Below are 99,528 nucleotides of genomic sequence, written 5' to 3'. Positions count from 1 at the left end.
AAGCGGTCAAGACGGCGGCCTCTCACGCCGCAAACGGGAGTTCGATTCTCCCACGGGTCACCACGTCGGAATGGACTACATTCCATTCAAAAAGCCCAGCCATTCGGCTGGGCTTTTCTCATACCATTTCGTCATTCCTCCTTAACCCCACAAAACTTTGCGTGGCAAACTTTTGCGGGGGCCCTGCTGCTGAAGAGGCTGACGGATCCCCCGGCATGAGAGAAAATATAATCGCCGATAAAGCCCGGTCGTTGACCGGGCTTTTGTATTTTAAATGGTCACCTTACTTTTCCACGGTTATGGGCGCTTTTTGTTGAAAAGCAAGGAACCACAGTTTGATTGTTCGAACCGAATTTTCCACAAGACTGGAGTGTTCCTGTGGAAAAGAGCTGCCGGAAAGAACTGCTTCGGTTCAGAACTTTCAGGTGCGCGCGGTTTAAAAATATGCTATGATAAAGCAGTACATAATTGTGTGATAGGAGGAAACAATATGACATTATTGGAGCAGCTGAACAGCCTGCCCATGTTTGCAATCGTGGGTGTTGTAATTCTGTTCATTCTGGGGCTCAGCATTGTGTTTATGGTGAAAAGCTACCGTGCGGGGGTAGCTTTGGGAATGGACCGGGTCAAAATGCGCAGGGCCATCACTTCCAGTGTCACCTTTACGCTGCTGCCCAGTATCTCGATCCTGTTGGGCGTTATTGCGCTGAGCGGAAGCCTGGGCATCCCTCTGCCCTGGATGCGGCTTTCGGTGGTAGGTGCGCTGCATTATGAAGGCAATGTGGCGGACATTGCCGCCCGCGCCGCGGGGATGAGCGGAGGTCTGGGCAGCCAGGAGCTGACCCCTTCGGTATTTGTAACCATCGGCCTTGTAATGACGGCAGGTATTCTTTCCGGATGCCTGCTCTGCATCTTCTGCCTGAAGCGCTATATGAAGCGGCTCAAAAAGGCCACAGCCAAGAAAGAAAAGGGCCAGAAGAGCTTCGGTGACTATATGTTCACTGCCATGTTCGTGGGCCTGGTAAGCGCTTATATCGGCTCCTATCTGGGCGAAGGCGTGCGCCTGAACAATTTTATGCCCCTGATCGTAGCCATTGTGAGCGCGGCTGCCATGGCGGTATTTGAGTATTTTGCACGGGTGAAGAAGGTCACCTGGCTGGATAACTTCTCCATGGCAGGAAGTATGCTGGTGGGCATGGCTGCGGCTGTGCTGCTGGGCGGTGTAATGTGAGGGAGGCGCAGGATATGAACGAGAAAGAACGCAGCGCCTTCTATGAGCGCTATGAAAACGGAATTCATGTGATCGGCCGGGTGGGTCTGAGCCTGGGCATCCTGTTGATGCTGGCGGTTCCTCTGGCCATGGGCTGGGTCCTGGGCGCTGGCCCGGATTGGGCCGCCTTCGGTATGGGCTTTTTCCAGGTAGCCATTATCTACTGGACCAGCGGTGTGGTGGAGTTTCTGGTCTATTCGCCGCTGCTTGGCTCCGGTGCAAGCTATTTGACCTTCATCACCGGCAACGTGCTGAACCTGAAGGTTCCCTGCGCGGTGAATGCCCGGGAGATCTGCGGCACCGAGGTGGGCACGCCGGAAAACGATGTGATCTCCACCCTGTCGGTGGCAGCGAGCAGCCTGGTAACCACTCTGGTGCTGGCCATCGGTGTGCTGTGCCTGGTGCCCCTCACCCCGGTGCTGGAGGCTCCGGCTCTGCAGCCCGCGTTCAACAACGTGATTCCCGCCCTGTTTGGTGCGCTGGCCTTCAAGTATTTCTACCGGAATATGAACATCGCCATCATTCCGCTGGTGTTCATGTGCATTCTGTTTGTGGCAGCTCCTGGTCTGATCGGCAGCGTGTCCTTCCTGATTCTGCTGTCCGGCGCAATGGCCATCGGCATTGCATACTGGTTGTTTAAACACGGGAAATTAAACTAAAAGGAAAAAGCCGAAGGGTGCGTTTGGTTCGCGCTCTTCGGCTTTTCCTGTATGAATGGGATGGGGATAGTTTAGTAATTTCTGCTGACGAATTCTGCTTCCTCCTGCCCGGCGTGGGCGTTCAGCACCAGAGCCAGCAGGAAGAAATAGCCGGAAAGCAGATTGGCCAGATCCAGCAGGGCGGGTTCCACCGGATGCCCCTGGTGGGCGTGGCGATAGAGCAGGCGAACCAGCGCCTTGCACTGAACCCGCAGGATGTGGGCGGTACAGGCGGTGGTGCAGCCCTGGGGCAGTACGAACCGGGCACAGCGGCCCTCACTCTGCCCACGAAGACGTTCGCAAACATCCGCCAGCCACTGAATCTCTTCCGGAGTCACGGTGAACCGGGTACGCAGGGTGGGGTTAGCATGATAAACCAGTTCGCAGACCCGCAGCAGCTCCGCCCGCAGTGTTTCATCCTCCACTTGAGAACGAAGCAGTCCGGTGCGGCTGGCGATCTCGTCGGTGAGCAGCTCAAAGTCGCAGCGAAGGTCCTCCGGTGCGTCGCTTAAAAAGGGATAGGCCTCCCAGGGGCTGTGATACAGTTCCATACAGCGTTCACTCCCATCGTTGCAGTGCGCGGCGCATGTAACCGCGCACGTCCAGGCCGTAGACCCGATCCAGCAGGGCAGGGTCCAGTGCCTGGGTATCGGTCTGGCACAGGGCCCGGCCATCCTGCATAAGCAGCAGCCGGTCGGCGTAGTTCAGTGCCAGATTCACATCGTGCAGCACGCCCACCACACAGCGGTCGCCCTGAGCTACCCAGCGGCGGAGCTGCTCCATCAGCTCGATCTGATACTTCAGGTCCAGATGGTTGGTGGGTTCGTCCAGCAGGATAATTTTGGGATCCTGGGCAAACACCCGGGCCAGAAAGACCCGCTGCAGCTGCCCGCCGGATAATGCGGTGATGGGCTGATCCCGCAGCTCCCAGAGGCCGGTCTGCTCCAGGCAGGCGCGCACAATGTCCTTGTCGCCGGGAGCGGCTCCGCCGAACAGGCCGGAAGAGCGGTGAGCGTACCGGCCCATCTCTACGGTCTGATATACAGTGTAAGAAAAATACAAATTGGATAACTGGCTGAGGAAGGCGACCGTCTGAGCCACCTGACGGCGGGGCGCGGTGCGCAGGTCCAGCCCGGCCGCGGTGACACTGCCGGTGCTGGGCAGGAGTCCGGCCACCGCCCGCAGCAGGGTGGTCTTGCCGCAGCCGTTGGCACCCAGAATGCAGAGGATCTGCCCGCTCTGTGCCGAGAAGGAGAGGTCCCGCACCACGGGGTCATCCCCGTAGCCGCAGGTGATGTGTTCCGCGTGCAGCATCAGCGGGCCTCCTTTCGGCTGGAGAAGAAGATGTAGAGGAAGAAGGGGGCACCGATCAGGGCCGTGATGGAGCCGATGGGGATCTCGGAGGGAGATGCCAGGGTCCGGGCCGCCAGGTCGCACAGGGACAGAAAGCCCCCGCCGAACACAGCACAGGCCGGAATGAGCATCCGGTGGGAAGGTCCGAAGATGCGGCGCACGATGTGGGGCACCACCAGGTCCACAAAGCCGATCACGCCCACAAAGGCCACTGCGGTGCCGGTGAGCAGGGCTATCAGCAGCACCAGCAGCCATTTCACCTGCTTGCGCTCCATGCCCATGGCGGAGGCCTGCTCCTCGCCGAAGCTGAGCAGATCCAGCTCGGAGGCCAGCCGCCAGAATGCCAGAATACAGACCAGTGCCGCCAGCGCCACCGGGCCCAGCTGCTTCCAGGTTTTCATGGAAAGGCTGCCCAGCTGCCACAGGGTGATGCGCTGGGTGTAATCCGGATTGGAGGCGGACAGGGTGGTCATAATGGCGTTAAGAAAGAGCGAAAGAACCATACCGATCAGGATGATGATGTTGTTGGAGAGGTTGCGGTCTAGCCGGGTGGAGATAGCCAGCGCGCCGCCCATGGTGGCCAGGCCGCAGCACAGGCAGACCGCAGGCAGCAGAAAGGTACCGACGGCGCTGTCCGCCACGCCGGTGACGATGAGTACCGCCGCGCCAAGACCCGCACCGGAGGAGACGCCAAGGCCATAGGAGGAGGCCAGCGGGTTTTGCAGCAGCGATTGCATCACTGCGCCGCTTACTGAAAGGGAAGCCCCCACGCAGAAGGCCAGCAGCACCCGGGGCAGACGGATGCTCCACACCAGCCCCGGGATCACCGGATTCATCTGTTCGGGCAGTGCCGCGCCCCACAGCTTGTTGGCCAGTACCTGCAGAATTTCACCGGGGGAGATGGGCACACTGCCCACCCCGATGCCCAGAATCACCGCGACCAGCGCGGCCAGGCACAGCAGGCCGAACCGCGCCGGACGGGAAAACCGGTTCATTCGCCGAACACCTCCGGATAGACGGCTTTGCCCATCTCTTCCAGAGCGGTCACGATGTTCTCGTTGGGCAGAGAGGAGGACTGCTTGTCGATCTGGTAAACATCGCCGTTCTTCACAGCGGTCACGGCCTCCCAGCCCTCACGGCTCTTGATCTCGCCCACGGGGTCCTCGATGTAGTCCACGTTGGTGAGGATCACGTCCGGGTTGCCGCTGACAACTACCTCGCTGTCCACACTGGTCCAGCCTTCGGCCTTGTCGGCCATCATGTTGTTGGCGCCGATCAGGCTGATCATTTCGTCCATGTAGGTGCCGGAGCCGGTGCTGTAGGCAGAGGGAGCGGCGGAAATCTCAAAGTAAACGGTCTTGCGCTGGTCCTCGGGGATGGAGGCACCCAGAGCGGCGATGCGGTCGATCTCGGCCTTCAGGGTCTCGTTGATCTCAGCGGCGCGCTCGGTCTTGCCCATCACCTGGCCCAGGAAGGTCACATCCTCATAAATGTCCTCGATGGAGGAGCTGGTGGGAATGCAGACCACGGTGGCGCCCAGCTCCTGCAGGGGCTGGAAGGGATTCTCACCGCCGGAGGAGCTGATGGAGGAGACCAGGATCACATCCGGCACCAGGGTGGCCATCTGCTCCGCGTCCGGGGTCATCATGTCAAAAACAGGCAGGCCTTGGGGCGCGTTTTCCATCTTGGCGCTGTTGGCATCCAGAGCGATGATCTGGTCGGTGCAGCCCAGATCCATCAGGGTCTGGGTGATGGAGGGAGCCATGGAGATCACGGTCTCCACATTATCCGGCAGGGTGATGGCGGCACCGCTGCGGTCTTCGGTGGGCTTGGCTGCCGCAGCGGTCTCGCCGGAAGCGCTTGCAGAAGCAGCAGAGGATGCGGCGGCGGAAGAGGCCGGAGCAGAAGTGCTGGCGGCCGGTGCGCCGCAGGCGGCCATGCCGAAGGCCAGAGCCACAGCAACAAGTGCGGAAAGAATGCGTTTCATAAATGTTCCTCCTGAATATTGGAATGAGGGATATATTTCCATGCGGCCGGATTGCCGCAAAGAACAAAAATACGCCGCCCCGGCAAGGCGGAGCGGCGCAGCGGCAAACAGGTGCGACAGGAAAAACCCCGTGAGGCAAAATTGCCCCCAGGCTGTACTGCCGCCCTGCCGCGTGTTTGGTCCGTCCACGAAGCGGGGTTCCGCGCCGGAAAAAGAAGCCTTTTCCGGGCGGATGCGAACGGCAGGCAGGTCTTCCGGCTCGTGAGCGTTAAAGCGCGCGCCCGACCGGCCTTCCCATTCCCTTCGGAACAGTGGCAGATGGCCGGGGCGCTGGCCCACACGGCGGCGGTCCCGCACGGGATTGATTACCCGTTTCCCTTTTCATTCAGACAGGCTGAACACCTGCCGTTCGATTTTTTAATAGTATAACCGGATGCGTGGGTGCATCCAGGAAGAAATGCAAAATGCTCCGGCCCGGCGGCTGGCAAACAAAAATCAGCCGTCCAGATCCTCTTCGGTCTCCCGGGTGATGTAGACCGGGCGGTGCTTGGTTTCCAGATAGGTTTTTGCCAGATACTGGCCCAGAACACCCATGCAGAACAGCTGCACGCCGCTGCACAGAAAGATGATGCACACCAGGCTGGGCCATCCGCTGGTGGGATCGCCAAACAAAAGGGTGCGCACGATGATCACGATGATCATCACGAAGGCCAGCAGGCAGAAGAAGATGCCCATCAGGCTTGCAATGGCCAGCGGGGCGGTGGAAAAGCCGATGATGCCTTCCAGCGAATAGAGGAACAGTTTCCAGAAGTTCCACTTGGTTTCACCGGCCACCCGTTCCACGTTCACATACTCCAGCCACTTGGTCTTGAAGCCAACCCAGCCGAAAATGCCCTTGGAGAACCGGTTGTATTCCGGCATGGACAGGATTGCATCTACCATTCTCCGGCGCATCAGCCGGTAATCCCGCGCGCCATCCACAATGTCCGCGTCGCTCATTTTATTAATGAGTTTGTAGAACATCCGGGCAAAAAAGCTGCGGATGGGCGGCTCGCCCTGGCGGGTGGTGCGCCGGGTAGCGGCGCAGTCGTAATCTTCATGCAGAAGTGCATCCAGCATATGGGGCAGAAGAGCCGGCGGGTCCTGAAGGTCAGCATCCATCATAGCCACGTAATCGCCCTTGGCGGCCTGAAGACCGGCCAGAATGCCTGCCTCCTTGCCAAAATTGCGGGAGAAGCTGATGTAGCGTACCCGTTTGTCCTGCCGGTGCAGCTCACGGGCGATGGCAAGGGTGCTGTCCTTGGAGCCGTCGTCCACAAAAATGAACTCGAACTCGGCACCATGGCTTTGTTTCATCTCTGAGGCGACTCGGGTGATCTCCTTATAAAACAGCGGAAGAGATTCCTGCTCATTGTAGCAGGGAACAATGATGGAAAGAAGCATGCAGATACCGCCTTTCTCAGCTGAAACCCGGCCGCACAGCACGGGCAGTATATATTATAACACAGAGCGGGAAAAAGAACAAACCCTGCAAAATATACATGAAAAATATTATAAGGTGGATGAAAGATTTAATAAAATAAAGCGAAAAATTATTGTTCTTAAGAAGGATTTTTGTTATACTATGGATACAATTGTTTGCCGGATTTGCAATATAAGACCGGCGAAAGGAGCGGCGCGGTGAAGAGCTGGATGAAAGTCATGCAGGATGTTGCCTGGCTGACCCAATTGGGCGTTTCGGTCACTGCGCCGCCGCTTTTATGCGCCGGTGCCGCCTGGTGGCTTTCGGCCCGGGCGGGGCTGCCCGCATGGGTGATGCTGCCCGCGCTGCTGCTTGGCTTCGGCGGTTCGGCGGCCAGCGTGTGGGGCTTTTACCGCTACATGCAGCGCAAGGCCACCCGCAAAAAGGCGCCGCCGGCCTTCAACCGGCATTTATAACAATAGAGAGAGGGCGTTTTATGAAAATAGCACCTGCTGTAAAAAAAGAGACAGGGCACATTGCTCTGGGCACCGCCGCAGGCGTGGCGGTCATGCTGGTGGTGTTCGCCGTTCTGGGGCATTTCAGCGCCGGTGTGGCGGTGAGCGGCATCCTGGGCGGAGCGATCACGGTGGTAAACTTCTTCCTGCTGGGTCTGACGGTGCAGAAGGTGGCCGACGGCCAGCCGGAGGACCGGGCTCGCAAGTGGATGCAGTTTTCCTACAACATGCGCATGCTGCTGATGGTGGTGTGGCTGATCGTGGCGCTGGCCGTGCCGTTTTTTAACTGGGTGGCGGCGCTTGTGCCTCTGCTGATGCCCCGGCTCACCATCGGGGTGATGCAGGCCACCGGAATGTATCACAAGGAAAAGGGCGGTACGCTGCCCATAAATGAAGGGGGCAACGCAAAGGAATGAACGTTTCGATCAACGGCCCGCAGATCTACTGGGAATCCAGCTGGTCGGCACCGCTTCTGGGCAAGCTGCAGATCACCGCAAGTTTGGTGGACGCCTGGATCATCCTGGCGCTGATCGGCATCCTGTGCTGGTGGCTGGGCCGTGGACTCACGGTGGAGAACATCAGCAAAAAGCAGGCGGTGGCCGAGCTGCTGGTGACCACCTGCCAGAACTTCGTGAACGGCAACATGGGCGAAAAATACGCCTACTTTGCCCCGTTCATCGGTGCGCTGTTCAGCTATTCCGCGCTGTGCAGCCTGTCCAGCCTGGTGGGGCTTTATCCCGCCACCAGTGATCTGTCCACCGAACTGTCCTGGGCGCTGCTGGTGTTTGTGATGATCACCTACACCAAGATCCGTACCAACGGCGTGGGCGGCTATCTGAAGGGCTTTACCACACCCATCCCAGTGTTCACCCCCTTCAATATCATCAGTGAGCTGGCCACCCCCATCTCGATGGCGTTCCGTCACTTCGGCAACATCATGTCCGGCGGCGTCATCAGCACGCTGGTCTACGCGGCGCTGGCGGTATTGAGCCAGGCAGTGTTCGGGCTGCTGCCCGGCGCGCTGGGCGAGATCCTCAGCCTGATCCCGCTGTTCCAGCTGGGCATTCCGGCCATTCTGTCGGTGTATTTTGATCTGTTCAGCAGTCTGATGCAGGCATTCATCTTCTGTATGCTGACCATGCTGTATATTGCGAACGCAGCCCAGACCGACGAGTGATTCTTTTTGGATTCCATTGCGGCCGACCGCCGCGATCGAAGCGCTTCGCCGCCCGCAAGCAGCGGCCGGGGCAGATATTACCAAGTAATTTATCTTGAACGTTTTAGGAGGACACCATTATGTTGGACAAAGCTATTGTATTGGCCGGCTGCGCCATCGGCGCGGGTCTCGCCCTGATCGCTGGTATCGGCCCCGGTATCGGTGAAGGTTACGCGGTTGGTCAGGCCTGCTCCGCCATCGGCCGCCAGCCCGAGTGCAAAGGCGACGTGACCAGCACCATGCTGCTGGGCTGTGCCATCGCCGAGACCACCGGTATTTACGGCTTCGTGACCGGCCTGCTGCTGATCTTCGTGGCACCCGGCATGTTCACTGGTATGCTGGGCTGATTTTGGCCCGCAAGCCAGCCAGAAAGGGGAATGACCATTGCAACAGTTTAAAGACCTGGTGACGCTGACGCCCTGGCACATGATTTTCATGCTGGGCAACCTGCTGATCCTCACCCTGCTGGTCAAGCATTTCCTGTTCAAGCCCGTGCAGAAGATTTTGAACGAGCGCCAGCGCAGGGCGGACGCCATGCTTGCCGACGCCAAGCAGGCCAAGGAACAGGCCGAGGCGATGCAGGCGGAATATGAGAAGAGCCTGGCAGGCGCCAAGGAGGAGGCAGCCCGGCTGCTGAATCAGGCCAGCCAGACCGCCGCCCGCAACAGCGAGGAGACACTGAACGCCGCCCGTGCCCAGGCCGCTGAGCTCAAGCGCAAGGCGGGCGAGGAGATTGAGCAGCAGCGCAAGAAGGCGCTGAACGAGGTGAAGGACGAGATCGGCGGCATGGCCATGGCCATCGCCAGCAAGGTGGTGGAACGGGAGATCCAGGAGAAGGATCACCAGCAGCTGATCGATGAATTCATCGAGAAGGTAGGAGACGCCTCATGACCAAGATCGGCACCATATACGGCGGCGCGCTGTATGAGCTGGCCGTCGAGGAAGGGCTGGAGGCCGAAATGCTGGACGAGCTGGAGCAGGTGGAAGCGCTGCTTGCCGCCTGGCCGGACTACGAAAAGCTGCTGGCACTGCCCAGCGTGCCCAAAGCCCAGCGCTGTCAGGCGCTGGACGAGGCGCTGCGCGGGCATATCCAGCCGTACCTGTTGAATTTTTTGAAGATTTTGACCGAGCGGGGCCAGATCCGTGCCCTGCGTGACTGCCGCAAGGAATACCGGGCCCGCTACAACGAGGCCCACGGTATTCTGGAGGCGACGGCGGTGGCGGCGGTGCCGCTGAGCGAGGCCCAGAAGACGGCTCTGACCGAAAAGCTGAACAAGCTCACCGGCAAAACGGTGCAGCTTGCGGTGAAGGTGGACCCGGCCTGCCTGGGCGGCGTGCGCCTGGAGATGGGCGGCGCCGAGTTCGACGGTACGGTGCAGGCCCGGCTGGACGCACTGCGCCGCAGCCTGGCCGCCACGGTATAAGTGAGAAGGTGAAACGATGCAATTGAAACCGGAAGAAATTTCCAAGATCATAAAGGCCCAGATCAAGCACTATGAAAACTCCATTCAGCAAAGCGAGACCGGCACCGTGATCCTGGTGGGCGACGGCATCGCCCGGGCCACCGGCCTGGAGGAGTGCATGAGCGGCGAGCTGGTGCAGTTCTCCAACGGCGAGTACGGCATGGCCCAGAACCTGGAGGAAAACTCGGTGTCCATCGTTATGCTGGGCAGCGACGTGGGCATCAAGGAAGGCAGCGTGGTCAAGCGCACCGGCAAGGTGGTAAGCGTGCCCGTGGGCGAAGCCATGATCGGCCGCGTGGTGAACGCGCTGGGCCATCCCATCGACGGCAAGGGCCCCATCGACGCCAAGGAGTACCGGCCCATCGAGTCTCCCGCGCCGGGCATCATCCAGCGCAAGAGCGTTTCGGTGCCCCTGCAGACCGGCATTAAGGCCATCGACTCCATGATCCCCATCGGCCGCGGCCAGCGCGAGCTGATCATCGGTGACCGGCAGACCGGTAAAACGGTCATCGCCACCGATACCATCATCAACCAGAAGGGCAAGGATGTGCTCTGCATCTATGTGGCCATCGGCCAGAAGCAGAGCACCGTGGCCCAGCTGGTGAATACCCTCACTGAGAACGGCGCCATGGACTACACCATCGTGGTGTCCGCCACGGCCAGCGAGCTGTCGCCGCTGCAGTACATCGCGCCCTACTCCGGCTGCGCCATGGGCGAGTACTTCATGGCCCAGGGCAAGGACGTGCTGGTGATCTACGACGACCTGTCCAAGCATGCGGTGGCTTACCGTGCGCTGAGCCTGCTGATCCGCCGCCCGCCCGGACGTGAGGCTTACCCCGGCGACGTGTTCTATCTGCACAGCCGCCTGTTGGAGCGCGCGGCCCGCCTTGCCCCGGAATACGGCGGCGGCAGCCTGACCGCTCTGCCCATCATCGAGACCCAGGCGGGCGACGTTTCCGCCTACATCCCCACCAACGTGATCTCCATCACCGACGGCCAGATCTTCCTGGAGACCGAGCTGTTCCACTCCGGCGTTATGCCGGCGGTGAACCCGGGCATCTCGGTGAGCCGCGTGGGCGGCAACGCCCAGACCAAGGCCATGAAGAAGGTGGCCGGTTCCCTGAAGCTGCTCTACAGCCAGTACCGTGAGCTGCAGAGCTTCGCCCAGTTCGGCAGCGATCTGGACGCGGACACCAAGGCCCGTCTGGCCCAGGGCGAGCGCATCGTGGAGGTGCTCAAGCAGGACCGCAACAGCCCCATTTCCATGGAGCATCAGGTGTGCATCCTGTACGCCGTCACCCACGACCTGCTCAAGGACGTGGCCGTGGAGGATGTGAAGGAATACGAGCACGGCCTCTATCCCTACATGGACGGCCATGCCCCCGACGTGCTGGAGACCATCCGTACCAGCGGCAAGCTGGAAAAGGAGACCGAGACCGCGCTGGCGGCCGCTCTGGCAGAGTATACCACGGAGTTTTTGAAGACCAAGTAAGGAGGAGATCCCAATGGCAGGTGCGTCCATGAAGGACATCAAGCTGCGCATCAAGAGCGTGGAAAGCACCATGCAGATCACCAAGGCCATGGAGCTGGTGGCCTCCTCCAAGCTGCGTCGCGCCAAGGAGCGGGTGGAAAAAAGCCGCCCCTATTTTGAGGTGCTCCACGCGGCCCTTTCCGACATCGCGGCCTCCAATACCGAGCTTTCTTCCCCCTACATCGCCAAGCGGCCGGTGAAAAAGACCTGCTATGTGGTGATCGCGGGCGACCGCGGCCTTGCGGGCGGCTACAACGCCAATATTCTGAAGGCGGTGGCGGCCGAGGCCGAGGGCAAGGAGATCTGCGTGCTGCCGGTGGGCAAAAAGGCGCTGGAGCATTACCAGCGCCGGGGCACCCAGCGGGTGACCGAGGAATACGCGGTGGCGGCGGATGTGACGGTGAGTGATTGCTTTTCCATGGCACGTCTGCTGGCCAAGGGCTTTCTGGCCGGTGAGTACGACGAGATCCGCCTGGCCTACACCAATTTCGTGTCCATGCTGAGCCAGCAGCCGGCTACTTTGTGCCTGCTGCCGCTGACGGTTTCCCGCCCCGAGCCGGGCGCGGGTCCCCGGGGGCTGACCATCTACGAGCCCTCCAGCGAGGAAGTGTACGACGCCATCGTGCCGGAATACCTGGCGGGCCTGATCTACGGAGCGCTGTGCGAATCCGTGGCCAGTGAGCTGGGCGCCCGGCGCAGCGCCATGGATGCGGCCACCAAGAACGCGGGTGAGATGATCGACTCGCTGAGCCTGCATTACAACCGGGCCCGGCAGGCGGCCATTACCCAGGAAATCACAGAGATCGTGGCGGGCGCCGAGGCCTGACGGCCTTTCCCGCCAGTAAAGGAGATAGATCCATGCCGAATAACCACGAAGGCATCGTGGCCCAGGTCATCGGCCCGGTGCTGGATATCAAATTTGCAGACGGCGAGCTGCCGGACCTGCTCAACGCGATCGAGGTGGGCGAAGGCGAGCACAAGCTGGTGGCCGAGGTGGCCCAGCTGATCGGCGACAACGTGGCCCGCTGTATCGCCATGAGCAGCACCGACGGTCTGGTGCGCGGCACCAAAGCCGTGGACACCGGCGGCCCCATCACCGTGCCCGTGGGCGAGGAATGCCTGGGCCGTATTTTCAACCTGCTGGGCGAGCCGGTGGACGATCAGCCCGCGCCTCCGGCCAAGGAGCGCTGGCCCATCCACCGCGATCCCCCCAGCTACGAGGAGCAGCAGAATACCACCGAGATCCTGGAGACCGGCATCAAGGTGGTCGACCTGATCTGCCCCTACGCCAAGGGCGGTAAGATCGGCCTGTTCGGCGGCGCCGGCGTGGGCAAGACCGTGCTCATCATGGAGCTGATCAACAACGTTGCCAAGCAACACGGCGGCCTGTCGGTATTCACCGGCGTGGGCGAGCGTACCCGCGAGGGCAACGATCTGTACAACGAGATGAAGGAGAGCGGCGTTATCAACAAGACCGCCCTCGTCTACGGCCAGATGAACGAGCCCCCGGGAGCCCGTATGCGCGTGGGTCTGAGCGGTCTGACCATGGCCGAGTACTTCCGTGACCGGGAGCACCAGGACGTGCTGCTCTTCATCGACAACATCTTCCGCTTCACCCAGGCGGGCAGCGAGGTGTCGGCTCTGCTGGGCCGTATGCCCAGCGCCGTGGGCTACCAGCCCACCCTGGCCACCGAGATGGGCGCTCTGCAGGAGCGCATCACCTCCACCAAGAACGGGTCCATCACCTCGGTGCAGGCCGTTTACGTGCCCGCCGACGACCTGACTGACCCGGCCCCCGCCACCACCTTCGCCCATCTGGACGCCACCACCGTGCTGAGCCGTGCAATCTCCTCGCTGGGCATCTACCCGGCGGTGGACCCGCTGGATTCCACCAGCCGCATCCTCTCGCCGGACGTGGTGGGCCAGGAGCACTACGAGGTGGCCCGCGGCGTGCAGCAGGTGCTGCAGCGCTACAAGGAACTGCAGGACATCATCGCCATCATGGGTATGGACGAGCTGAGTGAAGAGGATAAGGTTACGGTAAACCGGGCCCGCAAGATCCAGCGCTTCCTCAGCCAGCCCTTCACCGTTGCCGAGCAGTTCACCGGCATGGAGGGCAAGTATGTTCCGCTGAAGGAGACCATCCGGGGCTTCAAGGAGATCCTGGAGGGCAAACACGACGACCTGCCCGAGTCCGCCTTTTTGTTTGCGGGCACCATCGACGAGGTGGTCGCCAAGGCAAAGCAGGGTGAATGAGTATGAACACCTTCCATCTGCAGATCGTTACGCCGGACGGCCAGCTCTACGACGGGCCCGCCGCCCGGGTGCTCTGCCGTACCATCGCCGGGGATGTTTGCATCCTGCCCCGCCACTGTGATTACATTACGGCGCTGGGCATGGGCGAAGCCCGGGTGACTTTGGAGGACGGCTCCGTGCGCCGGGCCGCCTGCATCGGCGGCATGCTTACGGTGCGCGCCGGCCAGGTGCGGCTGGTGGCCACCACCTTTGAGTGGGCCGAAGACATCGACAAAGCCCGGGCCGAGGCCTCCCGCAAGCGAGCGGAGACCGTTCTGGGTCAGAAGGGCACCGACGCCCGCGAGCTGGAGCTGGCCCAGGCCCGCCTCAAGCGCGCGCTGGTGCGCTCCCACGTGGCGGATCTGGTATAAAAACCGGCATTTGCAGGCCCTGCCTTTCCGGCAGGGCCTGCTTTTTTGCGTGCAGGGGAGAAATGCGGTGTACTCCCCGAAAGGAGGAACGAAACATGAAACAGAAAGGAAAACGAGGCATTCTGTTGGCCGCAGCAGCGCTTTTGCTGGTGCTGCTGGCAGCGGCCGGAGCCCTCTGGTTCCGGGGCCGCCCGACCAAGATTTTGCTGGCGACGGATCTTCACTATCTTTCGCCGGAGCTGAACGACCACGGGGCCTGCTTTGAAAAGACCATCCTGAACGGTGACGGCAAGGCGCTGGCCTACATTGACGAGCTGACCGATGCCTTTGTGGAGCAGGTCATCCGGGAAAAGCCCGCGGCACTGATCCTCTCGGGCGATCTGACCCTGAACGGGGAAAAGCAGAGCCATCTGGACCTGGCGGAAAAGCTGCGCCAAATTACCGAAGAGGGCATCCCGGTGCTGGTAATACCGGGCAACCACGACCTGAACAGCGGCTACGCGGTGCGCTTCACCGATAAGACCTACGAACCGGTGGAAAACCTGAAGCCGGCCCAGTTTGATGAGGTATATGCGGACTTCGGCTACAATGGAGCCAGCGCCCGGGACGAGGAATCCCTGAGCTATGTGTACCCGCTGAGCGATGAGCTGCGGGTGCTGATGGTGGATGTGAACACGCTGGGCAGCGAGGGCGTGCTGGAACCGGAGACACTGGACTGGGTGAAGGCCCAGCTGGAGGAGGCCCGGCAGGCGGGCGCCCGGGTGATTGCCGTGAGCCACCAGAACCTGCTGGCCCACAGCGAGCAGATCAGCGCAGGCTTTGTGATGGGCGGCGCAGAGGAGCTGCTGGCTTTGTATGAGGAGTATGGTGTGATCTGCAACCTGAGCGGCCACATCCATATGCAGCACACCGCCAAAAGCGAGAACGGCTTTTTTGAAGCGGCCACCGGCTCGCTGGCGGTATCGCCCAACCAGTATGCACGACTGATGGTACGGCCCCACCAGATGGACTACCAGACGGTGCCGGTGGATGTTTCCGGCTGGGCAAAAGAGCAGGGAAGCACCGACGAAAACCTGCTGGATTTTGCCGCCTACTCGGCGGACTTTTTCCGCCAGGTAAACCGGGGCAAGGTGGTTGGCTGGCTGCAGAATGAGGAAAACGGCGAGGAGATGGCCGATTTCTTTGCGCAGGTGAATCTGGACTACTTCCAGGGCAGACCGGACCGCTATGACCGGGAGGACCCGATGTTTGAGGTGTGGCAGGAGTCCGGTGCCTTTTACGCCGATTACGTGGAGAGCATGCGCCAGGAACCGGCGGTGAACCACAACCAGGCCACCATAGAATACTAAAAAGAAGAGCACAGGAAAGCCCCGGCCGTTGGCCGGGGCTTTCCTGTGCAAATAGCGCGTTTTTCTTGACAAGGGAAACAGAACGGAATATTATTTAACTATATTTTAAAACTATTTTAAAAACGAGAGGAGAGAGGCCGAATGTTTACCCGGGCGGTAAAAAGTGCGAACGAGCGGCAGGTGATTCAGGTGCTGCGGCAGGGCCGGGTGGTCACCAAGCAGGAGCTGGCGGAGGCCTGCGGGCTGAGCTTTCCCACGGCGGGCAAGCTGGTGGACGAGCTGGTGGAGCAGGGCGTGGTGCTGGAGGCCGGACTGGAAACGGGAGCCGGCGGGCGGCGGCCCATGCGCTACCGCTTCAATGAGGCCAGCGCCTACGCACTGACCCTCTTTTTTGAGGACGGTACCCTCTGCTGGGCGGTGGCGGACGCGCTGGGCAATCCGGTGTGCTCCGGCAGCTGCGGGCCGGAGGAGGGCGGCTATGTTTCCACCATTCTGGCGGTGACCGAGCGGCTGCGCCGGGCCTATCCTGCGCTGGCTGCGCTGGCGGTGGGCGTGCCCGGCGGCGTGGCCGAGGGCCGGGTGCTCTATATTGACCGATACGAGGAACTGGCCGGGCGGGAACTGCAGGCCGAGCTGGAAGCGGCCTGCGGTCTGCCTGTAACAGTGGAAAACAACATGCGGGCGGCAGTCTATGGCATGGCGGCCCGGCGGGGCTGGCTGGACCGGGAGAGCGCGGTCTGCCTGCATCTTTCGGACAACGGCCCCGGCTGCGGCGTGCTGGTGCACGGCAGGCCGCTGAGCGGATTTGCAGGCCTGGTGGGCGAGGTGGGTTACCTGCCCGGTCAGGGGGAGGAAACCATGCAGCAGGCGGCGCTGCGGGGATTTGACGGAGTGGACCCGGTGGACTACTTCGCCCGCCTTGCGGCCAGCGCCTGTGTGTTCCTGAACCCGGAGGAGCTGGTGGTTTACGAGACATCGTATCTGCAAGAGGCAGCACAGATGGAGCAGGCCTGCGGGCGGTATCTGCCCGCCCAGGCGGTGCCCCGGGTGCATATTTCCCGGGAATACCGGCAGGACTATCTGGCCGGACTGACCCGTCTTGCCATGGACCTTTTGTACCCGGGCGGCGGTCTGCGGGAAATGCAGGAAAGGAGACGGGGGAATGCGCAGTTATAAAACCACGGTGTATGCCTGCTATCTGGGCAGCATCAGCCAGGCGGCGCTGATCAACCTGACCCCGGTGCTGTTCGCGGTGCTGCTGCGGGAATATGGGCTGAGCTATGGGGCACTGGGCTTTCTGGTGCTCACCAATTTTGTGACCCAGGTGGGGGCGGACGTGGCCTTCAGCAAGGCGGTGGACCGGCACGGATTTCGGCCCTTTGTGCTGGCGGCGGGAGCGCTGAGCCTGGTGGGGCTGGGCGTGTTCGCCGCCTCGCCGCTGCTGTTTCCGGCCCATCCGCTGGCGGGCTTTTTTGTGGGCACGGTGATCTTCTCCGGTGCGGGAGGCTTGCTTGAGCTGCTGCTCAGCCCGATTGTGGACGCATTGCCCGGCGAGGAAAAGACCCGGGCCATGGCGCTGCTTCATTCCATGTACTGCTGGGGGCAGGCGGGGACGGTGCTTGTGACCACCGCCGCGCTGGCGCTGGGCGCTCCCTGGCAGGCCATTGTGCTGGGGTGGATGCTGCTGCCCGCGGCGGACCTGCTGCTGTTTTTGCGCGCGCCGCTGAACCACAAGCCGCCGGAGGAAACGCTGCCCATCCGGGGACTGGCCCGGCAGAAAGTGTTCTGGCTGGCGCTGGGCGCCATTGTGTTCGGGGCGGCGGCAGAGGTCACCATGGCCCAGTACGCCTCTTCTTTTTTGGATCTGGGTCTGGGCATCCCCAAGCTGTTCGGCGACGTGGCGGGCATGTGCGGCTTTGCCCTGATGATGGGCCTGGGCCGTACCCTGCTGGGCATCTGGGGCGACCGGTGGGACCTGCCCCGGGTGCTGGGGGCCAGCGCTCTGCTGGCCGCGGGATGCTATCTGGCGGCAGCCGCTTTTCCCGCGGCAGCGGTGGTGGCCTGCGCCGCCACCGGACTGTTCGTGGCGGGTCTGTGGCCGGGCACGCTGGTGGTGGCATCCCGCAAGATGCCGCTGGCCGGGGCCTCCATGTTCGCGCTGCTCAGCGCCGGGGGCGATCTGGGGGCGTCGCTGGGCGGCTGGCTCACCGGTGTCGGGGCGGATGCTCTGCTGGCGGCGGGCTTTTCCCAGCAGACCGCGCTGCGGGCCGCGGTGGGAGCGGCGGCGCTGTTCCCGCTGGGAGCATGGCTGTTTTACCGCCGCCTGCGCAAACAGAAACAATAAAGAATGGAAGTACACCCTCGGGCAGGGGGCCAGAAGGCTCCCTTTGCCCGGGGGTGTTGACTTGCCGGGGAAAAGGAGTATAATGGCAAATAGTTATAAAAACAAACAATTTGCAAAACAAACAAAAACGGAAAGGGGCGAGAGGCTGTGAACAACCACATGGAGCTGGTGAACGGTCTGCGGGTGATCACCCGCTTTTATGATGCCCAGCGCCGGGCGGTCTGCCGCAGGGTGGGCATTTCTCAGATGGAATTCGACATTCTGGTTTTTCTGCACAATAACCCCGGCCGGGATACCGCCCGGGACATTGTGGCTCTGCGGGGGCTGCCCAAGAGCAATGTGTCCCAGGCGGTGGAGGTGCTGATGGGCAAGGGCCTTCTGGAGCGCAGACAGGATTCCGAGGACCGGCGGCGGGTGCATCTGAGCCTGACCGAGGCGGCGGAACAGCTGTTGCCCCAGCTGCTGGCGGCGCAACAGACCTTCTGGGAACAGGCCTTCCGGGATTTTTCTCCGCAGGATGCCGAGTGCTTTGCCGCCCTGTACGGGCGGATCGTGAAGAATCTTTCGGAAAAGGGAGGCAACAGGAATGAATGAGGATAAGACTCAGCTGGGGACTCAGCCGGTGGGCCGGCTGCTGGTAAAGATGGCGGCCCCGGCGGTGGTGGCCCAGCTGATCAACATGCTGTACAATCTGGTGGACCGCATCTACATCGGCCACATCCCCGGCGAGGGAGCCTACGCCCTTACCGGCATGGGCGTGTGTATGCCGGTCATCATGATCGTTTCCGCCTTTGCCATGCTGGCGGGCGCGGGCGGCGCGCCCCGGGCCTCCATCGCCATGGGCCGGGGTGACAACGAATCCGCCGAGCAGGCTCTGGGCAACTGCTTCTGCCTGCTGCTGATCGTGTCGGCAGTGCTTACCGGGGTACTGCTGGTGTTCAACCGGCCGATCCTGATGGCCTTCGGCGCCACCGAAAACACCATCGGATATGCCACCGCCTATATGGACATCTACGCGCTGGGCACCGTGTTCGTGCAGCTCACGCTGGGCATGAACTCCTTCATCATTGCCCAGGGCTTTTCCAAAACGGGTATGCTGTCGGTGCTGATCGGTGCGGTGTGCAACATCGTGCTGGACCCCATCTTCATCTTCGGCTTCTCCATGGGCGTGCGGGGCGCGGCTCTGGCCACCGTGCTGAGCCAGGCGGTGAGCTGTGCGTGGGTAGTGAGCTTTTTGCTGGGCAAGCGCACCATCTGGCGCATCCGGCCCCGGAACATGATCCTGCGCCCGGCGGTGATTCTGCCCTGTGTGGCGCTGGGTCTGGCCACCTTTATCATGCAGGCCAGCGAGAGCGTGATCTCGGTGTGCTTCAACACCTCGCTGCGGGAATACGGCGGCGACCTGGCGGTGGGCGCCATGACCATCCTCACCAGTGTGATGCAGTTCGCGCTGCTGCCGCTGCAGGGGCTGGGTCAGGGTGCGCAGCCCATCGTGAGCTTCAACTACGGCGCGGGCAATGCCTCCCGGGTGAAGAAGGCCTACTTCCTTCTGCTGCGCACCAGTCTGACCTACTCGGTGGTGCTGTGGGCGTTTCTGATGCTGTTCCCCCAGACCTTTGCCGGAGTATTTACTTCGGATCAGCAGCTCATCGCCTTTGCCGTCCCGGCCATCCGCTGCTACTGCGCGGTGCTGCTGGTGTTCGGCGCGCAGATCGCCTGCCAGATGACCTTCACCTCGCTGGGCTATGCCAAGGCCTCCATCGCGGTGGCGGTGACCCGCAAGTTTGTGCTGCTGGTGCCGCTGATCTATCTGATGCCTCGGATTTTCCCGGCGGACAAGACCATGGCGGTCTATATGGCCGAGCCGGTGGCGGACGCGCTGGCTGTGACCTTCACGGTGATCCTGTTCAGCGTCCAGTTCCGCAAGGCGCTGCGCCAGATCGGCACGCCCGGGGAACAGGCGAAATAAAGGCAAGGGCGGCTTCTTTTGAGAGGCCGCCCTTTTCGCTCGGCAGAATATGACAATTGTCTTGACAAGCCGTGCGAACTGTGGTAAAATCAGACGATTTAAATTGACCCGGCGGCAAGGAGGCGGAACCATGAGCAAGATGATCGGCAAGCAGTTTGCATTTGTTCTGGCTTCGGTATTCTTCTTGCTGGCGCAAGGGGTCTTTGTTTGACTTTTCCTTTTTTGGGAAGAGTCATTTTTTTTTAAGCTTTTTTCGCTGAGAGGAGGCGCTTTGATGCTGATCAAAAACGCAAAACTGTCGGATGGGACCCAGGTGGATGTACTGATCCGGGACGGCAAGATCGCAGGCCTGATGCAGGATATGCCTGCCCATGGGGAAGAGGTGATCGACGCTGCCGGCCGCACCCTGCTGCCCGGTTTCATCGATCTGCACTGCCACTGGCGCACCCCGGGCTTTGAATACAAGGAGGACATCGCCACCGGCAGCGCGGCTGCAGCCGCGGGCGGCTACACCTTCGTGAACCTGATGCCCAACACCAAGCCGGTGTGCTCCAGTGCCGCGCAGGCCCACGCCGTGATGGATGAGGCCGAGCGTCTGGGCATCTGCGGGGCCAACCAGACCATCTCCATCACCGAGAACTTCGACGGCCACACCCTGGACCACCTGAAGAGCCTGCCCGAGGACCTGCGCTTTATCACCGAGGACGGCAAAGGTGTGCAGAACAATCAGGTGATGGCCAAGGCCTTCGCCATCTGCGCCCGGCGGGATCTGGTGCTGATGAGCCACGCCGAGGATATGGAGATCTCCAAATGGGATTACCGCCTGGCCGAGAACATCGAGACGGTGCGCAACCTGCACCTGAGCGAGTACTACGGCACCCGGCTGCACATGTGCCATGTGAGCACCAAGGAAGCCGTGGCCGCCATCGGCGACGCAAAGCGCCGGGGCGTGCCGGTCACCTGCGAGGTGACCCCCCATCACCTTTGGTTTGCGGACACCGATTACCGGGTGAACCCGCCCATCCGCCAGGCGGAGGATGTGGAGGCCCTGGTTGAGGCCATCCGCACCGGCGTGGTGGATGCCATCGCCACCGACCACGCCCCCCACTCTGCCGAGGATAAGGCAAACGGTGCGGCGGGCATGATCGGGCTGGAGACCGCCTTCGGCGTGTGCTACACCAAGCTGTGCCGGGAGCAGGGCCTGGACCTGTACTACCTGGAGGCGCTGATGAGCCGCTTCCCGGCGGCGATCCTGGGTCTTGCAGGCAAGGGCGCCATCCAGGTGGGCATGGACGCCGACCTGACTCTGGTGGAACTGGACACCCCCTACGTGGTGGACGCCGCCGCCATGCACTCCAAGAGCCACAACACTCCCTTCGACGGAGTAACGCTCTACGGCCGGGTGGATCTGACCATCCGGGGCGGGCGCGTGACTTACCAGCGCTGAGTCTGGCGAAAAACGCAGCTATCCTTTATAATAGAGGAAAAGAATCCTCGCACTTGAACACGAAAACAAAAACCGGCTCTGCCGGACCAAAGATGAAGATGAAAAGGAGAGGTTCACAATGACCAACATGGACAAACTGTACGAAGCTGTTGCTGCCCGCGGCCCGGTGTGCGTGGGACTGGACACCGATTTTTCCTATCTGCCGGAGGGCTTTGCCAAGGCTGAGCTCACTGCCGGTGAGAACATCGTTCGCTTCAACCAGGCCATTGTGGACGCCACCAAGTCTGTGGCAGGCTGCTTCAAGGTGCAGATCGCTTACTACGAGAGCCTGGGTATGGACGGCCTGAACGCCTACAAGAAGACCCTGGACTACGTGAAGGCCACCGGCGTGCCGGTGATCGCCGACATCAAGCGCGGCGACATCGCCAAGACCGCCGAGATGTATGCCAAGGCTCACTTCGAGGGCGATTTCGAGGCCGACTTCATCACCCTGGCCCCCTACATGGGCCTGGATTCCATCAAGCCCTACATGCCCTTTGTGGAAGAGAAGGGCAAGGGCGTGTTCGTACTGGTGCGCACCTCCAACCCCGGCGCCAAGGACTTTGAGTACGAGAAGCTGGCCGACGGCCGCCACGTATACGATATGGTTGGCGACAAGCTGAACGCCATGGGCAAGAGCTGCATGGGCGAGCACGGTTACTCCAGCCTGGGCCTGGTCATCGGCGGTACCCACATCGAGGAGGCGGCCGAGATCCGCGCCCGCTATAAGGACAGCTTCTTCCTGATTCCCGGCTACGGCGCCCAGGGCGGCACCGCCGAGGACATCGCCCAGTACCTGAGCGCCGGCAACGGCGGCGTGGTGAACTCCAGCCGCGGTGTGCTGCTGGCCTACAAGAAGCAGCCCGGTGTGGAATTCGCCCAGGCTGCCTACAACGAGTGCGTGAACATGAAGGAGGCCATCAAGAATGCCTGCGATCGCCTGTGATGTAAAGGTTCTGGATCACCAGTGCCTGACCGATACCATCCGCCTGATGACCGTGAGCTGGCCCCGGCGGGACAAGGCCCCGAAAGCCGGCCAGTTCTTCATGCTGCGCTGCTGGCCCGCGGATGTGGCCCCGGTGCTGAGCCGCCCCATCAGCGTGCATTCCTATGATCCTGAGCTGGCCACCCTGGAATTTCTGTACGAGGTGCGGGGCAAGGGCACCGAAAAGCTGGCTGCTCTGAATCCCGGCGACACCCTGAGCCTGGTGGGGCCCTCCGGCAACGGCTTCAACGTGGTCGAGGCCGTGGGCAAGCGGGTGGCCCTGGTGGGCGGCGGCATCGGTACCGCCCCCCTGTACCAGCTGGCCAAGGAGCTGTGCGCCGCGGGTACCAAGGTCGACTACTTCTGCGGCTTCCGGGACGAGCCCTACGGCATGGACCGCTTCACCCAGGTGTGCGGCAAGGTCCAGCTGGCTACCGACAGCGGCCGCTTCGGCTTCCACGGCTTTGTGACCCAGCTGCTCAAGCCCGAGGAATACGACCTGGTGCTCTGCTGCGGTCCCGACCCCATGATGCGGGCGGTGGCAAAGCTCTGCGACGCTGCGGGCACCCGCTGCATCGTGAGCCTGGAGCGCAAGATGGCCTGCGGCATCGGCGCCTGCCTGGGCTGCACCTGCCACACCGAGACCGGCGGCAGGTGCGTGTGCAAGGAAGGCCCTGTATTTGATTCCAAGGAGGTGTTCGGCGCATGAGCGTATCCCTGAAGGTAAACCTGCTGGGCAAGGAAATGGCTGGCCCGGTGGTGGGTGCGTCCGGCACCTTCGGCTTCGGCGAGGAGTACGCCGGCATGGTGGATCTGAAAAAGCTGGGCGGCATCAGCGGCAAGGGCATCACTCTGATCCCCAAGCCGGGCAACCAGGGCGAGCGCCTGCTGGAGACCCCCAGCGGCCTGATCAATTCCATCGGCCTGCAGAACCCCGGCGTACAGCACTTCATCGACCATGAGCTGCCGGTGATGGAAACTCTGGGCACCACCATCTGGGCCAACCTGGGCGGCGGCTGCATTGAGGACTACGAGAAGGGTGCCGAGCTGCTCAACCCCACCAGCGTGGATTTTGTGGAGCTGAACATCAGCTGCCCCAACGTGAAGCAGGGCGGCATCGCCTACGGCATCAAGGCCGACAGCGCCAAAGAGGTGGTCAGCCGGGTGCGGGCGGTCTGCAAAAAGCCCCTGATCGTCAAGCTGAGCCCCCAGGCTGAGGACATCTGCCAGATGGCCGCCGCCTGCGTGGAGGCGGGAGCGGACGCGCTGAGCCTGGTGAACACCTTCCAGGCCTGCGCCATTGATCTGGAAAAACGCCGCCCGGTGTTCAACAATATTTTCGCGGGTCTGTCCGGCCCGGCCATCAAGCCCATCGCCCTGCGCATGGTCTACCAGGTCTGCGGCGCTGTGAACGTGCCGGTGATCGGCCTGGGCGGCATTCTGACTGGCGCCGACGCGCTGGAGTTCATCATGGCGGGCGCCACTGCTGTGCAGGTGGGCACCGCGAACTTCATGAATCCCCGCGCCTGCGAGACCATCACCGATGAGATCGCCGCCTGGATGGAGGCCCATGGAGTGGAGACCCTGGACGAGATCCGCGGCTGCGCCCGGGTGTAAAATTGGCGGCTTTTGCGTTCATCGCGCAAAATTCATCCAATTTTTGATCGGCAGCTTTGTGTAAAATTCGGCTGATTTAAAACCGGCGGTATAAAAACTGCCGAAGGCAGAACAGTTATCAATTGTTTTCAGATAGAGTAGAGGAGAGGTTATCATGAACAACACCATCGAGATCTTGAAAGAGTGCGAAGCCTTTCTGGAGGGCCACTTCCTGCTGAGCAGCGGCCGCCATTCCAGCGCCTACTGCCAGATGGCTTTCCTGCAGCAGTACCCCGACCAGTGCGCCAAGGTAATGGCGAACGTGGCTGAGCAGCTGAAGGATATGGACATTGACCTGATCGTCGGTCCCGCCATGGGCGGCATCGTGTACGCCTACGAGCTGGGCCGCCAGCTGGGCAAGCGCGCCATCTTCACCGAGCGTGTGGACAATGTGATGACCCTGAAGCGCTTCGCCATCAAGCCCGGCGAGAAGTGCATCATCGCCGAGGACGTGGTGACCACCGGTATCTCCAGCCTGGAGACCAAGCGCGTGATCGAAGAGGCCGGCGGCGAGTGCCTGGGCATCGTCTGCGTGGTGGACCGCACCAAGGCCGAAGCTCCCTCTCCCATTCCCATCCTGGCCAGCGCTGCCAAGCTGGACCTGCCCAACTACCTGCCCGAGGAGTGCCCCATCTGCAAGGAGGGCAAGCTGCCTCTGGTGCACCTGGGCAGCCGCAAGATGAAGGAGCAGGCAAAGCAGACCCTGTGATCACTTTTCTGAGCCCGACCGGGTGCTTTTTTGCCCGGCCGGGCCGGCCTTTGTCACGCAAGGGCAACCATTTTGCAACAACGCTGAAAGCGAGGGATTAGAGCCTTGAAAACATTTTTGGTTTTGGCCAACGGAACCGTGCTGGAAGGCCAGCAGTTCGGCGCTACCGGCACCCGCGTGGGTGAGGTGGTGTTCAACACCGGCATGGTGGGCTACGAAGAGACCCTGACCGACCCCAGCTACTACGGTCAGATCATCACCCAGAGCTATCCTCTGGTGGGCAACTACGGCATCAACGGCGAGGACGCGGAGTCCGGCCGCATCTGGGCCTTTGGCTATATCGTGCGCGAGCTGTGCGACGCGCCCAGCAACTTCCGCTGCAAAAAGACTCTGGATCAGTACCTGAAGGAGCAGAACATCATCGGTCTGGCGGGCATCGACACCCGCAGCCTGGTGCGCCTGCTGCGTGAGAGCGGCGTTATGAACGGCGCGCTCACCACCGAGTACGCCACCGCCGAGGAGGCTCTGGCGGACGAGGCCCTGATGAAGGCCATCCGGGAGTACAACGTGACCGAGGCTGTGGCCAACGTGACCCGCACCGAGACCTGTGTGCTCAACGAGGGCGGCAAGTACCACGTGGCCCTGTTCGACTTCGGCTGCAAGAACAACATCCAGCGCAGCCTGGTCAAGCGGAACTGCAAGGTGAGCGTTGTGCCCGCCACCACCACCGCCAGCCAGCTCAAGGAGATGGGTCTGGACGGCATCATGCTCTCCAACGGCCCCGGCGACCCGGCGGAAAACGTGGAGATCATCGAGAACCTGAAAGAGATCGCCAAGCTGGGCCTGCCCATCTTCGGCATCTGCCTGGGCCATCAGCTGATGGCGCTGGCTAAGGGCGCCAAGACCGAAAAGCTGAAGTACGGTCACCGCGGTGTGAACCAGCCGGTCACCGATCTGGCCCACGGCCGCACCTACATCACCAGCCAGAACCACGGCTATGCCGTGGTGGGCGACAGCCTGGACAAAGCCCTGGGCGAGGTGAGCCACGTGAACGCCAACGACGGCACCGTGGAAGGCATCCGCTACAACAACATGGACTGCTTCACCGTGCAGTTCCACCCGGAAGCCTGCGGCGGCCCCAAGGATACCGACTACCTGTTTGATGAATTTGTGGACATGATGAAGGGAGGCTGCTGAGCCATGCCAAAGGATACGAGCATTAAAAAAGTTCTGGTGATCGGCTCCGGCCCCATCATCATCGGCCAGGCGGCCGAGTTCGACTACTCCGGCACCCAGGCCTGCCGTGCGCTGAAGGCCGAGGGCATCGAGGTGGTGCTGGTGAACTCCAACCCCGCCACCATCATGACCGACCCCAACATCGCCGACCGGGTATATGTGGAGCCCATGACCCCCGAGGTCATCAAGCGCATTATCCGCAAGGAAAAGCCGGACTCCATCCTGCCCAACCTGGGCGGCCAGACCGGCCTGAACATGGCCATGACCCTGGCCCGGGAAGGCTTCCTGGAGGCCGAGGGCGTGCGTCTGCTGGGCTGCAAGCCCGAGACCATCGACCGGGCCGAGGACCGTCAGCTGTTCAAGGACACCATGGAGAAGCTGGGCGAGCCCTGCATCCCCAGCAAGGTGGTGGAGAACCTGGACGACGCTCTGGCCTTCGCCAAGGAGATCGACTACCCCGTGATCGTGCGCCCCGCCTTCACCATGGGCGGCACCGGCGGCGGCATCTGTGAGGATGAGGCCCAGCTGCGCGAGATCGGCACCAACGGTCTGCGCCTGTCTCCCATCCATCAGGTGCTGATCGAGAAGTGCATCGCCGGCTGGAAAGAGATCGAGTACGAAGTAATGCGGGACGGCAAGGGCAACGTGATCACCGTCTGCAACATGGAAAACTTCGACCCCGTGGGCGTGCACACCGGTGACTCCATCGTTGTGGCTCCCAGCCAGACCCTGTCCGATAAGGAATATCAGATGCTGCGCTCCTCCGCGCTGCGCATCATCACCGAGCTGGGCATCGAGGGCGGCTGCAACTGCCAGTTCGCCCTGAAGCCGGACAGCTTCGAGTACGCGGTCATCGAGGTAAACCCCCGCGTGAGCCGCTCCTCCGCGCTGGCCTCCAAGGCCACCGGTTACCCCATCGCCAAGGTTGCCACCAAGATCGCCATCGGCTACAGCCTGGACGAGATCACCAACGACATCACCGGTCAGACCTGCGCCTGCTTCGAGCCCGCGCTGGACTACTGCGTGGTCAAGTTCCCCAAGTGGCCCTTCGATAAGTTCGTTTACGCCAAGAAGGACCTGGGCACCCAGATGATGGCCACCGGCGAGGTCATGGCCATCGGTCAGAGCTTCGAGGAGGCCCTGATGAAGGCGGTGCGCTCCATCGAGCTGGGTCTGGATACCATGGACCTGCCCGCGCTGGCCGAGTGCAGCGACGAGGAGATCCGTGCAAAGCTGCATGTCTGCGACTCTGACCGCAGCTTCGTGGTGTTCGAGGCCATCAAGCGCGGCTTTGATTTCGAGGAGATCTACGCCGCCACCAAGATCGACTACTGGTTCCTGTCCAAGCTGGCCAAGCTGGCCGACACCGAGAAGCGTCTGGCCGCCGGCGAGATGAGCATGGAGCTGTACAAGCTGGCCAAGCGCCAGGGCTTCACCGACAAGGCCATTAAGCGCATCAGCGGCTGCACCGAGCTGCCTGCCCGCCTGCGCGCCGGCTTCAAGATGGTGGATACCTGCGCCGCCGAGTTCGCCGCCCGCACCCCCTACTTCTACTCCAGCTTTGACGAGGAGAACGAGGCCGCTCAGTTCATTGCCGACCATCCCACCGACAAGAAGAAGGTGCTGGTCTTCGGTTCCGGCCCCATCCGCATTGGTCAGGGCATCGAGTTCGACTACTGCAGCGTACACTGCGTATGGACCCTGAAGAAGTTCGGCTACGAGGCCGTGATCGCCAACAACAACCCCGAGACCGTTTCCACCGACTTCGACACCGGCGACCGGTTGTACTTTGACCCGCTGGACCCCGAGAGCGTGGAGAACATCCTGGAGACCGAGAAGCCCTGGGCCTGCGTGGTTCAGTTCGGCGGCCAGACCGCCATCAAGCTCACCAAGCACCTGACCGAGCTGGGCGTGAAGCTGCTGGGCACCCCGGCGGACGCCATCGACGAGGCCGAGGACCGTGAGCGCTTCGACGAGCTGCTGGAGCGCTGCGGCATTCCCCGCCCGAAGGGACACACCGTCTTCACCACCGAGCAGGCCCTGGCCGCGGGCAGCGAGCTGGGCTACCCGGTTCTGCTGCGTCCCAGCTATGTGCTGGGCGGTCAGAACATGATCATCGCCTACGGTCCGGACGATGTGACCGAGTACATGGCCATCATCGCCGAGCACACCGACATGGAGAACCCGGTTCTGGTGGACAAGTACCTGATGGGCACCGAGTGTGAGGTGGACGCCATCTGCGACGGCGAGGATTACCTGATCCCCGGCATGATGGAGCACGTGGAGCGCGCCGGCATCCATTCCGGCGACTCCATCAGCGTTTACCCGCCCCGCACCCTGTCTCCCCGCATCAAGCAGATGATGGTGGAGTACACCGGCCGCCTGGCCAAGGAGCTGAAGGTGGTGGGCCTGGTGAACATCCAGTATGTGGTGTACAACAACCAGGTCTACGTCATCGAGGTGAACCCCCGTTCCAGCCGTACCGTGCCCTACATCAGCAAGGTGACCGGCGTTCCCATGGTGGAGCTGGCCGTGCGCTGCATGCTGGGCGAGAAGCTGAAGGATATGGGCTGGGGCACCGGCATCCGTCCCGACGCTCCCTATGTGGCTGTCAAGGTGCCCGTGTTCAGCTTTGAGAAGCTGCACGGCGTGGACACCCAGCTGGGACCCGAGATGAAGAGCACCGGCGAGGTACTGGGCATCGCCCGCACCTTCAGCGAGGCTTTGCTGAAGGGCCTGGTGGGCGCTGGCTACAAGTTCCAGAAGCCCCGCAGCGGCAGCTGCTGCCTGATCACCGTGAAGAACGCGGACAAGCTGGAGATCTTGGACACCGCTTGGCAGCTGAAGGACATGGGCTACAAGCTCTATGCCACCAGCGGTACCGCCAAGACCCTGAACAGCAACATGATTGCCTGCAACACCGTGCGCCGCATCAGCGACGAGCATCCCAACATTCTGGACCTGCTGGAAAGCGGTCTGGTGGACTACGTGATCTCCACCTCTGACCATGGCCGTGACCCGGATCTGGACAGCGTGAAGATGCGCCGCAAGGCCGTGGAGCTGAGCGTGCCCTGCCTGACCGCCATCGATACCGCCAAGGTGCTGGTGGAGACCCTGCGCAGCGGAGCCACCCTGGACGACGTGGAGCTGATCGATATTTCCACCCTGTAAGCGCGAAATCCCCGCTTTTTCAAACGCCGCCGGTTAACACCGGCGGCGTTTTCTTTATGCATTTTGCTGACAGAATCTGTTCAAACCGGTATAATAAAAGAAAACGAAAACCGGCTGCCCCGGCGGGGCATGTGCCGGAAGAGGAGGGGCGGGGTCCATGAAGCGAAACGCACCGGAATATGATGCCTGGAACGCACAAATGCTGGAGCAGGAGCCCTGGCAGGAGCCGGACCGCTTTTCGGGTCAGCTCCCGGAGCAGAAAAGCGCAGGCGCGGCAAGACTGCTGCCACTGGTGCTCTGTGTACTGCTGCTGGTGGTACTGCTGGCAGAGGGGGCGTTTTTCTGGCTGCGGGGCCGTCAGCTGGAATGGCGGAACGCGGTCTATGTGCCGGACGCGCAGCAGAGTATGCAGCAGGCGGATGAGAGCTTTGCCTTTGGGCCGTATCAGCGTGCCGTAAAGGTGGGCAGACAGGGCGAGGCCCTGGGCCGGATCACCGGCATCGCCCAGGGGGAAAAGATCGTGCGGGCGTCGGTGAGCCTGGGCGTTCTGAACGAAGCCGCATGGGACTGCGATGGGGCGTTCTATCTGCAATGCGGCGGGGTGTACTATCCCAGCCTGGGCAGCTACCAGCTGGAGCAGGAGCATCCGGAATGGGCCATGCGGGCACTGGAGGGCTACGAGCTGTGCGGCCCCGGCATGGAAGAGGGTTGGGTATACTTCCTGGTGCCGGAATCCGTGAGCGAGGGCGCCCTCTGGCTGCACTGGCTGGAAAAGAATGAGGACTACAACACCGAAAGCGTGCAGGCGGCATGCGTGGCCGTGCAGTTTGACCAGGAGGTGACCGGCGATGATTGAGGATACCCGGAAGGGAATGGGCCTTTGGGTGCTGGCGGGTCTGCTGGTGCTGGCCATTCTGGGAACCGGCATCTGGGGTGCCATGCACCTGAGCGCACTGAGCACCGCGCCCGGCTGGTATGCCTCCATGGATGGAGTGCAGATCGAGCCGGTGCAGCCGGAAGGAGCAGAGGAGGGGTATGAATATTACCGCCTGCGCTTCGTGCTCACCAACAACAGCGACCAGGATGTTTATGTGGCCGGATGGAATCTGGGGGTGCGCCCGGCGAAGGGCCATGAATATGCGGTGGATGTGTGGGACCCCTGGGACGAGAGCATCACGCTGGAAAAAGAGCCCTGCGTGCCGGTGGGCTGCATCGGGGATGTGGAGCTGATTCTGGAGGTAGACCCGGAGGAGCTGGAGACAAAAACCCTGCAAATTACCCTGGACCCCTACGGCGAAACACCCCTGGAACTGGGGGAAGTGGAGCTGCCCTGAATCACGCGCGAAATCTTTTAGAAACGTTCATATATTCTTCATATCGGGAATGTATCCTAGAATAGTAGACTTGAACTGATACCACTTGAAAAAGGCGGAGTGAATATGAAAACAACAGGACCCCAAAACCCCAAAAAGGCACTGATCTATTACTACGTGGCCGCGGTGTTGATCCTGCTTTTGCTCAATGCGCTGGTGTTCCCCAACATTATGCGCGGTTCGGTGACCGAGGTGAGCTACAATCGCTTCGTCACCGATCTGGAGGAGGGCAAGGTGAGCGTGGTGCAGGAGGATGCCTCCAGCGGAACCATCACCTACCAGGCACAGGACGAAAACGGCCGGGAGCGGATCTATCAGACCGCACTGGTCAATGACCCGGACCGGGTGGAGCGGCTGCTGGAAGCCAAGAACCCGGAAGGCGGTGAGGTGGAATACGGCGGTGTGATCCCCACCAAGACCTCGCCCATCATGAATCTTTTGTTCAGCGTGGTGCTGCCGGTGCTGTTCATGGTGCTGCTGGGCCAGCTGCTCATGCGCTTCATGATGAAAAAGATGGGCGGCCCCAACGCCATGAGCTTCGGCAAATCCAATGCCAAGGTGTATGTGGAGGCCCAGACCGGCAAAACCTTCGCGGATGTGGCCGGGCAGGATGAGGCTAAGGAAGCCCTGGCCGAGATCGTGGACTTCCTGCACAATCCCGGCAAGTACAACAGCATCGGTGCCACCCTGCCCAAGGGCGCGCTGCTGGTGGGCCCTCCGGGCACCGGTAAGACCCTGCTGGCCAAGGCCGTCGCTGGTGAGGCGGGCGTGCCTTTCTTCAGCATCGCCGGTTCCGAATTCGTGGAGATGTTCGTGGGCATGGGCGCGGCCCGTGTGCGCGATCTGTTCAAGCAGGCGGCGGAGAAAGCCCCCTGCATCGTGTTCATCGATGAGATCGATACCATCGGCAAGAGCCGTGACAACGCGGCCGGCATCAGCGGCGGCAACGACGAGCGTGAGCAGACTTTGAACCAGCTGCTCACCGAAATGGACGGCTTCGACGGCAGCAAGGGCGTTATCATCCTGGCGGCCACCAACCGGCCTGAGACTCTGGACAAAGCCCTGCTGCGCCCCGGCCGGTTTGACCGGCGCATCCCGGTGGAGCTGCCCGACCTGGAAGGCCGCGCCGCCATCCTGAAGGTGCACGCCAAAAAGGTCATGGTGGACGAGAACGTGGACTTCATGGCCATTGCCCGGGCCACCAGCGGCGCTTCCGGTGCCGAGCTGGCCAACATGGTGAACGAGGCCGCGCTGCGGGCGGTGAAGCAGAATCGCCGCATCGTGAACCAGAGCGACCTGATGGAAGCGGTGGAAACCGTCATCGCGGGCTACCAGCGCAAGAACAAGGTGCTCAACCCCAGAGAAAAGCGGATCGTGGCCTACCACGAGATCGGCCACGCGCTGGTGGCAGCCAAGCAGACCAACAGCGCCCCGGTGGCCAAGATCACCATCGTGCCCCGCACCTCCGGCGCACTGGGCTATACCCTGCAGGTGCCCGAGGAGGAGACCAATCTGCTGAGCCGTGAGGAGGCCTTCAACAAGATCGCCACCTTCACCGGCGGCCGTGCGGCTGAGGAGCTGATCTTCGGCAGCTACACCAGCGGTGCAGCCAACGACATCGAGCAGGCCACCCGGCTGGCCCGGAACATGGTCACCCGGCTGGGCATGAGCAAGGAATTCGACATGATGGCTCTGGCCACCGTGAACAGCCAGTATCTGGGCGGCGACGCTTCGCTGGCCTGCAGCGAGGGCACCGCGGAGAAGATCGACCAGGAGGTTCTGGAGCTGATCAAATCCGCCCACGCCAAGGCCATGGAGATCCTGAAGGACAACGTGGACAAGCTGCACGAGCTGGCCGCCTTCCTGATGGAGCGGGAGACCATCACCGGCGAGGAATTCATGGAGATTCTGAACCGGCAGCCTGAGCCCCACGCATAATAAAAGCAAAGCCGTGGCCACCGTTGGTGACCGCGGCTTTTTGCTGCCCGGGTGGCAGGAGGCGGGCTATTCCGTTTCGGCCACGGGCATGATATAATAATTACGTATGCACAAAAAAGAAAACCCCCGCGGCCGGTGGTGCGCGCCTGCGCACGGGACCGGGCGGGAATATACGAAACGGAGTAAATAAACTATGTTATACAGTGAGCTGAAATGCAGCCCCGAAATTTTGCAGGCCGTGGAGCGTATGGGCTTCACCGAGATGACCGAGGTACAGGAGAAGGCCATTCCGGTGATGATGGCCGGCAAGGATGTAATTGCCAAGGCCCCCACCGGTACCGGCAAGACCTGCGCCTTCGGCATTCCCATCATTGAGCGGATCAACCCCGAAAGCAACAAGCCCCAGGCGGTGATCCTGGCCCCCACCCGTGAGCTGGCCCAGCAGATCGCCGAGGAGCTCACCGAGCTGGCCCATTTCCTGCCCAAGGTGCGCATTGTCTGTGTGTACGGCGGCGCCAACATCCAGCGTCAGGCCGAGAAGCTGAAGAAGGGCTGCCAGATCGTGGTGGCCACCCCGGGCCGACTGATGGACCACATGCACCACAAGAACATCGATGTGAGCGGCGTGACCAGCATCGTGCTGGATGAGGCGGACGAGATGCTGAACATGGGCTTCTACAAGGATGTGCGCCGGATCATCGATTTCATGAAGGCCCGCAAAAGCCTGTGCATGTTCAGCGCCACCATCAGCCGCGAGGTGATGGACATCGGCTGGCTCTACCAGCGGGATGCCGAGGAGATCAGCGTGCAGCCGGTGCTGGAAAGCCAGCCCAAGATCCACCAGTACAAGCTGCTGACCACCGGCCGCAACAAGCTGGCGGACCTGGCTCAGATCATCATCTCCGGCGAGTACAAGCGGGTGATGGTGTTCTGCAACACCAAGTTCACCACCGCCATCCTGACCAACCAGCTGGCCCGGCTGAACTTTGTGGTGGATTGCCTGCACGGCGACCTTTCCCAGAGTGACCGGAACAAGATCATGGCCAGCTTCCGTGAGGGCAACATTGCCGTTCTGGTGGCCACCGACGTGGCCGCCCGCGGCATCGACGTAGACGATGTGGACGCGGTGGTCAACTACGATGTGCCCGGCGCCAACGAGCACTACACACACCGCATCGGCCGGACCGGCCGCGCCAAGCGGGAGGGCGTGTCCTACCTGATGTACACCGCCGAGGAGACCAAGCGGGTGGATGAGCTGCTGCGGCTGACCCGCAACGAGGCCATTCCGGTACACTGGAATGAGGACCACACCGCCCTCATCGAGGAAAAGGTGGAAAAGGTGGATAAGTTCCAGATTCGCAGCTACTTTTAAACAATCTCCGGGCAGGTTTGTGGAAAACCTGCCCGGCTTTCGAAAACAAGAAAGGCGCATCCCATCTGGGATGCGCTTTTTGTTGTTTTCGAGGCAGAAATTACAGGCCCAGCTGCAGCAGCATCTTCTGCAGGCTCTCGCAGCAGGCGGCCAGCTGATCCTGCTCTTCCGGCAGCAGGGATATCTCCAGCACCCGCTCACGGCCGTTGGCGCCGATCACACAGGGCACGCTCATGGCAACCTGCTCCAGGTCGTACTCGCCCTGCAGCACGCAGCTCACCGGCAGCACGCAGCGCTCGTTCAGCACGATGGCGCGCACCAGACGGGCCACGCTCTGGGCAATGCCGCTGGAGGTGAAGCCCTTCAGCTTCAGCACCCGCAGACCGGCGGCCTTGGTGTCCGCCAGAATTTTCTCCTTGTCCAGCGCGGCGCTCAGGCCGAAGGCACGGGGCAGCTCGTCCACCGGGATGCCGGCCACATTCACCATGCTCCAGGGGATGAAGGCGCTTTCGCCGTGCTCACCCAGCAGGTAGCCATGCACGTTCTTGGAGTCCACATCGCACTGGGCAGCGATGAGCTGACGCATGCGGGCGGTGTCCAGCAGGGTGCCGGTGCCGAAGATCTTGTCGGCAGGGTAGTTGTATTTGGTCTGGGCAAAGTAGGTGACCAGGTCCACCGGGTTGGTGACCACGATCAGGATGGCGCTGCGGGTGTAGCGGGTGATCTGAGCCATCACCGCGTCCATCACAGCGATGTTCTTCTCCGCCAGCACCCGGCGGTCGTTGTCACCGGCCTGGATGCTGGGCCCGGCGGTCATTACGATGATGGAGGCATCCGCGCAGTCGGCGTAGCTGCCCACCCGGATGGTGGTGTTGGTGGAATAGGCAAAAGAGGTGGTGTGCAGAGCATCCAGCACCTCGCCCAGGGCCTTGTCCTCGTTGGCGTCGATCACCACGATCTCGTTGACCACGCTCTGGGCCAGAATGGCGTTCAGAGTGGCGCTGCCCACCATACCGGCGCCGATCAGTACCAGCTTGCCTTCTTTCATACGCATAAAGGGATTCCTCCTAACAATCTCATTGGGCTGTGCCGTGGCGGCACAGAAAAAGCCAGAGCACGCATTGGAAGCTTCCGGGCGACGCTCTGGCTTTTATTATGAAACAGAAGGGGGGCTTTGTCAATCTGCATAAAACAGGAAAAAGATTTTTGGCAGACTGGCCAAAGCAGCGGCCGAGGCAGCAGAGCCTCAGTCAACGGCGAATTCGGAATCCTCCGCTTCGACATTGTCGCCGGGTGCATTCAGGAAGGCATTCATCCATTCCGTTGCCTCCTGCAGCTGGCTGCGCTCCACATACAGATCATATCCCAGCAGGGAGGTGCCCAGATAGGTGCTGGAGGCCTGCCCCAGCGTGCCGGATTCCTGCAGGAAGCTGGGGATACCGTTGTCCTCCAGAAGTTCGGCCAGCATTCCGGCCAGTGCATAATCCGGCAGGTTGGTCAGATGGACCGGGTCCTGGGGCATACGGTGACCGGGCCGGTCCTTGAGAGAAAAATTCCATTTGGCGCGGGGCATCGGCTCCAGCGGCCCGCCGCACTGCGGGCAGGTCAGGGCGCTGTCCGCCGCGCTGCACTGACAATGAGAACACCAAAGCATATACACACTTCCTTTCCGGGTGGTAAAGCATTTTTTCTTTATTATAACACGCGCTTCGCGTCCGGTGGGGAAAGAAAGGCCCGTTTCCTTCACAGAAACGGGCCTTTTACATGTTGCTTGCAGATTGTAGACTGCTTACATGCTCTCGGGTACGGTGACCTTGAACATGGTCAGCACGTTGGCGATGACCTGCTTCACGGCCAGGCACAGAGCCAGACGGGCCTGACGGGCGGCAGGCTCCGCGTCCTTGATGCGGCAGGCGTTGTAGAACTTGTGGAAGGAGCCGGCCAGGTCGATCACGTAGCGGGTGATGCGGGCGGGCTCGTAGTTCTTGGCGCTGGTCACGATCTCAGCGGGGAAGGCGCTCACGGCACGGATCAGCTCCAGCTCGGCGGGCTCGCTGAACTGGTAACCGGCCCAGGCGGTATGACCCTCGTAGGAGATGCCCTCGCTGGCCAGCTTCTTCACGATGGAGCAGATGCGGGCGTGGGCGTACTGCACGTAGTATACCGGGTTCTCGCTGTCCTCCTTAACGGCCAGATCCAGGTCAAAGTCCATCTGGCTGCCTGCCTCGCGCAGGTTGAAGAAGAAGCGGGCGGAATCGATGGGCACCTCGTCCAGCAGGTCGGTCAGGGTGATGGCCTTACCGGTCCGCTTGCTCATACGCACCTGCTGGCCGTCCTTTACCAGCTTGACCAGCTGCATCAGGATCACGTCCAGATCCTCGCCGTTCAGGCCCACGGCGTCCATGGCGCCCTTCATACGGGCCACGTGGCCGTGATGGTCGGCGCCCCAGATGTCGATGGCTTTATCGAAGCCGCGCACGGCCAGCTTGTTGTAGTGGTAGGCGATATCCGCCGCGAAGTAGGTGGGAATGCCGTTGGCACGCACCAGAACCTCGTCCTTGGCCTCGTCCTCATCCTTGCGCTTGTTGGCCGCGCCGTACTTCTCGCTGTACTGGGCGCTCTTGTACATGATGGCGCCGTCCTCGGCCTTGTAGCAGGCACCGGTGGCCAGCAGCTTGTCGATCACCGCCTGCACTGCGCCGGAGTCGTGCAGGGTGCTCTCGCGGAACCACACATCGTAGGTGATGCGGTACTTGGCCAGGTCACGCTCCAGACCGGCCACGTTCTTGGGCAGGCCGTAGTTGATCAGAGCCTGCTTGCGGGTCTCCTCGTCGGCGTCCACGTACTTGTCACCCTCGATGGAGGCAAATTCGGTGGCCAGAACCTTGATGTCCTCGCCCTGGTAGCCGTCCTCGGGGAAGGGCACGGCCTCCTCGCCCTTGAAGTGCTGCAGGTAACGGGCGGACAGGCTCTTGCCGAACTTCTGGATCTGGTTGCCCGCGTCGTTCACGTAGAACTCACGGGTCACATCGTAACCGGCCCAGTCCATCACAGCGGCCAGGCAGTCACCCAGCGCGCCGCCGCGGGCGTTGCCCAGGTGCATGGGGCCGGTGGGGTTGGCGGAAACGAACTCCACGTTGATCTTCTTGCCCTCGCCGAAATCGGTGCGGCCGTACTGCTCGTTCAGGGTTGCGCCGTAGACCACGCTGGCAAACCAGCCCGGAGCCAGGAACAGGTTGATGAAGCCGGGGCCGGCCACCTCCACCTTGGAGAAGATGCTGTTCTCCAGGCTGGGCAGATGGGCCAGAATGGCATCGGCGATCTGGCGGGGAGCCTTCTTGAAGACGCGGGCGCCGGCCATGGCCAGGTTGCTGGCCACGTCGCCGTTCTTCACATCACCGGGGATCTCCACGATGAAGTCGGGCAGATCGGTCTGGGGCAGCTCACCGGCGGCCATGGCAGCCTGAGCGGCCTGAGTCAGCAGGGCGCGGGCCTCGTCCAGCGCATCCTTGCGGGGGTTGTAGTTCTTGTAGGTTTCCTTCATCTCGGCGATCATGGATTCGTTTTCCATATTGGTCATATCGATCGGTATTCCTTTCCTTTTAAACTTGAAGGCGCGCGCCGCGCCGGGAACAGCAAATCAAAGGGGTGTGCGCTCGGCCCGCTTCACGGTGATGGTCACCAGATTGCGGCTGAGCACGGTGTCCTGGTCGGCGTCCAGCGTGTAGCTGAACTTCACCTGGCCGCCCTCGTCGGACAGCTGGCTTTCGATCTCGTCGGCGGCCACGCCCAGGGTCATGGAGCCGTAGCCGGTCTCGTAGTGGCACAGATGGCGGGTGCCCTTTTCGATGATCAGCTGGCTGGCGGCGGGGCCGAAGCGCAGCATGGACACCTTCTGCGCATTCTCGGCCACCTTCACGGTGGTGGTGCAGCCGGCATAGCCGGTGGTCTCGCTCTCTTTGTAGGTGATGAAGAAGCTGCCGCCCCGGCGCACAAAGCTGCCGCGGGTCATCAGCTCCACCGAATCGGTTTCGCCGGCCTGCTCCATCCGGCCGTCGATGCGGATGAGAAAATCCTCGTTCATAAACGGGCGGGGACCTCCTTTTGGGTTCAGTATTGCTCAATGGCGATCTGGCTGGCCGTGCCCTCGCCCTGAGGGCCGATGAACAGCCGAACCGCCGCGGAGAAGCTCTCCGGGGAATCGCTCATAAAATAGCGGGTTTCGCCTTTTTTGGTGCCGTCGCTCAGAAGGTCCAGCCGGGCGAGCATATCCCGGGCCTTGAGGGCAGCCTCCCGGCCGGAGTCGATCAGGGTCACATCCGGGCCCATCACCTGGGCGATGATGTGGGCGATCAGGGGATAGTGGGTGCAGCCCAGAATCAGGGTATCCACTCCTTTGGCGCGGACCTCGTCCAGATACTCGTGGGCGATGGCGGTGGTGATGGGGTCATTGGGGCCCACATAGCCGTTTTCCACCAGCGGCACGAACATGGGGCAGCTTCTGGTGAAGACCTGGGCCTCGGGCAGGATGCTTTGGATGCGGGTCTCGTAGCTGCGGCTGCGGATGGTGGCCGGGGTGGCGATCACGCCGATGCGGCCGTTTCTGGTGGCTGCCGCCGCGGCGGAAACCGCCGCGCCTACCACGCCCACATAGGGCACCGGCAGGGCCTCGGTGTAGGATTTGGGCAGCGTGCTGCTCACTGTGCCGCAGGCGGCCAGCAGAAATTTTACATCCTGGCTGAGCAGAAAGCGGATGTCCTGTTCGGCGTACTGGCGAATGGTCTCCGGGCTTCGGCTGCCGTAGGGTACCCGGCCGGTGTCGCCGAAGTAGACGATGTCCTCGCCGGGCAGAACGGCCTGCAGCTGGCGCACCGCCGTGAGACCGCCCATGCCGGAATCGAACACGCCGATGGGCCGCTTATCCATGGCGGACCCCCGCGCGCTGCAGCGCAAGGGCGACCAGTTCGTCCAGCAGCTGGTCGATGGGTTTGCCCGCGTCTTCCATCAGCTTGGGATACATGCTGATGGAGGTGAAGCCGGGCAGGGTGTTGATCTCGTTGAGCAGAATGGTGTCGCCGTTCTCCACGAAGAAGTCCACCCGGGCCAGGCCCTCGCAGCCCAGAGCCCGGTAGGCCTTTTCCGCCTGGGCCTTCACCTTGTCCAGCACCTCCTCGCTCAGGTGAGCGGGGATCACGGTTCGGCTGGTGCCCAGCACATATTTGTCCTCGTAGGTGTAGAATGCCTCGCTGGCCAGGATCTCGCCGGGGCGGGTGGAAACGCAGACCTCGTTGCCGATCACCGCGCACTCCACCTCCTGGCCCTGTACAAAGCGCTCGAAGACCACCTTGTTATCCTCAGCCAGAGCCACCTGAATGGCCTTTTCCAGCTCGGCCTTATTTGCAGCCTTGCTGATGCCCACGCTGCTGCCGGCGTTGGCGGGCTTCACGAAGATGGGGTAGTGGAGCTTTTCGGCCAGGCGGGCCTCCAGGGCGTCAAAGTCCGCGCAATCGTAGCGGCTGGCCCAGTCCCAGGCGCAGCGGTCGATGCCCGCCGCATCCATCAGGGTGTTGGCCACCGCTTTGTCCATGCAGACGGCGCTTGCCAGCACGCCGCAGCCCACATAGGGGATGCCCGCCAGCTCCAGCAGGCCCTGAATGGTGCCGTCCTCGCCGTTCTTGCCGTGCAGAGCGGGGATGACCACATCCATGGGCAGCACCGCCCAGGTGCCGTCGTGACGGCAGAGCACCAGGCCGTGATCCGAGCGGTCGGGGCTGATCATGCAGGGCACGCAGGAGGGGTCCTGCTCCCAGCTGCCGTCCGCCATTTTTTCAATGGGGCCGGAGTAATACAGCCAGCGGCCATCCTTGGTGATGCCCACAGTGTAAAGATGGTACGAGGAGGGCTTGAGCGCCCGGGCGATGGTGCTGGCCGAAACGCGGCTCACCTCGTGTTCGCTGGAAACGCCGCCGAACAGCAGCGCAACATTCAGTTTGTTCATAGCTGCAAAGACCTTTCTCTCCAAGGAAATCAACACAAATCGATCCAACATTGACCCGGCCAAAGAGACCGGTCAAGGGCGGTTGCACATAAGTATTCTAATAATACCATAAAAATGCCGGGCAGGCTATGGGCAAAAGGTAAAAGCCTTGGCGGCAGGCCGCAAAAAAATCTGTGGGATTGGTATTGACGGCCCCGGCGGGATGTGCTATGATGATTACACCTCATTTTGCAGGCTTATTTTTTTGTGCCTTTTTTCAGGGTACGGCCTGCAAGCACGAGGGAGGCTAAACAAACCGTTAAATGGAGGTGCCGAAGACAAATGAGAGTGAAAATCACCCTGGCCTGCACTGAGTGCAAACAGCGCAACTACAACACCATGAAGAACAAGAAGAACAGCCCCGACCGGCTGGAGATGAAGAAGTATTGCCGTTTCTGCAAGAAGCATACTGTCCATCGTGAGACCAAGTAAGAAAGGCGGGAACATCCATGGCTGAAAATACTGCCAAGAAGCCCGGTTTTTTTGCTAAAGTCAAAAATTGGTTCAAAGGGATCGGGAAGTTCTTCCGCGACACCAAGAGCGAACTGAAAAAGGTGGTTTGGCCCTCCAAGAGCCAGATCATCAACAACAGCATCGTGGTGCTGGTGGTTATGATTGTTTCTGCTATCGTCATCCTGCTGCTTGACCTGCTGTTCGGCGAGGTCATGCATTTGGTGCTGCAGGCCGCTGCAAACCTGTAAGCGGCCGCATCCTGAAAAGCGGAAGGGAGTAAACGTATGGCAGAACAGGCAATGTGGTATGTTGTGCATACCTATTCCGGTTATGAAAACAAAGTGGCACAGAACCTTGAGACCATCGTGGCCAACCGCCGCCTGCAGGATCTGATCCATGAAGTGAAGGTTCCCGTTATGATGGAACCCGAAATCAAGGACGGCAAGGAGCGCATGGTTGAGCGCAAAATCTTCCCCGGCTATGTGCTGGTGAAGATGGTCATGACCGACGAAAGCTGGTACATCGTTCGCAACTGCCGCGGTGTGACCGGTTTCGTGGGCCCCTCGTCCAAGCCGGTGCCCCTGTCTCAGGCAGAGGTGGACAAGCTGGGCGTGGAGACCGTGGCCGAGCCCACTGTGGACTACGAAGTGGGCGACAATGTGGAGATCAACGCTGGTCCTCTGGAGGGCTTCGTGGGTCTCGTGGAAGAGATCGACATGGAGCATCGCAAGGTGCGCGTGAAGGTCTCGATGTTCGGGCGCGAAACGCCCGCAGAACTGGAGCTGGATCAGGTCAAACCCCTGTGACAGCAAAAACCCTTATGGTAAGAGCCGCTAGATGCGGTTTTTATAGGGCGCTGGCGGTTGCCGGTGCCCGTGGGAGGGCCGGATAAGCCCGGCCCGCTAGCTTACCACAAATTTTGGAGGTGCATTTAAAATGGCGCAAAAAGTAACTGGCTATATTAAGCTGCAGATCCCCGCCGGCAAAGCGACTCCGGCTCCCCCTGTTGGTCCCGCTCTGGGCCAGCACGGCGTGAACATCATGGCGTTCACCAAGGAATTCAACGAGCGTACCCAGAAGGACATGGGCTACATCATCCCCGTTGTAATCACCGTGTATGCTGACCGTTCCTTCAGCTTCATCACCAAAACTCCTCCGGCCCCCGTGCTGATCAAGAAGGCCTGCGGCATCGAGAGCGGTTCCGGCGTTCCCAACAAGACCAAGGTGGCCACCATCACCAAGGCTCAGCTGGAAGAGATCGCCAAGACCAAGATGCCCGACCTGAATGCTGCCAACCTGGAAAGCGCTGTCAGCATGATCGCCGGCACCTGCCGCAGCATGGGTGTTACCGTAACCGAGTAATCACCCCGCTGGATTCGTGGGAGGAACTTAAATCCGATAGACCACACAGGAGGAAAAAGTAATGAAACATGGTAAACACTATGTCGACAGCGCCAAGCTGATCGACCGCTCTAAGCTGTATGAGGCCGACGAGGCTCTGGCTCTGTGCTGCCAGACCGCCAAGGCCAAGTTTGATGAGACCGTTGAGCTGCACGTCCGCCTGGGCGTTGACAGCCGCCACGCTGACCAGCAGGTCCGCGGCGCTGTTGTGCTGCCTCACGGTACCGGCCGCGACGTGCGCGTTATCGCCATCTGCAAAGGCGACGCTGCCAAGGCTGCCGAGGAAGCTGGCGCTATGATGGTTGGCGACGCTGACCTGATCGCCAAGATCCAGAACGAAGGCTTCGTTGACTTCGACGTTCTGGTTACCACCCCCGACATGATGGGCCAGGTTGGCCGTCTGGGTAAGGTTCTGGGTCCCCGTGGCCTGATGCCCAACCCCAAGGCCGGCACCGTTACTCCCGACATCGGCCGCGCTGTTACCGAAGCCAAGGCCGGTAAGATCGAGTACCGTCTGGACAAGCAGAACATCATCCACGTGCCCGTGGGCAAGGCCAGCTTCGGCGCTGAGAAGCTGGGCGAGAACCTGCGCACCGTGATGGACGCCATCGTGAAGGCTAAGCCTGCTGCTGCGAAGGGCCAGTACATCAAGAGCGCCACCGTGGCTACCACCATGGGCCCTGGCATCAAGATGAACGGCGCCAAGTTCGGCGGCTAATCACAGCCCGACGGCTGCGAGTGAGCAGTTCGCTGCCCCGCGCAAAACGCGGGGCGGCTTTTTTGCGAAAAATCGCAAAAAGCACTTGACAAACCCGCGCGCTTTGCGGTATACTATTCATGCTGTTTTTAAGACAGCAGGTGCTCATGTGATATAAGGAGCATAAGAGGCCATCCCGCCCGCCTGCCGAGAAGCCGCGTAAATTTGCCTTGTGTATGTTTATGCCCCTTTCTCGGCCAAGCTGGGAAAGGGGCTTTTTGTGCGAAGTAGAAGTTACGAAGGTTTGAAACGAGGTGAAACGAAATGCCCAGTGCAAAGATTCTGAGCGAGAAGCAGGCTTATGTTGCCGCTCTGAAGGAGAAGATCGCCGCCTCCGTTGCCGGTGTGGTCGTTGACTACAAAGGCATCAGCGTGGCCGACGATACCAAGCTGCGTAAGGAGCTGCGTGAGGCTGGCGTTGAGTATGCGGTTGTGAAGAACACCATGCTGCGTCTGGCCCTGAAGGATACCGAGCTGGAGGCTATGAGCGAAGTGCTGGAAGGCACCACCGCTATTGCCATCTCCCACGAGGATCCCATGGCTGCTGCCCGCATCCTGTGCAAGTACGCCGAGGCGTCCAAGGGCGCTTACAGCGTGAAGATCGGCTACATGGAAGGCTCTGTTATGCCCAAGGAAGAGGTTGAGGCCATTGCTAAGCTGCCCAACCGCGAAGGCATGCTGTCCATGTTTGCTGGCGCTCTCACCAGCACCCTCAGCGGTCTGGCCGTTGCTATGCAGGCCTACGCCGACAAGTGCGAGGAAGAGCCCGCTGCGTAAGTTACGCAAATCCCCGTCCGGGCGGTGCGTATAAGCGCTGCCGCTGAACGAACATCATTTTAAAATTAAGTACATTGGAGGTATATGACAATGGCTTCTGAGAAAATCACCAAAATCATTGACGCTGTTAAAGAGCTGACCGTTCTGGAGCTGAAGGAACTGATCGACACCTACTGCGAGGAGTTCGGCGTTTCCGCCGTGGCTGCTGCCGCTCCCGCTGCTGCTGGCGCTGCTGCTCCCGCTGCTGAGGAGAAGACCGAGTTCGACGTTGTGCTGGCTGAGGTTGGCGCCAACAAGATGGCCGTTATCAAGGCTGTTAAGGAAGCTACCGGTCTGGGCCTGAAGGAGGCCAAGGAGCTGGTTGACAACGCTCCCAAGACCCTGAAGGAAGCTGCTTCCAAGGCTGACGCCGAGGAAATGAAGAAGAAGCTGGAAGAAGCCGGCGCCAAGATCGAGCTGAAGTAAGTTCTGCTTTTTGCCTGATTGAGCATCTGCAAGGCCGCCGCCCGTTTGGGCGGCGGCTTTTGTTTTGCTCTTTTCGCGGGGATATTGCCCAAGTACCGGGCGGCTGCGTCAAAAAAATATGTATGAAAATATAAATGTTGCGGATGAAATTGAAAATACGGCCGGCATATGATATACTGAAACACATGTTTTGTAAAAACGTGCACAAAATTTATATTTTCAGCATAGGAGGCGATGGCCATGTGCGGCATCGTTGGATATTCGGGAAAAGCCGGCAGCCTGGATGTGCTGCTGGAAGGTCTTCATAAACTGGAATACCGGGGTTACGATTCGGCGGGCGTGGCGCTGAGCTATCCGGATGGCATCCGGGTGGCCAAGGCCCAGGGACGGCTGAGCGCCCTGGAGGAAAAACTGGCCGGGCTGCATCTGCCGGACAGCGGCTGCGGCATTGGTCACACCCGCTGGGCCACCCACGGTGCGCCCAGCGATGTGAACAGTCATCCCCACTCCGCGGCCCGGGTGAGTCTGGTCCACAACGGCATCATCGAGAACTATGTCGAGCTGCGGGAATATCTGGTCCGCAAAGGCTATAAATTCTGCAGTGAGACCGACAGTGAGGTACTGGTCAAGCTGATGGACCATAACTATCAGGGCGACCCGCTGGATGCCATGCGCCGTACGCTGGCTCAGGTGCGGGGCAGCTACGGCCTTGCCATCCTGTTCCGGGACCGTCCGGGCGTGATCTACGGCGCGCGGAAGGACAGTCCGCTTATCGTGGGCTGCGGCGAGGGCGAGAACTTTCTGGCCAGCGACATCCCCGCGCTGCTGCGCCATACCCGCACCTATATTGCCCTGGAGGAGGGCGATATGGTAGAGCTGAAGCCGGACAGCATCCGCCTGTTTGACCGGCTGGGTCAGCCGGTGGAGCGGCCCCGCATGGAGGCCCAGTGGGAGATGGAGGCCGCGGAAAAGGGCGGCTACCCCCACTTCATGCTCAAGGAGATCCATGAGCAGCAGGCGGCTCTGCAGGCCACCATCGGCCCCCGCATCAAGGACGGCCTGCCCGATCTGAGCGAGTGCGGCCTGACCGATGAATATCTGAAGGGGCTGACCAGCATCCATATCGTGGGCTGCGGCACCGCCATGCACGCGGGCATGGTGGGCCGTACCGCCATTGAAAAGATGGCTCGGCTGCCTGCCTTCACCCAGATCGCCAGCGAATTCCGCTACAGCGACCCCATCCTGCATCCGGGGGATCTGGTGGTCATCATCAGCCAGAGCGGCGAGACGCTGGACACTCTGGCCGCACTGAAGCTGGCCAAGGAAAAGGGCGCAAAGACCCTGGCCGTGGTGAATGTGGTGGGCTCCTCCATCGCCCGTGCGGCGGACTGGACCCTCTACACCCATGCCGGTCCGGAGATTGCGGTGGCCAGCACCAAGGCCTACAGCGTACAGCTGGCGGTGATGTATCTGCTGGCGCTGCGGCTGGCACTGGCCCGGGGCACCCTGGACCAGCATGAGGTGGGCTATCTGACCGAGCAGCTGCAAAAGGCTCCCGCCCTGCAGCAGCCCCTGCTGGAAAACTGCGATCAGATCCAGTATCTGGCCAGCCAGTTCATGAACAGCACCGACCTGTTCTTCATGGGCCGGGGCTTCGATTACTCTCTGTCGCTGGAGGGCAGCCTGAAGCTGAAGGAGATCAGCTATGTGCACAGCGAGGCTTACGCCGCGGGCGAGCTCAAGCACGGTACCATCTCGCTGATCACCGACGGGACTCCGGTGATCGCTCTGGCCACCCAGGACGACGTATTTGAAAAGACTCTGAGCAACGTGAAAGAGGTCAAGACCCGGGGCGCCCGGGTGATCCTGCTGTGCAAGGAGGAGACAGTGGTGCCCGAGGGTGCGGCGGACTACGTGGTGCGCCTGCCCCGGTTGGAAAGCGTCTTCATGCCGCTTTTGATGATCGTGCCGCTGCAGCTGTTCGCCTACTACATGAGCGTGCTGCGGGGCTGCGACGTGGATAAGCCCCGCAACCTGGCCAAGAGCGTGACCGTGGAATAAGTCGTTCCCGGAAATTTACCGGAAACGGGCAAAAGACTTGCAAAGGCCGCCGCCGGTGTTTATAATGGGCCTGAAAACGATTCCAAAAAAGGAGCGTGCAGACCTGTGGAACGGCAATGGTGGCATAACAAAGCGGCTTACCAGATCTGGCCGAAAAGCTTTTACGATTCCAACGGCGACGGTGTGGGCGATCTGCCCGGCATCACCGCCAAGCTGGATTATCTGAAGGACCTGGGCGTGGATATTCTCTGGCTTTCGCCGGTGTACCAGAGTCCGCTGGCGGACCAGGGCTACGATATCTCGGATTATCAGGCCATCGATCCCCGCTTCGGCACCATGGAGGACATGGACCGTCTGCTGGCAGAGGCCAAACGGCGGGGCATCCGTCTGGTGATGGATCTGGTGGTAAACCACTGCTCGGATGAGCATATCTGGTTCAAAAAGGCAGTGGCGGACCCGGAAGGCCCCTATGGACAGTATTTCTACTTCCGCAAGGGCAAGGACGGCAAGCCGCCCTGCAACTGGCGGGGATACTTCGGCGGCAGCGTCTGGAGTCTGGTGCCCGGCCGGAGCGATCTTTACTATCTGCATCTTTTCCATGAAAAGCAGCCGGACCTGAACTGGGAGAACCCGGCCCTGCGCCGGGAGATCTACAACATGATCAACTGGTGGCTGGACAAGGGCGTGGCGGGCTTCCGTATCGATGCCATTGTGAACATCAAAAAGGACCTGGCCTTCCGGGATTACCCGGTAGACCGGCCGGACGGTCTTTCCGATTGCCGCCGGATGCTTTCGGAGCCCGGCGTGGCTGAGGGCCTCAGCGTATTTCTGGAGGAGATGAAGCGGGAGACCTTCGCTCCCCACAAGGCCTTTACGGTGGGCGAGGTGTTCGACACCGACCCCGACCGGCTGGCGGAATTCATCGGCCCGGAGGGGCACTTCTCCACCATGTTTGACTTCGCGCCCACCTGCCTGGGCAAGGACTCGCAGGGCTGGGCCCGGGCAAAGCAGCCCACCACCACCCAGTACCGGGATGCCTGCTTTGGCTCCCAGCGGCAGGCGGCGGGCGTGGGCTTCCTCGCCAATATCATCGAAAATCACGACGAGCCCCGGGGCGTGAGCCAGTATCTGCCGAAGAACGCGCAGGACAGCGAGCAGGCCAAAACCTGCCTGGCCACCGCCAGCGTGCTGCTGCGGGGCATTCCGTTCCTGTATCAGGGGCAGGAGCTGGGTATGACCAACACCAGATTTGAACGCATTGAGGACGTGGATGACGTGAGTACCCACGGCGAGTATGCGGCCTGCCTGGCACTGGGGCTGACCAAGGCCCAGGCGCTGGCCGTCTGTGCCCAGTACAGCCGGGACAATGCCCGCACCCCGGTGCAGTGGACGGGAGGGAAAAACGCCGGCTTCACCACCGGAACGCCCTGGATCAGTGTAAATCCCAACTACACCCGCATCAACGCCGAGGAGCAGCAGGCCCGACCGGATTCGGTGCTGAACTGGTACAAAAAGCTGCTGGCCCTGCGCAAGGACCCCGCATGGGAGGAAGCTCTGGTGTGGGGCAACTGTGAGCCGGTGCTGGAGGAGGAAGAAGGCCTGATGGCCTACCGCCGCACCGGCGGCGGCAAAACACTGCTGGTGGTCTGCAACCTGAGCGAGCTGCCCTGCAGTCTGGCGCTGCCGGGGACCATCCAACAGGTGCTGCTCAACAACCGGGAGGGTGGTCCGCAGCCGGGGTTTGACCGGTACGCCGCCCAGCCCTGGCAGGCCGTGGTCCTGGAGCTGGAGCAATAAAAAGGCAAACGGATTTTCAACAACAAAAGCCCTCCGCCGTGGAAAACTCCGCGGCGGAGGGCTTTTGCATATTTGGACAAGTGGTTCAGGCGGGCCGTAAAGCGGCATGCAGCCGGTCGGCGCAGGCAAAGCAGACAAAGACCGGGATGCACAGTAAAAACCAGTACAGGCTGAACCGGGGGCAGATCTGGCCCCATAAGTTGCCCCACCGGTCGGAGTAATCCCAGATGCCCATGCCCAGCAGCCGGTTGCACACAAGGCCCATGGCAAGCTCCATGCCGGTGATGCAGCCTGCGCCCGCCGCACAGCGGGCCAGCAGCGGCACCCGGCGGGGGAGGGCACGGTCCAGTTCGCGCAGCACCAGCAGAATCACCCCGCCGGAAAGCAGCATGGTCCAGTGGGTATAGCCCCGGTAGAGCAGCTCGATCTGCCCGTAGCCGAAGGCCCCCACAAAAAACAAAGTTGTGTTTCGCAGCATAAAAACATCACCCGGGGAATAGTCTTCCCCGGGTGATGTTATTTTATGTGCGGGCAGGGCGTTATTCCGCCGATTTGCCGGTAACCTTGCTCAGCTCGGTGAGCATCTTGTGCTGGCAGTCCCACAGCTTCTGGGACAGGTCCACATAATACCGGTGGGGATACTCGAAACGGCGCATCTCCTCCCACAGGTTCTCCAGCTGCACGGTGCAGCGCTCCCGGATCTGGGTCACATTGGGGCGCTCGTAGACCAGCTTGCCCTTCTCGTAGATGGGGGTAGTCAGGCAGACTGCCGAGCAGTTTGTGTAGGTGCGCTCCTTCCAGGTCTGGAAGGGATCGAACAGGGTCAGGCCGTCGCCCACCTCTACCTCTTCGTCAAACACGGCCACATAGTCGGCCATGGCCTTTTTGGTGTAGTGGTCGTAGATGCGCCACACCTTTTTCAGCAGGGGAATGGTCAGCTTTTCAGCGCTCTCGCTCACCTTGATCTTGGGGATGTAGTCCTCGCCGTCCTTCACGGCGGCCAGCTTGTATACGCCGCCGAACACCGGATCGCTCTTGGCAGTGATCAGGTTCTCGCCGATGCCGAAGCTGTCGATCTTGGCCTCCTGCAGAATCAGATCCCGCACGATGTACTCGTCCAGGCTGTTGGAGGCGCAGATGCCGCAGTCCTCGTAACCGGCAGCGTCCAGCATCTTGCGGGCCTTCTTGGACAGGTAGGCAATATCGCCGGAGTCGATGCGGATGGCCACCGGGCGCTTGCCCTGGGGCTTCAGCACCTCGTCGAAGACCCTGATGGCGTTGGGCACACCGCTCTTCATCACGTTGTAGGTATCAACAAGCAGTACACAGGAATCGGGATACAACTCAGCGTATTTCTTGAAGGCGTCGTACTCGCTGGGGAACATCTGCACCCAGCTGTGGGCCATGGTGCCCGAGGCAGGAATGCCGAAGTCGCGGGCGGCCATCACGCAGCTGGTGGAGGAGCAGCCGCCGATGTAGGCAGCGCGGGCACCGTAAACAGCGGCGTCGTAGCCCTGAGCGCGGCGGGCGCCGAACTCCATGACCGGGCGGCCCTGGGCGCTGCGCACGATGCGGTTGGCCTTGGTGGCCACCAGGCACTGGTGGTTGATGGTCACCAGCAGCAGAGTCTCCAGCAGCTGGCACTCGATGGAGGGGCCCTCCACCGTCACGATGGGCTCCCGGGGGAAGATGGGGGTGCCTTCGGGAATGGCCCAGATGTTGCAGTGCAGTTCGAAGTTGCTCAGGTAGTTCAAAAAGCGCTCGTTGAACACACCGGTGCCCCGCAGGTACTCGATGTCCTCCGGAGTGAACTTCAGGTTCTCCACAGCGTCGATAAAGGTGTCCAGACCGGCCATGATGGCGAAGCCGCCGCCGTCCGGGATCTTGCGGAAGAACATGTCGAACACGCTGATCTTGTCCTCGTAGCCTTCCTCCAGATACCCGGCGGCCATGGTGAGCTCGTAAAAGTCCATGATGGTGGTCAGGTTGCGTTTCACATCCAACATAAAGCTCCAACTCTCTCTCAAAAAGGTATTCGGCAAGGCCGCGGCTTTGCCGTTCACAGCACCCGATGGGCGCGGGAAACTGGGCGATGGAATCCAGCATGTCCGCAAGCGGCCCTGCAAAAAGAACCGGGAAAAGGCCCCGGGCGGCATACGGCGCGGAAGGGCAGGAAAACAGCGGATGAAACCGGTTCCCGCGTTTGGGATTAAATTATATTATAACATTGTTTCGATTGTTAATAAAGTGTTTTTCCGGGGAAAGAGGGCGCTCCCAGGCCATTTTTCTGCGGCGGGAGGGGAGTGGTTTTGCCCGCTGCCGCTTGCTGTCGGTACTGCCGGGGTGTCAGACCGGTGATCGCTTTGAACGCCTTGTTGAAATTCCGCAGGCTGCCGTAGCCGCACTGTCCGGCGATGCGGGTGATGGGCCAGTCCCGCTCCCGCAGCATCTGGCAGCTCAGTGCCACCCGGTAGCGGTTCAGGTATTCCGTGAAGGTCACGCCCAGCCGCTGGCGCACCAGCCGGGAAAGATAATGGGGCTCGTAGCCCATCGTCCGGGCCAGGCCCTCCAGTGTGAGGGGCTGGTCAAAGCCTGCCTGCACCTGCTCCATCAGGCGGCACACCGGCTCCAGCTGCCGTTTGGGAGCGGGCTGCCAGGAGGTTTGATTCCGAAATTCCGCGCACAGCAGATACAGCAGCCCCTTGGTGTGCAGCCGGTCGCGGCCATCTGCCGCCAGCAGCTGCCGGGCCAGCGCCGGGTCCGGGGTGAAAACCGGGCGGTCAGGGTGCAGCGCACGGGAGCCTTCCCAAAAGGCAGGAACCCATTCCGGCGCAAAGCAAAGATAAAACGATTCTCCGGCGCTCAGGCAGCGGAAGGAATGAATGGTGCCGGGCAAAAGCAGTGCTCCCTGACCGGGCGAAAGGACCTCCCGCCCCTCCTCCAGCGCAGCTCCACACTTCCGCTGACCAGATACATCCATTCCAGGCAGCGGTGCAGGTGGGGCGGAAAGCTTTCGTCCCGCACCGGCTCCGCAAAGAAGAAGTCCTCCGCGCCGAAAAACTCCGGCTGATAGAGCACCATACATCCTCCGCCCTTTCCTTGAAAAAGATACCGGTGTTCCATTTATTTTATGTCCGCATTCTTTTTTGTGCAAGCGATTTTGAGTATAATCGACCCGAAAGGCCGGGCGCATCCGGCTGCATCACGAAAAGGAAGGCTGATACCATGTCTTTGATTGCACCCGTCCCCGCCCGCAGACCCAGCGCGGGCCAGAAATGCCAGATGGACCGACGCTTCGGTATGTTTCTGCACTTTGGAGTGAACACCTTTGGTAATGTGGAATGGTCGGACGGCGGAATCGCCGACCTGTCCTATCAGCCCACCGCCATCGACGCGGACCAGTGGGTGCGCACGGCCTGGCAGGCGGGGATGAACTATGTGGTGGTCATTACCAAGCACCACGACGGCTTTTGTTTGTGGGATACCCACACCACCGATTACAGCGTGCGCTGCTCCGGCAGCCACCACCGATGTGGTGGCTGCGGTGGCTGCCGCCTGCAAAAAATACGGGCTGGCGCTGGGGCTGTACTACTCGTTGTGGGACCGCTCGGAACCCCGCTATACCCGGGATTTTGCAGGGGAATACATTCCCTACATGCAGGCCCAGCTCACCGAGCTGATGGACGGCCGGTACGACCCCATTGCCGAGCTGTGGCTGGACGGCGGCTGGGATAAGGCCCGCAGCCAGTGGAGGCTGGAGGAGCTGTATGATCTGGTGAAGCGGCTGCAGCCGGAATGCTAGATCGGAATCAACCATACAGTGGGTGTGGATACCGACACCGCCGGCGGGCCGGACGAGCGGTATCTGCCGGTCCGCTGCCGCAATGGAGACCCGCTGCGGATGTTTCCCTGCGATTTCCGGCTGTGGGACCCCCATCCCTGCCGCCCGGACGATGCGAAGCTGTATACCTTTGGCGGCGAGACCTATTATCTGCCCTTCGAGATGACCGTCTGCTCCCGGGAGGGCTTCAGCTGGTTTTACTCCAATATCTACGAGCAGAAGCCCCTGCTGGATACCGAGCAGGTGGTGCACCAGTGCCGGGATGCCTGGCAGGCGGGAAACCCGGTGGTGATCAATCTGCCCCCGGATGTGCGCGGTCGTCTGGTGCAGGCGGATGTGGAGCATCTGCTGGAAATTGCCCGGCGGCTGGGTGTGCGGCGGGAATGATCGTTGCCACCGGGCAGAAAAAAGCGCCCCGTTATCCTGCAAGGGATAACGGGGCGCTTTTGGTGTTACAAGGGTGCCGGATCAAAGTGAGGGTCGGCGGGGCCGACGGTTGGTCTTGCGGGTGGCCTGATGGCGGTAGTAGAGAATCACATAGGCCACAGCGGTTACGGAGCTCACGCAGAGAAGCACCTTGAAGTACAGCCCGCCGAAGAATTCACCGATCTTGGACAGGGTGAACAGCAGGGTGTTGCGGTCCAGGTCCCGGTCGGCGGTCAGTTCCACCACACCGATGGTCTGGCCGGAAAGGGAAAGGGTCACAGTGCCGATCACATCGCCTTTCTTCACCGGGGCGGTGACATATTCCGGAAGATTATAGGTCTTCTGGGTCACGCTCTCGTCGGTGTTCTTGGGCAGGATGGTCATCATGTCATCTGCCGGATAGAGCATCACGGTGTCCGCGTCGGTGGAGTATTTCACCTTCACCTCGGCCAACGGCTCGCCCACCTGCATGGCGGGCTGGATGGCGAAGCTTTCAAACACCCAGTCCATGAGCAGGCCGGTTTCGTACAGGGCCGGGCGCTTAGTGGGGTATTCGTAGGGGTCAATGGAGTTGGGGCTGTTCAGAACCACGCTGATGTAGCTTTCGCCGGTGTCGGTGCTGGTGTGCCAGCCCGCGAAGTTCTGCCAGTCCTCCAGGGTGCCGGTTTTGCCGCCCTGGTTGTAGTCCCGGTAGTATTCCGCGCCCAGGGCTTTGTCGTGCATCTTGTTGGTGCTGTAGAGCATATAGGGCATGGAGGCGGAGTAGCGGCTGGGCATGTAGTCCTGGCCCATATCCCATTTCAGGGTACCCATGGCCTCCTTGAGGGTGTCAAAGCTCATGGCGTAGCGCAGGATCAGGTACATGTCCCGGGCGGTGGTCACATTCTCCAGACTCATGCCCACCGGGTCCACAAAGGTAGTGCCGGAGCAGCCGATCTCCTTGGCCTTGCTGTTCATCATGTAAACAAAGTTGTCGATGCTGCCGCCGCTTACCGTATTGGCGATGATCATGGCAGCGTCCGCTGCGCTGGGCACCAGTGCAGCATACATCAGGCTGCGCAGGGTGTGAGGCTCACCCATCAGAATATCCGCGCTGGCCATGCCTTTGCCGTAGAGCGAGTCCCGGATGGAGGCGGTGAGCTCGGCGGTCACGGTGTCCAGCTGGTCCTCATACTGCTCCACCAGCAGGATACAGGTCATGATCTTGGTCAGACTGGCGGCGGGCAGCGATTCCTCGCTGTTCTTTTCGTATACGATGATGTTGGTGTCGGTATTCACGATGTAGGCAGCCTTGCCGGAGATCTCGAAGGGGGGCTCAAATCCCACCGCCCCGGCGGGCAGCGCGAAAATCGCGGCCATGAAAACCAGGGCGAGCAAAAGCGCGATGAATTTTTTCATGTGGACTTTTCCTTTTAAACGCGTTAAAATATTTAGGTCAATACCGCATCATTCCGATGATGGAGTGCGGCGGAGCAAACGGGCAAAATGCCCGAAAAAAGCGATTGATTCCCGGGCAGATTGCCCAGTGATTTACCTTGTATTATAGCATTTTTTACAGGGTTTATAAAGTGTTTTTCTGGTGAAAGGTGGGCGGCAAGGCTTGATTTATGTGACCGGCGATATCCACGGCGAGGTGGAGCGCTTTTCGGAAAAAGAGATAAAGCGGCTGAAAAAGCAGGATACCCTGATCGTTCTGGGGGATTTCGGCTTTTTGTGGAGCGGTGACAAGGCGGAACAGAAAAAGCTGAAATGGCTGCAAAAGCGCCGCTACCAGCTGCTGTTCATCGACGGCTGCCATGAAAATTTCGACCTGCTGAAGGAATATCCCGAGGTGGATTATATGGGCGGTAAGGCCCGGCACATCGGCGGCAATCTGTACTACATTCAGCGGGGCAGTATTCTGGAAATTGAGGGCAAAAAGCTTCTTTGCTTCGGCGGCGCCGAAAGCTGGGACAAGGAGGACCGGGACGAGGGCATAAACTGGTGGCGGGCCGAGCTGCCCACCAGCGAGGAGCTGAAGACCTGCGCCGACAACCTGGAAGCCGCTGGCTGGCAGGTGGACTACATTCTCACTCACGACGCACCGCTGAAGATTCTGGAATTTGCCCAGCTGATGCAGGGCCAGCCCAACTGGCTGCACACCTTCTTCGGCCAGATCATGGACAAGGCCCAGTACAAAAAATGGCTGTTCGGCCGTTACCACAAGGACCGCAAGCTGGGTACCAAGACCCAGGCGGTGTTCTGTGATGTGATTGCGCTGGAGGATTGAACGCTTCCCTGAAAGTATGGTCCGCGGACAAGGCAGGCAAACGGCCTTCCCACAGTCAAACCGAAACAAAAATGCCGAGGGCGGCCTTCCGACAACAGGAGGGCCGCCTTTGTTTGCCTGCCGAAGAGGAATTGCGGAGGATGGTTTTGATTGTGCCGGTCCGGGGGATTTGGTATAATGAGAAAACGAATGAAATACATGTGAACGGGCGTGGACCACAAGGCAAAGGAGAACGCGGATGCACCCGGTAAACGGTCAGCAATGGAACACAGTAAACGAAAAATGGATGCGGCTGCATTGGTGGATGACCGCCAGCCTTGCGCTGGCTGCAGCGCTGCTGGAAGTCATTATGGCTTTTGCATTGAACCGGATCGAGGGGGTTGTGAATTCCGACCCCACCCGTTATGCCATCAAGTATCTGCTGATCCCGGTGGCGCTCAACAGCATTCTGGTGCTGATCGGCCTGTTGGCGGTGAACAGTCGGCGGAAGGGGCAGATCCGGCAGGTGCTCGTGTCGCTGTGTATGGCGGGGGTGTGCCTGGTGCTGTATGGGGTGCACAGCCTGTTCCCGGCGCTGATCCTGCTTCCGGTGGTGGCCATTCTGCTCACCGTTTCCTACGGCGATTACCGACTCACCTCCATCACCGCGGCGGTGTGCCTGCTGGGCGTACCGGTGGTGGATCTGGTGGTGGTCTGGGACTCCACCCAGCGCCACCGGCTGGAAAATGTGGAAAATCGCATCAACTGGCTGCTGGGTCTGGTGATGCTGCTGGGCTGTTATCTGCTGAGCCTTGTCTCCATTTATTACGAGCGGGAGCGTATCCGCCAGGCCGCCCGGCAGGAATGGGAGCTGCGGCGGGACGGCCTGACCGGCCTGCTGAATCGAATGGCACTGGACGACCGGCTGGGCCAGCTGTGCGCCGGCGGGCAGGGCGTTGTGGTGATGATGGACCTGGATGGTTTCAAGCAGCTGAACGACACCCTGGGCCATTTGCAGGGCGATGCCTGCCTGCAGATGGTAGCGGGCATCCTGCGCAGCTATGCAGGAGAGGATGCAGCTTTCCGCTATGGGGGCGACGAATTCTGCATGGTGTTCCACGCGCCGGAGTCCAGCCGCATCGTGCAGACCTGCGAGCGGATTCGCAAGGCCCTGGAGGGCATCTGCCTGTTTTCGCCCTGTCGGGTAGGGGCCAGCTTCGGTATGGCCGAGTGCCGGCCGGGTATGAATCCGGAACAGCTGCTTAAAAATGCCGACAGTGCCCTCTATCAGGCAAAGGAGGAGCGGGGCTGTATCCGCCGATGGGAACAAACCGCAAGATAAAAAACGCCGCAGAGAGACCTTGTCTCTCTGCGGCGCTTTTGTTTGTACGGAAAATCAGTCGGTCACATCGGTGGGAGATTTGATGGTCTGCTCGGGGCGTTTGGCCAGCACGCGGCTGTTGGCGGGCACCGATTCGGTGATGAAGGTTCCGCCGCCGATGGTGGTGTTCTCGCCGATCACGGTCTCGCCGCCCAGCACCGAGGCGCCGGAATAGATGGTCACATTGTCGCACACGGTGGGGTGACGCTTCACGCCCATCAGCTGCTGGCCGCCGCGGGTGGACAGCGCGCCCAGAGTAACGCCCTGATACAGCTTCACGTGATTGCCGATGATGGTGGTTTCGCCGATGACCACACCGGTGCCGTGGTCAATGAAGAAATATTCGCCGATCTGCGCGCCGGGGTTGATGTCGATGCCGGTGCTGCTGTGGGCGTATTCGGTCATGATACGGGGGATGTAGGGCACGTTCTGCAGATACAGCTCGTGGGCCACCCGATAGATGTAGATAGCGTAAAAGCCCGGGTAGCAGAAGATGATCTCCTCCCGGCTTTTGGCGGCGGGGTCGCCCTCAAAGCCTGCCTGCACGTCCTTCAGCAGAGTCTGCTGCAAGGTGGGCAGCTTTTCAAAAAAGGCGGCGCATACCTCATCGGCCCGGGGCTCGGTGTGCAGCTGGCAGCCCTCCTTGCCGCACTCGTACAGCAGGGCGGTGGCCAGCAGGGAGCGCAGGTCGTCATACAGCCGGTCCAGCCGGTAGCCGGCATAGTGGTCTCCGAAATCGCCCAGGCGGCTGTCGGGGCCGTAATAGCCGGGGAAGATGATCTCTTTCAGGTCCCGCAGGATGTTGATCACTGCTTTGCGGTTGGGCAGCTCCATGCCCTGCTTCAGGGTGAGCAGCTCGTGGCTTTGGTAGTTTTCATTCAGGCCCTGGACCGTTTTCTGGATGGCCCGACGCTTGATCTCGTTCATAAAAGGCTCCTTTCACCGGTGACCCGGCCCTGTGTCGCCGCTGGCGGCGCAGCGGTGGGGGAATAGTTTAATCATACCTGTTTGGGCGGGATGCGTCAATGCAAAGCGGAAAAAAAGAACAGGGGGCCGCACGCCTGTGCGGCCCCCTGCCCTCGTGTGAAAACAGAAAAAGGAAACGATATGAAAAATCGGGATCGGTATAGGGATCAGGCCTGGGTCTTTTCGCCCAGAACCACATTCAGAGTGATCAGCTCGCCGTTCCGGTCCACCTGAACCTGAACGGTGTCGCCCGCGGCGTAGTCCTGGAGGGCGTTGGTCACATCGGTGGCGGTGGTCACGGTCTTGGTGCCCACGCTCACGATGCGGTCACCAACCTTCATGCCGGCGTTGGCAGCGCCGCTGCCCTCAGTAACGCTCTGTACGTAAGCGCCCAGAGTGGAAACGCCGTACTGCATAGCGGTCTGGGCGTCGGTGATGCTCACCACGGTGATGCCCAGAACAGGACGGCCGGTCACGTAGCCGTTTTCGATCAGATCCTGGGCCACAGCCTTGGCGGTGTTGATGGGAATGGCGAAGCCCAGACCCTCGGCGTTCTCATCAGCGTTCTTCGCGTTTACGATGCCGATCAGCTCGCCCTTGGAGTTGAACAGGCCGCCGCCGGAGTTGCCCGGGCTGATGGCAGCGCTGGTTTGGATCAGGTTCATGGTGTTGCCTTCCACGGTCACGCTGCGGTTCAGCGCGCTGATGATGCCGTCGGTGGAGGTCACGCCCAGGTTGCTGGGGTTGCCCACCGCGATGGCGGTCTCACCGATGGCGATGGTGTCGGAGTCGCCCAGGATCGCCGGGGTCAGGCCGGAGGCATCGATCTTGATGACCGCGATGTCGCTCTGGGAGTCCGAGCCGATCAGAGTGGCGTTGTAGGTGGTGCCATCGTTCAGCTTCACGGTGATCTGCTGGGCACCCTCCACCACATGGGCGTTGGTGATGATGTAGCCGTCAGCGGTGAAAATCACGCCGCTGCCCGCGCCGCTCACAATCTGCTGACCGCCCCAGAAGCCGTAGCTGGTGGTGACCATCTGCTCGGTGGTGATCTCCACCACGCTGGGGGTGATGGAATTGATCACGTTCACCAGCGGGTCCAGAGAAGCGGAGCCGTCGGTGCTGCTGGTGGCGGTACCGGAGGGATTGGCACTCTGGTACACGATGCGGGCACTGCTGGTCTTGTCGGCCACGTAGAAGCCCGCGTAGCCGCCGCCGAAGCTTACGCCTGCCACCAGCACCAGTGCCAGGGCGCCCGCGGCCACCTTCTTCAGCCGGGGATGGCTCTTTTTCATGCGGGGCGGCTGGGGTTCGCCGCCCATGGGAGCGGAGGGGCCAAAGCCGGGCGTGGAAGCGCCGGGGGTGGTGTAGTCGGTGCTGCTGCCGGCGCCCATGGAGGGTTCACCGGTGGGGCCCATCGGGGTGTAGGAAGCGGGGGTGGGGTTGCCGCCGCCGCTGTTCGGGTAGCTGCCGGAATAATCATATTCCCATTTGTTTTCCATACTCTATCATCCTTTCAGGTGAACAGGGGGTCCGGGGCGTTTGCTCCAATGAAACGCCGCTTCTGCGGCCCCTTGCTTATCGTTCTGGTTATAGTCTATCCGCCCGCCGTGAAAAACATTTTATGGCCGGGTGAAAAAACTGTGAAATCCATGTATAATTGGTATGATTCCGGGCGCGGAATGATGCCCGGGCTCATACCATATAAGCATATCATATTTGGAAAGGCAGGGCAATGGCGTGCGGGTGATACGTGAAGGAGAAGAATTCCTGTTATATAAAGAAAAACTGCTTGTGGGGCGGTGCAGCTGTGTTCAACAGGGCGAGGGCTGGCAGCTTGCCTCCTTCTGGGTGGACCCGGCCTGGCGGCGGAAGGGCTACGGCAGCTTTTTGCTGCGGCAGGTGCTGAAAAGCACCGGCGGATATACCGGCGAAAGCCTGCATTTTCTGACGCTGGGGGAGAGCCCGGCTGAGAAGGCGCTGGCGGAAAAATTCGGCTTTTCCCCTGCCGGGAATCTCTGGCGCAGGCACCGGGTGCCGGACCCCACCGCGGTTGGCCTGACCCACGATTTTCTGCGGCAGAATCTGCTGCCCGGCGGCTTTTTTGTGGATGCCACCTGCGGCAACGGGGGCGATACGGAATTTTTGTGCCGTCTGGCCGGGCCGGGGGGCCGGGTGCTGGCGCTGGATCTGCAGCAGCAGGCAGTGGACAACACCAATGCCCGGCTGGCCGCGGCGGGCCTTTCGGACATTGGCCGGGCGGTGCAGGCGGACCACGCAAATCTGGCACAGCTGGTGGAAGCGGGCAGCGCGGACTGTGTGGTCTTCAACTTCGGCTATCTGCCCGGGGCGGACCACAGCCTGTTCACCACCCCGAAAAGCAGCCTGCCCGCGGTGGAGGCCGCGCTGGCGGCGCTGCGGCCCGGCGGAATTCTGGCGGCCTGTTTGTACAGCGGCGGCCCCAACGGTGACGGGGAGAAGAATGCTCTGCTGGAATTTTTCCGGGCGCTGCCCATCCGGGAATACACGGTGCTGGTGTGTGAGTTCGCCAACTGGGCGCCCACCGCGCCGCTGCCCTGCTTTGTGCGCAAAAAGGGCTGGTGAAAAGCCCGAAAACCCTTTGTTTTTGCGCATTTCCCCTTGCAAAAGCCCTTTTGGATGTAATAATATATAGAGTGTTGTGTTTTTAAAGGACCAAACCTCGTGCGGCGCGTGTGTGCCGCCCCAGAATATAAGGAGGACAAGCATCTATGGCCGATTTACGGCAAGAGATCCAGCGCCGGCGCACCTTTGCGATCATCAGCCACCCGGACGCCGGTAAAACCACCCTCACCGAAAAGCTGCTGCTGTACGGCGGCGCGATCCAGCAGGCAGGCAGCGTTAAGGGCAAGCAGAGCGCCCGCCACGCGGTCAGCGACTGGATGGAGATCGAGAAGCAGCGCGGTATCTCGGTTACCAGCTCGGTGCTGCAGTTTGAATACGACGGCAAATGTGTCAACATCCTGGACACCCCCGGTCACCAGGACTTCTCGGAGGACACCTACCGCACCCTGATGGCCGCCGACGCGGCGGTCATGGTCATCGACGCCGCCAAGGGCGTTGAGGCCCAGACCATCAAGCTGTTCAAGGTGTGCACCCTGCGTCATATCCCCATCTTCACCTTCATTAACAAGATGGACCGTGAGGCCCGGGACCCCTTTGACCTGATGGAGGAGATCGAGAACATTCTGGGCATCCAGACCTATCCCATGAACTGGCCCATCGGCTGCGGCAAGGAGTTCAAGGGCGTGTTCGACCGGGAAAGCCGCCACATTCTGGCCTTCCAGAGCGACGGCAAGGCCAACGGCGTGAAGATCCTGGACAAGATCGAGGCCGAGCTGGGCGATCCCAGCCTGGACGAGCTGATCACCGCGCCCCTGCATGAGAAGCTGGCCGAGGACATCGAGCTGCTGGACGGCGCCAGCTACGACTTCGACATGGAAGCCGTGCAGACCGGCCGCCTGAGCCCCGTGTTCTTCGGCTCTGCGCTGACCAACTTCGGCGTGGAGCCCTTCCTGAAGGAATTCCTGCGCCTGTCTCCCAGCCCGCTGCCCCGCAAGAGCGGCGACGAGCTGGTCGAGCCTGCCCAGAATACCTTCTCCGGCTTCATCTTCAAGATCCAGGCCAACATGAACAAGGCCCATCGGGACCGCATTGCCTTTATGCGCATCTGCTCGGGCAAGTTCGAGCGCGGCATGGAGGTCACCCACGTGCAGGGCGGCAAGAAGATCAAGCTGGCCCAGTCCACCCAGCTGATGGCTCAGGACCGGGCCACCGTGGACGAGGCCTACGCCGGTGATATCATCGGTCTGTTTGACCCGGGTATCTTCTCCATCGGCGACACCCTGTGCACCGGCAAGGAGAAGATCCAGTATGCGGGCATTCCCACCTTCGCGCCCGAGCATTTCGCCCGGATCACTCAGGTGGACACCATGAAGCGCAAGCAGTTCGTGAAGGGCATGGAGCAGGTGGCCCAGGAGGGCGCCATCCAGATCTTCCGCGAGCTGAACGGCGGCATGGAGGAGGTCATCGTGGGCGTTGTGGGCGTGCTGCAGTTTGAGGTGCTGGAGTACCGGCTGAAGAACGAGTACAACGTGGACATCCGCATGCAGAAGCTTCCCTTCGAGCACATCCGCTGGATCGAGAACGAGGACCTGGACCCGAAGGATCTGGACCTGACCAGCGACACCAAGCGCATCGAGGACCTGAAGGGCAACAAGCTGCTGCTCTTCACCACCCCCTGGGCCATCAACTGGGCCCAGCAGCACAACGAGGGCCTGGAGCTCAGCGAGTTCGGCAACGTGTGATTTTCAAACAAGGCATCCGGCCAGCGGCTGGATGCCTTGTTTTTTTTCCGCAAAACGGCCGCGGTCTGTGGTACAATAAGGGCAGATGACTGCCGCCAGACGGCAAAAGGAGGGCGCGAGCCATGGGAGCAAGCGATTGGGAAGACCTGATGAACGGAGTGTTCGGCCCCGGCGGGCGGCTGCGGGCGGGTGCGGCAAAACCGGCCCAGAGCCAGAAGCCGGCACAGGATGCACAGCAGACATTGCAAAAGAATCAGCAGGCGCTGAGCGAAGCGCTGGCCCGCCAGGCCGAGGAGATCAGCCGGCTGGGGGGCGAGCTGGAGCACACCATGCAGCGGGACGGCCTGCTCACCGAAGCCGAGGCACAGGCGGCCCGGCGCACTGTGCTCACCCCTGCGCAGGCGGACGCCTTTGACGGGCTGGAGGAAACGCTTGGAAAAAGCGTGCTGGGTCAGCCGGAATTCCTCAAACAGCTGGTGAGGGCCTTCAAGCGGCCCTTCGTACTGGGTACGGCGGGGGAAACCGCCCGGGGTGTGCTTTTGCTCCACGGCCCGGCGGGCACCGGCAAGCACACGGCGCTGGAGGCCATTGCCCGGGAAATGGCGGACCGCAAGCTGCTGAGCGGGCCGCAGATCGCCTGGATGGACCTGGGCCTTTACCCGGGCCCCGGGCAGGAGAAGCTGTTTTTGCAGGACCTGTACAGTGCGTTGAACGGACCGGGGCAGATCCTGGTGTTCTGCCATTACGAGCGGTGCCACCCGGGCTTTCTGAACATGCTGGCGGCGCTGGCCCAGACCGGCAAGGCCCCGCTGAACAGCCGCTATGCGGTGCAGAAGGGAATGCTGGTGGATGTGGGCACCGCTCTGGTGCCGGATGCGGTGAGCCAGCTGACGCCCCGGGGAAAGTATCTGGTGTTCCTGAGCGAGAAAGGCCCGGAAAAGCTGGCGGACCGGATGGGTGCGGGCATGGTGAACGCGCTGAGCGATGTGTGCGCCACCCGGCCCTTCACCGAAGAGGAGCTGTCGGCCATTGCCGGGCGCGGGCTGGAGCAGCTGACCGAGCATGCGGCCCGGCAGCTGAAGCTGACCGTCACGGCGGATGAGGATTTCAAGGCGCTGGCCCGGCGGCAGGCAAGCCCCGGCCGGGGCGCGGAGCCCATCGGGGAATTTTATGACCGGTGCTTTCAGGCGCTGGCAGAGTATAAGCTGGAAAAAGAACCGGCGGTGGGCGCGGCGGCTGCGCTCACGGCCCCGGAGAGCCGGGCGCTGGTCGTGGTGGACGGCGGTCAGCCGGAGGATCTGCTGGGCCTGCTGCGGCAGGAGTATACCGGCATGCTGGACGAGGTGGACCGGGAGCTGGAAAACATCGTGGGTCTTGCCGAGGTGAAGGACTACGTGCTGCGCCTGAAGGACAGCGTGCAGGCTAACCAGCGCCGGGCCCAGGCGGGTATGAAGACCGGGTCGGTTTCCATGCATATGATCTTCGCGGGCAATCCGGGCACCGGCAAGACCACCATCGCCCGACTGGTAGGCAAATATCTGAAGGCCATCGGCGCGCTGCGGGGCGGCCAGCTGGTGGAGGTGAGCCGGGCGGATCTGGTGGGCCGCTATGTGGGCCACACCGCGCCCCTTACCAATCAGGTGATCCGCTCGGCGCTGGGCGGCGTGCTGTTCATCGACGAGGCCTACTCCCTCTACCGGGGCAAGGACGACAGCTTCGGACTGGAGGCCATTGACACGCTGGTGAAGGGCATGGAGGATCACCGGGACGATCTGGTGGTGATTCTGGCGGGCTATTCCAGAGAGATGGAGCAGTTTTTGACCGCCAACAGCGGCCTTGCCTCCCGTTTTCCCAACAAGATCGAGTTCCCGGATTACACCGGCGAGGAGCTGTGGCGCATTCTGGAGCTGAATGCAAAGGGCCGGGGCTACCGGCTGGCGGAGGGCTGTCAGGCACCGCTGACCGAATGCTTCACCCGGGCGCAGGCAGAGAATGCCGATGAAAACGGCAACGGCCGCATGGCCCGCAATCTTCTGGAACGGGCGATTCTGAACCAGAGCCGCCGTCTGGCCGCGGAGCCGGAGGCTGCGCTGGACGAGCTGACACTGGGGGATTTTGCGCTGGAGGAAGCCGAATAAAAGAACAAAGCGGAAGGCCCGCTGCATTTGCAGCGGGCCTTCCGTTTTTGTTGTGTTGTGAAAAGCCGATCAGCAGACAGTGCCTGCAGGGCGGAGTGCCCGTGCCAGGCGGCGGCCGATGACCAGCGCCAGGACCAGCTTGATGCAGTCCGGCAGGATAAAAGGTACTACACACATGGCCAGCACCGCAGGCAGACTGTAAACATTGCCGTTTGCAGCCGACACCCGGATGAACCAGATGGTGCCGAAGGCATAGCAGGCCGCCAGTCCCAGCAGGCAGCCTGCCGTGCAGCGGACCGGCTCGGGCAGGGGAAGCCACTGGGTCAAAAGGCAGGCAAAGCCGATGAGGGCGAAGCCCACGATGTAGCCGCCGGTGGGGCCGATCAGCGCGCCCGGACCTCCGGAAAAACCGGCAAAGACCGGCAGGCCGATCAGGCCCAGCAGGATATAGACCAGAATGGCCCCGGTTCCCTGACGGGGCCCCAGTGCCGTCAGCACCAGAAAGATGCCGAGAGTCTGCAGGGTGAAGGGCACTGCCGCCGGAATGCTGATCCAGGCGCACAGAGCAATGATTACCGCCCCCATGGCAGTGCGGGTAAGGGTTTGGGTTTTATGCATGACAACGCTCCTTGGAAAATGGGAAACGGACGGGCTCAGAAGAACAGCCCGCCGGTTCCGCGCCAGGCATCCCAGGGATTCACAGGGATGTCGCCCACACGCATCTCGCAGATCACATGCCCCTGAGTGGTGCCGATCTGCTGGCCCTGGGTCACGAAGTCGCCCTCGTCCACATCCCGGCGGCCCAGCAGATAGAACAGGCTCTTCACGCCGCAGCCGTGCTCGATCACCACCACACGGCCAAGACTGCCGTTGGTCTCGGCATAGACCACCCGGCCGGCAGCGGGAGCTACCACGGTACTGCCGGAGGTGGTGGCCAGCGTTACGTTGATGCTGCGACGGGGCGCGATGTTGGCGTTATAGGCGGCGATCTGGTCCAGCGGGATGGCCGCGTTCAGCGGGTCGGTGGGGTCCAGCCGGTCGGTGTATTCCAGCACCGCGTAGTCCCGCAGGATCTTGCCCTCCACCGGTTGGATGAAGGAGCCGTCCCAATAGATGTCCGGATCGTTGATCTCCCACAGGAAATCCATGTTCTTGGGCAGTGCGCCCACATAGGGGATGGCAGAGGTGCCGTCGATGGTGTAGGTGTCCAGCTCACGGCGCTGCCGCCCGTACACCTGCACGGTCTCGGTAACGGTCTGGCCGTTCACGGTGGCGCTGATGGCATATTCGCCCGCCATCTGGTTGTAGTCCACCGGCACAAAGGCTACCCACTCGCCCTGATACTGGGTAAACGGGATCTCGGCCAGCTCGGTGGTCAGGGCGGGAACCATATCGCCCAGCACACCCTCCAGCCGCACGCCGATCACGCTGCCCTGGGTAACGCCGGTGCCCGAGAGCACCAGCCGGGGCTGGGCCTCCAGCTGGAAGTTGAACTGATAGGTATAGGAGCCCTGGGCACCGGTGGATTCCGGGGAGGTCACCGTGAGGGTGGCGGAGTAGGCTCCGTTCTCACTGAAATGGAAGTCGTTGTAGGCAGCTGCGTCTCCCTCAAACAGGGTTTCGCCCGCCTCGTTCTGAATGGTCAGCTGGGCGGTGGTATATTCCGGCAGCGCCAGTTCCGGGTGGCTTTCGCTCACCAGCTCAAGATCCTGCCAGCTGCTGCCCGGCTTTTTGGAGAAGTCCCGGTGCAGGAAGCCCATCACCGGCACCGACCAGTCATAACCGACGGCATCCAGTGCCTGACCTGCCCAGCTCACCTCGTATTGGGGCAGGCTGTTCAGGCTCACGTTCCGGTACATGCTGAAGAAGGTGCCGCCCAGAAGCAGCGCCAGCAGAACTGCCACCAGCACAATCCACCGCAAAAGCGAGGTGGAGGCGCTGAACAGGCGTGCGCCAAAGCTGAGGGGCACGTCCTCCTCCCAGTCGTATTCCTCCTCATCCAGATACTCATCGTCTTCCGGGTCAAGAAATTCGCCGTCCTCTTCCGGTTCCTCGCCGGAAGTGCCGCTGCCGTTTTCCTGTTCGGGTGCGGCCTCTTCAGTGGCTTGCAGGCCGTTTTCCGGCTGTGCCTCGTCCGTTTCGGAACCGGGCTGAACGCCGCTGTTCACCGGCTGCTTTTCGTCTTTGTTCAATGATTCCACCTCACATCAAGGGTTTGGGCCGCGCGGGGCGCGGCGGGTTCAGGGCTGGAAAAACAGCCCGCCTGTGGTCTGGGTCAGCTTGGCCGGGTCCACGCTCTTGTTGCCCACCCGGACCTCCCAGATCAGGGTGTTCTGCGCGTGGCCCAGAACCTGGTCCTGGGTCAGGACCGAGCCCACGGAAACGTTCAGATCCTGCAGGTGATACAGATAGCTTTTCACGCCGCAGCCGTGGTCGATCACCAGGGTGTTGCCGGTGAGCAGCAGGTTTTCCGCCAGCAGCACCTTGCCGGGAGCGGGGGCGATCACCTCGCTGCCGGGCGTGGTCACGTAGGTAAGGTTGGTGGCTTGTCCCGCACGGGAGCCGTCATCTGCGATAAGATATGCGCCGTAGGGCTGGAATATGTTGCCCTGCACCGGGGGCGAGAACCGCCCGGTCCACAGCTTTTCATTGGTGCCCTGGGTGTAGAAGCCGTAAATCTTGTCCCGGAACTGGGCGTTGGCCTCGGCGGTGGCGTCGCCGCCGCTCAGGGTCGTGGTGGTGTACTGGCTGGCCCCCACCGTGAGGGTGGCGGTCAGGGTTTCGCTGCCCACCTCCACCGTGATGGTATGGTCACCGCCCGGGGCGTTATAGGGAATGCCCAGGTAGCCGATCCAGCCGCCGCTTACCGGGGCGAACCAGACCTGGCCCAGATCGGTATCGGCCACCGGCGGGTCGGACTGCTGGCCCAGAAGGCCGTTCACATAAATGGCCGCAGTGTCGCCCTGCCGCACCGATTCACTGGAAAGGGTGATGCTGGCCGCGGCGCTTACGGTAAAGCGGCACTGGTACTGGTACCAGCCGTAGGCCTTGCCCGGGCGCTGGCCGGTGTCCTCACAGCCGGCACGGATGGTGAGCAGATAAACGCCGTCTTCGGGGAAGGTGTAGTCCTTCCACTGGGCGGCGCCGCCCTCGAACAGGGTTTCGCCCTCCTTGGTCTGCAGCAGCAGGGTGGTGGCGCTCTCGGTCATGCCCTCGGCCAGCACCAGCTCGGCGTTGGCGGTGGTGATGGGTGCCTCCAGAGTCTGAATGGCCGAACCGGGGCTCAGGTCCAGCTCCCGCCAGACCATACCGCCCAGGATGGGCACCGTCCACTGGTAGCCCACCGGCTCGTCCAGGGTCTGACCTGCCAGGGTGATGGCCTTTTCCGGCAGATCTTCTTCGGTAATGTGGTAATACAAAAAGGCGAGGCTGCCTCCAACGATGGCCCCGGTGAACAGGGCAACCATGAGCAGCCACAGGAAAAATCGTTTCATCCAGCGGCCTCCTTTTCAGGCAGTCGGTAAAATGGGGCACAAAACCCCATAATATGTATCATTATACCATATTTGCCGCCAATGCACAGCAAAAAATCCATGGCTTGACACACCGGGCGCGCCGGGGCTAGAATCAAAAGCAGCAAAGGGAGGAATGAAACCATGACCTATCAGGAAATGCTCGCCGCTGCCCGCACCTGCAGCGGCCCCTACTGCAAGGCGTGCCCGGTGTGCAACGGCCGGGCCTGCGGCTCTACCATACCCGGCCCCGGAGCAAAGGGCACCGGCACTGTGGCGGCGGCCAACTATGAGGCCTGGCAGAAGATCTGCGTGAATATGGACACCATCTGCGACAATAAGCCGGTGGATACCCGGTTTGAATTCTTCGGCGAGACCTATGAGCTGCCGGTGTTTGCCGCGCCGGTGGGCGCGGTGAAGCTGCACTACGGCGAGAAATTCACCGACCATGAATACAACAGCATTCTGGTGCCTGCCTGCACACAAGCGGGCATCGCCGCCTTTACCGGCGACGGCACCGACCCCAGTGTGTTTCTGGCGGCGGCACAGGTGATCGGTCAGTCGGAGGGGCGGGGAATCCCCACCGTGAAGCCCTGGGACCGGGACACTCTGTTTGCCAAGCTGGACGCGGCGAAGGCCGCTGGTGCGAAGGTGTTCGCCATGGACATCGACGCCGCGGGCCTGCCCTTTTTGAAGGGCCTGAACCCGCCCGCCGGCCCCAAGACCGTGGAGGAGCTGCGGGAGATCATCGAATACGCGGGCGTGCCCTTTCTTCTGAAGGGCATCATGACCGTGAAGGGCGCCGAGAAGGCGCTGGAGGCGGGGGCCGCGGGCATCGTGGTATCCAACCACGGCGGCCGGGTGCAGGATGGTGTGCCGCCCACGGCCCAGGTGCTGCCCGCCATTGCGAAGGCCGTGAAGGGCCGGATGATGATTCTGGTGGACGGCGGCATCCGCAGCGGTCTGGATGTATTCCGGGCACTGGCGCTGGGCGCGGACGCTGCCCTGCTGGCCCGTCCCTATGTGACCGCCGTATACGGCGGCGGGGCCGAGGGTGTGGCGCTGCTCACCGCAAAGCTCAAGGCGGAGCTGCAGGATACCATGGCCATGTGCGGGGTGCACAGCCTGGCCGAGATCGGCCCCGAGCTGATCTGGCAGGCGTAAGCCGAAACAAACGAAAAAATGCCGCCGGGGGATTTCCCCGGCGGCATTTTTGTGCTTGTTTGATGAATCAGGCCTCGTCCACGGGCTCCTGAACTTCGTCGGCGACGTCCACGTCCTCCTCGGCGCTGAGGGGTTCGTCGTCAAAGTCCTCGCTGAACAGCAGCTGCTCGTATTCGTCCAGCTCCTTCTCGCGGCGGCGGATGTACAGCCAGGCAGCGGTCAGTGCACCTACGGCACCAGCCAGAAACAGCAGAACGGCAACAAAGGTAGAATGCTTCATAATCGATTCCTCCTTGAGTATGGCCGGGCAAAATGCACCGGTCCGGAATTCGTTGTATATAGGTTTATTATATCCCGCCGGGCGGTGGAATACAATATGAATTTGTGAACATGCACGAAAAAGCGGATGTTTCAGCCCTCTGTTTCCAGCAGCGGGCGGAAGGCCTTGAAGGCTCCGGGCAGGGTGTACTGCTGCTCCAGTGTGGCCCGGTCTGCCCACACATAGCCGGCGGGAAGCGGAGCTGCCCCGGCCTCGGCCTGCCAGCCGCTCATGCGCCACTCGATGTGGCTGAAAATGTGCTTGGCGGGCTTGAGGGGATTGCCAAGCCGGACCGAAAGGCCAAGGGCCGCCAGCCGATCGGCGGCCTCCTGACGGGAGAGCTCCGCCTCAAAGAGGACGGGCTGCCACAGTCCGGCCAGCAGGCCGGCGTTCGGGCGGCGCTGGAGCAGCCAGCCCTTTTCGCTTCTGACCAGCAGCACCGTGACCGGCTGAATGCGGCGGGCTTTGGCGGCTTTTTTCACCGGCAGGGTGTTCTGGGTGCCGGCCTGGCGGGCTCGGCACAGGTGGGCCAGCGGGCAGGCTTCGCACAGCGGCTCGCCGTTGGGCAGGCAGACCAGCGCACCCAGCTCCATCAATGCCTCGTTGTAGGGGCCGGGCGCCTCCGGCGGCTGGTGCTCCATCACCCACTGGGTATAGGCCTTTTTGGTTTTGGGGTCCGCGATGTCCCGGTCGTCGTTGTACAGGCGGCTGAACACCCGCAGTACGTTGCCGTCCACCGCGGGCACCGGCAGATGGAAGGCGATGGACCCGATGGCCCCGGCGGTGTAGTCCCCGATGCCGGGCAGCGCCAGCAGCTTTTTATGGTCGGCGGGCAGCTGGCCGCCGTATTCCTGGCACACGATGCGGGCCGCCTTCTGCAGATTGCGCACCCGGCTGTAGTAGCCCAGCCCCTCCCACAGCTTGTGCAGCTTTTCCTCGTCGCACTCGGCCAGGTCCCGGATGGTGGGCAGGGCCTTCATCCAGCGGTCGTAATATTCCAGCGCGGCGGCCACCCGGGTCTGCTGCAGCATGATCTCGCTGACCCAGATGTGATAGGGAGTGGGGTCCTGCCGGAAGGGCAGAGTACGGGCGTTCTTGGAAAACCAGGCCAGCAGGTCCGGTGCGATGGGGGAAAGAGTGGGCATGGGTGTTTTCTCCTTTTGGGTTGTCTCTGGGTAGTATACCACGTCTGGGGCGGCGGCAAAAGCCTTTTTGCGCCCGACGGACCTTGACAGATTCTGCCATAGGTGGTATAGTTAGTTACACAAGTAATGAACTAATAAACAAGAGGCGGAAAGGAGGCCGAGGCTGTGAATGGAACGCTGAACGATCAAAGTTCCATCTATCTGCAGATCGCAAAAATGCTGGAGGACAGCATCCTGCGCGGCATCTACCAGGAGGGCGAGCAGGTGCCCAGCACCAACGAGCTGGCAAGGCAATACAGCATCAACCCGGCCACAGCAGCAAAGGGCATCAACCTGCTGGTGGATGAGGGCGTGCTGTACAAAAAGCGGGGCATCGGCATGTTTGTGGCCGAGGGTGCGGTGGCGCTGGTGCAGCAAAAGCGCCGGGCCGCTTTTTACCAGCAGTATGTGACCGCCCTGGCAAAAGAGGCGAAAAGCCTGGGCCTGGGCGAGGAGGAACTGGCCGGCATGATCCGCCGGGCCTACAGCGAGGCCCAGTAAGGGCCGGGGAGGAACATGAGTATGGAACAGATGGCATTGAAGGCCGTGGGCCTGAACAAGAGCTTTGGAACCAAAGAGGTGCTGAAAAACCTGGACCTGACCATCGAACCGGGCCGCATTTATGGCCTGATCGGCCGCAACGGGGCGGGCAAGACCACTCTGCTGGCCCTGCTCACTGCCCAGCTGGCGGCGGACGGCGGCCGGATTACCTATGGCGATGCACCGGTGTGGGAGAACCCGGCGGCGCTGAGCCGGCTGTGCTTTTCCCGGGAGTTTTCCGGCGCGCCCAACAGCGTGGCCGCCGGACTGAAGGTGAAGGACTATTTCCGCATCGCCTCCATCTATTACAAAAACTGGGACGACGCCTACGCCCACCGGCTGGCCCAGCGGTTCGGACTGGAGGAGAATAAGCGGATCAATAAGCTGTCCAAGGGCATGCTGAGCATGGTCACCATCGTGGTGGCACTGGCCAGCCGGGCGCCTATCACCCTGCTGGACGAGCCGGTGGCGGGCCTGGATGTGGTGGCCCGGGAGCTGTTCTACAAGCTGCTGCTGGAGGACTACGCCGAGACCGGCCGCACCTTTGTGGTGTCCACCCATATTATTGAAGAAGCGGCCGCCGTGTTCGAGGAGGTCATCATCCTGGACGAGGGCCGCATTGTGGAACAGGCCCCCACTGAGGAGCTGGTGGCGCAGTTCCACCTGATCAGCGGCCGGGAGGACGAGGTGGACGCGGCTGCGGCGGGCCTGACAGTGTTTGCCACCGAGCGGATGGGCCGTCACAAGGCGGTAACGGTGCGCTGCAGCGAAAATGAGCTGGTGCAGGCGGTGCGCGGCCGGGATGTGGATGTGACCGCGCTGAACCTGCAAAAGGTGTTTGTGGCCCTGTGCGGCCACGGGGAGGTGCAGGATGGTTAACAACATCAGAGCTTTCTGGCGGTATCCGGCCACCGGGATGGGCATACTGTTCGGGTTTGTGTTGTTCTGCCTGGCGAGTACGGCACTGTTTGGGCCGGACTCCATATTTTCCACCTATATCCGGGGCGGCGTGATGGTGTTCTTTATCATGTGCCCGATCCTCAGCTCCTCAACGGTACGCAGCCTGGTGAACATCGGCCTGGCCATGGGTGCGGTGCGCAAAAGCCTGTGGGCCACCATGGAGCTGGCCATCGCCGCACAGGCGCTGGTCTGCCTGCCCATGCAGGCATTGCTGGACTGGGGCGTGTCGGCTTTTATGCCGGAAGATGCGGGAATTCTTCTCACCCTGCCGGCAAAGGGATTTTCCGGCCTGGCGCTGTTTTTGCTGCTGTGGGCCATGGGGGCCATGGGCGGCTGGCTGTCGCTGGTGCAGAAGACCGGCTGGAAGATCTTCGGCTGGGGACTGGTGGTTCTGCTGTATCTGGGATACATCGCCGCCATGGTCGCCCACATGATCTTCTCGTTTTTCGGCATGAATACCATCCTGTGGGGCATCTGCGGCGCGAGCCTTGTGATGGGCGGCGCGGCCAGCTTCGGGTTGTACCGCCAGTGCCGCACTGCTCAAGTGAACTGGCTGTGAGGAAAGGAGCGGACGGGAAATGAAGAAAGAGACGCTGCGCCGCCAGTGGCTGCTGTACGGCAGCGGGCTGGACTGGCAGCTGGGCGCGGTGGCCGTGTTCTGGCTGCTGATCGAGGGCGTCACGGCGGTGGCGCTGGCCATCACCGGGGAAAAGACCACGGTGATCCTCTCCGCCATGATCTGCCTGATCCTGCTGGCCTTTGTGAGTGTGTTCACCGGGCTTCAGCGGGTGAACCGGGTGCTCACGCTGGGCATTGCCCTGGGCGGGACCCGGCGGCAGCAGGTGCTGCGCTGTGTGGCCTGGCATCTGGGCGGCGCACTGGCAAGCGCTGTGCTGCTCTTCGGCTTGAATGGGCTGAGTCATCTGATCTACCGGCTGGCCTATGCGCCCCGGGGCATTGTGCTGGACATGGACGGCCTGGCCCTGCTGCCCACGGTGGAGTGGCTGTTGATTTTGCTGGCCCCGGTGCTGCTGAGCATCTGCGTGGCGGCCACAGTGAATACGCTGGGCCCCAAAGGATATTGGGTCGTGTGGGTGCTGTGGATGCTGATCTGCTTTTCGCCCAAGTATCTGATCGAGCTGTATGAGAAAAGCCCCGCTGCTCTGTGGACGCTGATGGCAGTACTGACGGTGGTGCTGCTGGGCTGGACGGTCTGGGCGGTGCGGCGGCTGCTGCACTGGACGGTACGGGAGCTGTAAATTCGATGATTTTGTGAAAAGAGCGGGATGTGCCGAAGTTTGGCGCATCCCGCTCTGGCGTTTAAGGGCCGGGTGTGGTACACTGGGGATGTTATTCCAAGTGGGGCACAGGGAAAAAGGCCCCCAGGCAAAGGAGGCGGTAATAATGCCGCAGAAAAAACGAAATGATTTTGCCGTAGCAGTGGGCCTGTTGGGCCTGGGCTTTACCTGCATGCTGGTGATCAGTATGCTCGGGGCCAGCCTGATGACCATGGCGGCGGTGTGGACGACGGACAAGGTGACCACCGATCTGCTGTTGCTCCTGAACGATGTGGGAATTTACGGCCTGGGGCTGCCGGTGCTGCTGGCCATCGGGCATTTCCTGCCCAGCACAGCGCCCTTTCCGCTGCGGCCGGTGCGGGCGCTGCGCCCGATCACCTTCGCCCGGGCGGCGGCGGTGGGCTATGGCAGCTGCATGGTCGTCAACCTGGCGTCGCTGCTGCTGCTCACGGCGATTCGCACCCTGGCAGGCCTGCCGGAGGGCGACAGCGTGAACGGAATGATGGATCAGGTTTCGCCCTGGGCGTCGCTGATCCTGATCAGCCTGGTGCCCGCGGTGGCCGAAGAGCTGGTGTTCCGGGGCTATCTGTACCGCAAGCTGATCCGATTCGGCCAGTTGCCCTATATCCTGATCTCTGCTTTCTTCTTCGGCAGCTTCCATGGCAATCTGGATCAGTTCTTCTACGCCTTCGTGCTGGGCTGCTGGCTGGGATATCTGGTTTGCCGTACCGGCAGTGTGGTCTACGGCATGCTGATTCATCTGTTTATCAACTTCTTCAGCAGCTGTGTGCTTACCAGCGCAGGTGAGAGCGCGGTGGCCAATACGCTGCTGGGCGCCTGCATTCTGGTGATGGCGGGCTGGGGCCTGGTACAGCTCTGGGACTTCCACCGCCGCTTGTTCGTGCGCCCTGCCACCGGCCTGCCGGCGCATCCGGTACGGGCGGTGCTGCTCAACCCGGGTATGATTCTGTGGTTCATCACCTTTTTGGTTGTGTGTGTGCTCAATCTGCTTGGGTGAGCGCGCTGCCCCTTGCAAGCAGCAGCAAAATTCGATATAATCAGGAAAAGTTACTGATTCTGGAGGACTTGCGATGAAATTCATCAGCTGGAACGTGAACGGCCTGCGGGCGGTGCTGAAAAAGGGCTTTGCCGAAAGCTTTGCTGCCCTGGACGCGGATATCTTCTGCTTGCAGGAGACCAAGTGCCAGCCCGGTCAGGCGGAATTTGAGCCGGAGGGCTACACCGAATATTTTTACAGCGCCGAGAAGAAGGGCTATTCCGGCACGGCCTGCTACTGCAAGCAGCCGCCGCTGAGCGTGCGCTACGGCATCGGACCGGAGGAGCACAGCCACGAGGGCCGGGCCATCACGCTGGAATACCCGGAGTTCTACCTGGTGAACGTTTACACCCCAAACGCCCAGGAGGGGCTGGCCCGCATCGACTACCGAATGCAGTGGGAGGATGACCTGCGCGCCTACCTGATGGAGCTGGACAAGGAAAAGCCGGTGATCTACTGCGGTGATCTGAACGTGGCCCACAACGAGATTGACCTGAAGAACCCCAAGACCAACCGGGGCAACGCGGGCTTCTCGGACCAGGAGCGGGAGAAGATGACCCGGCTGCTTGCCAGCGGCTTTGCGGACAGCTTCCGTGCCCTGTATCCGGACAAGACCGGCGCCTACAGCTGGTGGAGCTACCGCTTCAACGCCCGCAAGAACAACGCGGGGTGGCGCATCGATTATTTCATTGTGTCCGACCGGCTGATGGATAAGGTGAAGGACAGCGTGATCTATGCGGACATCGAGGGCAGCGACCACTGCCCGGTGGGTCTGATCATCGATTTGTAAATCGGCTGAAAAGAAAAACAGCGCCCCACCCGGGAATTTACCGGGTGGGGCGTTTGTACAATTCTGCCTGAGAGAGATAAATCACGCCGTTTCTCTTGCATACAGAGGTAGGATAGGATATAGTTAAAAGGTCAGGCCAAAAGCAAAGGCCTGACCGAGAACGAGAGAAAACCCTGATCCATAAGAAAGGAAACGCGGTTTATTATGAAAGCTTTACTGGATATCCTGCGCGGTATCGTGATCGGTATCGCAAACATCATTCCCGGCGTGTCCGGCGGCACCATGGCGGTGTCCATGGGCATCTACGACAAGCTGATCAGCGCGGTCACCGGCCTGTTCAAGCATTTTAAGGAGAGCATGAAGCTGCTGATTCCCCTGGGCATCGGCATGGGCATCGGCATCGTGGGCTTCGGCTTCTTGCTGGAGTACCTGCTGGAGGCCCATGTGCTGGCCACCTGCCTGACCTTTGTGGGTCTGATCCTGGGCGGTCTGCCCATCCTGTGGATGAACCTGCGCAGCAACGTGGCCAAAAAGCCCAGCCGCCGCATCGGCGCGGGCGAGGTCATCAGCTTCCTGGTGCTGCTGGCCATCGGCGTGGGCCTGCCTCTGCTGCAGGGCTCCGAGGGCGCGGTGAAAACCCTGACCCTGAATCCGGGCACCGCTGTGGTGCTGTTCCTGCTGGGCCTGATCGCCAGCGCCACCATGGTCATTCCCGGTGTGTCCGGCAGCATGGTGCTGATGGTGCTGGGCTACTACAGCACCATTCTGGCGCTGGTCACCGGAACCGTGACCATGCTCAAGGATATGGACATCGGCGGCGTGATCAACAACTGCCTGCTGCTGGCTCCCTTCGGCGTGGGCGTGGTGCTGGGCATCTTCCTGATCGCCAAGATCATTGAGTACCTGTTCCAGCGTTTCCCCAGCCAGACCTTCGCGGCCATCATCGGCCTGATCGTCTCCTCTCCCTTTGCCATCCTCTATTCCGCCGACGCTCTGAGCGGCTTCTCGGTGGTGGAGCTGGTGGTTGGCCTGGTGCTGGCTGTGCTGGGCGCCTGGGGCACCTGGCTCATGGGCAGCAAGGAAGAGGCCTGATTTCTGCCACAGAAAACGAGCAAGCGGCATGCCGCCTGCTCGTTTTTTTGTGAGCGTTAAAAAATTCTTTGGATTTGTGAAGAAAACCTCCTTTCAGGTTCGTTTTATTCGGCGAAGGGGAAAACAAGCAAGGGAAGGGGGCGTTCAGCCGAGTGACCAATGCACAGTTCAGCGCACTGGTGGAGCAGTATCAGAAGCTGGTCTATACCGTGTGCTACCAGCTGGTACGGGATCACCAGCTGGCCGAAGACCTGACCCAGGATACCTTCGTGGCGGCCTTTTCCCACATGGACGACTGCCCTCCCGAGCACTACAAGCCCTGGCTGGCCCGCATCGCGGCCAACAAAGCCCGTGACCATTTGAAGAGTGCCTGGAACCGGCGGGTGACCGCCCCCGGAGACGAGGCCATGCCGGAAACGGCAGCGGTGGGCGCCGCACCTCCCGGGCCGGAGGACCTGACCGTAAGCGAGACCGAGGCCGCAGCCATTCGCCAGATGGTGAAGGACCTGCGGGAACCCTATTATCAGGTGTCGGTGATGTATTTTCTGCAGGAGCGCAGCGTGGATGAAATCGCCCGCGCCCTGCGCCGCCCGCCCAAAACGGTGCACACCCAGCTGTATCGGGCCAAACGCCTGCTGCAGCAGCAGATCACAGAAAGGAGACAGGCGCAATGACGGAACTGTTTTTACAAACCGGCCATCTGAGCGACGAGGGACTGCAGGCCCTCATCGACGGAATGCTGGATGAGATGCAGCGGCTGGAAGCCGCGGAGCACCTGAGCTTCTGCGACGAGTGCCTGGCGCGATATACTGCACTGCTCACCGGGGATGTGCTGGAGGAGCCGGAGCAGGATGTGACCCTGCCGGTGATGCGCAGGCTGCGCCGCCGGGCAGTGAAGATCGCCTGGAACCGGTACGCGGCCGCGGCTGCTGCGGTGGTCATCACCGCGGGCCTGTGGTACAGCGGGGTGTTTGGCGGCGCGATGGAGGCACTGGCCGTTCAGCCGCCCGCCCTGGAGCAGACCGCACAGGAGCAGCAGCCCGGCCCGCTGGGTCAGCTGCTGGAGCGCATTGAGGGCAAGCCCAACCGGCCGGACAACGGCCTTGGCCCGGAGCACCGGCCCGACAATATCCATCAGCTGGATGAGCCGGACGATGAGCCGGATGAGGAACCGGAGCAGGAAACCGATGGTGGCCTGGGCCAATGGCTGAGCCAGTTCCTTGACCGGAATGAAAACTGATTAAAACGACTGAATGGGAGCGTGTGACAATATGATCAAAAATGGATTTTTGACCTTTTGCTTTTCCTTTATCCCGGGCGCGGGGCAGATGTATCAGGGATACATGAAGCGCGGCCTTTCTCAGGTGACGGCCTTTGTACTGCTCATCGCTTTGGGAGCGGGATTGTTCGGACCCATCGCGGTGTTTGCCGCCGTGGTGTATATGTACAGCTTTTTCGATTCGCTGAACCTGCGCAGCCAGCTGAAGATGGGCATCTGTCCGCCGGACGATTACCAGTTCAATCTGGATGAGCTGAAGGGTTTGGCCCGGCTGGCCATGCAGCGCCACAATCTGGTGGGCTGGGGCCTGGTGCTGCTGGGCGTGTGGGGCCTGTACTCCAACTTTATCTATCCCTGGGTGTGGGACCTAGCCGACATCTTCGGCTACGACAACCCGGTGGTGAATGCGGTGCGCTCTCTCATCAACAACCTGCCCACGCTGGCGGTATCGGTGGTGTTTGTGTATGCGGGTGTTCGCCTGATCCGGGGCTTCGGCATCCAGAAGGGCGGCGAGCTGCCCCAGGGGCTGGATGAGGACTTCACCGAATACAAGGGCGAGTAAGGGAGGAACAGGCAATGAACCATATAGATTTTGAACCCATGACTCCCATGGAAGAAAACACACAGGCAACAGAGCAGGCTGCGGCGCCGGAATACACCCGGCAGCCCCGGCGGGACAAAATGCCCCGCCCCGCTCAGCCCAAGGTGCGCCGGGTAGGATTTTTCACCCTGGGCGTCGCGCTGATCCTCACCGGCGGCTGCATTGCTGCCAGCCTGATGCTGCAAAACTTCCCGCTGCTCACGGCGGCAAAGCTGGCCCCGCTGGTGCTGGTGGCGCTGGGCGTGGAGGTGCTGTGGGCCAATGCCCGCAAGGGTGACGCCCAGCTGAAATACGATCTGCTGAGCATGTTTGTTTGCTTTGTGCTCATCTGCGCCAGCATGAGTGCGGCCACGGTGCCCGTTCTGCTGCGCTATTACGGGCCGGACCGGGAATACACCCAGCAGCGGCTGGAGCAGGAGCTGGAGCAGCAGGTATATGAGAAGCTGCCCACCGGTATTGTGCTGGACGGTTACAGCTATGTGGATCTGAACCGGATGGAGTTCGACAAGGATATGACGCTGGCGGATCTGAAGAGCGAGGATCTGGTGCGGCTGAACCTGACTCTGGCCGGGACCTACGCGGACGAGAATACCTTTGCCGAGGTTTGTGCACAGACGCTGCCCGCCCTGCAGGAGCTGGGTGTGGACCAGGTGGATTTCCACACGGAACACGGCGACGATCAGTGGGAGCTGCAGATCGGCGGTCCGTTCCAGATGAATGCCAGCGCCCAGGAGCTGGCCGGTCAGGTGACCCACATGGTGCGCTACTGGGAGGATGACCAGTACAGCTGGTGGGAGAAGGAAGAGCTGGATGCGTATCTGGCCCAAAAGGCGCAGAACGACCAGCAGGAGCCCCAGCCGGAGGAGGATTCCGTGGAGAGCGCTCTTGAGGAATCCGCCGAGACCGTCACGGAGGAAACAACTGCTGTTGAGAACGGCTGAGCCCCGAAAAACGGAAAAATAACAAAAGCCCCGCCGGGCTGTGCGAAAACGCATGCCCGGCGGGGCTTCCTTTTTGATGATCAGTAGACGAAGGCGTTCTGAATCAGATAGTTGATGACGAACAGTGCCACGTCCACAGGAATTTTTGCTCCCAGCTCCGGCAGACCCGGGAGCAGCGAGACCAGCAGCGCCACCAGAAAGGCGCTGGCCAGAGTCTTGAGCACAGTGAGGATGGTGTAAAGGGTGGCGCTGCGCTGGTGGGCGGTCCGGCTCTGGAACACAAAGAAATAGTTGATCAGGTAGTTCATCAGGCTGGAGAGCACCCGCGCCGCAATGGTTGCGGCGGTGATGTAGACCGCCTCGGGCAGGTAGGGCCGCAGCGCGCAGCACAGCAGCCAGAACGCCCCCAGATCCATCCCGGAGGAAACCAGCGAGGAGGCCGCGAAGGGTACAAAGGTGCGCCAGCCGCGCGTTTCGGCGGCGGGTGTCTGAGAAATTGAAGAATGCATCAGATTGTTCACTCCATAAAAATAACAGGGTTACAGTGCTTCGCGCACAGCAGCCAGAATGGACCGGGCGCTGCGCAGCGCGTCGGGGGAAAGCTGGGTGGGCGAGAGCTCCACGCCCAGGTCCTCCAGCCCCTCGAACAGGGTGATGCGGGCAAGGGAATCCATCAGCCCGCTCTCAATCAGGTCCACGCCGTCCTCCAGCGCCCGGGGCGTGCCGCAGACACTGGCGATCAGGTTCAGGATCACATCGTCGGAAAGCTGCATCAGATATGCCTCCTTTTTTGCGCTCAAAGCAGAAATTCCCGGGTCAGGCGTGCCCGGTCGCATTTGCCGTTTTCGGTCACCGGCAGCGCGTCCAGCCAGACAAAACGGCCGGGCAGCATGTAAGCCGGTAGCCGCAAAGCCAGCAGGCGGCGGGCTTCCTCGTCCGGCAGGCGGGCACTCTCCTCGGCCTGCAAAAAGGCGCAGATGCGGCGCACCCGGCCGTCCGGTGTGCGCTGGGGCAGCACCGCCGCCCGTTCCACGCCGGGCAGGGTGCGCAGCGCGGCCTCCACCTCGCCGGGCTCGATGCGCCAGCCGCAGTATTTCAGCTGATCGTCCAGCCGTCCGGTGCACCAGATATGGCCGTCCTTCACAAAGCCGCTGTCGCCGGTGTGGTACCATTCGCCGGAAAACCGGGCGTCGCCGCTGCCGGGCAGGTAGCCGGAAAACACACTTTCGCCCCGCAGGGCCAGCTCGCCGGCCTCACCTTCGGACAGCACTGTGCCCTCCGGGCTGAGAGCGGCGATCTCCACCGCGGCGTCTTCCACAAGGCCCACCGGCAGGGGACCTTCCCTGAAAGTGGTCAGAGCGTCGGCGGCGTTCACCGCGCACACCGCGCAGGCGGCCTCGGTGGGACCGTAGGCGTTCAGCAGGGATGCGCCGGGGAAGCGGGCCAGGAATTTTTCCGCCCCAGACCGCGGCAGCACCTCGCCGCAGCAGAACACCGCCCGCAGTTTTGGCATCAACACGGGAGAAAAGTCCTTGTCGCACAGGCACAGCTCCAGAAAGGTGGGGGTGCAGACCAGCACCGCCGCGCCGCTGGCCGAAAGCCTCTGGAACAGCAGGGCCGGGTCGGCCAGCTCCTCTCGAGTCAGGCTCACCAGCCGCCCCTGCCCGCAGAAGGCGAGGGTCAGGTCCGCCAGCGAGAGATCGAAGGAAAAGGCCGCCTGCCCCACCACCGTTTCACCGGGGGCAAGGGCCAGACCGGGCCGGGCGGTGAGCCAGCGGGCGAAGTTCGCCAGAGCCCGGCGGGGCACCGGGATGCCCTTGGGCTGGCCGGTGCTGCCGGAGGAAAACAGGATGTAGGCGATCTGCTCCGGGTCGCAGGGCCGGGGCGCGGTCAGCGGTTCTGCGATGCCCGGCTCGCTCATGGGCCAGAGGGGCGCGGCGGGCAGCTGCTCCGGCCAGGGGGCGGGGGCTTCGTCCGCAAACAGCAGGGCAGACGCGCTCGCCTGGCGGAAGACTGCCTCCACCCGGGCGGCGGGCCAGCTCTCGTCACAGGGCACATAGGCCCGGCCCGCCAGCAGGCAGGCCAGCATGCCCACCGGCAGGGCGGGCTGCTTGTGACCATAAAGAAGCACCGGACCTTCGCCCGGCCAAAGCTGCTCCAGCGCGGCGGCCAGCACCCGGGCCCGGGTGAGCAGCTGACCGTAGCTAAGCCCCCATCCTCCGCTTTCGTAGGCGGGCAGATGGGGGCTTTTGGCGCAGCGTGTTACAGGATCGTTCCAGTTGACAGGTTCCTTCACAGGGGATTCTCCTTTTGCATAGGGCAGCACCAGCGGCCACCGTCCTCTTCGCGCAGTTCTTCAGGCGGGATCAGCGCCGGGTCAAACAGCACCCGGGACCGGTTGTCCAGGATCAGGTCCCGGCGCAGCACTGTGCCGGTTGCCCGGTCGATGGTGAGCTTGTACACCTGGCTCAGGCGGTAGTAGCCGTCCTCCAGGCGGGCGTAGTGACTGTTTTCCTCCACCAGCCGGTAGCGGCAGGGGAAGGGCTGCAGGCTTCGCAGCTCGCCGCAGAGCTCGTCCTCCCGCAGCCAGATGAGAAGCTGCACCGGCTGGTCGGTGTCGTTGCGAAAGCGGTAGTCCACATTGTTGTAAAATACCGAGGTGCCGGTGCCAAAGGGCACGGTGCGCCGCTCATCCGGGAACAGGGCATCGGAATGGTGGTGCAGCTCGGTGACGGTGAGGGGGCTGTTCAGCACCAGCCAGTGGATCAGATTCGCCAGCTGGCACAGCCCGCCGCCGATGCCCCGGCCCAGCTTGCCGCCGGAGATGGTCAGCCCCTCCCGGTAGCCCTTGCGGCGGGTGGCATTGCCCACTGTGCGCCAGAAGGAAAAGGTCTCGCCGGGAGCGATGATCAGCCCGTTCACCTTCGCGGCGGCCAGCATAAGGTTTTGGGCCTTGCCCTCCTGCAATGCGGGGTCCACCCCGGCCAGCTTGCGGCGGATCACCGAGCAGTGCCCCTTCACCAGAGCGGGCAGCGGTTCGGCCTGCCGGGCAGAGGCAAACCGCTGGCGGCTCACCATATCCTTTGTGTGGCGCAAAAGCCGTTCCTTGCGCAGCGAGAGCTGGTAGCACACCGGCCCGTATTCACAAAACAGCTTGCGCCGCGCCATGGCAGTTCCTCCTTGCAGTTTTCCGGGGCACCCGGGAAACGTATAAGCTTACGATACAATATCCCGCAGCCAATGTCAAACGGCGAGAGATTGATCTGTTAAAAAATAAACGTATTTGTAAAATGGTTTTTGGTTGTACTTTGGACCGCCCCGTGCTACACTGAACATGGATTACTTCAAAAGTTTGAACAGTTGCCGGAGCCGATTTTGGCCCGGTGGAAAGGTGAGAAAAATGAAACTGCTCAAAGGATATACCAGGGAAGAAAAAAGCTGGATGATGTACGATTGGGCCAACAGCGCCCATTCGGTGATCGTGGTCACCATCCTGCCCATCTTCTACAATACGGTCGTGGGCTATATGGCGGACTCTGCTTCCGGCATGAGCACCTGGGGCTACGCCACCAGTGCGGCCATGGCCATCGTGGCGCTGCTGGCTCCGGTGCTGGGCGTGTTCGGTGACTTCAAGGGCATGCGCAAAAAGCTGTTTGTGGGCTTTATGCTGGTGGGCGTTGTGTCCTGCGCGCTGATGGCCGTCACCCCCATGATGGACTTCATGGAGCCGGGCATGGCGGAAAAGGTGGGTATGGCGGTGCTGGCGCTGTACATCCTGTCCACCATCGGTTTCGCGGGCGCGAACCTTTATTACGACAGCTTTTTGAACGATGTGACCACCGAGGACCGGATGGACAAGGTGTCCACCATGGGCTACGGCATGGGCTACATCGGCGGCTCCACCATCCCGCTGCTGGCATTTCTGATTTTGAACCTGGTGCTGGGCAGCGATAAGATGCTGTTCTGTTTGTCCTTTGCCTTCGGCCTGACCGCCGTGTGGTGGCTGGTATTCAGCATCCCTCTGCTGAAAAACGTGGAGCAGAAGAGCTACAACGAAAAGACCAAGGGCGCTGTGGGCCACGCGCTGCGGGGCCTGGGGAGTACCGTGAAGGAGATCTTCCATCACAAGGCCATGTTCGTGTATCTGATCGCCTACTTCTTCTACATCGACGGCGTGAATACCATCATTCATATGTCCACCAGCTACGGCGATACCCTGGGTCTGGATTCCACCAGCATGCTGCTGGCGCTGCTGCTGGTGCAGGTGCTGGGCCTGCCCTTCTGCCTGCTGTACATCAAGGCCAGCGAGAAATTCGGTGCCCGCACCATGGTGGGCGTGGGCATCTGCATCTATGTGGGCGTGACCATCTTCGGCTTCTTCCTGCGTGAGGTCTGGCAGTTCTGGGTGATGGCCATCATGGTGGCCACCAGCCAGGGCGGCATCCAGGCGCTGAGCCGCAGCATGTTCGGCAAGATGATCCCGGACAAAAAGCGCAGCGGTGAGTTCTTCGGCTTCTACGATATCTTTGGCAAGTTCAGTGCCATCATGGGCCCGGCCCTGGTGGGCTGGAGCAGCGCCATCGCTTCGGGTGTGGCCCTGAACAAGATGGGCCTGACCCGCGCCACCGCCAGTGCAGAGGTGCTGGCCCAGGTGGACACCGCGGCCGCGCCCTGGGGCATTCTGAGCCTGCTGTTGATCTTCTTTGTGGGCGGCGGGTTGTATTTCTTCGTGCTGCCCCGCTACCTGAACGAGAAAAAGTAAAATACAAAAAGTAAAATACAAAAAGAAAACCGCCCCGGGGCAAAAAACGACTGGCCCCGGCGGCGGTTTTCTTTTATAATCTAGATAGAATCGAAAAAAAGCGGGCGCGCGGCCCGCAGGACCCCCGGCCCCCAGACAGGCCGGGGCAAATGGTGCTGCCACGAAAACGGCACAAAACAGAAAGGACACCCCATGTTCGAGATCTTCAAACAAACAGCGGAATACAAGCGCCTGCAAACGGCGCTGCAGACCCCCGGCGCGGCGGCGTTGTTCGGCATGCCCCCGGTGGCCCACGCCCGCATTCTGAGCGAGTTGGCGGCAGACGGCGGCCGCAGCCTGCTGGTGGTGACTCCCGGCGAGGCGGAGGCCACCCGGTTTGCCCAGGACCTGGAGGCGCTGGGCATGCCGGCCGCGGTCTTCCCGCCCCGGGATTTTCTTCTGCGGCCCATTGAGGGAGCGGGCAGAGAATACGAGTACCGCCGCCTGGCGGTGCTGGGCGATCTGGTGGGCGGCCGCCTGCGGGCGGTGTGCGTGCCCGCCGAAGCCCTGCTGCAATACACCGTGCCGAAAGCGGAATTCTGTGCCAACACCCTGACCTTGAAGCCGGGGATGACCATCCCGGTGAAGGAATTGACCGCCCGGCTGCTGGCGGCGGGCTACCACCGGCGCAGCCAGGTGGAGGGTCCCGGCCAGTTTAGCGTGCGGGGCGGCATCGTGGACGTGTTCCCGCCGGATTCCAAGGCTCCCGCCCGTGCGGAGTTCTGGGGCGATGAGATCGACACCCTGAACAGCTTTGACATTCTCAGCCAGCGCCGGGACGACGCGCTGGAGAAGGTGTACATCTCGCCCGCCCGGGAGGTGCTGTTCGGCGACGCGGCCGAGACCGCCGCCGCTTTGCGCAGCGCCCTCGCCGCCCAGAAGGGCCGCCGGTCCGGCGCCATGGAAAAGGCCATGGAGGCGGATCTGGCCCAACTGGACGCGGGCCTTGTGCCCGAGGCGCTGGACAAGTACCTGGGCATCCGATACCCCAAGCCCGCCACCCTGCTGGACTATTTCGACAACGCCATTCTGGTGCTGGAGGAGCCCAGCGCCATCCGGGAGGCCCACAAGGCCACCCAGTTCCGCCGCACCGAGGAGATGAAGGGCCTGTTTGAGGAGGGGCTGCTCTGCCCGGGGCTGGATGTGCTGTATCAGGACCTGCCGGACCTGATGCATGCGGTGGACAGCATGCCCAGCCTCTGCTGCGAAAACTTCGCCCGCACCATGCCGGAGATAAAGCTCAAGGACATCGTGAACGCTCCGGCCCACGCCCATCCGCCCTTCAGCGGCGAGGTGGCTTCGCTGGCCGAGGATCTGGAGCCGCTGACCAGACAGGGTTATGTGGTGGAGCTGCTGGCGGGCACCTCCCGCGCCGCTGCGGCCCTTGCCAGGGACCTGGCGGCCAAGGGCTTTGCCGCCACTGCCGCGAAGGACGTGCTACCCGGCCCGGGTGTGGTCGCGGTGCGCCCGGGCCATCTGACCGGCGGTGCGGAGTTCCCCTTTGCCAAATACGCCCTCTTCACCAGCCGCAAGGCGGGCAGCGCCGACACCGGCAAAAAGCCCGCGAAAAAGAAGAACAAGGACGCGCTTTCCAGCCTGACCGACATCAAGCCCGGCGACTATGTGGTGCACCAGAACCACGGCATCGGCATGTACACCGGCATCCAGCGGCTGGAGGTGCAGGGCGTGGTGAAGGACTACCTGAAGATCAGCTACGACAAAGGTGATACCCTGTATGTGCCGGTCACCCAGCTGGACCTGCTCAGCCGCTACACCGCCCCCGGCGATTCCGACAAGGTGAAGCTGGCCAAGCTGGGAGGTACCGAATGGGCCAAGACCCGCCGCCGGGTGAAGACCGCCGCCGCCGAGATGGCCCAGGAGCTGATCGAGCTGTACGCCAAGCGGCGGCAGGCCAAGGGCTTCGCCTTCCCGGAGGACAGCGACTGGCAGCGGGACTTTGAGACCCGCTTTGAATACGACGAGACCGGCGACCAGCTCACCGCCGCCGCCGAGATCAAAAAGGATATGGAAAAGCCCTGGCCCATGGACCGGCTGCTCTGCGGCGACGTGGGCGTGGGCAAGACCGAGGTGGCCCTGCGTGCGGCCTTCAAGTGCATCATGGGCGGCAAGCAGTGTGCCATTCTGGCCCCCACCACCCTGCTGGCCTGGCAGCACTACAACGGTCTGCTGGCCCGGATGGAGGCCTTTCCGGTAAAGGCCGGGCTGCTCAGCCGGTTCCGCACTCCCACCCAGCAGAAGAACACCCTGCGGGGGCTGAAGGAGGGCACCGTGGATGTGGTGGTGGGCACCCACCGGCTGCTGAGCGACGATGTGAAATTCAAGGACCTGGGCCTGGTGATCATCGACGAGGAGCAGCGCTTCGGCGTCAAGCACAAAGAGAAGCTGAAGGAGGCCTTCATCGGGGTGGATATGCTCACCCTGTCCGCCACGCCCATTCCCCGCACGTTGAGCATGGCCATGAGCGGTATCCGGGACATGAGCACCATCGAGGAGCCGCCGGTGGAGCGCCAGCCCATCGAGACCTACGTGATGGAATACGACCGGACCATCGTGGCCGAGGCCATCAAAAAGGAACTGGCCCGGGGCGGTCAGGTCTACTACCTGCACAACCGGGTGGACAGCATTGATGCCTGCGCCGGAATGGTGGGCCAGATGGTACCCGGGGCGCGCATTGCCACCGCCCACGGCAAGATGACCGAGGAGCAGCTGTCCAAGGTGTGGCAGCAGCTGCTGGACGGCGAGATCGATGTGCTGGTCTGCACCACCCTGATCGAGACCGGCGTGGATGTGCGAAACTGCAACACCCTCATCATCGAGGATTCCGACAAGATGGGTCTGGCTCAGCTGTATCAGATCCGGGGACGGGTGGGCCGCTCCGGCCGCAAGGCCTACGCCTACTTCACCTTCCAGCGGGACCGGGTACTCACCGATGTGGCCGCCAAGCGGCTTTCCGCCATTCGCGAGTTCACCAGCTTCGGCTCCGGCTTCCGCATCGCCATGCGGGACCTGCAGATCCGGGGCGCAGGCAGTTTGCTGGGCCAGAGCCAGCACGGCCACATGGAGGCGGTGGGCTATGACCTGTACGTGAAGATCCTGAACAACGCCATCGCCATGGCCAAGGGCGAGGAGCTGCAGCCGGACAAGAGCGAATGCCTGATCGACATTACGGTGGACGCCTACATCCCCGAGCGGTACATCGCCGAGGCGGCGGGCCGCATCGAGGCCTACAAGCGGATTGCCGCCATCGAGACCGAGGAGGACGCCCAGGATGTGCTGGACGAGCTGATCGACCGGTACGGCGATGTGCCCGCCAGCGTGGTGGGTCTGGTGGATATCTCGCTGGTGCGTGTGAGCGCCGCCCGGGCCGGCATCTACGAGATCGGCCAGAAGCGGGATGCGCTGATCCTCTATTCCGATACGCTGAACGCCCAGCGCATCAAGCTGGCGGTAGCGGCCCTGCCCGGGCGTATCACCGTGAACAGCAGCGCCAAGCCCTATCTGGCGGTGCGGGTGGCCTCCGGCGAAAAGCCGCTGGACATTCTGAAACAGGTGCTGAATGCCCTGGGACCTGTGCAGGAAAGTGCTTCGACTGCGGAAAAAGCATAAAATTACATGCAAACGCCGCACAACGGGCAAAAAGAATGAAGGCAACACCGCATAATTCACGCCTAACGGCTCAGGCAGCGTATCACGCCAAAATTTTTCGTGCTATTTCCCAAAAATGCTCGCCAATCCACCAAGGATTGGCTGTGCTTTTTGGTTCATATCACAAAAAATTTTCTGGCGTGCTCCACCACCTGGAATTGTGCAGTATTGCCTTGAGAAATTGGCCAATATCGTGTAATATAAAAGGGTATGCGTGGTTTTTGCGCATACCCTTTTTTCAGTGATTTTACCGCTCCCGTGCCGCAAAAAGGCCGAGGGCCGAAAGGAAGATTGGATTCCATGCCGGAAGGCTATACTCACATCCGAACCGCCCGGGCGGCGGCGCGTCTGGCGAACATCGAACCCGCCGACGGCGCGGCTTTCGACTGCGGTGCCAACGGGCCGGACATGCTGTTCTGCTACCGGGTCTGGCGCAAGAGCGCACGCCGGGGCGAGGACCTGCCCAAGATCGGCGACCGGCTGCATGGCGAAAACACCGGCGCTTTTCTGCAGGCGCTGCTGGAAAACGCCAAGACTCCGGCCCAGCAGAGCTACGCGATGGGCTTCTTGTGCCACTATGCGGCGGACTGTGCCCTGCATCCCTATGTGGTGATGATCACCAAGCCGGGCGCGGCCTATGGCATGCCGGGAGGCCACGGCTATTTTGAGATCGCGCTGGACAGCTTCCTTCATCAGAAGGATACCGGAAAAAGCGCGGTGTCGGTGAACGACAACACCCCCGCCCTGAGCGAGGAGGCGCTGGAGGGTGCCGCTGAGCTGTTGCAGGCGGGCATCCGGGCGGCGCTGGGGCTGACCGTGAGCCGCCGTGCGGTGAAGGACAGCTTTGCCCACACACGGCTGCTGCGCCGGCATTTCGTGAGTTCGCTGCGGATCAAATATGCGTTGTTCTGGCTGGTGGAGCCGCTGTTCGGCGGCCGGGGCTTCATCACCGGCCACATCACTCCCGCCCATCTCAAGGGGACCGGCAAGAACGAGACCCCGCTGCCGGAGGTTTGGGAGCATCCCTTCACCGGCGAGGAGCAGCAGGCCGATCTGGCCGCACTGCTGGAGCAGGCCGAGCGTACCGGCGCGGCGTATATGATGGCCGCCCAGGGCTACTGGCAGAGCAAGCTTCGGCTGGAAAAGGTGATGAGCGTCATCGGGTCCCGCAGTTATCTTTCCGGTCTGGAGGACGAAGTGAGCGCCCCGCAGCCGGAAGAGACCGAGGAGCCGGCCCCGGAGCCGGCGCAGCCGGAACTGCCGGAGCAGCCGGAGGTGCAGGAGCAGGAGCCGGAAGAGGCCGGGGAACCGAAATGGCAGGATATTGACATTTTCGATGAACTGGACCATAATAGTGTAGGTTAATGGATCGTAAAATACCGGCCCGCTGCGGGCCTGAGGTTTGAAAATAAAGTGAGGAAGAATGCTATGCTGAAACTGGAGCATCTGGCCTGGAGCATTCCGGGCGGCGAGAGCATCATCAAGGACATCGATCTGGAGCTGGGCGAGGGCAAGCTGGTGGTGGTCACCGGCCCCAACGGCGGCGGTAAGACCAGCCTGGCCAAGCTGATCGCCGGTGTGGAGACCCTGAGCGGCGGCCGCATCATTTTTGACGGCGAGGACATCACCGATATGGACGTGACCCAGCGGGCCAAGAAGGGCCTGGCCTACGCCTTCCAGCAGCCGGTGCGCTTCAAGGGGCTCACCGTGCGGGATATGCTGGAGCTGGCCGCGGGTGAACCGCTGAACGAGGGCGCGCTCTGCGCGCTGATGGGCAAGGTGGGCCTTTGCGCCAGCGAATACATCGATCGCGAGTTGAACGCCAGCCTCTCCGGCGGCGAGATCAAGCGCATCGAGATCGCCAGCGTGCTGGCCCGCAAGGCTAAGCTGTCCATCTTTGACGAGCCGGAAGCCGGCATCGACCTGTGGAGCTTCGCCCGCCTGGTGGAGACCTTTGAGGAGCTGCGCGCCAAGAGCGCCGGCACCCTGCTGGTGATCAGCCATCAGGAGCGTATCCTGTCCATCGCCGACGAGATCGTTGTGATCGCCGACGGCAAGGTGCGCCAGCACGGCCCCCGGCAGGAGATCCTGCCCCAGCTGCTGGCCAATGAACACGCGGTGCGCTGCCCGCTGGAAAAGGAGAGTGCGATCGTATGAACCAGATCACCGACGAACTGCTGCGCCTGATCTCCGCCAACCCCATCGACGGAAAGAGCGCTTTCAACATCCGGGAGGACAGCCAGTGCGCTGGCCGCCAGTCCACCGAGAATATCTCCATTGAGAACAAAGAGGGTGCGCCCGGCATCGTGATCCGGGTCAAGCCCGGCACAAAGGGCGAGACCGTGTACATCCCCGCCTGTGTGACCCACGCCGGTGTGGACGATCTGGTCTACAACGACTTCTACATCGGCGAGGGCGCCGATGTGACCGTGCAGGCCGGCTGCGGCGTGCACAGTGAGGGTGAGGAGCAGGCCCGCCACAACGGTATTCACCGTTTCTTTTTGGAGAAGAACGCCAAGGTGCTGTATCTGGAAAAGCACATCGCCACCGGCAGCGGCACCGGCGAAAAGCGCATCGACCCGGTGACCGACATCGAGCTGGCCGAGGGTGCCAGCCTGGAGATGGACACCGTGCAGCTGGGCGGCGTGACCAGCACCACCCGCAAGACCCGCGCGGTGCTGCAGAAGGACGCCCGTCTGGTGGTGCGTGAGCGCATCATGACCGACGGCGACGAGTACGCCCGCACCGATTTTGTGGTGCGCATGGAGGGCGAGGGCAGCGCCTGCGACCTGGTGAGCCGCAGCGTGGCCCGGGGTAATTCCCGCCAGGAGTTCTACTCCACTATCAAGGGCAACGCTCCCTGCACCGGTCACTCCGAGTGCGATGCCATTCTGGCCGAGAACGGCAAGGTGCTGGCCCAGCCCGGTCTGGAGGCAAACCATGTGGACGCTCAGCTGATCCACGAGGCTGCCATCGGCAAGATCGCCGGCGAGCAGCTGCTCAAGCTGCGTACCCTGGGCCTGACCAGCGAGGAGGCCGAGGAGAAGATCATCCAGGGCTTCCTGAAATAATCTGCTTTTTGAAATACGCCGGGAGAGATCCCGGCGTATTTTTTTGTGTCCTGGATTTTCCACAGAGAATGCCGGCTTCCGTGGAAAACTAAGCCGGGAACATACAGAACCGCCGGGGAAAAATTTCCCGGGCGGTTCTGCTGTTTGAAAAAGAAGATTGGAAGAAATCTTGGGGGAAATGTTTCGTCTGAAAACTGGCGGCAGCGGTTATCCGGCATGCCCCGAATCGGAGGTGTTCCGGTCCGGTGCGGGGTGGCTGCAATGTTCGCCTGCGTGGCAGCTGCCGGAACATCCGGCACAACCGCCGGAGCAGCCGCAGCAGCCGCCCTTGCCGCCAAAATGCTTTTTGGTGGCAACAATGGCCAGCACCAGCAGCACCGCAACGATTGCAAGCACGATCCAATCGGCAGGATTCATAAAAGCACCTTCTTTCCGCCGCGGCGCATGCGGCTCATTTTTTGAAGTGTTTTTTCAGCCAGTCCGCCAGGCGGAACAGGCCCATGGCCGCAAAGTAAAGCGCCAGAAACGCGGCCAGCACATAGAACATGGAAACAGACGGTTCACCCATGGCTTACGCGGCAGCCTCCACCGAACGCCGGGCGTAGACCCGGTTTGCCTTGTAGGGGTCCGGACGGAACAGCAGGAACAGAATGACCGCCAGCACCGCCAGGGCGATAAAGGTCCAGGGGTTCACGGCCACCTGACCGGCGGCCAGACCGCCCAGCTGGTAGACGATGAGCGCCACCGCATAGGCGAAGATGTTCTGATACAGGATGGCGAACCAGAACCATTTGCGGTCCTGCATCTCCTTGGCCATGGTGGCGATCGCCGCCAGGCAGGGGCTGTTCAGCAGGTTGAAGACCAGGAAGGAGAAGCCGGCGGCTGCGCAGGGAAACCAGGTGCCCACGGCGGCGGCAACTGCGCCGGTATCCTCCACCAGATCCTCGGATACGTTGGCCAGCACGCCCATGGTGGTAACGATGGCCTCCTTGGCGGTGAAGCCGGAGATGGAGGAAGCCACGGGCTGCCACTGGCCGAAGCCCAGGGGAGCGAAGATCACGGCAATGGCACTGCCCACCACGGCCAGCAGAGAGGCGGAGGTGTCCTCCACCAGGCCGAAGGCGCCGTTCTCAAAGCCGAAGCTGGAGAGAAACCACATGACCACGCAGGCCAGGAACAGGATGGTACCGGCCTTGATCAGGTAGCCCCGCAGCCGCTCCCACACGTGCATCAGCACGGTCTTTGCGCTGGGCATGTGGTAGGCGGGCAGCTCCATCACGAAGGGGGCGGGCTTGCCGGAGAAGGGCTTGGTCTTTTTGAGCATGATGGCCGACACCAGCACCGCGCCGATGCCGATCACGTACATCACAGGGCCCAGGTTTGCCGCCAGCAGCTTGTTGCCGGTGGCCTGGCCCGCCATCACCGCGCTGAGCAGAGCGATGACCGGCAGCTTCGCGCCGCAGGGCACGAAGGTGGTGGTCATAATGGTCAGGCGGCGGTCGTTGTCCTGCTCGATGGTCTTGGAGGCCATGATGCCGGGCACGCCGCAGCCGGAGGAGATCATCAGGGGAATGAAGCTTTTGCCGGAAAGGCCGAAGTGGCGGAAGATCCGGTCCATCACGAAGGCAATGCGCACCATATAGCCGCAGTCCTCCAGAATGGAGAGGAAGAGGAACAGGATCGCCATCTGGGGCGCGAAGCCCAGAACCGCGCCCACGCCGCCGATGATGCCGTCCACCACCAAGCTGATGAGCACATCGCTCACGCCTGCATTGGTCAGCAGGTCACCCACCATGCCCTGAATGCCGCCCACAAAGGTGTTGTTGGTCCAGTCGGTGACCCAGGTGCCCACGGTAGACACCGAAACAAAGTACACCGCCCACATGATTACCAGGAAGATGGGCAGGCCCAGCACCCGGTTGGTCACCACCCGGTCGATCCGGTCGGACAGGCTCATCTGCCCGGCGGGCTTCTTCACGGTGGCGTGCACCAGGCCCTGAATGTGACGGTAGCGCTGGTCGGTAATCACCGCCTCCACATCGTCGTCATATTCCTTGGCAATGGCATCGGACAGGGGCTTGTAGGCATTGTCCGCGTCCAGATGCAGCTGCTCCAGCACCTTGGCGTCCTGCTCCAGCAGCTTGATGGCGTACCAGCGCTGCTCCTGATCCGGTACACCGGCGGGCAGATTGGCGCAGACTTCGCTGATCTTTTCCTCAATGGCCTTTTCAAAAATGGCTCCGGGGCGCTTGACCTGGCGGCTCTTGGCCAGCTTTACGGCCTCGGCCACCACCTCCTTCAGGCCGGTGCCCTTCAGGGCGCTGGTCTCCACGATGGGGCAGCCCAGCCGCAGCGAAAGATCGGCCACATCAATGTGGATGCCATTCTTCTTCACCAGGTCGCTCATGTTCAGCGCCACCACCACCGGGATGCCGGTCTCAATCAGCTGGCCGGTCAGGTAAAGGTTGCGCTCGATGTTGGTGGCGTCCACCAGATCGATGATCACGTCCGGGCGGTCGTTCAGAATGTAATCCCGGGTGACCACCTCTTCCAGAGTATAGGGGGAAAGGGAGTATACGCCGGGCAGGTCGGTCACATCGACCATCTCGCCCTTTTTGCCGGTCTTCAGCTTGCCGGTCTTTTTCTCCACGGTAACGCCGGGCCAGTTGCCCACATATTGGTTCGCGCCGGTCAACGCGTTGAACATGGTGGTTTTGCCGCAGTTCGGGTTGCCGGCCAGTGCAATGGTGATTGCCATAGCTGTGATTTCCTCCTCCAGTTGCGGTTCGCTTGAGCAAACCTGAATTAGTTCAAACTAACCATTGGGCGAAAAAAATGACCGCGCCGCGTTATGCGGTCACCGGGTCCACATCCACGCAGGCAGCGTCCGCCTTGCGCAGCGAAAGCTCGTAGCCCCGCACGGTGATCTCCACCGGATCGCCCAGAGGGGCCACCTTGCGAATGTGGATCTCGCTGCCCTTGGCGACGCCCATGTCCATGATGCGGCGCTTGTAGGCGCCCTCGCCGTTGATGCGGCGCACAGTCACCCGGGTGCCGACTTTTGCGTCCTGTAAGGTCATGCTCAATTCTCCTCCTCAAAGCTCCGGCCGCCAAGGCAGCCGGCGTATTGTGAACAGCCGGGCAAAGGCCCGCCGCCGTTTACACATAGATGTGCAGGGCCTGTTCCTGGTTGATGGCGATGCGGGCGTCCTTCACATGGACGATCACATCCCCCTGGAGCTGGTTGATCAGCGTAACGCTGACTCCCTCATGGAAACCCAGCGCCCGCAGATGGGCGCGTACCTCGGAATTGCCGCTGAGCCGCCGGACCACGTAGGATTGACCGGCCGTCGCCATAGAGATGGGCATCATAACGCATCCTTTCCTTTATGGATTGCACCCGCTGCGGGTGCAGAAGCTCTCTCGGAGTTAGACTCTGCTAACTGCAATACAAGGTTAGCACTGCCTAACAGGTTTGTCAAGAGATTGACGCAAAATTTTTTGCCCGGGCAAACAAAAAGCCCCATGCATGCGGCATGGGGCGAAGGATAGGTTCAAAACGCAAGGAGAAATCAGGCCATCTGGGGCAGAAGCTCCAGATATTTCTGCCGGTATTCCTCCAGCAGCTGGTTGTATTCCGGGTTGACTCCGGCATGCAGGGCCTGCTTGCGGGCGTGGGCATCCACATCCAGCTCATTGCCCACCAGACGGCCGGCGATGTTGGAGCAGTGATCGGATACGCGTTCCGCGTTGGTGATGATGTCCAGGAACACGATGCCGGCCTCCAGCTCGCACCGGCCGGCTTTCAGCCGCAGGATATGACGTTCCCGCATGGCAAAGCAGATCTGGTCCACGGTTTCCTCCAGCGGCTCTACCTGCTGGGCCTTGGCCAGGTCCGCGCCGGAAAAGGCCCCGGCAGTCAGCTGCAGGATCTCTTTCACTGCCCGGTACAGCAGCTCCAGCTCCTGCCTGGCAGCGGAGGAGAAGTGCAGCTCCCGGTCCTGCACCCGTTGGGCGCATTCCAGAATGTTGATGGAATAATCGCCGATCCGCTCGTATTCACCGATCAGCTTGAGCAGCTCGGTGATCTGGCGGTTTTCGTTTTCGGTCAGCTCCCGGTCGCCGATCTTCACCAGATAGTCGGAGATGGAAACCTCCATCTTATCCAGCAGGTCTTCGCGGGTCTGAATGTTCTGAGTTACCTCATCGTTATAGTGCTCCAGCTGGCCGAAGGCTTTGCAGAAGTTGGTGGAGGCGCGGCTGCCCATCTTCTCCACCGCGGCCCGGGCCTGCTGCAGGGCAACGGCGGGGCTGGTGAACAGGCGCTCGTCCAGCACCGGCAGCGACAGATCCTGGGCATCCTCAGCCCGCTCGGGAATCGTCTTTTCTGCCAGCCAGGCCAGCGCCCGGGTGAAGGGCATGAACATCAGGGTGACCAGCACGTTGAACAGGGTGTGGAAATTGGCGATGTCGCCCTTGTTCATCACCTGATCCCAGAAGGGGAACAGGCCCACGGCCTTCAGACCGTAGACGCCTACCAGAAAAACGGTGGTGCCGATCACGTTGAAGTAAAGGTGCACGATGGCACTGCGCTTGGCGCCGGTGGAGGCGCCGATGGAAGCAATCAGCGGGGTGGAGCAGGTGCCGATGTTCTGGCCCAGAATGATGGGGATAGCGCTGCCCCAGGTGATGGCGCCGGTGGTGGACAGTGCCTGCAGGATGCCAACGCTGGCCGAGGAGGACTGAATGGCCACCGTGACCAGTGCACCGGCCAGCACGCCCAGAATGGGGTTCTGCAGGCTGGAGAACAGCTGTACGAAGAAGGGACTGTCTTTCAAGGGGGCCACTGCGGCCTCCATGGTGAACATGCCGGTGAACAGGATACCGAAGCCCATCATGATCTGGCCGATGTTGCGCTTTTTGGGCGCCTTGAAGAACACGAACAGAATCGCGCCCGCAAAGGCCACTAGCGGGCTGAAGGTGCTGGGCTTGAGCATGGTGAGCAGCCAGCCACCGCCGGAAATATCCGAAAGGCGGATCAGCTGGCCGGTGACGGTGGTGCCGATGTTGGCGCCCATGATCACGCCGATGGCCTGGGGCAGGGTGAAGATGCCGGAGTTGACCAGGCCTACGCAGATGACGGTGGTACCGGCCGAAGATTGAATCAGGCCGGTGATTACCGCGCCCAGCAGCACTGCCCGGGGGACCGAGCGGGTGAGCCGCTGCAGAACGCCTTCCAGCTTGCCGCCGGCCAGTTTTTCCAGGCCGGCGCCCATGATGGACATGCCGTATAAAAACAGCGCGATGCCGCCGGCCAGATTGATCACATTGAAAATGGTCATAGAACACAGACTCCTGAATATTTGTGATGTGTGTATACCATTGCCCATTATACCATTTTTTTGTCGGTTCGGGCCGGAAAAAGCGAAATATTCTACCCGGATTTTACACAATCAGGGTAGAATATCACATCTTGGGCAAAAAAATGTCCCCTTCGCCGGAGGCAAAGGGGATTGGATACTGCTCAGTTTTCGCTGAGTACGATCAAAGTAGCCCGGGCGGGCAGACAGGCGGCCCAGTCATCCTCCCGGCTCAGCCAGCCGAAGCCCTCGCACTTGTGGTCCGGGCAGGGAGAGTCCACAAAAGCGATGCGGCCATCCTCCACCTTCAGGTGGATGGTGTAGTAGCCGGTGTCGATGTCGTATTGAGCATCCTTGTTCAGAGGGATTTCCATTACGGTGTTGTCATCCCCATAGGTGAGTTCTGCCACACCGCCCGCTCCGCGGCCGCTGTTCATCCAGAACAGCACCCCAGCGATGGCCAGCAGCACCACCGCGAAAATCACATTGATCCAGATTTTTTTGGAACGCATGGGAGTAAAGCTCCTCTCGTCGGTCTTGGAAATTGCCTGCCCCGGATGGGCAGACACATTTAGTATAACAAAAAACACCCCGTCCGAAAAGACCGAACTGCGGGATTTGGCGAAAGCTTGTTCCGGTGATATGATAGAGAATACACGAAAGGCCAAAAAGAAAGGGAAAAATAAATGAACAGGATCGAGGAGTATCTGAAAAGTGAACAAGGCTATGCAGGTCAGAATCGGGCGATTCCGGGAGAGCTGAAGCAGAAAGCGCAGAAGTTGTGCTGGGAATACAACCAGACTCCGCCAGACACACAGGTGCGGGCAGAGCTTTTGCGGCGGCTGCTGGGGACCTGTCATCCGCTCACCTTTATTGAGCCGTCCTTCCGGTGTGATTACGGCTTTAATATCCACACCCACGGCCTGGCCGTGATCAACTACAACTGCGTGATTTTGGATACCTCGCCGGTGCACATTGGGGCGGGGGCATTCATTGCACCCGGGGTGTGTCTGGCCTGTGCCGGTCATGCGCTGGACCCGGAGCAGCGGGCGCAGGGAATCAGCACCTCCAAACCCATTACACTGGAGGAGAATGTGTGGATCGGGGCCAACGCGGTGGTGTGCGGCGGAGTGACCATCGGCAAGGGCTCGGTGATCGGTGCGGGCAGCGTGGTCACCCGGGATATCCCGGCGGGTGTGGTGGCTGCGGGCGTGCCCTGCCGGGTGCTCCGTCCGCTCACCGAGGAGGATCGGATCGCCCCGGCGCAGATGGCGTTTTGACCATAAGGAAAATTTAAAAAGCATTCACGAAATCCAAAGAGTGCCATGCTATGCTGGACAAAACAAGGGTTTGCCCAGAGGAGGAACGGCCATGGAATCTGGATTTTTATTCGGCGTTACCCTGATCGATGATGCACTGACTCCGCAGCTGAGTCAGGTACTGGAGCGATGCACTCAGCTGGCATCCAGAAAGCGGCTGCCGGTTTTATGGAGGTTCAGTGACTGGTTGAACCGGGTGCCGAAAGCGGACCCGGAGGCGCTGAAAAAACGCAGAAAAAGAGAAGCTGTGCTGGGGGCTGTGCTGTGGGCTGTAAGCATGTTTTTGCTGGTTCCCTCGGTGATGGAACCGAAAACACTGACTGGTCCGCTGGTGCTGAGCGTTGTGGGCTTTCTGATGAGCTGCGCGGCCATGAAGAGCACAAAGAGAAGACTGATGGCGGGCTTGAACCTGGCCATGGGTGCCTTTTTGTGCCTGGGTGCGCTGCTGGCCTTTGAGGAACTGAAAGCACTGCTGGTGCCGGGCGTCCTCTGCCTGGCGGCGGGCGTTTGGGCATTGGCCGGAAAGCGGCTGCACTGGAAGGAATCCTGCTTTGACCGACAGGCCCGGGAGCTGGTGCGCCAGCGCGGAACAGTGACCAATCTGGAAAGTGCGCAGGTGGAGTTTACCGAAGAAGGAATGGTGCTGAGCGATGGTACGGATGTGGGTGCACAGTGCTTTGAGTACCCGGAGTTTTTCTTTGTAGCCGAAACCCAGGCGCTGCTGGTGCCGGTATGCGGGCAGCGGGCGGTTGTGCTGCAGAAAAAGGACCTGCGGGAAGGCTCGATGGAACAGCTGCGAGTGTTCTTGCAGGAGCGGGTCTCCTATGAGCGCCTGAAAACACAGATAAAATAAGGAAAAGAGGGAATCCGTATGGAATGGGAATGGCTGAGCGCGCAGGTCGCGCATCTTCCCGCCACAGAAGCACCACTCTCGGCGGATGTGGGCCTGGTGCGGACGGATGGAATGCTCTGGATCTATGATGTGGGCGCTGCACCTGCTGCGGCTGCCGAAGTGAATGCACTGCCGGGAAAGAAGACGGTGGTGCTGTCCCACTTTCATCCGGACCATATGGGGAATCTGGAGCAGGTGAAATACGAAACCTTTTATGGAGGGGCATTCACCTGTAAAAAGGCCGGCGGTGGGATCGTGGTTTCCCGGGAGCTGTTTTTGCCGGAGGGAGTGCACCTGTTCCCGCTGCCTTCCGTCCATGCCAAAGGCTGTATCGGTATGGAGTATGCCGGCTACGCCTTTCTGGGAGATGCGCTCTATCCGGCGGTTAAGGCGGGGCAGGCGGTATACAATGTGAGCCTGCTGGCGCAGCAGCTGCAGGTGCTGAAGGGGCTGCAGGCGGAATGGTTTCTGGTCAGCCACAGCAGACCCTTTGCACACAAGCGGGATGAGGTACTTGCGCGGCTGGAGGCGCTGTATGCAAAGCGCGTGCCGGGGCAGACTTATTTGCCGGCAGAGCGGAATTAGGAAAAAGAAAAAGGCTGCTGCATTTCTTTCGGAAATGCAGCAGCCTTTCAGCCTGTCGAAAAAGGTCACCGAAAGGTGGCCTTTTTCTCGTATTGAGGAAAAGAAAGCGGTATAATAGTGTGGGGGGATAAAAATGCTGGTAAAGAACGCAGAAAATCGAGGACAGCTGGAATTTGTAAGTTTGGAAAATATGGTCCCACAGGATCACTTGCTGCGGAAGATCGATTCAGCCATCGATTTCAAGAAGATCTACGAATTTGTAGAAGATCTGTACTGCGAAGACAATGGGCGACCGAGCGTCGACCCAGTGGTGCTGTTTAAGATCGTACTAATCCAGCATATTTACGGCATTTCTTCGCTGCGCCGAACCTTGGAAGAAGTGAGCATGAATCTGGCATACCGTTGGTTCATTGGATATCCGCTGAATGAAGCAGTGCCGCACTTTTCCACAGTGAGCTACAACTTTAAGCACCGGTTTAACCACGCCACGGTGGAGTATGTGTTCCGCTGGGTGCTGAAAGCCGCAGCAGAGGAAGGATATCTGGACGCGGAAGCAATTTTTGTGGACGGAACACATATTAAGGCAAGTGCCAATCTGAAAAAGCAGGCCAAAAAGGCAGTTCCCAAACAGGCAAAACGGTATACGAAAGAGCTGTTTGACGAGGTAAACAAAGACCGGGAAGAACACGGGAAAAAGCCTTTTTCGGATGACAGCGACAAAAAGCCGCCCCAAGAGAAGGAAACAGTGGTATCCACCACCGACCCGGAAAGCGGCGTGTTCCACAAGGGGGAACACAAAAAATGCTTTGCCTACGAAGCGCACACGGCTTGCGACAAGCACAATTTTATCCTTGGTGTTCACGTCACTCCCGGCAATGTCCACGACAGCGTAGCTTTTGATTCCCTCTATGACGAACTATGCAAGTACCATCCCGAACACAAAACAGTGGTGGCGGACAGCGCCTACAAAACACCCTGGATCTGCAAGAGAATTTTTGAGAGCGGCCGCGTTCTTTCCACCTGCTATACCAGACCCAAAACCAAAGAGAACAGCCATCCCTGGTGGGCCTATGTGTATGACGAATACTTTGACGATGTGATCTGCCCCGAATACCACGCACTGCATTATTCCACCACAAACCGGGACGGTTACCGGGAATACAAAAGCCGCGCCTATCTTTGCAAAATTTGTCCCACCAGAGGAATGTGCACCGAAAACGCCAAGTGCGAGAAAACTGTGCTGCGCCATGTCTGGCAGGACTACGTGGAGATGGCAGAGCATATCCGGCACATGGCGGTGTACAAAGAGCTGTACCGGCTGCGAAAAGAGAAGATTGAGCGTGTGTTTGCCGATGCGAAGGAAAAGCACGGGATGCGTTACACACAGTACAGAGGCTTGGCTCAGGTGACAAACTGGGTGAAGCTTAAATTTGCTGCCATGAATCTGAAAAAGCTGGCCATCTGGAAATGGAACGCCACCCATCCAGGGTTGGATCTCCGCAAACCAACAAGATGGAGAGGAAATCTTCTTCCTTTTTCTCTGTTCTTTTACTTTTCATGCAAAAAACCCGCTCTGGCTTGATTGTCACAGCAGGTTTTTCTACAAGCTGAAAGGCTGCTGCATTTCTTTCGGAAATGCAGCAGCCTTTGGAACATTGAAACAGTATTTCTTCACGATTACTGATTCTCTTCCCAAAAACCCGGGCAGGCAGTAGAAGTGAGTGAAAAGTGAAGAGTGAATAGCGAATAAGTAAAAACCCCGAATGCGATCGCATTCGGGGTTTTTGGTGCGCCCGGCGGGATTCGAACCCACGGCCTTTAGAGTCGGAGTCTAACGCGCTATCCAGCTGCGCCACGAGCGCACATCAATTGGTGCAGAAATTATATTATCATATTTTCAAGGCTTTGAAAAGGCTTTTTGCCAAAAAAGATGAAAAACTTTTCTGTATGAGATAAAGGGGGAATCATAAAGTAAGTCGAAAAAGGCGCTATATATTATAATACAATTATATGCAGAAGAAATGAGCCTATACGAAAAAACAGAAAGAAAATTGAAAAAGGTGTTGACATGTGGCCGGTGGTGTGGTATTATAATCAAGCTGTCGCGAGAGACAGCGAGCCGCTCGGAAGAGCTTGAAAAAATATTTCAAAAAAGTGCTTGACAACAAGAACTTGGTGAGATATAATAAACAAGCTGTCCCGCGAGGGAGAGCGGCACAGGACCTTGAAAATTGAACAATATCGAAGCTTGAAC

General features: G+C 61.2%; 99 protein-coding genes, 1 tRNA gene, 1 pseudogene and 1 riboswitch. Of the genes and pseudogenes, 67 read left to right on the top strand and 34 right to left on the bottom strand.

All coding sequences use genetic code 11. The annotated features are described in order from the left end of the window. Nucleotides 1-490: 490 nt before the first annotated feature. Together B5F28_RS09605 and B5F28_RS09600 are read left to right on the top strand one after the other, a co-directional pair. Entirely contained in the window at nt 491-1,231 is a 741-nt protein-coding gene (locus tag B5F28_RS09605; RefSeq protein ID WP_158097570.1) for a DUF5058 family protein, read from the top strand. Nucleotides 1,232-1,245: 14 nt separating this feature from the next. Beyond that, nucleotides 1,246-1,929, top strand: coding sequence for a hypothetical protein (locus tag B5F28_RS09600; RefSeq protein WP_087295623.1), 684 nt, complete (start codon nt 1,246-1,248; stop codon nt 1,927-1,929). A 71-nt stretch (nt 1,930-2,000) separates the two neighbouring features. On the opposite strand, the gene B5F28_RS09595 is transcribed toward B5F28_RS09600, so the two are convergent. From B5F28_RS09595 to B5F28_RS09575, 5 genes are all read right to left on the bottom strand, one after another. Then, a complete protein-coding gene (locus tag B5F28_RS09595) occupies nt 2,001-2,519 on the bottom strand; it encodes an ATP:cob(I)alamin adenosyltransferase (protein WP_087295621.1) in 519 nt (172 codons plus the stop codon). 7 nt (nt 2,520-2,526) lie between these two features. Continuing rightward, entirely contained in the window at nt 2,527-3,282 is a 756-nt protein-coding gene (locus tag B5F28_RS09590; protein WP_087295619.1) for an ABC transporter ATP-binding protein, read from the bottom strand. Next, the gene (locus tag B5F28_RS09585; RefSeq protein ID WP_087295617.1) at nt 3,282-4,316 is read right to left on the bottom strand and encodes a FecCD family ABC transporter permease; all 1,035 of its coding nucleotides are present in this window, start codon (nt 4,314-4,316) and stop codon (nt 3,282-3,284) included. Before B5F28_RS09585 ends, B5F28_RS09590 begins: the two co-directional genes overlap by 1 nt. Then, nucleotides 4,313-5,308 carry an ABC transporter substrate-binding protein gene (locus B5F28_RS09580; protein WP_158097569.1) on the bottom strand — a complete coding sequence of 332 codons (996 nt, stop codon included), beginning with the start codon at nt 5,306-5,308 and terminating at the stop codon, nt 4,313-4,315. Before B5F28_RS09580 ends, B5F28_RS09585 begins: the two co-directional genes overlap by 4 nt. 227 nt (nt 5,309-5,535) lie before the next feature. Next, nucleotides 5,536-5,729: riboswitch (cobalamin riboswitch) on the bottom strand. A 74-nt stretch (nt 5,730-5,803) separates the two neighbouring features. Then, nucleotides 5,804-6,751 carry a glycosyltransferase family 2 protein gene (locus B5F28_RS09575; RefSeq protein WP_087295613.1) on the bottom strand — a complete coding sequence of 316 codons (948 nt, stop codon included), beginning with the start codon at nt 6,749-6,751 and terminating at the stop codon, nt 5,804-5,806. Between B5F28_RS09575 and B5F28_RS14750 the strand changes: the two genes are divergently transcribed. From B5F28_RS14750 to B5F28_RS09450, 27 genes are all read left to right on the top strand, one after another. Continuing rightward, complete coding sequence (locus B5F28_RS14750) at nt 6,738-6,992, top strand: hypothetical protein (protein WP_158097568.1); 255 nt, start codon at nt 6,738-6,740, stop codon at nt 6,990-6,992. The genes B5F28_RS09575 and B5F28_RS14750 overlap by 14 nt on opposite strands. Further along, nucleotides 6,989-7,246 carry an AtpZ/AtpI family protein gene (locus B5F28_RS14500; RefSeq protein WP_158097567.1) on the top strand — a complete coding sequence of 86 codons (258 nt, stop codon included), beginning with the start codon at nt 6,989-6,991 and terminating at the stop codon, nt 7,244-7,246. Before B5F28_RS14750 ends, B5F28_RS14500 begins: the two co-directional genes overlap by 4 nt. 20 nt (nt 7,247-7,266) lie before the next feature. Continuing rightward, nucleotides 7,267-7,701: an ATP synthase subunit I gene (locus B5F28_RS09570; protein WP_158097566.1), complete on the top strand. Its 435-nt coding sequence runs from the start codon at nt 7,267-7,269 to the stop codon at nt 7,699-7,701. Further along, a complete protein-coding gene (locus B5F28_RS09565) occupies nt 7,698-8,462 on the top strand; it encodes a F0F1 ATP synthase subunit A (RefSeq protein WP_087295609.1) in 765 nt (254 codons plus the stop codon). The genes B5F28_RS09570 and B5F28_RS09565 overlap by 4 nt, the downstream gene beginning before the upstream one ends. 119 nt (nt 8,463-8,581) lie before the next feature. Further along, a complete protein-coding gene (atpE, locus tag B5F28_RS09560) occupies nt 8,582-8,848 on the top strand; it encodes an ATP synthase F0 subunit C (protein ID WP_058963458.1) in 267 nt (88 codons plus the stop codon). A gap of 37 nt (nt 8,849-8,885) precedes the next feature. Next, nucleotides 8,886-9,392 carry a F0F1 ATP synthase subunit B gene (gene atpF, locus B5F28_RS09555; RefSeq protein ID WP_206406390.1) on the top strand — a complete coding sequence of 169 codons (507 nt, stop codon included), beginning with the start codon at nt 8,886-8,888 and terminating at the stop codon, nt 9,390-9,392. Then, a complete protein-coding gene (gene atpH / locus B5F28_RS09550; protein WP_087295607.1) occupies nt 9,389-9,925 on the top strand; it encodes an ATP synthase F1 subunit delta in 537 nt (178 codons plus the stop codon). Before atpF ends, atpH begins: the two co-directional genes overlap by 4 nt. A gap of 16 nt (nt 9,926-9,941) precedes the next feature. Further along, a complete protein-coding gene (atpA, locus tag B5F28_RS09545; protein WP_087295605.1) occupies nt 9,942-11,456 on the top strand; it encodes a F0F1 ATP synthase subunit alpha in 1,515 nt (504 codons plus the stop codon). Nucleotides 11,457-11,469: 13 nt separating this feature from the next. Beyond that, nucleotides 11,470-12,321: an ATP synthase F1 subunit gamma gene (atpG, locus tag B5F28_RS09540; protein WP_087295603.1), complete on the top strand. Its 852-nt coding sequence runs from the start codon at nt 11,470-11,472 to the stop codon at nt 12,319-12,321. A 32-nt stretch (nt 12,322-12,353) separates the two neighbouring features. Continuing rightward, nucleotides 12,354-13,751 (top strand): F0F1 ATP synthase subunit beta, encoded by a 1,398-nt coding sequence (gene atpD / locus B5F28_RS09535; protein ID WP_087185212.1) that lies wholly within the window; start codon nt 12,354-12,356, stop codon nt 13,749-13,751. Nucleotides 13,752-13,753: 2 nt separating this feature from the next. Further along, nucleotides 13,754-14,161 carry an ATP synthase F1 subunit epsilon gene (atpC, locus tag B5F28_RS09530; RefSeq protein WP_087295601.1) on the top strand — a complete coding sequence of 136 codons (408 nt, stop codon included), beginning with the start codon at nt 13,754-13,756 and terminating at the stop codon, nt 14,159-14,161. Between the two features lie 95 nt (nt 14,162-14,256). Beyond that, the gene (locus tag B5F28_RS09525) at nt 14,257-15,510 is read left to right on the top strand and encodes a metallophosphoesterase (RefSeq protein ID WP_158097565.1); all 1,254 of its coding nucleotides are present in this window, start codon (nt 14,257-14,259) and stop codon (nt 15,508-15,510) included. A 141-nt stretch (nt 15,511-15,651) separates the two neighbouring features. Beyond that, the gene (locus tag B5F28_RS09520; RefSeq protein ID WP_087295597.1) at nt 15,652-16,686 is read left to right on the top strand and encodes an ROK family protein; all 1,035 of its coding nucleotides are present in this window, start codon (nt 15,652-15,654) and stop codon (nt 16,684-16,686) included. Continuing rightward, nucleotides 16,673-17,854, top strand: a complete 1,182-nt coding sequence (locus tag B5F28_RS09515; protein WP_087295595.1) for an MFS transporter — start codon at nt 16,673-16,675, stop codon at nt 17,852-17,854. Before B5F28_RS09520 ends, B5F28_RS09515 begins: the two co-directional genes overlap by 14 nt. Nucleotides 17,855-18,001: 147 nt before the next feature. Further along, the gene (locus tag B5F28_RS09510; RefSeq protein ID WP_087295593.1) at nt 18,002-18,448 is read left to right on the top strand and encodes a MarR family winged helix-turn-helix transcriptional regulator; all 447 of its coding nucleotides are present in this window, start codon (nt 18,002-18,004) and stop codon (nt 18,446-18,448) included. Further along, complete coding sequence (locus tag B5F28_RS09505; RefSeq protein ID WP_087295591.1) at nt 18,441-19,823, top strand: MATE family efflux transporter; 1,383 nt, start codon at nt 18,441-18,443, stop codon at nt 19,821-19,823. The genes B5F28_RS09510 and B5F28_RS09505 overlap by 8 nt, the downstream gene beginning before the upstream one ends. A 274-nt stretch (nt 19,824-20,097) precedes the next feature. Further along, nucleotides 20,098-21,270 carry a dihydroorotase gene (locus tag B5F28_RS09500; protein WP_087295589.1) on the top strand — a complete coding sequence of 391 codons (1,173 nt, stop codon included), beginning with the start codon at nt 20,098-20,100 and terminating at the stop codon, nt 21,268-21,270. Nucleotides 21,271-21,388: 118 nt separating this feature from the next. Next, on the top strand, nt 21,389-22,255 hold the full coding sequence (pyrF, locus tag B5F28_RS09495) for an orotidine-5'-phosphate decarboxylase (RefSeq protein ID WP_087295587.1): 867 nt from the start codon (nt 21,389-21,391) through the stop codon (nt 22,253-22,255). Beyond that, on the top strand, nt 22,236-23,003 hold the full coding sequence (locus B5F28_RS09490) for a dihydroorotate dehydrogenase electron transfer subunit (RefSeq protein WP_087295585.1): 768 nt from the start codon (nt 22,236-22,238) through the stop codon (nt 23,001-23,003). The genes pyrF and B5F28_RS09490 overlap by 20 nt, the downstream gene beginning before the upstream one ends. Further along, nucleotides 23,000-23,911, top strand: a complete 912-nt coding sequence (locus tag B5F28_RS09485) for a dihydroorotate dehydrogenase (protein WP_087181874.1) — start codon at nt 23,000-23,002, stop codon at nt 23,909-23,911. The genes B5F28_RS09490 and B5F28_RS09485 overlap by 4 nt, the downstream gene beginning before the upstream one ends. 154 nt (nt 23,912-24,065) lie before the next feature. Beyond that, complete coding sequence (gene pyrE / locus B5F28_RS09480; RefSeq protein WP_087295583.1) at nt 24,066-24,659, top strand: orotate phosphoribosyltransferase; 594 nt, start codon at nt 24,066-24,068, stop codon at nt 24,657-24,659. Nucleotides 24,660-24,764: 105 nt separating this feature from the next. Beyond that, nucleotides 24,765-25,856 (top strand): carbamoyl phosphate synthase small subunit, encoded by a 1,092-nt coding sequence (locus tag B5F28_RS09475; protein WP_087295581.1) that lies wholly within the window; start codon nt 24,765-24,767, stop codon nt 25,854-25,856. 3 nt (nt 25,857-25,859) lie between these two features. Continuing rightward, nucleotides 25,860-29,066 (top strand): carbamoyl-phosphate synthase large subunit, encoded by a 3,207-nt coding sequence (gene carB, locus B5F28_RS09470; protein ID WP_087295579.1) that lies wholly within the window; start codon nt 25,860-25,862, stop codon nt 29,064-29,066. Between the two features lie 157 nt (nt 29,067-29,223). After that, entirely contained in the window at nt 29,224-29,922 is a 699-nt protein-coding gene (locus tag B5F28_RS09465) for a hypothetical protein (RefSeq protein ID WP_087295576.1), read from the top strand. Then, nucleotides 29,915-30,400, top strand: a complete 486-nt coding sequence (locus B5F28_RS09460; protein WP_087295574.1) for a hypothetical protein — start codon at nt 29,915-29,917, stop codon at nt 30,398-30,400. The genes B5F28_RS09465 and B5F28_RS09460 overlap by 8 nt, the downstream gene beginning before the upstream one ends. A gap of 105 nt (nt 30,401-30,505) precedes the next feature. Continuing rightward, a complete protein-coding gene (ftsH, locus tag B5F28_RS09455) occupies nt 30,506-32,377 on the top strand; it encodes an ATP-dependent zinc metalloprotease FtsH (RefSeq protein ID WP_087295572.1) in 1,872 nt (623 codons plus the stop codon). A 193-nt stretch (nt 32,378-32,570) separates the two neighbouring features. Continuing rightward, nucleotides 32,571-33,749: a DEAD/DEAH box helicase gene (locus tag B5F28_RS09450; protein WP_087295570.1), complete on the top strand. Its 1,179-nt coding sequence runs from the start codon at nt 32,571-32,573 to the stop codon at nt 33,747-33,749. 100 nt (nt 33,750-33,849) lie between these two features. Here the strand turns inward: B5F28_RS09450 and B5F28_RS09445 are convergent, their stop codons facing one another. The 6 genes from B5F28_RS09445 to B5F28_RS09420 all read right to left on the bottom strand — a co-directional run bounded on the left by B5F28_RS09445 (nt 33,850) and on the right by B5F28_RS09420 (nt 39,747). Then, nucleotides 33,850-34,803, bottom strand: a complete 954-nt coding sequence (locus B5F28_RS09445) for an L-lactate dehydrogenase (protein ID WP_087295568.1) — start codon at nt 34,801-34,803, stop codon at nt 33,850-33,852. 192 nt (nt 34,804-34,995) lie between these two features. After that, nucleotides 34,996-35,403 carry a putative signal transducing protein gene (locus tag B5F28_RS09440; protein WP_087295566.1) on the bottom strand — a complete coding sequence of 136 codons (408 nt, stop codon included), beginning with the start codon at nt 35,401-35,403 and terminating at the stop codon, nt 34,996-34,998. Between the two features lie 135 nt (nt 35,404-35,538). Next, complete coding sequence (gene argS / locus B5F28_RS09435; protein ID WP_481808393.1) at nt 35,539-37,320, bottom strand: arginine--tRNA ligase; 1,782 nt, start codon at nt 37,318-37,320, stop codon at nt 35,539-35,541. A gap of 69 nt (nt 37,321-37,389) precedes the next feature. Then, nucleotides 37,390-37,833: a YwiB family protein gene (locus tag B5F28_RS09430; protein WP_087295564.1), complete on the bottom strand. Its 444-nt coding sequence runs from the start codon at nt 37,831-37,833 to the stop codon at nt 37,390-37,392. Between the two features lie 26 nt (nt 37,834-37,859). Continuing rightward, nucleotides 37,860-38,675: a glutamate racemase gene (murI, locus tag B5F28_RS09425; protein ID WP_087295562.1), complete on the bottom strand. Its 816-nt coding sequence runs from the start codon at nt 38,673-38,675 to the stop codon at nt 37,860-37,862. After that, nucleotides 38,668-39,747: a D-alanine--D-alanine ligase family protein gene (locus tag B5F28_RS09420; protein ID WP_087295560.1), complete on the bottom strand. Its 1,080-nt coding sequence runs from the start codon at nt 39,745-39,747 to the stop codon at nt 38,668-38,670. The genes murI and B5F28_RS09420 overlap by 8 nt, the downstream gene beginning before the upstream one ends. 321 nt (nt 39,748-40,068) lie before the next feature. Between B5F28_RS09420 and rpmG the strand changes: the two genes are divergently transcribed. From rpmG to B5F28_RS09375, 9 genes are all read left to right on the top strand, one after another. Beyond that, nucleotides 40,069-40,218 carry a 50S ribosomal protein L33 gene (rpmG, locus tag B5F28_RS09415; RefSeq protein WP_058963484.1) on the top strand — a complete coding sequence of 50 codons (150 nt, stop codon included), beginning with the start codon at nt 40,069-40,071 and terminating at the stop codon, nt 40,216-40,218. A 17-nt stretch (nt 40,219-40,235) separates the two neighbouring features. Beyond that, nucleotides 40,236-40,487 carry a preprotein translocase subunit SecE gene (secE, locus tag B5F28_RS09410; RefSeq protein ID WP_087295558.1) on the top strand — a complete coding sequence of 84 codons (252 nt, stop codon included), beginning with the start codon at nt 40,236-40,238 and terminating at the stop codon, nt 40,485-40,487. Between the two features lie 36 nt (nt 40,488-40,523). Continuing rightward, nucleotides 40,524-41,045, top strand: a complete 522-nt coding sequence (gene nusG, locus B5F28_RS09405; RefSeq protein ID WP_058963486.1) for a transcription termination/antitermination protein NusG — start codon at nt 40,524-40,526, stop codon at nt 41,043-41,045. A gap of 130 nt (nt 41,046-41,175) precedes the next feature. After that, nucleotides 41,176-41,601, top strand: coding sequence for a 50S ribosomal protein L11 (rplK, locus tag B5F28_RS09400; protein ID WP_058963487.1), 426 nt, complete (start codon nt 41,176-41,178; stop codon nt 41,599-41,601). Nucleotides 41,602-41,662: 61 nt separating this feature from the next. Further along, nucleotides 41,663-42,358 carry a 50S ribosomal protein L1 gene (rplA, locus tag B5F28_RS09395; RefSeq protein WP_087181889.1) on the top strand — a complete coding sequence of 232 codons (696 nt, stop codon included), beginning with the start codon at nt 41,663-41,665 and terminating at the stop codon, nt 42,356-42,358. Nucleotides 42,359-42,661: 303 nt separating this feature from the next. After that, the gene (rplJ, locus tag B5F28_RS09390; RefSeq protein WP_087295556.1) at nt 42,662-43,174 is read left to right on the top strand and encodes a 50S ribosomal protein L10; all 513 of its coding nucleotides are present in this window, start codon (nt 42,662-42,664) and stop codon (nt 43,172-43,174) included. 90 nt (nt 43,175-43,264) lie between these two features. Then, entirely contained in the window at nt 43,265-43,639 is a 375-nt protein-coding gene (gene rplL / locus B5F28_RS09385) for a 50S ribosomal protein L7/L12 (RefSeq protein WP_058963490.1), read from the top strand. 240 nt (nt 43,640-43,879) lie between these two features. Further along, nucleotides 43,880-45,700 (top strand): glutamine--fructose-6-phosphate transaminase (isomerizing), encoded by a 1,821-nt coding sequence (gene glmS / locus B5F28_RS09380; RefSeq protein ID WP_087295554.1) that lies wholly within the window; start codon nt 43,880-43,882, stop codon nt 45,698-45,700. 105 nt (nt 45,701-45,805) lie between these two features. Then, nucleotides 45,806-47,497 carry an alpha-glucosidase gene (locus B5F28_RS09375; protein WP_087295552.1) on the top strand — a complete coding sequence of 564 codons (1,692 nt, stop codon included), beginning with the start codon at nt 45,806-45,808 and terminating at the stop codon, nt 47,495-47,497. A gap of 85 nt (nt 47,498-47,582) precedes the next feature. Here B5F28_RS09375 and B5F28_RS09370 read toward each other — a convergent pair whose 3' ends face one another. From B5F28_RS09370 to B5F28_RS15155, 4 genes are all read right to left on the bottom strand, one after another. After that, on the bottom strand, nt 47,583-47,975 hold the full coding sequence (locus tag B5F28_RS09370) for a putative ABC transporter permease (protein WP_087295550.1): 393 nt from the start codon (nt 47,973-47,975) through the stop codon (nt 47,583-47,585). A 61-nt stretch (nt 47,976-48,036) separates the two neighbouring features. Further along, the gene (locus tag B5F28_RS09365) at nt 48,037-49,503 is read right to left on the bottom strand and encodes a nicotinate phosphoribosyltransferase (RefSeq protein WP_206423071.1); all 1,467 of its coding nucleotides are present in this window, start codon (nt 49,501-49,503) and stop codon (nt 48,037-48,039) included. Nucleotides 49,504-49,736: 233 nt separating this feature from the next. After that, nucleotides 49,737-50,393 carry a helix-turn-helix domain-containing protein gene (locus B5F28_RS09360; protein WP_247643458.1) on the bottom strand — a complete coding sequence of 219 codons (657 nt, stop codon included), beginning with the start codon at nt 50,391-50,393 and terminating at the stop codon, nt 49,737-49,739. After that, on the bottom strand, nt 50,360-50,578 hold the full coding sequence (locus tag B5F28_RS15155) for a hypothetical protein (protein WP_247643457.1): 219 nt from the start codon (nt 50,576-50,578) through the stop codon (nt 50,360-50,362). The genes B5F28_RS09360 and B5F28_RS15155 overlap by 34 nt, the downstream gene beginning before the upstream one ends. A 144-nt stretch (nt 50,579-50,722) precedes the next feature. On the opposite strand from B5F28_RS15155, the pseudogene B5F28_RS15430 reads away from it, so the two are divergent. The 3 genes and pseudogenes from B5F28_RS15430 to B5F28_RS15145 all read left to right on the top strand — a co-directional run. Beyond that, nucleotides 50,723-50,953 (top strand): annotated as a pseudogene (locus B5F28_RS15430) (alpha-L-fucosidase); the annotation flags it as partial. Beyond that, nucleotides 50,934-51,299 (top strand): alpha-L-fucosidase, encoded by a 366-nt coding sequence (locus B5F28_RS15150; RefSeq protein WP_275532617.1) that lies wholly within the window; start codon nt 50,934-50,936, stop codon nt 51,297-51,299. The pseudogene B5F28_RS15430 and the gene B5F28_RS15150, both read left to right, overlap by 20 nt. Before the next feature lie 18 nt (nt 51,300-51,317). Then, on the top strand, nt 51,318-51,725 hold the full coding sequence (locus B5F28_RS15145; protein WP_247643456.1) for a hypothetical protein: 408 nt from the start codon (nt 51,318-51,320) through the stop codon (nt 51,723-51,725). A gap of 81 nt (nt 51,726-51,806) precedes the next feature. Here B5F28_RS15145 and B5F28_RS09350 read toward each other — a convergent pair whose 3' ends face one another. Continuing rightward, nucleotides 51,807-53,162 carry a D-alanyl-D-alanine carboxypeptidase family protein gene (locus B5F28_RS09350; RefSeq protein ID WP_087295545.1) on the bottom strand — a complete coding sequence of 452 codons (1,356 nt, stop codon included), beginning with the start codon at nt 53,160-53,162 and terminating at the stop codon, nt 51,807-51,809. 211 nt (nt 53,163-53,373) lie between these two features. Here B5F28_RS09350 and B5F28_RS09345 point away from each other — a divergent pair, with 211 nt between their 5' ends. Both B5F28_RS09345 and B5F28_RS09340 read left to right on the top strand, forming a co-directional pair. After that, complete coding sequence (locus B5F28_RS09345) at nt 53,374-54,033, top strand: metallophosphoesterase (RefSeq protein WP_247643461.1); 660 nt, start codon at nt 53,374-53,376, stop codon at nt 54,031-54,033. A 238-nt stretch (nt 54,034-54,271) separates the two neighbouring features. Further along, nucleotides 54,272-55,354 (top strand): GGDEF domain-containing protein, encoded by a 1,083-nt coding sequence (locus tag B5F28_RS09340; protein WP_087295541.1) that lies wholly within the window; start codon nt 54,272-54,274, stop codon nt 55,352-55,354. Between the two features lie 54 nt (nt 55,355-55,408). On the opposite strand, the gene B5F28_RS09335 is transcribed toward B5F28_RS09340, so the two are convergent. Both B5F28_RS09335 and B5F28_RS09330 read right to left on the bottom strand, forming a co-directional pair. Beyond that, the gene (locus tag B5F28_RS09335) at nt 55,409-56,320 is read right to left on the bottom strand and encodes a serine O-acetyltransferase (RefSeq protein ID WP_087295539.1); all 912 of its coding nucleotides are present in this window, start codon (nt 56,318-56,320) and stop codon (nt 55,409-55,411) included. Between the two features lie 206 nt (nt 56,321-56,526). Further along, nucleotides 56,527-57,861 (bottom strand): S1C family serine protease, encoded by a 1,335-nt coding sequence (locus tag B5F28_RS09330; protein WP_087295537.1) that lies wholly within the window; start codon nt 57,859-57,861, stop codon nt 56,527-56,529. Between the two features lie 238 nt (nt 57,862-58,099). Between B5F28_RS09330 and mnmM the strand changes: the two genes are divergently transcribed. The 3 genes from mnmM (at nt 58,100) to B5F28_RS09315 (ending at nt 62,843) form a co-directional block, all read left to right on the top strand. Continuing rightward, nucleotides 58,100-58,963, top strand: coding sequence for a tRNA 5-(aminomethyl)-2-thiouridylate-methyltransferase MnmM (gene mnmM, locus B5F28_RS09325; RefSeq protein ID WP_087295535.1), 864 nt, complete (start codon nt 58,100-58,102; stop codon nt 58,961-58,963). A 146-nt stretch (nt 58,964-59,109) separates the two neighbouring features. Beyond that, complete coding sequence (locus B5F28_RS09320) at nt 59,110-60,705, top strand: peptide chain release factor 3 (RefSeq protein WP_087295533.1); 1,596 nt, start codon at nt 59,110-59,112, stop codon at nt 60,703-60,705. Between the two features lie 122 nt (nt 60,706-60,827). Further along, nucleotides 60,828-62,843 carry an AAA family ATPase gene (locus B5F28_RS09315; RefSeq protein WP_087295531.1) on the top strand — a complete coding sequence of 672 codons (2,016 nt, stop codon included), beginning with the start codon at nt 60,828-60,830 and terminating at the stop codon, nt 62,841-62,843. Between the two features lie 69 nt (nt 62,844-62,912). Here B5F28_RS09315 and B5F28_RS09310 read toward each other — a convergent pair whose 3' ends face one another. The 3 genes from B5F28_RS09310 to B5F28_RS09300 are packed head-to-tail and all read right to left on the bottom strand — an operon-like array spanning nt 62,913 to nt 66,337. Further along, nucleotides 62,913-63,461 carry a biotin transporter BioY gene (locus tag B5F28_RS09310; RefSeq protein ID WP_087295529.1) on the bottom strand — a complete coding sequence of 183 codons (549 nt, stop codon included), beginning with the start codon at nt 63,459-63,461 and terminating at the stop codon, nt 62,913-62,915. A gap of 35 nt (nt 63,462-63,496) precedes the next feature. Then, on the bottom strand, nt 63,497-65,035 hold the full coding sequence (locus tag B5F28_RS09305; RefSeq protein WP_087295527.1) for a M23 family metallopeptidase: 1,539 nt from the start codon (nt 65,033-65,035) through the stop codon (nt 63,497-63,499). Nucleotides 65,036-65,083: 48 nt separating this feature from the next. Continuing rightward, complete coding sequence (locus B5F28_RS09300; protein WP_087295525.1) at nt 65,084-66,337, bottom strand: murein hydrolase activator EnvC family protein; 1,254 nt, start codon at nt 66,335-66,337, stop codon at nt 65,084-65,086. Between the two features lie 162 nt (nt 66,338-66,499). Here B5F28_RS09300 and B5F28_RS09295 point away from each other — a divergent pair, with 162 nt between their 5' ends. Continuing rightward, entirely contained in the window at nt 66,500-67,519 is a 1,020-nt protein-coding gene (locus B5F28_RS09295) for an alpha-hydroxy-acid oxidizing protein (protein ID WP_087295523.1), read from the top strand. A 67-nt stretch (nt 67,520-67,586) separates the two neighbouring features. On the opposite strand, the gene B5F28_RS09290 is transcribed toward B5F28_RS09295, so the two are convergent. Both B5F28_RS09290 and mutY read right to left on the bottom strand, forming a co-directional pair. Then, nucleotides 67,587-67,799: a hypothetical protein gene (locus B5F28_RS09290; RefSeq protein ID WP_087295521.1), complete on the bottom strand. Its 213-nt coding sequence runs from the start codon at nt 67,797-67,799 to the stop codon at nt 67,587-67,589. Between the two features lie 131 nt (nt 67,800-67,930). Continuing rightward, nucleotides 67,931-68,983, bottom strand: coding sequence for an A/G-specific adenine glycosylase (gene mutY, locus B5F28_RS09285; protein WP_087295519.1), 1,053 nt, complete (start codon nt 68,981-68,983; stop codon nt 67,931-67,933). Nucleotides 68,984-69,148: 165 nt separating this feature from the next. On the opposite strand from mutY, the gene B5F28_RS09280 reads away from it, so the two are divergent. The 11 genes from B5F28_RS09280 (at nt 69,149) to B5F28_RS09230 (ending at nt 77,580) form a co-directional block, all read left to right on the top strand. Next, nucleotides 69,149-69,523, top strand: coding sequence for a GntR family transcriptional regulator (locus B5F28_RS09280; RefSeq protein ID WP_164474886.1), 375 nt, complete (start codon nt 69,149-69,151; stop codon nt 69,521-69,523). A gap of 21 nt (nt 69,524-69,544) precedes the next feature. Next, on the top strand, nt 69,545-70,441 hold the full coding sequence (locus B5F28_RS09275; RefSeq protein ID WP_087295517.1) for an ATP-binding cassette domain-containing protein: 897 nt from the start codon (nt 69,545-69,547) through the stop codon (nt 70,439-70,441). Continuing rightward, on the top strand, nt 70,434-71,081 hold the full coding sequence (locus B5F28_RS09270; RefSeq protein ID WP_087295515.1) for a hypothetical protein: 648 nt from the start codon (nt 70,434-70,436) through the stop codon (nt 71,079-71,081). The genes B5F28_RS09275 and B5F28_RS09270 overlap by 8 nt, the downstream gene beginning before the upstream one ends. A gap of 19 nt (nt 71,082-71,100) precedes the next feature. Further along, entirely contained in the window at nt 71,101-71,781 is a 681-nt protein-coding gene (locus tag B5F28_RS09265) for a hypothetical protein (protein ID WP_087295514.1), read from the top strand. Nucleotides 71,782-71,926: 145 nt separating this feature from the next. Continuing rightward, nucleotides 71,927-72,838 carry a CPBP family intramembrane glutamic endopeptidase gene (locus B5F28_RS09260; protein WP_158097563.1) on the top strand — a complete coding sequence of 304 codons (912 nt, stop codon included), beginning with the start codon at nt 71,927-71,929 and terminating at the stop codon, nt 72,836-72,838. Between the two features lie 73 nt (nt 72,839-72,911). Continuing rightward, entirely contained in the window at nt 72,912-73,667 is a 756-nt protein-coding gene (locus tag B5F28_RS09255; RefSeq protein ID WP_087184908.1) for an exodeoxyribonuclease III, read from the top strand. Nucleotides 73,668-73,871: 204 nt separating this feature from the next. Further along, nucleotides 73,872-74,759 (top strand): DUF368 domain-containing protein, encoded by an 888-nt coding sequence (locus B5F28_RS09250; protein WP_087295510.1) that lies wholly within the window; start codon nt 73,872-73,874, stop codon nt 74,757-74,759. 152 nt (nt 74,760-74,911) lie between these two features. Next, nucleotides 74,912-75,433, top strand: coding sequence for an RNA polymerase sigma factor (locus B5F28_RS09245; protein WP_206423070.1), 522 nt, complete (start codon nt 74,912-74,914; stop codon nt 75,431-75,433). Next, nucleotides 75,430-75,999 carry an anti-sigma factor family protein gene (locus B5F28_RS09240; protein ID WP_087295508.1) on the top strand — a complete coding sequence of 190 codons (570 nt, stop codon included), beginning with the start codon at nt 75,430-75,432 and terminating at the stop codon, nt 75,997-75,999. The genes B5F28_RS09245 and B5F28_RS09240 overlap by 4 nt, the downstream gene beginning before the upstream one ends. Nucleotides 76,000-76,087: 88 nt before the next feature. After that, entirely contained in the window at nt 76,088-76,600 is a 513-nt protein-coding gene (locus B5F28_RS09235) for a hypothetical protein (protein ID WP_158097562.1), read from the top strand. A 14-nt stretch (nt 76,601-76,614) separates the two neighbouring features. Continuing rightward, complete coding sequence (locus tag B5F28_RS09230) at nt 76,615-77,580, top strand: hypothetical protein (protein ID WP_087295504.1); 966 nt, start codon at nt 76,615-76,617, stop codon at nt 77,578-77,580. An 80-nt stretch (nt 77,581-77,660) separates the two neighbouring features. On the opposite strand, the gene B5F28_RS09225 is transcribed toward B5F28_RS09230, so the two are convergent. The 4 genes from B5F28_RS09225 to B5F28_RS09210 are packed head-to-tail and all read right to left on the bottom strand — an operon-like array spanning nt 77,661 to nt 80,748. Further along, a complete protein-coding gene (locus B5F28_RS09225) occupies nt 77,661-78,089 on the bottom strand; it encodes a GtrA family protein (RefSeq protein WP_087295502.1) in 429 nt (142 codons plus the stop codon). A 30-nt stretch (nt 78,090-78,119) separates the two neighbouring features. Beyond that, on the bottom strand, nt 78,120-78,353 hold the full coding sequence (locus B5F28_RS09220) for a phosphopantetheine-binding protein (protein WP_143424726.1): 234 nt from the start codon (nt 78,351-78,353) through the stop codon (nt 78,120-78,122). 23 nt (nt 78,354-78,376) lie between these two features. After that, entirely contained in the window at nt 78,377-79,876 is a 1,500-nt protein-coding gene (locus B5F28_RS09215; protein WP_143424725.1) for an AMP-binding protein, read from the bottom strand. Beyond that, on the bottom strand, nt 79,873-80,748 hold the full coding sequence (locus tag B5F28_RS09210) for a VanW family protein (RefSeq protein WP_087295496.1): 876 nt from the start codon (nt 80,746-80,748) through the stop codon (nt 79,873-79,875). Before B5F28_RS09210 ends, B5F28_RS09215 begins: the two co-directional genes overlap by 4 nt. Before the next feature lie 232 nt (nt 80,749-80,980). Between B5F28_RS09210 and B5F28_RS09205 the strand changes: the two genes are divergently transcribed. The 5 genes from B5F28_RS09205 (at nt 80,981) to B5F28_RS09185 (ending at nt 89,118) form a co-directional block, all read left to right on the top strand. Then, nucleotides 80,981-82,342, top strand: a complete 1,362-nt coding sequence (locus B5F28_RS09205; protein ID WP_087295494.1) for an MFS transporter — start codon at nt 80,981-80,983, stop codon at nt 82,340-82,342. A 192-nt stretch (nt 82,343-82,534) separates the two neighbouring features. Then, nucleotides 82,535-86,008 carry a transcription-repair coupling factor gene (mfd, locus tag B5F28_RS09200; RefSeq protein WP_087295492.1) on the top strand — a complete coding sequence of 1,158 codons (3,474 nt, stop codon included), beginning with the start codon at nt 82,535-82,537 and terminating at the stop codon, nt 86,006-86,008. A gap of 339 nt (nt 86,009-86,347) precedes the next feature. Further along, on the top strand, nt 86,348-87,412 hold the full coding sequence (locus tag B5F28_RS09195; RefSeq protein ID WP_158097561.1) for a zinc dependent phospholipase C family protein: 1,065 nt from the start codon (nt 86,348-86,350) through the stop codon (nt 87,410-87,412). 63 nt (nt 87,413-87,475) lie between these two features. Next, nucleotides 87,476-88,204: an ABC transporter ATP-binding protein gene (locus B5F28_RS09190; protein WP_087295487.1), complete on the top strand. Its 729-nt coding sequence runs from the start codon at nt 87,476-87,478 to the stop codon at nt 88,202-88,204. Beyond that, complete coding sequence (locus B5F28_RS09185) at nt 88,201-89,118, top strand: SufB/SufD family protein (RefSeq protein ID WP_087295485.1); 918 nt, start codon at nt 88,201-88,203, stop codon at nt 89,116-89,118. The genes B5F28_RS09190 and B5F28_RS09185 overlap by 4 nt, the downstream gene beginning before the upstream one ends. A 207-nt stretch (nt 89,119-89,325) precedes the next feature. Here B5F28_RS09185 and B5F28_RS09180 read toward each other — a convergent pair whose 3' ends face one another. The 6 genes from B5F28_RS09180 to B5F28_RS09155 form a co-directional block, all read right to left on the bottom strand. Then, complete coding sequence (locus B5F28_RS09180; protein WP_087295483.1) at nt 89,326-89,535, bottom strand: hypothetical protein; 210 nt, start codon at nt 89,533-89,535, stop codon at nt 89,326-89,328. 154 nt (nt 89,536-89,689) lie between these two features. Beyond that, complete coding sequence (gene feoB / locus B5F28_RS09175; RefSeq protein WP_087295481.1) at nt 89,690-91,876, bottom strand: ferrous iron transport protein B; 2,187 nt, start codon at nt 91,874-91,876, stop codon at nt 89,690-89,692. Nucleotides 91,877-91,967: 91 nt separating this feature from the next. Beyond that, on the bottom strand, nt 91,968-92,198 hold the full coding sequence (locus B5F28_RS09170) for a FeoA family protein (RefSeq protein WP_087295479.1): 231 nt from the start codon (nt 92,196-92,198) through the stop codon (nt 91,968-91,970). A gap of 79 nt (nt 92,199-92,277) precedes the next feature. Then, nucleotides 92,278-92,490, bottom strand: a complete 213-nt coding sequence (locus B5F28_RS09165) for a FeoA family protein (protein WP_242956178.1) — start codon at nt 92,488-92,490, stop codon at nt 92,278-92,280. 200 nt (nt 92,491-92,690) lie between these two features. Beyond that, nucleotides 92,691-94,460 (bottom strand): Na/Pi cotransporter family protein, encoded by a 1,770-nt coding sequence (locus B5F28_RS09160; protein WP_087295477.1) that lies wholly within the window; start codon nt 94,458-94,460, stop codon nt 92,691-92,693. Nucleotides 94,461-94,642: 182 nt separating this feature from the next. Next, a complete protein-coding gene (locus tag B5F28_RS09155; RefSeq protein WP_087295475.1) occupies nt 94,643-94,990 on the bottom strand; it encodes a NusG domain II-containing protein in 348 nt (115 codons plus the stop codon). A gap of 174 nt (nt 94,991-95,164) precedes the next feature. On the opposite strand from B5F28_RS09155, the gene B5F28_RS09150 reads away from it, so the two are divergent. The 4 genes from B5F28_RS09150 to B5F28_RS09135 all read left to right on the top strand — a co-directional run bounded on the left by B5F28_RS09150 (nt 95,165) and on the right by B5F28_RS09135 (nt 98,856). Continuing rightward, complete coding sequence (locus B5F28_RS09150; protein WP_087295473.1) at nt 95,165-95,758, top strand: sugar O-acetyltransferase; 594 nt, start codon at nt 95,165-95,167, stop codon at nt 95,756-95,758. 91 nt (nt 95,759-95,849) lie between these two features. Continuing rightward, complete coding sequence (locus B5F28_RS09145; protein WP_087295471.1) at nt 95,850-96,650, top strand: hypothetical protein; 801 nt, start codon at nt 95,850-95,852, stop codon at nt 96,648-96,650. An 18-nt stretch (nt 96,651-96,668) separates the two neighbouring features. Beyond that, nucleotides 96,669-97,274 (top strand): MBL fold metallo-hydrolase, encoded by a 606-nt coding sequence (locus tag B5F28_RS09140; RefSeq protein WP_087295468.1) that lies wholly within the window; start codon nt 96,669-96,671, stop codon nt 97,272-97,274. 133 nt (nt 97,275-97,407) lie between these two features. Continuing rightward, nucleotides 97,408-98,856 carry an IS1182 family transposase gene (locus B5F28_RS09135; RefSeq protein ID WP_247643454.1) on the top strand — a complete coding sequence of 483 codons (1,449 nt, stop codon included), beginning with the start codon at nt 97,408-97,410 and terminating at the stop codon, nt 98,854-98,856. Between the two features lie 203 nt (nt 98,857-99,059). On the opposite strand, the gene B5F28_RS09130 is transcribed toward B5F28_RS09135, so the two are convergent. Further along, nucleotides 99,060-99,136 (bottom strand) — tRNA-Arg (locus B5F28_RS09130). Nucleotides 99,137-99,528 lie beyond the last annotated feature (392 nt).

The sequence above is a fragment of the Gemmiger sp. An194 genome (assembly GCF_002160145.1).
Classification (GTDB): domain Bacteria; phylum Bacillota; class Clostridia; order Oscillospirales; family Ruminococcaceae; genus Allofournierella.
Note: the sequence above shows the minus strand (reverse complement) of the source record. Positions and strands in the feature narration are given on the sequence as shown.

What these genes read in the sequence shown, in the direction of transcription:
- B5F28_RS09605 (WP_158097570.1), top strand. Translation starts at nt 491, where the DNA reads ATGACATTATTGGAGCAGCTGAACAGCCTGCCCATGTTTGCAATCGTG.
- B5F28_RS09600 (WP_087295623.1), top strand. Translation starts at nt 1,246, where the DNA reads ATGAACGAGAAAGAACGCAGCGCCTTCTATGAGCGCTATGAAAACGGA.
- B5F28_RS09595 (WP_087295621.1), bottom strand. Translation starts at nt 2,519, where the DNA reads ATGGAACTGTATCACAGCCCCTGGGAGGCCTATCCCTTTTTAAGCGAC.
- B5F28_RS09590 (WP_087295619.1), bottom strand. Translation starts at nt 3,282, where the DNA reads ATGCTGCACGCGGAACACATCACCTGCGGCTACGGGGATGACCCCGTG.
- B5F28_RS09585 (WP_087295617.1), bottom strand. Translation starts at nt 4,316, where the DNA reads ATGAACCGGTTTTCCCGTCCGGCGCGGTTCGGCCTGCTGTGCCTGGCC.
- B5F28_RS09580 (WP_158097569.1), bottom strand. Translation starts at nt 5,308, where the DNA reads ATGAAACGCATTCTTTCCGCACTTGTTGCTGTGGCTCTGGCCTTCGGC.
- B5F28_RS14750 (WP_158097568.1), top strand. Translation starts at nt 6,738, where the DNA reads ATGGAAAGAAGCATGCAGATACCGCCTTTCTCAGCTGAAACCCGGCCG.
- B5F28_RS09575 (WP_087295613.1), bottom strand. Translation starts at nt 6,751, where the DNA reads ATGCTTCTTTCCATCATTGTTCCCTGCTACAATGAGCAGGAATCTCTT.
- B5F28_RS09570 (WP_158097566.1), top strand. Translation starts at nt 7,267, where the DNA reads ATGAAAATAGCACCTGCTGTAAAAAAAGAGACAGGGCACATTGCTCTG.
- B5F28_RS09565 (WP_087295609.1), top strand. Translation starts at nt 7,698, where the DNA reads ATGAACGTTTCGATCAACGGCCCGCAGATCTACTGGGAATCCAGCTGG.
- atpE (WP_058963458.1), top strand. Translation starts at nt 8,582, where the DNA reads ATGTTGGACAAAGCTATTGTATTGGCCGGCTGCGCCATCGGCGCGGGT.
- atpH (WP_087295607.1), top strand. Translation starts at nt 9,389, where the DNA reads ATGACCAAGATCGGCACCATATACGGCGGCGCGCTGTATGAGCTGGCC.
- atpA (WP_087295605.1), top strand. Translation starts at nt 9,942, where the DNA reads ATGCAATTGAAACCGGAAGAAATTTCCAAGATCATAAAGGCCCAGATC.
- atpG (WP_087295603.1), top strand. Translation starts at nt 11,470, where the DNA reads ATGGCAGGTGCGTCCATGAAGGACATCAAGCTGCGCATCAAGAGCGTG.
- atpD (WP_087185212.1), top strand. Translation starts at nt 12,354, where the DNA reads ATGCCGAATAACCACGAAGGCATCGTGGCCCAGGTCATCGGCCCGGTG.
- atpC (WP_087295601.1), top strand. Translation starts at nt 13,754, where the DNA reads ATGAACACCTTCCATCTGCAGATCGTTACGCCGGACGGCCAGCTCTAC.
- B5F28_RS09525 (WP_158097565.1), top strand. Translation starts at nt 14,257, where the DNA reads ATGAAACAGAAAGGAAAACGAGGCATTCTGTTGGCCGCAGCAGCGCTT.
- B5F28_RS09520 (WP_087295597.1), top strand. Translation starts at nt 15,652, where the DNA reads ATGTTTACCCGGGCGGTAAAAAGTGCGAACGAGCGGCAGGTGATTCAG.
- B5F28_RS09515 (WP_087295595.1), top strand. Translation starts at nt 16,673, where the DNA reads ATGCGCAGTTATAAAACCACGGTGTATGCCTGCTATCTGGGCAGCATC.
- B5F28_RS09505 (WP_087295591.1), top strand. Translation starts at nt 18,441, where the DNA reads ATGAATGAGGATAAGACTCAGCTGGGGACTCAGCCGGTGGGCCGGCTG.
- B5F28_RS09500 (WP_087295589.1), top strand. Translation starts at nt 20,098, where the DNA reads ATGCTGATCAAAAACGCAAAACTGTCGGATGGGACCCAGGTGGATGTA.
- pyrF (WP_087295587.1), top strand. Translation starts at nt 21,389, where the DNA reads ATGACCAACATGGACAAACTGTACGAAGCTGTTGCTGCCCGCGGCCCG.
- B5F28_RS09490 (WP_087295585.1), top strand. Translation starts at nt 22,236, where the DNA reads ATGCCTGCGATCGCCTGTGATGTAAAGGTTCTGGATCACCAGTGCCTG.
- B5F28_RS09485 (WP_087181874.1), top strand. Translation starts at nt 23,000, where the DNA reads ATGAGCGTATCCCTGAAGGTAAACCTGCTGGGCAAGGAAATGGCTGGC.
- pyrE (WP_087295583.1), top strand. Translation starts at nt 24,066, where the DNA reads ATGAACAACACCATCGAGATCTTGAAAGAGTGCGAAGCCTTTCTGGAG.
- carB (WP_087295579.1), top strand. Translation starts at nt 25,860, where the DNA reads ATGCCAAAGGATACGAGCATTAAAAAAGTTCTGGTGATCGGCTCCGGC.
- B5F28_RS09465 (WP_087295576.1), top strand. Translation starts at nt 29,224, where the DNA reads ATGAAGCGAAACGCACCGGAATATGATGCCTGGAACGCACAAATGCTG.
- B5F28_RS09460 (WP_087295574.1), top strand. Translation starts at nt 29,915, where the DNA reads ATGATTGAGGATACCCGGAAGGGAATGGGCCTTTGGGTGCTGGCGGGT.
- ftsH (WP_087295572.1), top strand. Translation starts at nt 30,506, where the DNA reads ATGAAAACAACAGGACCCCAAAACCCCAAAAAGGCACTGATCTATTAC.
- B5F28_RS09450 (WP_087295570.1), top strand. Translation starts at nt 32,571, where the DNA reads ATGTTATACAGTGAGCTGAAATGCAGCCCCGAAATTTTGCAGGCCGTG.
- B5F28_RS09445 (WP_087295568.1), bottom strand. Translation starts at nt 34,803, where the DNA reads ATGCGTATGAAAGAAGGCAAGCTGGTACTGATCGGCGCCGGTATGGTG.
- B5F28_RS09440 (WP_087295566.1), bottom strand. Translation starts at nt 35,403, where the DNA reads ATGCTTTGGTGTTCTCATTGTCAGTGCAGCGCGGCGGACAGCGCCCTG.
- argS (WP_481808393.1), bottom strand. Translation starts at nt 37,320, where the DNA reads ATGGAAAACGAATCCATGATCGCCGAGATGAAGGAAACCTACAAGAAC.
- B5F28_RS09430 (WP_087295564.1), bottom strand. Translation starts at nt 37,833, where the DNA reads ATGAACGAGGATTTTCTCATCCGCATCGACGGCCGGATGGAGCAGGCC.
- murI (WP_087295562.1), bottom strand. Translation starts at nt 38,675, where the DNA reads ATGGATAAGCGGCCCATCGGCGTGTTCGATTCCGGCATGGGCGGTCTC.
- B5F28_RS09420 (WP_087295560.1), bottom strand. Translation starts at nt 39,747, where the DNA reads ATGAACAAACTGAATGTTGCGCTGCTGTTCGGCGGCGTTTCCAGCGAA.
- rpmG (WP_058963484.1), top strand. Translation starts at nt 40,069, where the DNA reads ATGAGAGTGAAAATCACCCTGGCCTGCACTGAGTGCAAACAGCGCAAC.
- secE (WP_087295558.1), top strand. Translation starts at nt 40,236, where the DNA reads ATGGCTGAAAATACTGCCAAGAAGCCCGGTTTTTTTGCTAAAGTCAAA.
- nusG (WP_058963486.1), top strand. Translation starts at nt 40,524, where the DNA reads ATGGCAGAACAGGCAATGTGGTATGTTGTGCATACCTATTCCGGTTAT.
- rplK (WP_058963487.1), top strand. Translation starts at nt 41,176, where the DNA reads ATGGCGCAAAAAGTAACTGGCTATATTAAGCTGCAGATCCCCGCCGGC.
- rplA (WP_087181889.1), top strand. Translation starts at nt 41,663, where the DNA reads ATGAAACATGGTAAACACTATGTCGACAGCGCCAAGCTGATCGACCGC.
- rplJ (WP_087295556.1), top strand. Translation starts at nt 42,662, where the DNA reads ATGCCCAGTGCAAAGATTCTGAGCGAGAAGCAGGCTTATGTTGCCGCT.
- rplL (WP_058963490.1), top strand. Translation starts at nt 43,265, where the DNA reads ATGGCTTCTGAGAAAATCACCAAAATCATTGACGCTGTTAAAGAGCTG.
- glmS (WP_087295554.1), top strand. Translation starts at nt 43,880, where the DNA reads ATGTGCGGCATCGTTGGATATTCGGGAAAAGCCGGCAGCCTGGATGTG.
- B5F28_RS09370 (WP_087295550.1), bottom strand. Translation starts at nt 47,975, where the DNA reads ATGCTGCGAAACACAACTTTGTTTTTTGTGGGGGCCTTCGGCTACGGG.
- B5F28_RS09365 (WP_206423071.1), bottom strand. Translation starts at nt 49,503, where the DNA reads ATGTTGGATGTGAAACGCAACCTGACCACCATCATGGACTTTTACGAG.
- B5F28_RS15155 (WP_247643457.1), bottom strand. Translation starts at nt 50,578, where the DNA reads ATGGTGCTCTATCAGCCGGAGTTTTTCGGCGCGGAGGACTTCTTCTTT.
- B5F28_RS15150 (WP_275532617.1), top strand. Translation starts at nt 50,934, where the DNA reads ATGTGGTGGTCATTACCAAGCACCACGACGGCTTTTGTTTGTGGGATA.
- B5F28_RS09350 (WP_087295545.1), bottom strand. Translation starts at nt 53,162, where the DNA reads ATGAAAAAATTCATCGCGCTTTTGCTCGCCCTGGTTTTCATGGCCGCG.
- B5F28_RS09340 (WP_087295541.1), top strand. Translation starts at nt 54,272, where the DNA reads ATGCACCCGGTAAACGGTCAGCAATGGAACACAGTAAACGAAAAATGG.
- B5F28_RS09335 (WP_087295539.1), bottom strand. Translation starts at nt 56,320, where the DNA reads ATGAACGAGATCAAGCGTCGGGCCATCCAGAAAACGGTCCAGGGCCTG.
- B5F28_RS09330 (WP_087295537.1), bottom strand. Translation starts at nt 57,861, where the DNA reads ATGGAAAACAAATGGGAATATGATTATTCCGGCAGCTACCCGAACAGC.
- B5F28_RS09320 (WP_087295533.1), top strand. Translation starts at nt 59,110, where the DNA reads ATGGCCGATTTACGGCAAGAGATCCAGCGCCGGCGCACCTTTGCGATC.
- B5F28_RS09315 (WP_087295531.1), top strand. Translation starts at nt 60,828, where the DNA reads ATGGGAGCAAGCGATTGGGAAGACCTGATGAACGGAGTGTTCGGCCCC.
- B5F28_RS09310 (WP_087295529.1), bottom strand. Translation starts at nt 63,461, where the DNA reads ATGCATAAAACCCAAACCCTTACCCGCACTGCCATGGGGGCGGTAATC.
- B5F28_RS09300 (WP_087295525.1), bottom strand. Translation starts at nt 66,337, where the DNA reads ATGAAACGATTTTTCCTGTGGCTGCTCATGGTTGCCCTGTTCACCGGG.
- B5F28_RS09295 (WP_087295523.1), top strand. Translation starts at nt 66,500, where the DNA reads ATGACCTATCAGGAAATGCTCGCCGCTGCCCGCACCTGCAGCGGCCCC.
- B5F28_RS09290 (WP_087295521.1), bottom strand. Translation starts at nt 67,799, where the DNA reads ATGAAGCATTCTACCTTTGTTGCCGTTCTGCTGTTTCTGGCTGGTGCC.
- mutY (WP_087295519.1), bottom strand. Translation starts at nt 68,983, where the DNA reads ATGCCCACTCTTTCCCCCATCGCACCGGACCTGCTGGCCTGGTTTTCC.
- B5F28_RS09275 (WP_087295517.1), top strand. Translation starts at nt 69,545, where the DNA reads ATGGAACAGATGGCATTGAAGGCCGTGGGCCTGAACAAGAGCTTTGGA.
- B5F28_RS09270 (WP_087295515.1), top strand. Translation starts at nt 70,434, where the DNA reads ATGGTTAACAACATCAGAGCTTTCTGGCGGTATCCGGCCACCGGGATG.
- B5F28_RS09265 (WP_087295514.1), top strand. Translation starts at nt 71,101, where the DNA reads ATGAAGAAAGAGACGCTGCGCCGCCAGTGGCTGCTGTACGGCAGCGGG.
- B5F28_RS09260 (WP_158097563.1), top strand. Translation starts at nt 71,927, where the DNA reads ATGCCGCAGAAAAAACGAAATGATTTTGCCGTAGCAGTGGGCCTGTTG.
- B5F28_RS09255 (WP_087184908.1), top strand. Translation starts at nt 72,912, where the DNA reads ATGAAATTCATCAGCTGGAACGTGAACGGCCTGCGGGCGGTGCTGAAA.
- B5F28_RS09250 (WP_087295510.1), top strand. Translation starts at nt 73,872, where the DNA reads ATGAAAGCTTTACTGGATATCCTGCGCGGTATCGTGATCGGTATCGCA.
- B5F28_RS09240 (WP_087295508.1), top strand. Translation starts at nt 75,430, where the DNA reads ATGACGGAACTGTTTTTACAAACCGGCCATCTGAGCGACGAGGGACTG.
- B5F28_RS09235 (WP_158097562.1), top strand. Translation starts at nt 76,088, where the DNA reads ATGTATCAGGGATACATGAAGCGCGGCCTTTCTCAGGTGACGGCCTTT.
- B5F28_RS09230 (WP_087295504.1), top strand. Translation starts at nt 76,615, where the DNA reads ATGAACCATATAGATTTTGAACCCATGACTCCCATGGAAGAAAACACA.
- B5F28_RS09225 (WP_087295502.1), bottom strand. Translation starts at nt 78,089, where the DNA reads ATGCATTCTTCAATTTCTCAGACACCCGCCGCCGAAACGCGCGGCTGG.
- B5F28_RS09220 (WP_143424726.1), bottom strand. Translation starts at nt 78,353, where the DNA reads ATGCAGCTTTCCGACGATGTGATCCTGAACCTGATCGCCAGTGTCTGC.
- B5F28_RS09210 (WP_087295496.1), bottom strand. Translation starts at nt 80,748, where the DNA reads ATGGCGCGGCGCAAGCTGTTTTGTGAATACGGGCCGGTGTGCTACCAG.
- B5F28_RS09205 (WP_087295494.1), top strand. Translation starts at nt 80,981, where the DNA reads ATGAAACTGCTCAAAGGATATACCAGGGAAGAAAAAAGCTGGATGATG.
- mfd (WP_087295492.1), top strand. Translation starts at nt 82,535, where the DNA reads ATGTTCGAGATCTTCAAACAAACAGCGGAATACAAGCGCCTGCAAACG.
- B5F28_RS09195 (WP_158097561.1), top strand. Translation starts at nt 86,348, where the DNA reads ATGCCGGAAGGCTATACTCACATCCGAACCGCCCGGGCGGCGGCGCGT.
- B5F28_RS09190 (WP_087295487.1), top strand. Translation starts at nt 87,476, where the DNA reads ATGCTGAAACTGGAGCATCTGGCCTGGAGCATTCCGGGCGGCGAGAGC.
- B5F28_RS09185 (WP_087295485.1), top strand. Translation starts at nt 88,201, where the DNA reads ATGAACCAGATCACCGACGAACTGCTGCGCCTGATCTCCGCCAACCCC.
- B5F28_RS09180 (WP_087295483.1), bottom strand. Translation starts at nt 89,535, where the DNA reads ATGAATCCTGCCGATTGGATCGTGCTTGCAATCGTTGCGGTGCTGCTG.
- feoB (WP_087295481.1), bottom strand. Translation starts at nt 91,876, where the DNA reads ATGGCAATCACCATTGCACTGGCCGGCAACCCGAACTGCGGCAAAACC.
- B5F28_RS09170 (WP_087295479.1), bottom strand. Translation starts at nt 92,198, where the DNA reads ATGACCTTACAGGACGCAAAAGTCGGCACCCGGGTGACTGTGCGCCGC.
- B5F28_RS09165 (WP_242956178.1), bottom strand. Translation starts at nt 92,490, where the DNA reads ATGATGCCCATCTCTATGGCGACGGCCGGTCAATCCTACGTGGTCCGG.
- B5F28_RS09160 (WP_087295477.1), bottom strand. Translation starts at nt 94,460, where the DNA reads ATGACCATTTTCAATGTGATCAATCTGGCCGGCGGCATCGCGCTGTTT.
- B5F28_RS09155 (WP_087295475.1), bottom strand. Translation starts at nt 94,990, where the DNA reads ATGCGTTCCAAAAAAATCTGGATCAATGTGATTTTCGCGGTGGTGCTG.
- B5F28_RS09150 (WP_087295473.1), top strand. Translation starts at nt 95,165, where the DNA reads ATGAACAGGATCGAGGAGTATCTGAAAAGTGAACAAGGCTATGCAGGT.
- B5F28_RS09145 (WP_087295471.1), top strand. Translation starts at nt 95,850, where the DNA reads ATGGAATCTGGATTTTTATTCGGCGTTACCCTGATCGATGATGCACTG.
- B5F28_RS09140 (WP_087295468.1), top strand. Translation starts at nt 96,669, where the DNA reads ATGGAATGGGAATGGCTGAGCGCGCAGGTCGCGCATCTTCCCGCCACA.
- B5F28_RS09135 (WP_247643454.1), top strand. Translation starts at nt 97,408, where the DNA reads ATGCTGGTAAAGAACGCAGAAAATCGAGGACAGCTGGAATTTGTAAGT.